The sequence below is a fragment of the Arenibacterium sp. CAU 1754 genome, from assembly GCF_054482635.1.
In genome coordinates, this window is record NZ_JBTLRG010000002.1 from 784,263 (window position 1) to 899,605 (window position 115,343).

General features: G+C 57.0%; 108 protein-coding genes and 1 tRNA gene (2 of these 109 cut by a window edge). 53 read left to right on the forward strand and 56 right to left on the reverse strand.

Annotated features, from left to right (window positions below; translation table 11 throughout):
- The 3 genes from ACXYMO_RS10595 to ACXYMO_RS10605 all read left to right on the forward strand — a co-directional run.
- Positions 1-169, forward strand: the 3' portion of a protein-coding gene (locus ACXYMO_RS10595) for a formate--tetrahydrofolate ligase (protein ID WP_458878661.1). 1,508 nt of this gene lie to the left of the window's left edge; only the last 169 of its 1,677 coding nucleotides appear in the window; its start codon lies beyond the left edge, outside the window; it ends in the stop codon at positions 167-169.
- Positions 170-268: 99 nt separating this feature from the next.
- On the forward strand, positions 269-1,162 hold the full coding sequence (folD, locus tag ACXYMO_RS10600) for a bifunctional methylenetetrahydrofolate dehydrogenase/methenyltetrahydrofolate cyclohydrolase FolD (RefSeq protein ID WP_458878662.1): 894 nt from the start codon (positions 269-271) through the stop codon (positions 1,160-1,162).
- Positions 1,163-1,364: 202 nt separating this feature from the next.
- Positions 1,365-2,102 (forward strand): LytTR family DNA-binding domain-containing protein, encoded by a 738-nt coding sequence (locus tag ACXYMO_RS10605; RefSeq protein WP_458878663.1) that lies wholly within the window; start codon positions 1,365-1,367, stop codon positions 2,100-2,102.
- A gap of 57 nt (positions 2,103-2,159) precedes the next feature.
- On the opposite strand, the gene pdeM is transcribed toward ACXYMO_RS10605, so the two are convergent.
- From pdeM to ACXYMO_RS10690, 17 genes are all read right to left on the reverse strand, one after another.
- Positions 2,160-2,822, reverse strand: coding sequence for a ligase-associated DNA damage response endonuclease PdeM (pdeM, locus tag ACXYMO_RS10610; protein WP_458878664.1), 663 nt, complete (start codon positions 2,820-2,822; stop codon positions 2,160-2,162).
- A 41-nt stretch (positions 2,823-2,863) separates the two neighbouring features.
- Entirely contained in the window at positions 2,864-5,287 is a 2,424-nt protein-coding gene (locus ACXYMO_RS10615; RefSeq protein ID WP_458878665.1) for a ligase-associated DNA damage response DEXH box helicase, read from the reverse strand.
- 51 nt (positions 5,288-5,338) lie between these two features.
- Positions 5,339-5,878, reverse strand: a complete 540-nt coding sequence (locus ACXYMO_RS10620) for a hypothetical protein (protein ID WP_458878666.1) — start codon at positions 5,876-5,878, stop codon at positions 5,339-5,341.
- On the reverse strand, positions 5,878-7,185 hold the full coding sequence (locus tag ACXYMO_RS10625; protein ID WP_458878667.1) for an ATPase: 1,308 nt from the start codon (positions 7,183-7,185) through the stop codon (positions 5,878-5,880). Before ACXYMO_RS10625 ends, ACXYMO_RS10620 begins: the two co-directional genes overlap by 1 nt.
- A 141-nt stretch (positions 7,186-7,326) precedes the next feature.
- On the reverse strand, positions 7,327-7,821 hold the full coding sequence (locus ACXYMO_RS10630; RefSeq protein WP_458878668.1) for a prepilin peptidase: 495 nt from the start codon (positions 7,819-7,821) through the stop codon (positions 7,327-7,329).
- A 5-nt stretch (positions 7,822-7,826) separates the two neighbouring features.
- Positions 7,827-8,675: a tetratricopeptide repeat protein gene (locus ACXYMO_RS10635; protein WP_458878669.1), complete on the reverse strand. Its 849-nt coding sequence runs from the start codon at positions 8,673-8,675 to the stop codon at positions 7,827-7,829.
- Positions 8,676-8,700: 25 nt separating this feature from the next.
- The gene (locus ACXYMO_RS10640; protein WP_458878670.1) at positions 8,701-9,294 is read right to left on the reverse strand and encodes a tetratricopeptide repeat protein; all 594 of its coding nucleotides are present in this window, start codon (positions 9,292-9,294) and stop codon (positions 8,701-8,703) included.
- Positions 9,295-9,299: 5 nt separating this feature from the next.
- Positions 9,300-10,280, reverse strand: coding sequence for a type II secretion system F family protein (locus ACXYMO_RS10645; RefSeq protein ID WP_458878671.1), 981 nt, complete (start codon positions 10,278-10,280; stop codon positions 9,300-9,302).
- Between the two features lie 12 nt (positions 10,281-10,292).
- Positions 10,293-11,261, reverse strand: a complete 969-nt coding sequence (locus tag ACXYMO_RS10650) for a type II secretion system F family protein (protein ID WP_458878672.1) — start codon at positions 11,259-11,261, stop codon at positions 10,293-10,295.
- Entirely contained in the window at positions 11,261-12,709 is a 1,449-nt protein-coding gene (locus tag ACXYMO_RS10655; protein ID WP_458878673.1) for a CpaF family protein, read from the reverse strand. Before ACXYMO_RS10655 ends, ACXYMO_RS10650 begins: the two co-directional genes overlap by 1 nt.
- Before the next feature lie 22 nt (positions 12,710-12,731).
- Positions 12,732-13,970 carry an AAA family ATPase gene (locus ACXYMO_RS10660; protein ID WP_458878674.1) on the reverse strand — a complete coding sequence of 413 codons (1,239 nt, stop codon included), beginning with the start codon at positions 13,968-13,970 and terminating at the stop codon, positions 12,732-12,734.
- Positions 13,971-14,173: 203 nt separating this feature from the next.
- Positions 14,174-14,806 carry an OmpA family protein gene (locus tag ACXYMO_RS10665; protein ID WP_458878675.1) on the reverse strand — a complete coding sequence of 211 codons (633 nt, stop codon included), beginning with the start codon at positions 14,804-14,806 and terminating at the stop codon, positions 14,174-14,176.
- A 16-nt stretch (positions 14,807-14,822) separates the two neighbouring features.
- Positions 14,823-16,247 (reverse strand): type II and III secretion system protein family protein, encoded by a 1,425-nt coding sequence (locus ACXYMO_RS10670; RefSeq protein WP_458878676.1) that lies wholly within the window; start codon positions 16,245-16,247, stop codon positions 14,823-14,825.
- Between the two features lie 193 nt (positions 16,248-16,440).
- The gene (gene cpaB, locus ACXYMO_RS10675) at positions 16,441-17,298 is read right to left on the reverse strand and encodes a Flp pilus assembly protein CpaB (protein WP_458878677.1); all 858 of its coding nucleotides are present in this window, start codon (positions 17,296-17,298) and stop codon (positions 16,441-16,443) included.
- Between the two features lie 169 nt (positions 17,299-17,467).
- Complete coding sequence (locus tag ACXYMO_RS10680) at positions 17,468-17,713, reverse strand: hypothetical protein (protein WP_458878678.1); 246 nt, start codon at positions 17,711-17,713, stop codon at positions 17,468-17,470.
- A 31-nt stretch (positions 17,714-17,744) separates the two neighbouring features.
- Positions 17,745-17,927 carry a Flp family type IVb pilin gene (locus ACXYMO_RS10685; RefSeq protein ID WP_458878679.1) on the reverse strand — a complete coding sequence of 61 codons (183 nt, stop codon included), beginning with the start codon at positions 17,925-17,927 and terminating at the stop codon, positions 17,745-17,747.
- A gap of 595 nt (positions 17,928-18,522) precedes the next feature.
- Positions 18,523-18,705 carry a Flp family type IVb pilin gene (locus tag ACXYMO_RS10690; RefSeq protein WP_458878679.1) on the reverse strand — a complete coding sequence of 61 codons (183 nt, stop codon included), beginning with the start codon at positions 18,703-18,705 and terminating at the stop codon, positions 18,523-18,525.
- A 354-nt stretch (positions 18,706-19,059) separates the two neighbouring features.
- Between ACXYMO_RS10690 and ACXYMO_RS10695 the strand changes: the two genes are divergently transcribed.
- Positions 19,060-19,893 carry a lytic transglycosylase domain-containing protein gene (locus tag ACXYMO_RS10695; protein ID WP_458878680.1) on the forward strand — a complete coding sequence of 278 codons (834 nt, stop codon included), beginning with the start codon at positions 19,060-19,062 and terminating at the stop codon, positions 19,891-19,893.
- A 68-nt stretch (positions 19,894-19,961) separates the two neighbouring features.
- On the opposite strand, the gene ACXYMO_RS10700 is transcribed toward ACXYMO_RS10695, so the two are convergent.
- From ACXYMO_RS10700 to tldD, 5 genes are all read right to left on the reverse strand, one after another.
- The gene (locus ACXYMO_RS10700; protein ID WP_458878681.1) at positions 19,962-20,585 is read right to left on the reverse strand and encodes a 3-oxoacid CoA-transferase subunit B; all 624 of its coding nucleotides are present in this window, start codon (positions 20,583-20,585) and stop codon (positions 19,962-19,964) included.
- Between the two features lie 11 nt (positions 20,586-20,596).
- Positions 20,597-21,295, reverse strand: a complete 699-nt coding sequence (locus ACXYMO_RS10705) for a CoA transferase subunit A (protein ID WP_458878682.1) — start codon at positions 21,293-21,295, stop codon at positions 20,597-20,599.
- Between the two features lie 200 nt (positions 21,296-21,495).
- Entirely contained in the window at positions 21,496-24,072 is a 2,577-nt protein-coding gene (gene topA, locus ACXYMO_RS10710; RefSeq protein WP_458878683.1) for a type I DNA topoisomerase, read from the reverse strand.
- Positions 24,073-24,264: 192 nt separating this feature from the next.
- Positions 24,265-25,410 (reverse strand): DNA-processing protein DprA, encoded by a 1,146-nt coding sequence (gene dprA, locus ACXYMO_RS10715; protein WP_458878684.1) that lies wholly within the window; start codon positions 25,408-25,410, stop codon positions 24,265-24,267.
- Positions 25,411-25,567: 157 nt separating this feature from the next.
- Positions 25,568-26,989, reverse strand: a complete 1,422-nt coding sequence (gene tldD, locus ACXYMO_RS10720) for a metalloprotease TldD (RefSeq protein WP_458878685.1) — start codon at positions 26,987-26,989, stop codon at positions 25,568-25,570.
- A gap of 178 nt (positions 26,990-27,167) precedes the next feature.
- Between tldD and coxB the strand changes: the two genes are divergently transcribed.
- The 11 genes from coxB (at position 27,168) to ACXYMO_RS10775 (ending at position 37,010) form a co-directional block, all read left to right on the forward strand.
- Positions 27,168-28,010, forward strand: coding sequence for a cytochrome c oxidase subunit II (gene coxB, locus ACXYMO_RS10725; protein ID WP_458878686.1), 843 nt, complete (start codon positions 27,168-27,170; stop codon positions 28,008-28,010).
- An 85-nt stretch (positions 28,011-28,095) separates the two neighbouring features.
- Entirely contained in the window at positions 28,096-29,037 is a 942-nt protein-coding gene (gene cyoE, locus ACXYMO_RS10730) for a heme o synthase (RefSeq protein WP_458878687.1), read from the forward strand.
- Positions 29,034-29,195 (forward strand): hypothetical protein, encoded by a 162-nt coding sequence (locus ACXYMO_RS10735; protein ID WP_458878688.1) that lies wholly within the window; start codon positions 29,034-29,036, stop codon positions 29,193-29,195. Before cyoE ends, ACXYMO_RS10735 begins: the two co-directional genes overlap by 4 nt.
- Entirely contained in the window at positions 29,195-29,770 is a 576-nt protein-coding gene (locus ACXYMO_RS10740; protein WP_458878689.1) for a cytochrome c oxidase assembly protein, read from the forward strand. The genes ACXYMO_RS10735 and ACXYMO_RS10740 overlap by 1 nt, the downstream gene beginning before the upstream one ends.
- A gap of 24 nt (positions 29,771-29,794) precedes the next feature.
- Positions 29,795-30,607 (forward strand): cytochrome c oxidase subunit 3, encoded by an 813-nt coding sequence (locus tag ACXYMO_RS10745; RefSeq protein WP_458878690.1) that lies wholly within the window; start codon positions 29,795-29,797, stop codon positions 30,605-30,607.
- 103 nt (positions 30,608-30,710) lie between these two features.
- The gene (locus ACXYMO_RS10750) at positions 30,711-31,382 is read left to right on the forward strand and encodes an SURF1 family protein (protein ID WP_458878691.1); all 672 of its coding nucleotides are present in this window, start codon (positions 30,711-30,713) and stop codon (positions 31,380-31,382) included.
- A gap of 4 nt (positions 31,383-31,386) precedes the next feature.
- On the forward strand, positions 31,387-32,775 hold the full coding sequence (gene thrC, locus ACXYMO_RS10755) for a threonine synthase (protein WP_458878692.1): 1,389 nt from the start codon (positions 31,387-31,389) through the stop codon (positions 32,773-32,775).
- Positions 32,772-34,034 carry a M16 family metallopeptidase gene (locus tag ACXYMO_RS10760; protein ID WP_458878693.1) on the forward strand — a complete coding sequence of 421 codons (1,263 nt, stop codon included), beginning with the start codon at positions 32,772-32,774 and terminating at the stop codon, positions 34,032-34,034. The genes thrC and ACXYMO_RS10760 overlap by 4 nt, the downstream gene beginning before the upstream one ends.
- Before the next feature lie 10 nt (positions 34,035-34,044).
- A complete protein-coding gene (locus tag ACXYMO_RS10765) occupies positions 34,045-34,629 on the forward strand; it encodes a GNAT family N-acetyltransferase (RefSeq protein WP_458878694.1) in 585 nt (194 codons plus the stop codon).
- A gap of 80 nt (positions 34,630-34,709) precedes the next feature.
- The gene (locus tag ACXYMO_RS10770) at positions 34,710-35,540 is read left to right on the forward strand and encodes an MBL fold metallo-hydrolase (RefSeq protein WP_458878695.1); all 831 of its coding nucleotides are present in this window, start codon (positions 34,710-34,712) and stop codon (positions 35,538-35,540) included.
- A 57-nt stretch (positions 35,541-35,597) separates the two neighbouring features.
- Positions 35,598-37,010, forward strand: coding sequence for an FAD-binding oxidoreductase (locus ACXYMO_RS10775; RefSeq protein ID WP_458878696.1), 1,413 nt, complete (start codon positions 35,598-35,600; stop codon positions 37,008-37,010).
- A 3-nt stretch (positions 37,011-37,013) separates the two neighbouring features.
- On the opposite strand, the gene ACXYMO_RS10780 is transcribed toward ACXYMO_RS10775, so the two are convergent.
- Complete coding sequence (locus tag ACXYMO_RS10780; protein ID WP_458878697.1) at positions 37,014-37,544, reverse strand: adenine phosphoribosyltransferase; 531 nt, start codon at positions 37,542-37,544, stop codon at positions 37,014-37,016.
- 361 nt (positions 37,545-37,905) lie between these two features.
- Here ACXYMO_RS10780 and ACXYMO_RS10785 point away from each other — a divergent pair, with 361 nt between their 5' ends.
- The gene (locus ACXYMO_RS10785; RefSeq protein WP_458878698.1) at positions 37,906-38,652 is read left to right on the forward strand and encodes a hypothetical protein; all 747 of its coding nucleotides are present in this window, start codon (positions 37,906-37,908) and stop codon (positions 38,650-38,652) included.
- Positions 38,653-38,685: 33 nt separating this feature from the next.
- On the opposite strand, the gene ACXYMO_RS10790 is transcribed toward ACXYMO_RS10785, so the two are convergent.
- A complete protein-coding gene (locus ACXYMO_RS10790; protein ID WP_458878699.1) occupies positions 38,686-39,558 on the reverse strand; it encodes an S-methyl-5'-thioadenosine phosphorylase in 873 nt (290 codons plus the stop codon).
- A gap of 183 nt (positions 39,559-39,741) precedes the next feature.
- On the opposite strand from ACXYMO_RS10790, the gene ACXYMO_RS10795 reads away from it, so the two are divergent.
- Entirely contained in the window at positions 39,742-41,370 is a 1,629-nt protein-coding gene (locus tag ACXYMO_RS10795) for a SulP family inorganic anion transporter (RefSeq protein ID WP_458878700.1), read from the forward strand.
- 12 nt (positions 41,371-41,382) lie between these two features.
- On the opposite strand, the gene ACXYMO_RS10800 is transcribed toward ACXYMO_RS10795, so the two are convergent.
- Entirely contained in the window at positions 41,383-41,991 is a 609-nt protein-coding gene (locus tag ACXYMO_RS10800; protein WP_458878701.1) for a flavin reductase family protein, read from the reverse strand.
- Between the two features lie 81 nt (positions 41,992-42,072).
- Between ACXYMO_RS10800 and ACXYMO_RS10805 the strand changes: the two genes are divergently transcribed.
- From ACXYMO_RS10805 to ACXYMO_RS10855, 11 genes are all read left to right on the forward strand, one after another.
- On the forward strand, positions 42,073-42,570 hold the full coding sequence (locus ACXYMO_RS10805; RefSeq protein ID WP_458878702.1) for a GNAT family N-acetyltransferase: 498 nt from the start codon (positions 42,073-42,075) through the stop codon (positions 42,568-42,570).
- Positions 42,571-42,603: 33 nt separating this feature from the next.
- The gene (locus ACXYMO_RS10810; protein WP_458878703.1) at positions 42,604-43,377 is read left to right on the forward strand and encodes an EcsC family protein; all 774 of its coding nucleotides are present in this window, start codon (positions 42,604-42,606) and stop codon (positions 43,375-43,377) included.
- Between the two features lie 137 nt (positions 43,378-43,514).
- Positions 43,515-43,976 (forward strand): NUDIX hydrolase, encoded by a 462-nt coding sequence (locus ACXYMO_RS10815; RefSeq protein ID WP_458878704.1) that lies wholly within the window; start codon positions 43,515-43,517, stop codon positions 43,974-43,976.
- Between the two features lie 67 nt (positions 43,977-44,043).
- The gene (locus ACXYMO_RS10820; protein WP_458878705.1) at positions 44,044-44,481 is read left to right on the forward strand and encodes a DUF1178 family protein; all 438 of its coding nucleotides are present in this window, start codon (positions 44,044-44,046) and stop codon (positions 44,479-44,481) included.
- A 3-nt stretch (positions 44,482-44,484) separates the two neighbouring features.
- A complete protein-coding gene (locus ACXYMO_RS10825) occupies positions 44,485-45,129 on the forward strand; it encodes an SDR family NAD(P)-dependent oxidoreductase (RefSeq protein WP_458878706.1) in 645 nt (214 codons plus the stop codon).
- Positions 45,130-45,257: 128 nt separating this feature from the next.
- Entirely contained in the window at positions 45,258-46,496 is a 1,239-nt protein-coding gene (locus tag ACXYMO_RS10830) for an aspartate kinase (protein WP_458878707.1), read from the forward strand.
- Positions 46,497-46,540: 44 nt separating this feature from the next.
- Positions 46,541-48,784: a phosphoenolpyruvate--protein phosphotransferase gene (gene ptsP / locus ACXYMO_RS10835; protein ID WP_458878708.1), complete on the forward strand. Its 2,244-nt coding sequence runs from the start codon at positions 46,541-46,543 to the stop codon at positions 48,782-48,784.
- A gap of 674 nt (positions 48,785-49,458) precedes the next feature.
- Positions 49,459-50,115, forward strand: a complete 657-nt coding sequence (locus ACXYMO_RS10840) for a flavin reductase family protein (RefSeq protein ID WP_458878709.1) — start codon at positions 49,459-49,461, stop codon at positions 50,113-50,115.
- Positions 50,116-50,169: 54 nt separating this feature from the next.
- Positions 50,170-50,334, forward strand: coding sequence for a hypothetical protein (locus ACXYMO_RS10845; RefSeq protein WP_458878710.1), 165 nt, complete (start codon positions 50,170-50,172; stop codon positions 50,332-50,334).
- Positions 50,335-50,412: 78 nt separating this feature from the next.
- Positions 50,413-50,736, forward strand: a complete 324-nt coding sequence (locus ACXYMO_RS10850; RefSeq protein ID WP_458878711.1) for a hypothetical protein — start codon at positions 50,413-50,415, stop codon at positions 50,734-50,736.
- The gene (locus tag ACXYMO_RS10855) at positions 50,733-51,599 is read left to right on the forward strand and encodes a hypothetical protein (protein WP_458878712.1); all 867 of its coding nucleotides are present in this window, start codon (positions 50,733-50,735) and stop codon (positions 51,597-51,599) included. The genes ACXYMO_RS10850 and ACXYMO_RS10855 overlap by 4 nt, the downstream gene beginning before the upstream one ends.
- Before the next feature lie 74 nt (positions 51,600-51,673).
- On the opposite strand, the gene ACXYMO_RS10860 is transcribed toward ACXYMO_RS10855, so the two are convergent.
- Positions 51,674-52,681: a nucleotidyl transferase AbiEii/AbiGii toxin family protein gene (locus tag ACXYMO_RS10860; RefSeq protein WP_458878713.1), complete on the reverse strand. Its 1,008-nt coding sequence runs from the start codon at positions 52,679-52,681 to the stop codon at positions 51,674-51,676.
- A 2-nt stretch (positions 52,682-52,683) separates the two neighbouring features.
- Positions 52,684-53,280, reverse strand: coding sequence for a DUF6088 family protein (locus tag ACXYMO_RS10865; RefSeq protein ID WP_458878714.1), 597 nt, complete (start codon positions 53,278-53,280; stop codon positions 52,684-52,686).
- A 247-nt stretch (positions 53,281-53,527) separates the two neighbouring features.
- Between ACXYMO_RS10865 and ACXYMO_RS10870 the strand changes: the two genes are divergently transcribed.
- Both ACXYMO_RS10870 and ACXYMO_RS10875 read left to right on the forward strand, forming a co-directional pair.
- Positions 53,528-53,782 carry a helix-turn-helix domain-containing protein gene (locus ACXYMO_RS10870; RefSeq protein ID WP_458878715.1) on the forward strand — a complete coding sequence of 85 codons (255 nt, stop codon included), beginning with the start codon at positions 53,528-53,530 and terminating at the stop codon, positions 53,780-53,782.
- Between the two features lie 299 nt (positions 53,783-54,081).
- Entirely contained in the window at positions 54,082-54,279 is a 198-nt protein-coding gene (locus ACXYMO_RS10875) for a hypothetical protein (protein ID WP_458878716.1), read from the forward strand.
- A 229-nt stretch (positions 54,280-54,508) separates the two neighbouring features.
- Here ACXYMO_RS10875 and ACXYMO_RS10880 read toward each other — a convergent pair whose 3' ends face one another.
- The 7 genes from ACXYMO_RS10880 to ACXYMO_RS10910 all read right to left on the reverse strand — a co-directional run bounded on the left by ACXYMO_RS10880 (position 54,509) and on the right by ACXYMO_RS10910 (position 73,710).
- Entirely contained in the window at positions 54,509-57,244 is a 2,736-nt protein-coding gene (locus ACXYMO_RS10880) for an ATP-binding domain-containing protein (protein ID WP_458878717.1), read from the reverse strand.
- A gap of 213 nt (positions 57,245-57,457) precedes the next feature.
- Positions 57,458-59,587 (reverse strand): GmrSD restriction endonuclease domain-containing protein, encoded by a 2,130-nt coding sequence (locus ACXYMO_RS10885; protein WP_458878718.1) that lies wholly within the window; start codon positions 59,585-59,587, stop codon positions 57,458-57,460.
- A 75-nt stretch (positions 59,588-59,662) separates the two neighbouring features.
- Positions 59,663-60,412, reverse strand: coding sequence for an HNH endonuclease (locus tag ACXYMO_RS10890; RefSeq protein WP_458878719.1), 750 nt, complete (start codon positions 60,410-60,412; stop codon positions 59,663-59,665).
- A gap of 3 nt (positions 60,413-60,415) precedes the next feature.
- Positions 60,416-64,738, reverse strand: a complete 4,323-nt coding sequence (locus tag ACXYMO_RS10895; protein WP_458878720.1) for an Eco57I restriction-modification methylase domain-containing protein — start codon at positions 64,736-64,738, stop codon at positions 60,416-60,418.
- 10 nt (positions 64,739-64,748) lie between these two features.
- A complete protein-coding gene (locus ACXYMO_RS10900) occupies positions 64,749-67,547 on the reverse strand; it encodes a helicase-related protein (RefSeq protein WP_458878721.1) in 2,799 nt (932 codons plus the stop codon).
- A 3-nt stretch (positions 67,548-67,550) separates the two neighbouring features.
- On the reverse strand, positions 67,551-72,905 hold the full coding sequence (locus ACXYMO_RS10905) for a DEAD/DEAH box helicase (protein WP_458878722.1): 5,355 nt from the start codon (positions 72,903-72,905) through the stop codon (positions 67,551-67,553).
- Positions 72,850-73,710 (reverse strand): WYL domain-containing protein, encoded by an 861-nt coding sequence (locus tag ACXYMO_RS10910; protein ID WP_458878723.1) that lies wholly within the window; start codon positions 73,708-73,710, stop codon positions 72,850-72,852. The genes ACXYMO_RS10905 and ACXYMO_RS10910 overlap by 56 nt, the downstream gene beginning before the upstream one ends.
- Positions 73,711-74,279: 569 nt before the next feature.
- Between ACXYMO_RS10910 and ACXYMO_RS10915 the strand changes: the two genes are divergently transcribed.
- From ACXYMO_RS10915 to ACXYMO_RS10945, 7 genes are all read left to right on the forward strand, one after another.
- A complete protein-coding gene (locus ACXYMO_RS10915; RefSeq protein ID WP_458878724.1) occupies positions 74,280-75,158 on the forward strand; it encodes an ArdC family protein in 879 nt (292 codons plus the stop codon).
- Positions 75,155-75,358: a hypothetical protein gene (locus ACXYMO_RS10920; protein ID WP_458878725.1), complete on the forward strand. Its 204-nt coding sequence runs from the start codon at positions 75,155-75,157 to the stop codon at positions 75,356-75,358. Before ACXYMO_RS10915 ends, ACXYMO_RS10920 begins: the two co-directional genes overlap by 4 nt.
- A gap of 157 nt (positions 75,359-75,515) precedes the next feature.
- Positions 75,516-75,920: a hypothetical protein gene (locus ACXYMO_RS10925; RefSeq protein WP_125133651.1), complete on the forward strand. Its 405-nt coding sequence runs from the start codon at positions 75,516-75,518 to the stop codon at positions 75,918-75,920.
- Positions 75,921-76,142 carry a hypothetical protein gene (locus ACXYMO_RS10930; RefSeq protein WP_298565466.1) on the forward strand — a complete coding sequence of 74 codons (222 nt, stop codon included), beginning with the start codon at positions 75,921-75,923 and terminating at the stop codon, positions 76,140-76,142.
- A gap of 252 nt (positions 76,143-76,394) precedes the next feature.
- Complete coding sequence (locus tag ACXYMO_RS10935; RefSeq protein WP_458878726.1) at positions 76,395-76,985, forward strand: hypothetical protein; 591 nt, start codon at positions 76,395-76,397, stop codon at positions 76,983-76,985.
- Complete coding sequence (locus tag ACXYMO_RS10940; RefSeq protein ID WP_458878727.1) at positions 76,972-78,774, forward strand: relaxase/mobilization nuclease domain-containing protein; 1,803 nt, start codon at positions 76,972-76,974, stop codon at positions 78,772-78,774. The genes ACXYMO_RS10935 and ACXYMO_RS10940 overlap by 14 nt, the downstream gene beginning before the upstream one ends.
- On the forward strand, positions 78,767-80,659 hold the full coding sequence (locus ACXYMO_RS10945) for a type IV secretory system conjugative DNA transfer family protein (protein WP_458878728.1): 1,893 nt from the start codon (positions 78,767-78,769) through the stop codon (positions 80,657-80,659). The genes ACXYMO_RS10940 and ACXYMO_RS10945 overlap by 8 nt, the downstream gene beginning before the upstream one ends.
- Before the next feature lie 153 nt (positions 80,660-80,812).
- On the opposite strand, the gene ACXYMO_RS10950 is transcribed toward ACXYMO_RS10945, so the two are convergent.
- The 18 genes from ACXYMO_RS10950 to ACXYMO_RS11035 form a co-directional block, all read right to left on the reverse strand.
- Complete coding sequence (locus tag ACXYMO_RS10950) at positions 80,813-81,322, reverse strand: toll/interleukin-1 receptor domain-containing protein (RefSeq protein WP_458878729.1); 510 nt, start codon at positions 81,320-81,322, stop codon at positions 80,813-80,815.
- A 38-nt stretch (positions 81,323-81,360) separates the two neighbouring features.
- Complete coding sequence (locus tag ACXYMO_RS10955; RefSeq protein ID WP_458878730.1) at positions 81,361-82,794, reverse strand: SIR2 family protein; 1,434 nt, start codon at positions 82,792-82,794, stop codon at positions 81,361-81,363.
- A 77-nt stretch (positions 82,795-82,871) separates the two neighbouring features.
- Positions 82,872-83,378, reverse strand: coding sequence for a TIR domain-containing protein (locus ACXYMO_RS10960; protein WP_458878731.1), 507 nt, complete (start codon positions 83,376-83,378; stop codon positions 82,872-82,874).
- A gap of 48 nt (positions 83,379-83,426) precedes the next feature.
- Complete coding sequence (locus ACXYMO_RS10965; protein ID WP_458878732.1) at positions 83,427-83,798, reverse strand: TIR domain-containing protein; 372 nt, start codon at positions 83,796-83,798, stop codon at positions 83,427-83,429.
- Between the two features lie 155 nt (positions 83,799-83,953).
- Complete coding sequence (locus ACXYMO_RS10970) at positions 83,954-84,502, reverse strand: hypothetical protein (RefSeq protein WP_458878733.1); 549 nt, start codon at positions 84,500-84,502, stop codon at positions 83,954-83,956.
- 158 nt (positions 84,503-84,660) lie between these two features.
- Complete coding sequence (locus ACXYMO_RS10975; RefSeq protein ID WP_458878734.1) at positions 84,661-85,659, reverse strand: TrbL/VirB6 family protein; 999 nt, start codon at positions 85,657-85,659, stop codon at positions 84,661-84,663.
- A 21-nt stretch (positions 85,660-85,680) separates the two neighbouring features.
- Positions 85,681-85,857, reverse strand: a complete 177-nt coding sequence (locus ACXYMO_RS10980) for a DUF4177 domain-containing protein (protein WP_458878735.1) — start codon at positions 85,855-85,857, stop codon at positions 85,681-85,683.
- Positions 85,850-86,845, reverse strand: coding sequence for an ATPase, T2SS/T4P/T4SS family (locus ACXYMO_RS10985; RefSeq protein ID WP_458878736.1), 996 nt, complete (start codon positions 86,843-86,845; stop codon positions 85,850-85,852). Before ACXYMO_RS10985 ends, ACXYMO_RS10980 begins: the two co-directional genes overlap by 8 nt.
- Positions 86,846-86,847: 2 nt before the next feature.
- Positions 86,848-88,161 (reverse strand): TraB/TrbI/VirB10 family type IV secretion system protein, encoded by a 1,314-nt coding sequence (locus ACXYMO_RS10990; RefSeq protein ID WP_458878737.1) that lies wholly within the window; start codon positions 88,159-88,161, stop codon positions 86,848-86,850.
- Positions 88,154-88,849 (reverse strand): TrbG/VirB9 family P-type conjugative transfer protein, encoded by a 696-nt coding sequence (locus ACXYMO_RS10995; RefSeq protein WP_458878738.1) that lies wholly within the window; start codon positions 88,847-88,849, stop codon positions 88,154-88,156. The genes ACXYMO_RS10990 and ACXYMO_RS10995 overlap by 8 nt, the downstream gene beginning before the upstream one ends.
- Before the next feature lie 3 nt (positions 88,850-88,852).
- A complete protein-coding gene (locus ACXYMO_RS11000) occupies positions 88,853-89,503 on the reverse strand; it encodes a VirB8 family type IV secretion system protein (protein WP_458878739.1) in 651 nt (216 codons plus the stop codon).
- A 4-nt stretch (positions 89,504-89,507) separates the two neighbouring features.
- Entirely contained in the window at positions 89,508-90,287 is a 780-nt protein-coding gene (locus ACXYMO_RS11005; RefSeq protein WP_458878740.1) for a type IV secretion system protein, read from the reverse strand.
- Positions 90,284-91,378, reverse strand: a complete 1,095-nt coding sequence (locus ACXYMO_RS11010; RefSeq protein WP_458878741.1) for a lytic transglycosylase domain-containing protein — start codon at positions 91,376-91,378, stop codon at positions 90,284-90,286. Before ACXYMO_RS11010 ends, ACXYMO_RS11005 begins: the two co-directional genes overlap by 4 nt.
- A 197-nt stretch (positions 91,379-91,575) precedes the next feature.
- Complete coding sequence (locus tag ACXYMO_RS11015; RefSeq protein ID WP_458878742.1) at positions 91,576-93,942, reverse strand: VirB4 family type IV secretion/conjugal transfer ATPase; 2,367 nt, start codon at positions 93,940-93,942, stop codon at positions 91,576-91,578.
- Positions 93,932-94,210 carry a VirB3 family type IV secretion system protein gene (locus ACXYMO_RS11020; RefSeq protein ID WP_458878743.1) on the reverse strand — a complete coding sequence of 93 codons (279 nt, stop codon included), beginning with the start codon at positions 94,208-94,210 and terminating at the stop codon, positions 93,932-93,934. The genes ACXYMO_RS11015 and ACXYMO_RS11020 overlap by 11 nt, the downstream gene beginning before the upstream one ends.
- A gap of 7 nt (positions 94,211-94,217) precedes the next feature.
- On the reverse strand, positions 94,218-94,508 hold the full coding sequence (locus tag ACXYMO_RS11025) for a TrbC/VirB2 family type IV secretion system protein (RefSeq protein WP_114885057.1): 291 nt from the start codon (positions 94,506-94,508) through the stop codon (positions 94,218-94,220).
- A complete protein-coding gene (locus ACXYMO_RS11030; RefSeq protein ID WP_458878744.1) occupies positions 94,508-95,086 on the reverse strand; it encodes a lytic transglycosylase domain-containing protein in 579 nt (192 codons plus the stop codon). The genes ACXYMO_RS11025 and ACXYMO_RS11030 overlap by 1 nt, the downstream gene beginning before the upstream one ends.
- A 64-nt stretch (positions 95,087-95,150) precedes the next feature.
- Complete coding sequence (locus ACXYMO_RS11035; RefSeq protein WP_254658543.1) at positions 95,151-95,504, reverse strand: hypothetical protein; 354 nt, start codon at positions 95,502-95,504, stop codon at positions 95,151-95,153.
- 342 nt (positions 95,505-95,846) lie between these two features.
- On the opposite strand from ACXYMO_RS11035, the gene ACXYMO_RS11040 reads away from it, so the two are divergent.
- From ACXYMO_RS11040 to ACXYMO_RS11050, 3 genes are all read left to right on the forward strand, one after another.
- Positions 95,847-96,818 (forward strand): ABC transporter substrate-binding protein, encoded by a 972-nt coding sequence (locus tag ACXYMO_RS11040; RefSeq protein WP_102859944.1) that lies wholly within the window; start codon positions 95,847-95,849, stop codon positions 96,816-96,818.
- A gap of 67 nt (positions 96,819-96,885) precedes the next feature.
- On the forward strand, positions 96,886-97,914 hold the full coding sequence (locus tag ACXYMO_RS11045; RefSeq protein ID WP_073256169.1) for an ABC transporter permease: 1,029 nt from the start codon (positions 96,886-96,888) through the stop codon (positions 97,912-97,914).
- A gap of 12 nt (positions 97,915-97,926) precedes the next feature.
- On the forward strand, positions 97,927-98,985 hold the full coding sequence (locus ACXYMO_RS11050; protein WP_073256172.1) for a quaternary amine ABC transporter ATP-binding protein: 1,059 nt from the start codon (positions 97,927-97,929) through the stop codon (positions 98,983-98,985).
- A 33-nt stretch (positions 98,986-99,018) separates the two neighbouring features.
- Here ACXYMO_RS11050 and ACXYMO_RS11055 read toward each other — a convergent pair whose 3' ends face one another.
- Positions 99,019-99,942 (reverse strand): LysR substrate-binding domain-containing protein, encoded by a 924-nt coding sequence (locus tag ACXYMO_RS11055; RefSeq protein ID WP_102859942.1) that lies wholly within the window; start codon positions 99,940-99,942, stop codon positions 99,019-99,021.
- A 210-nt stretch (positions 99,943-100,152) separates the two neighbouring features.
- Between ACXYMO_RS11055 and ACXYMO_RS11060 the strand changes: the two genes are divergently transcribed.
- The 6 genes from ACXYMO_RS11060 to ACXYMO_RS11085 all read left to right on the forward strand — a co-directional run bounded on the left by ACXYMO_RS11060 (position 100,153) and on the right by ACXYMO_RS11085 (position 108,301).
- On the forward strand, positions 100,153-101,784 hold the full coding sequence (locus ACXYMO_RS11060) for a fatty acid--CoA ligase (RefSeq protein ID WP_458878745.1): 1,632 nt from the start codon (positions 100,153-100,155) through the stop codon (positions 101,782-101,784).
- Positions 101,781-102,467, forward strand: a complete 687-nt coding sequence (locus ACXYMO_RS11065; protein ID WP_014880570.1) for a dimethylsulfonioproprionate lyase family protein — start codon at positions 101,781-101,783, stop codon at positions 102,465-102,467. The genes ACXYMO_RS11060 and ACXYMO_RS11065 overlap by 4 nt, the downstream gene beginning before the upstream one ends.
- Before the next feature lie 11 nt (positions 102,468-102,478).
- Positions 102,479-104,599 carry a 3-hydroxyacyl-CoA dehydrogenase NAD-binding domain-containing protein gene (locus ACXYMO_RS11070; protein ID WP_353298825.1) on the forward strand — a complete coding sequence of 707 codons (2,121 nt, stop codon included), beginning with the start codon at positions 102,479-102,481 and terminating at the stop codon, positions 104,597-104,599.
- On the forward strand, positions 104,596-105,780 hold the full coding sequence (locus ACXYMO_RS11075) for an acetyl-CoA C-acyltransferase (RefSeq protein WP_458878746.1): 1,185 nt from the start codon (positions 104,596-104,598) through the stop codon (positions 105,778-105,780). The genes ACXYMO_RS11070 and ACXYMO_RS11075 overlap by 4 nt, the downstream gene beginning before the upstream one ends.
- Positions 105,781-105,908: 128 nt before the next feature.
- Positions 105,909-106,928, forward strand: coding sequence for an AraC family transcriptional regulator (locus ACXYMO_RS11080; RefSeq protein ID WP_458878747.1), 1,020 nt, complete (start codon positions 105,909-105,911; stop codon positions 106,926-106,928).
- A 194-nt stretch (positions 106,929-107,122) separates the two neighbouring features.
- Complete coding sequence (locus ACXYMO_RS11085; protein ID WP_014880566.1) at positions 107,123-108,301, forward strand: acyl-CoA dehydrogenase family protein; 1,179 nt, start codon at positions 107,123-107,125, stop codon at positions 108,299-108,301.
- A gap of 502 nt (positions 108,302-108,803) precedes the next feature.
- On the opposite strand, the gene ACXYMO_RS11090 is transcribed toward ACXYMO_RS11085, so the two are convergent.
- Complete coding sequence (locus ACXYMO_RS11090; RefSeq protein ID WP_040103945.1) at positions 108,804-109,016, reverse strand: helix-turn-helix domain-containing protein; 213 nt, start codon at positions 109,014-109,016, stop codon at positions 108,804-108,806.
- A 158-nt stretch (positions 109,017-109,174) separates the two neighbouring features.
- On the opposite strand from ACXYMO_RS11090, the gene ACXYMO_RS11095 reads away from it, so the two are divergent.
- The gene (locus ACXYMO_RS11095; protein ID WP_458878748.1) at positions 109,175-109,816 is read left to right on the forward strand and encodes a hypothetical protein; all 642 of its coding nucleotides are present in this window, start codon (positions 109,175-109,177) and stop codon (positions 109,814-109,816) included.
- 2 nt (positions 109,817-109,818) lie between these two features.
- Here the strand turns inward: ACXYMO_RS11095 and ACXYMO_RS11100 are convergent, their stop codons facing one another.
- On the reverse strand, positions 109,819-110,184 hold the full coding sequence (locus ACXYMO_RS11100) for an Arc family DNA-binding protein (RefSeq protein ID WP_458878749.1): 366 nt from the start codon (positions 110,182-110,184) through the stop codon (positions 109,819-109,821).
- Between the two features lie 33 nt (positions 110,185-110,217).
- Here ACXYMO_RS11100 and ACXYMO_RS11105 point away from each other — a divergent pair, with 33 nt between their 5' ends.
- From ACXYMO_RS11105 to ACXYMO_RS11115, 3 genes are read left to right on the forward strand one after another with little or no spacing between them, the layout of a single operon-like run.
- Positions 110,218-110,412 (forward strand): Arc family DNA-binding protein, encoded by a 195-nt coding sequence (locus ACXYMO_RS11105; RefSeq protein ID WP_014880563.1) that lies wholly within the window; start codon positions 110,218-110,220, stop codon positions 110,410-110,412.
- Positions 110,413-110,436: 24 nt separating this feature from the next.
- The gene (locus ACXYMO_RS11110) at positions 110,437-110,628 is read left to right on the forward strand and encodes a hypothetical protein (RefSeq protein ID WP_014880562.1); all 192 of its coding nucleotides are present in this window, start codon (positions 110,437-110,439) and stop codon (positions 110,626-110,628) included.
- Positions 110,625-111,656, forward strand: coding sequence for a site-specific integrase (locus tag ACXYMO_RS11115; protein WP_054002495.1), 1,032 nt, complete (start codon positions 110,625-110,627; stop codon positions 111,654-111,656). Before ACXYMO_RS11110 ends, ACXYMO_RS11115 begins: the two co-directional genes overlap by 4 nt.
- Positions 111,657-111,724: 68 nt before the next feature.
- On the opposite strand, the gene ACXYMO_RS11120 is transcribed toward ACXYMO_RS11115, so the two are convergent.
- Positions 111,725-111,798 (reverse strand) — tRNA-Cys (locus ACXYMO_RS11120).
- 143 nt (positions 111,799-111,941) lie between these two features.
- Here ACXYMO_RS11120 and ACXYMO_RS11125 point away from each other — a divergent pair.
- From ACXYMO_RS11125 to ACXYMO_RS11135, 3 genes are all read left to right on the forward strand, one after another.
- The gene (locus tag ACXYMO_RS11125; RefSeq protein WP_458878750.1) at positions 111,942-112,595 is read left to right on the forward strand and encodes a protein-L-isoaspartate O-methyltransferase family protein; all 654 of its coding nucleotides are present in this window, start codon (positions 111,942-111,944) and stop codon (positions 112,593-112,595) included.
- Positions 112,596-112,680: 85 nt separating this feature from the next.
- A complete protein-coding gene (locus tag ACXYMO_RS11130; RefSeq protein WP_458878751.1) occupies positions 112,681-114,102 on the forward strand; it encodes a TolC family outer membrane protein in 1,422 nt (473 codons plus the stop codon).
- A gap of 134 nt (positions 114,103-114,236) precedes the next feature.
- A protein-coding gene (locus tag ACXYMO_RS11135; RefSeq protein WP_458878752.1) for a hypothetical protein crosses the window boundary here: on the forward strand, positions 114,237-115,343 show its 5' portion. It continues 153 nt past the right edge of the window; 1,107 of the gene's 1,260 nt are visible here — the first part of the coding sequence; it begins with the start codon at positions 114,237-114,239; the stop codon falls past the right edge of the window.

Here is a 115,343-nt window from a genome sequence, read left to right on the forward strand (position 1 = left end):
CGCACCGACGGGGCATTCCTTGCCCGTTCGCGAGGTGCGGCTGAGCGCGGGGGCGGGGTTTGTGGTGGTGATCTGTGGTGAGATCATGACCATGCCGGGTTTGCCCCGGGTCCCGTCGGCGGAGTCGATCATGCTGAATGAGGCCGGTCAGATCGAAGGGCTGTTCTGAGCGGAAAAACGCAGGCGCCTGGGGCGGGCATCGAGCCCGGCCCAGACGCGGACGCGGGGGCCACATGGCCGCAGCGCGTCTGAACCAGGGAGACGAATGTTGAGCGCGACTTTGATTGACGGAAAAGCCTTTGCGGCGAAGGTTCGGGCGCAAGTCGCCGCGAACGTGACCGCGTTGAAGGAACAGCATGGTCTGATCCCAGGATTGGCGGTCGTGCTGGTGGGTGAGGACCCGGCAAGCCAGGTATATGTCCGTTCGAAAGGCAAGGTGACCGTCGAAGTCGGCATGAAGTCGGTCGAACACAGGCTATCGGCCGACACGTCGGAAGCTGACCTTTTGAACCTGATCGAGGCGCTCAATACGGATCCGTCGATTCATGGAATATTGGTTCAATTGCCACTCCCGGATCATCTGAACGAAGATCTGGTGATCAATGCGATTGATCCGGCCAAGGATGTGGACGGGTTTCACATTTCCAACGTGGGTCTTTTGGGAACAGGACAAAAGTCGATGGTGCCCTGCACGCCGCTGGGGTGCTTGATGATGCTGCGGGATCACCACGGTGATCTGAGTGGCATGGACGCAGTGGTTATCGGGCGTTCGAACATCGTGGGCAAACCAATGGCCCAGCTTCTTCTGGGGGACAGCTGTACGGTAACTATTGCCCATTCCCGTACCCGCGACTTGCCCGGGGTGGTGCGCCGGGCCGATATCGTGGTGGCGGCTGTCGGTCGACCGCAAATGATTCCGGGGGACTGGATCAAACCGGGCGCGACCGTGATAGACGTTGGTATCAACCGCATCGAAAAACCCGAAGGCGGCACGCGCCTGGTTGGCGATGTGGACTTTGACAGTTGCGTCGAGGTTGCCGGGGCGATCACCCCGGTTCCAGGCGGGGTTGGACCGATGACGATTGCCTGCCTGCTGGCCAATACGCTGACAGCGTGTTGCCGGGCCAACGGCCTTCAGGAACCCGATGGGCTGACCGCCTGAAGAAGCAAACAGCGCGAGGCTATCTGATTGGTGAACTGTCCCATTTGCGTTAATTTTTCTTTGAGTTTTAAAGGAATTGGCTTTATTTGACGGCAAAGCTTGGACACTTTTGGAAATTCGGTGTCCGCTAGAAGGCGTGTTGGGTTTCGGTTGTTAGTATAAAGAGTAAATGTGGCAGTTACCTAAGCTAAAATTATCGTCCTTGTTCAACACGACGGCCTTCCGATTTTGGATCGTTCTGACCGTCGTCGTCGCCTTGGCCGGTCCTTTTGGCACGATCCAGATAGGCGGCTTTGCGTTCAGGTTGCTGTATTGGTCTGTGGTCACATTCCTTTCGATTGTGATCGGGCAATGGAGTTATTTCGCCGCAAAATCTTTCGTTGATCGGCAAAAGCCCATTCTGAATGATCTGGTCATGGTGGCCCTTACGACGGTGCTTCTGACGCCGATGATATGGCTTGTCACGGCCAAGCTGTTTGCATTGCAGGTGGAACCACAACCGACCCTGTTGCGTCTTGCCAGCTATATCGCGGTGATCACGGCGGCGATCTGTATTTTCCTCCGGACCATCCTCGGCATCGAAAAAATCAGCTATGCGGGTCGAAAACTGGTGCCCGATTCGCCGAAGCCGCCGCGGTTGATGCGGCGATTGCCGGACGGTTTTGACGGCCCCATCCTACGGCTGACGGTGCGCGATCATTTTGTGGATGTGGTGTCACCACAGGGCACACATTCGATCAGGCTCAGGTTCGGCGATGCAATTGACGAAATGGACACGGTGGTCGGGTATTGCACGCACAGGTCGCATTGGGTTGCAAAGGATGCCATTGATAGCGTTCAGCGCAGCAATGGGCGCATACACCTTGAACTGACAAACGGGGATCTGGTTCCTGTCAGTCGAAAATACAAATTCGGACTGGAAGACGCCGGAATTTTGTGAGGGTTCGCCGTTTCGCAAAGCGGTCAGTTCATTTCCCGTCCTCAAGACAGTTGAAAATTACCGGGGCATCGGAATCGTATGGGGTGTGGGGCCGGTCAGAATGGCCAGCGCCTCCGGTCGCATCAGCGTTTTCAGGGCGGCGTCATTGCTGCGCAGACCGCCCGTATAGGTGCCATAGGCGGGCAGGATGATACGATTCTGATCTACCAGAAACGCCGGGCGTGAAATGGTGCGTGCTGCCATGCGGACCTGTGCCTTGGGATGGTAGTGCCCCGAGATTTCGCCAATGCCATCCCGCCGGGCGATGTGGCGAAAGCTGAGCGGTGGCAGGGACAGTTCGGCCAGATGCGTGCCGCCCATGTCGATGGGGCCGGGATCATGATTGCCCTCAATCCAGATCCAGCGCCGCCCGGCCTGCATCCGGGTGATCCACAGCCGCTCGGAATCGGGAAGTGAGCTGATCGCGGTCAGATCATCAAAACTGTCGCCGAGGCAGACCACGATCCTGGCGCCGGTCCTTTCCAGATCACCAGACAGGCGGCGCAGGGTGTCGCGTGTTTCATAAGGCGGCAGAACCGGACCGCCGCGTTGCGCCACGCGCAATGATTTGCCGAAATGCAGATCGGATACGCACAACAGCGCCTGTTCCGGCCACCACAAGGCACCGGTTCCCATGGCGAACACTTCGGTTCCGGCCAGTTTCAGTTTTTGCGCGTTCATGGTACGTTCCATACTGCGCGGTGGCGATTTTGCAAACTGTTTCATACGACGCAGGAAATGGAATCAAGCCCGGCCGTTTCAAGCAACTTCTCGGCTTCTTCGGCCAGCAACCGCTCCTCGGCTGCACCGGCCACAGGAACGCGCCCAACCTCAAGTAGAAGGGGCGCGGCCAGCGGTGTGACCCGCGACAGGCGGATGTGATCGATCCGGCCCCCGACCCGGTTGATCATCTCGCTGATGCGTCCAAAATCGACCAGACCCGATTGGGCCTCGTGCCGGGTGATCTGCATCAACAGGTGGTCCGGGTCGTATTTGTGCAGCGTGTCATAGAGAATGTCCGACGAAAACGTCGCCTGCCGCCCGGATTTGCGTTGTCCTGCCATGTTGCGTTCGATCAGCCCGGCAATGGTCGCGCAGGCGCGGAATGTCCGCTTCATGACGGCGTTGCCGGCAAGCCATCCGTCCAACCCGTCCTGCAACGCCGCCAGATCGAACAGGGGCGCTGGATCGTCCAGCGGATCAAGTCCCCAGATCAGGGTCGCATAATCCGTTGCGACGAACCCAAGCGGGTGCAACCCGATTTCTTCAAATCGTTTGGCCAGCAAAAGGCCCAGGGTCTGCTGCGCGTTTCGCCCCGCAAACCCATAGATGCAGGTGTGTTCCCGCCCGTCATGGGGAAAGCTTTCAATCAAAAGCCGCCCGCGTTGCGGCAGGCGGGAGACATCGCGCTGCAAGGTGAGCCAGTCGGCCGTGTGTAGGGGCAATTGCGGCCAGGTGTCCTGTTCGAACATATCCAGAATGCGTTCGCTGAGTTGGGTCGAGGTTGCGAACTTCGTTCCCGAAAAGGTGGCGACCTTGGGTTTGCGATCCGTCCGGCGCGTCACCTCGACAGTCATTTCGCGCAGGCCTTCGTAGCGCACGACCTGACCGCCGATCAGAAAAGTATCGCCGGGTGTCAGCGATGCGGCGAACCCTTCTTCGACCTCGCCGAGCGGTTTGCCGCCGCGGTTTCGTTTGAGCCGCACCTTGAGTGTATCCGTGTCCTGAATCGTTCCGATGTTCATGCGGATACGCTGGGCCGAGCGGGGGTCGCGCAACTGCCACTGCCCATCCGCACGTTGCAGGAGCCGTTGCCAGCGATCATAGGCCGCAAGTGCATAGCCCCCCGTGGCGCAGAATTGCAGGCAATCGTCAAAGGCGTCTCGCGTCAGCGCCGCATAGGCCCCGACGGTCACCACCTGATCATAAAGCGTATCGGCGTCGAACGGGCCGGCGCAGGCCGTGATCAGGATATGCTGGCACAGAACGTCGAGCGGGCCAGCGCCGCGCGGTTCCCCGTCGAGATCGCTCTCGCGCGCGGCTTCGAGCGCGGCAACGCATTCGACAACTTCAAAACGGTTTGCGGGAACCAGCCGTGCCTTGGAGGGGGCATTGTACCTGTGGTTTGCGCGCCCGATCCGCTGGATCAGCCGTTTGACGTTTTTTGGCGCGCCGATCTGGATGACAAGATCCACATCGCCCCAGTCGATGCCGAGATCCAGGCTCCCCGTGCAGACGATGGCGCGCAGGTCGCCGCGTATCATAGCGGCCTCGACCCGTTCCCGCTGTACCCGGTCAAGGCTGCCATGGTGGATGCCGATGGGCAGGCTGTCGGTATTGGCGAGCCACAAGTTGTGAAAGAAAATCTCGGCCTGCGCGCGGGTGTTGTGAAAAATCAGCGTCGTTTTGTGCCGGCGCACCTGATCCAGGACCGCCGGGATGGCATAGGCGGCCCCGCCGCCGGACCAGGGGGGCTGCTCCTGTGTTTGCAGCATCGCGATATCGGGCGGTGGGCCGGGATCGGCCTGCAATATGGCGCAAGGGTCCGGATGACGCGCCAGCAGCCGTGCAATGGCCTCCGGGTCATCCACCGTTGCCGACAGGCCCACGCGCCGCAGCGTTGGGCACATGGCCTGCAGACGTGACAGGGCCAGAAAAAGCTGATCGCCCCGTTTGCTTTCGGCAAGGGCGTGAATTTCGTCTACCACGATGCGTTGCAGCCCCGCGAACATGCGGGGCGCGTCCTCGTAACTCGTCAGCAACGCCAGGCTTTCGGGTGTTGTAAGCAGGATGTGAGGCGGGTCGGCCCGCTGACGTTTCTTTTGCGTGGCCGATGTGTCGCCGGTGCGATCCTCGATCCGGATATCAAGGCCGATTTCGTCGACCGGGGTACGCAGGTTGCGTTTGATGTCTGCGGCCAGCGCCTTGAGCGGGGAGACATAAAGGGTGTGCAAACCGTCCCGGGTATCATCGGCAAGTTCAGCGAGTGTCGGCAGGAAACCCGCCATTGTCTTGCCGCCACCCGTTGGCGCAATCAACAGGGTTGCGGGGGCCTGGGCCCGTTCCAGCATGGCCTTTTGATGCGGATGGGGGGACCATCCGCGCGCGGCGAACCAATCGGCCAGGGCAGGGGGTAACGCTGTCATGCCCGATATCTAGTTCGGGTTTTGTTCTTTGCCAAACTCTAATGCCGCTTTTCAGCTGAGCGGGAAACAGTACTCAAGCCGGTATTGTTCCAGACGCGAAATGAACAAGGCGGCCTGCTCGGGGTTTTCCTGACCCTCGTGAAGAATGAAGAAACTGGTCTTGTCCTGGAACACGTAGCTGTCCGGACCTGACCGATCCGACGGACGGTACGGCGGTTTCGGATTGCGGCGCATTGCCATTTCGTGGCGGGCGATGCTGCCGGGGGCCATGCTGAAAAGGAACATGGCGGCATTTTCCTCGCCGAAATTTGGAATCCAGAGGAACCGGTTGCCATCCTTTTGACGATCCGGAAGTTGCAGGTCCTTCAGATTGACGAGGAACGAAGACCAAAGGACTTTTCCGTGATCTTTCCAATCCTCGTAGACAAAGGTGGTCATCACGCAATTGTCGATATGGATTTCATGCCGCCGGTTTCCGTAGTCATTGAACCCGGCGGCCATGAGTTGAGTTGCCGCTTTTTGCTGCTCAGTATCGGCACGAACAGTTGTGCCCAGGCAGGCACACAGGATCACAAGAAAAAGACGCAGCATTACCTGACGATTTTTTCGTCTTTTACGAACATGTTCGCCCAGGCCCGGTCGATCAGCTCCGGTGACATCTGATAGGGGATGCCTTCGAAATCGCAGATCGCAATGATCTGGTCGATCAGGAATACCGGCTGATAATTGGCATAGATGTTTTCGATTGTCGGGTATTTGACCTTCAACAGGTGAACCAGCGCCTTTTCATTCAGGGGAACGCCCTTTTTGCGGGCGACCATCGCAAAAATTTTCAGGTAGTCTTCCTGATTGGGGCCGTCGATCTTGATCTTGAAGAAGATCCGGCGCAACGCGGCCTGGTCAAAGATTTCGTTGGGGTGAAAGTTGGTCGAGAAGATCACCAGCGTATCAAAGGGCACTTCGAACTTTTCGCCCGATTGCAGGCCAAGGATATCCTTGCTTTCTTCCAGCGGCACGATCCAGCGGTTGATCAGGGCCTGAGGCGGCTCTTCCTGGCGGCCAAGGTCGTCCACGATAAAGATGCCGCCGGTCGATTTCAGCTGTAGCGGGGCCTGATACGTTCGTGCAGTCGGATTATACACGAGGTCCAGCATCTTGAGCGACAGTTCACCACCGGTCACCACCGTCGGACGCTCACAACAGACATAGCGGCTGTCGAACCGTTTGGCACGCCGCAATTGGGTCGGATCATCGCGCACCTGTTCCACGGCCGAATGGACGATCGGGTCATAAACCGTGATCACCTGGCCGGAATATTCGATGGCACGGGGGACATAGACCTTGTCGCCCAGAGCATCGCGAATACCGTTCGAGATCGACGATTTACCGTTGCCCGGCGGGCCATACATCAGGATCGAGCGCCCGGCGCTGACCGCCGGCCCCAGATGGTCCAGCAAGGAATCGGGCAGAACCAGGTGCCCCATGGCATTGGTCAGCTGATCGCGGGTGATCTGGATGTTCCGGATGGATTGGCGTTTGACCTGTTCACGATAGATATCAAGTGGCACAGGCATGGCCCCGAAATATTCCGATTGCGACAGCGCATCGAGCGCGCGCGCCTTGCCCGCGTCGGTTAGCTGATAGCCCATTTCATTGCCGCTATTGGCGTTCAGCGTGCCTGTCGCCTCAAGCAAGCGCTGTTCGCGGGTTAAATCAACCAGTTCCTGTGTCACCGGAATGGGTAGGCAGATCGCTTCGGCAAGTTCGCTGACCACATCGACGTTCTTGCGAAAGATGGTTTTCAGCAGAATATCCCGCATCATTACCATCGGGAGCTGCATTTCATTCAAAGTCCGGGGCGCGGGCGGCGCCATCACGGCTGTGGGCTGCATGTTCATGTCTTGTGCCTGTTTGTGGATATTTCAGCTTCAATTGGTGGGATTGTTTCACCGTTTTAAGGCGATTTTGTGCCCAACCCGGCCCATTCCTGTGACTTGTGCCGGTGTCTCAGGACTGAAAGATGGTGAATGTTCGGGGCGTCAGGACCCGAACCAGACACCCAGAATCAGATAAATCCCAAGGGTTCCGCCCAGGGACAGGCCCATGGGGAACTTCCAGCCCATGTCCCAGCTTTTCCAGTTCGGTGCGATTTTACGCAGCGGGGTGTATTTGACCAGACGATGCGTGGCGAAAGCGGCCAGCAGATTCGCCGCGAAAATCGCGAGCAACAGCCGGAAATCCCCACCGGCAATGAACGGGGCTGCCGCAGCGGCGAACTTGGCATCGCCAGCCCCGATGGCGCCGCCCGCGTTCAGAAGAAACCCGATTACCAGGACGACCACCATCTGGATAATCCGCCAGCCATAGACCGGAAGCGGCAGGGCAATCAGCCCGACGACAAGGAACACAACAACCAAGGCCATGACCGCCTGATTTGTGATCCGCATTTCACGCAGGTCAGTGAAGCAGACGTAAAAACAGATCGGCAGGACGAAGGGCAGGAACCACATCGCCGCAGAAGCGGTCAGCGCCATCGGTCTTAGCCGTTTTCAAGTGCACGCAGCGAACGTACAGCTTCTTCGAAGTGCTGCGGATGCGTGTTGATCGCTTCGCGCAACAGACCTTTTCCGGTTTGCACATCTCCCTGTTTGACCGCCGACAGAGCCAGCGTGTGCAAAAGTTGGGCACGCTCGGATTGATCCATCGGAATGACGGGCAGGGTGTATTTACGCTGTGCACCACGCGACAGGATCAGGTTATTCTTGGCGGTGAACAGCGACTGATCCTGGCGGATCGCCTCGCCGAACAACCGTTCGGCCCCGGCAAAATCACCGCGGGTCAGCTTGGAATAGCCCCAGTTGTTCATGACGCCGGCCGGTTGGGTCGTCAGGCCCACAGCGGTCTCATAGAAACTGTCGGCGTTTTTCCATTCCTTGTTGGCATCCGCGATCATCGCTTCCAGACGGTAGCGTTTGAATGTTTCATACGTGGGCGGAACGGAATCCAGCGTCGCCTCGGCCTTGTCCCAGTTGCCACTGCGGATCAGCGCATCGGCGAGGTTGACCGAATCTTCGTTTGTGGCGCCTTCCATCGACGTCACCTTGGTCCAGGCCGTGACCGCCTGAGTGTTGCGTTTTGCACGCACGAGCGAGATCGCGAGCCCGCGATGAAGGTCAATTCTGTCAGGGTTGCTTTTCAGGGTGCGGGTGAAATGGCTGACGGCTTCGTTAGGGTCGGCGACCGTCAGCATGACGTCGTTCAGGTTGCTTTCATCGACGACGTTCACGTCCTGAAAAGCGCGTTCAACGGTCTGTTCACCATTTTCTGCGCATCCAGAAACGGTCAAACCGCCCGCAATTATTGCCGGAATCACGATAAGGTGGCGCATTTTTGCGTCCTTTACTGCTCTTGCCTCAATCTTGGTTTCTGCGGATCAGGTAATCTGCATTGCCCCGCTGCACCAATTTATATTCTTCGTTTTGTGCTTCATCATTAGCAGAAATTTCAGATTTTGCGAGTGCTAAGCGCAAATTATCGCGGATTGAGTCACTTTGGCCATCATCCAGCGCATAGGCCTTTCGAAAAACCTGCTCCGCTTCGGTTGTTTTTCCGCGTTCCATCAGCACGACGCCCAGATTGTTCCAGGCTGCGGGCCAATTCGCGTCGGCCCTGACGGCTTTGCGCAGCAGGTCTTCGGCCTGGCCCAAACGTCCCAAACCCAGGTTCGCCGTTCCCAGCCCGCTCAGGATTTCAGGCGTCATGCCCTGTTCCAATGCAGCGCGGGTGAACGCCTCGATTGCCAGTTCATACTGGGCCGCACTCATCAAGCGATGACCAACCTCGACCCCGTCGACCGCCTTTTTGCGGTGATCGACGCCGGGCGGGAAGGGGCCGCCTTTTTCCAGTTCGATACGTTCCGGCACGCATGCAGCCACCGCCGAAAGAACGGCGGTGGCTGTCAGGAGTCCAAAGACGGGTGTGCGTCGTGTCACACCGGAATTTCGCATTGGAATTATTTGCTCATGTTGCCCAAGTTCGCGATGCCGTTGGCCGAGGGCCCAACAAGGATGATCAACAGCGGCGGCACCGTAAGCATCATTGTGGCAAGGGTCATTTTGGTTGGCAACTTGTTTGCGGCTTCTTCGGCCCGCATCACGCGTTTGTCACGCATTTCACCTGCATAGACCCGCAGCGCCTCGGCGATCGACGTACCAAAGGTTGCCGACTGGATCAGAACGGTCACAAAGGACGAAACATCCTGAACGCCACAGCGTTCGGCCATGTCGCGCAGAACTGCCGATTTGTCTTTGCCGGCCTTCATTTCATAGGCGACCACTTCGAATTCGTCGGCCAGGGCGGGGTAGGAGGCGCGCAACTCGCGTGCCACGCGGACGATGGACTGATCCAGCGATTGGCCCGCTTCGACGCAAACCAGCATCATGTCGAGCGCATCGGGAAAGCCTTGGGTAATGGCCTCCTGGCGTTCGGCGACGCGACGCGTCACCCAGTATTTCGGCAAGAAATAGCCGGCACCGCCGGGGCCCATGATGCGCATGACCATCTGCTGCGTGTCATATTCCTGACCGTCCGACAGAACGGTGACATAGACCAGGCCCAGTATCAGCCCCGTGATCCCCAGCGCAAACTGTGCGAAATGGAAGACCCGGACCGAATCCTTTGACTGATATCCAGCTTGGCGCAGTTTCAGCTGGATGGCCGAAAGCTGATCGGAATCCTTGGGTTCAAGGAAGGTTGCGAATTTCTGCAGCTGTTCGTTGCGGCCACCTTGGCGCAGACGCTCTTTCTGCGGTTTGGGCTGGTTCTGCGCGTTGGCGTTCCGCTTGAGTTTCTTAAGCGGATCTTCGGGCTGGTTCATGATCAACGGCAGCGTCAGCAGGATCATGAACAGACCCAGGCCACCGACCACGATCAGCGGTCCAAAGTCACCAAGGTTTTCGGTCAGAAAAGTATTGATCTGATCAAGAAGTTCCATCTGGATATTCCTTTAAACCTTGATGTTCGTAAGAACGCGCATGACGATCAGGTTCACCGTCAGCAAGATGCCCACGACAAAACAGGCCGGGATGAAGTACGGGTGGTCCATCACCTCGTCGTAGTAGCCCGGGTCCTGAACCAGAATGACGATGAGGCAGAGCACAGGGAAGGCCGACAGGAATTTGCCGGACCATTTTGCCTCGGCGGTGATGGCCTTTACGCGGCGGAACAGGCGGAAACGGGCACGGATCACCTTGGCCAGTCCGGCCAGAATTTCCGCAAGGTTACCGCCTGATTGCTGCTGGATGGTCACGGCAACCGAAAGAAACCGCATATCCTGCATGTCCAGACGTTCGGCCATTTCCTTGAGCGCCTCGCCCACGTCGCGGCCATAGGCGCTTTCGTCGGCGATGATGCCGAATTCCGTGGCAAGCGGGTCTTCGATTTCCTTGGAAACGATCGAGATCGCCGACGAGAACGGGTGACCGACACGCAGGCTTCGCACCATTAGTTCAACCGCATCGGGCAGTTGTTCTTCGATCATGCTCATGCGTTTCTTGGCCTTGGAGTTGACCCAGAAATAGACCGCTCCAATGCCGATCCCTACGGACGCAACGATCCGGAACGGTACTTCGGTTTCCGTGCCGATGGTCAGCCCGAGAAAGGCCACAACCGCCAGACCGGCCATAATCAGGATCAGTTGGCGCGGCGTAAAGGCGATGGCCGCCTTTTGAGCGCGGTCCGCAAGCAGCGAATACAGCGGAATCGACCGCGATTTCATGTGCTGCTGCATTTCCTTGCGCAGCTGGTCCAGAACCTGTTCGCGCCCGGCGCCCTTGTCGAGCATTTCCAGGCGCCGGTTGACGCGGCTGTTCAGGCTGATGGATTTGCCAAAGGCCACCAGATACAGACCTTCGACAAGGACCAGAACCCCGACGAAGATCAGGCCATAGATAATCGGTTCGGCGCTCAGTTGCATTACTGCGGCTCCATCACTGTGGGTTCATAGATTGATGCGGGCAGGTCATAGCCCCACATGCGGAACCGTTCGGAAAAGTGGCTGCGCACGCCTGTGGCGGTAAAGTGACCGATGATCTTGTTGTCAGGGGTCAGGCCAACGCGCTGATATTTAAAGATTTCCTGCATCGAGATGACGTCACCTTCCATGCCGGTGATTTCGGTGATCGATGTCATCCGACGCGAACCATCCTGCAAGCGCGAGGCCTGGACGATCAGGTTCACAGCCGACGAAATCTGGCTGCGCATGGCCTTCATCGGCATTTCGATGCCAGCCATGGCGATCATGTTTTCCAGACGCGACACACCGTCCCGCGCCGAGTTGGCGTGGATCGTGGTCATCGATCCGTCGTGGCCGGTGTTCATGGCCTGCAGCATGTCGATAACTTCTTCGCCACGTGTTTCCCCCACGATGATGCGGTCAGGACGCATACGTAGGGCGTTTTTCAAACAATCTCGCGGGGAAACTTCGCCTTTTCCTTCCACGTTTGGCGGACGGCTTTCCATCCGGCCCACGTGAATCTGCTGTAGCTGAAGTTCGGCCGTATCCTCGATCGTCAGGATACGTTCGGAGTTGTCGATAAAGGACGACAGAGCGTTCAGTGTTGTCGTTTTACCGGAACCGGTACCACCTGACACGATCACGTTGAGACGCGTCGCCACAGCGGCCTGAAGATAGGCGGCCATTTCTTCGGTAAAGGCGCCGAATTTCACCAGGTCATCAATGCCCAGCTTGTCTTTTTTGAACTTACGAATGGACACCAGGCTGCCATCGACGGCAACGGGCGGGACCATCGCGTTGAAACGCGACCCATCGGCAAGACGGGCGTCAACATAGGGGTTGGATTCATCGACACGGCGGCCAACGGCCGAAACGATCTTGTCGATGATGCGCAGAAGGTGGCGCTCGTCCTTGAAGGTCACGTCCGAAAGCTCAAGCTTACCGGCGCGTTCCACGAACACCTGTTGCGGGCCATTGACCAGAATATCGTTGACGGTGTCGTCCTGAAGAAGCGTTTCCAGGGGACCAAGACCGGTCACCTCGTCATACAGTTCCTTGTTCAGGGTCTGACGGTCGTCGCGGTTCAGGACGATTCCCTTTTCTTCCAGCAGTTCGCCGGCAATCGTGGCGATCTCACCGCGCAGTTCTTTTTCCGACGCATGTTCCAGCGCCGCAAGGTTCAGGTTGTCGAGCAGGGAACGATGCAGCTCCAGCTTGATTTCGCCCATGCGCTCCTTGCGCTTGCGTTCCTTGTCCATGGAGACGGCATTGGCTGAAACCTTTTGCGCTTCCGGTCTGCGCAGCGATGCAGAAGGGGCGGGCTTGGGTGCTGACGGCTTGGCCTCCGCGATGTTCGTGACATTGCCTGCCGGGGCACTTGATGCCGGTTTTTTATACTTGGAAAACATGTATTTATACCCCCTTCAAAGATTATGCTGCTTCGGATTCGCTTTGGCCCAGTTCGTGGATCGACTGTGCCAGTTTTGCGATTTCTTTCCGCAGCGGATTTTTCGCCGCCGAGGAGGCCAGCGGCAGCCCATGATCCGCGCTTTGCGTGATCGGCTTGCCACCGTCGGGAAGTTGCAGTTCGATGGAAATGCCCAGGCTTTCCGCCATGCGCTTGACTCTGCTCTTGCCGCTCAGATCGGTAAATTTGGGCGCGCGGTTCAAGGCGAAACGCAGCTTGTTGAACGGCAGGTCTTCGGCCTGGAGCATCCGTTTGAGCCGCAGAGCATTCTGTGCCGACCGCATGTCCAGTTCGATCATCGCAAAATAGACGTGCGCCGCCTGCAGGACAGTCTCGGACCAGTGCACCAGCGTCGATGGCATGTCGATGACGACGTAATCGAAATGCGACCGGGCCAGATCGATGACCCTTTGAATGTCCTCGGGGGACACGACGTCCAGCGGAACGATGTCTGCAGGAGATGTCAGAACCTGCAGGCGATCCTCAAAGCTCAGAAGCGCTTGCCCCAGAACCTCGTCGTCCAGGCTTTCGGTGTCCGACAGCATTTCGAAAACAACGTCGCGGCGCGGCAGGTCCAGATAGGTCGAAACCGACCCGTATTGCAGATCGAGGTCGATCAGGCACACGCTGGGGGCCTTGTCACCGTCGATCGAGGCGAGTTCCCAGGCCAGATTGACGGCCAGAGTGGTCGACCCACATCCACCAGCCAGACCGTGCACAACAAGAATCGCACCTTCTTTGGAGGCGCCGGATTTCAGGTTGGCGGTGTTATGACCTTCGCTTGCCGGCACTTCCTCGGGTTTGTTCAACCGGTCTATGGCCAGCTTCAGTTCGTTTTCCGGAAGCGGGTAGGGGACAAATTCGTCCGCGCCCTGACGCAGCAACTGGTGCAGCGAGGCCGGTGTGACATCCTCGGCGATGAGAATCACGTTGATATCGCGCGATTTGGCCTGTGTGATGATTTCGCCCATCAGGACGAGGTTGTCTTCGTCCTCGCCATCAATGGCCAGAGCGATGAATTCCAGGGATTCCGCTTCGGGCTGGCCAAAAAATGCCAATGCCTCGGCGAAGCCCAGGTCGCCCCAGTTTTCGCCCAGAACGGTTTCCATGTCTTCGATCAATAGGTCGAAATTCTGAACATCCCTGCTGACCGTACACGCGACGATCGGGTTTGTTTCTGGTTGCGGCATACCGCTGCTCATTGCCTTAATCCTCTTCACTTGGCGAGGCAGGTCGTGGTCTGGGGAAAAAGCCCTGTCCGAATGCGCCCTGCGGAAGCCAGCGTGCCGTCCGTTTTTGGACACACGTCACCTATTGGGGACAATTTGCTCGTTAATCTGGGCAAGAATTGGGCCAAAAAAACCCAATTGTAGGGAAATGGGCGACGATCAGCCGCCCAGACCCATTATTGTTGTTCAGAGAAGCCGCCAGTATTCGTGCGGCCGGTCAGAACGCTCACGCTCTGGGCGCTTGCGACGTACTCACGATAGACGATCTGTGCGTACTTCCCGTCCAGCACCGTGGGATGGCGTTTCACAAAGCCCGACACCTCGGTCACGGTACGGCGATTGCGCCGTTCGCGGTTCGGTGTGTCGATGACCGGACGTGTTTCGCCATAGGACACCAGCGCCTCAAGACGGCGTCGGCTGATTCCACGTTGCGACAAGTAACGGACAACCGCATTGGCGCGCCGTTGGCCGAGGTTCCGGTTATAGGCGTTACTGCCAACCTTGTCGGTGTGACCGTAAACCCGGAAGCGGACTTCGGGGAACTGACGAATCCAATTCGCCTGTTGGTCCAGCGCCTGTTGAGCAGCTGTGTCCAGAACCGCGCTGTCAAAGGCAAAGGTGACCGTGGTCGGCACCTCGCCGGCGAACCGGTTGCCCAGACTGACCGCGTAATCCAGCTCTCCGCGCATGACCAGAGCATTGTTGCTTGTTGCGTTGCCGAAGGCACCGTTATCAAGCGACTGGCCAGCTTCGCGCGCGCACCCTGCCATTGCCAAGGTCAGCGTCGCCGTCGTGATGATCTTCCACATTTGACTACCCTTTCGCTCAGTCAAGGACATAGCCGTAGGATCCGCTGAAATCCTGCTTGGCCACTTCTCCGACGGCACCGCTGTTGGGGCCGTTGGTCCGTGCAGTTTTACCAAACAGGAACAGGTCCTTTTCGCTTGGCGGTCTTACCCGGTCTGTCGGCAGGGCAAATGCCTCGCCACGTGTCGGGCTTACCAGATGAGCGGTAATGATGATGACCAGCTCGGTCTGGCTGCGTTGATAGTCCGAACTGCGGAACAGGGCGCCCAGAACCGGAACATCGCCCAGCCACGGCAGTTGCGAGGCATTGTCGATGAAGTCGTCCTGAATGAGACCCGCAATCGCAAAGCTTTCGCCATCCCGCATTTCAACCGTGGTCGATGTCTCTCGACGGGAAAAGGCATCAACGTCAAAGCCGTTGAAGGTCACACCTTGCGTCGGGTCGATTGCCGAAACGGCCGCCATCAGTTCGAGATTGATGACATCCGCATCCACAACCCGCGGGATAAAGTTCAGCTCGATACCGAAAGCCTTGAATTCAATGGCAATTGTACCTTCACGCTGTGCAACAGGGATCGGGTATTCGCCACCGGCGAGAAACTTGGCTTCCTGTCCGGACAAGGCTGTCAGGTTCGGTTCCGCAAGGGTGCGAACCACACCTTTCTGTTCCAGAGCTTCCAGAAGCAGGCCAACCTGAACCGATCCGGCGTTGAAACCGAAGAGGATAGCGCCCGCGTTTTCGTTCACGGCCGGGATGTTGCCCGCAAGTGAATTGGCAAGGCCGCCCTGGCTGTTTGTCGTTCCGGTACCGCCGTTGATGCCGACATCATTTCCGAAAATGCCACCGTTCAGGCCCAGCGACGCGCTGAGCGACTTGGACACGTTGCGCTGCATTTCGGCAAAACGAACCTTAAGCATCACCTGCTGAACGCCACCGACGCTCATCAGGTTTGACACGCGCTCGGGCGCATACCGTTCTGCCAGGTCCAGAGCCCGCTGAAGACGCTGCGAACTCGACACGACGCCCGAAAGGACAATGCCGTCATTCGCGGTGCGAACTTCGATCTTCTCGCCGGGCAGGATTTGCCGCAGGCGTTCCTTGAACTCGGTAACATCCGCAGCGACGCGGACGTTAACGTTAGTGATAAGCCGCCCGGTTGCATCCAGAAGCGTCAGTGTCGTCAGGCCCGGCGATTTACCAAGAACGTAAATCGTGCGGTCCGACAGTGACGAAATGTCTGCAATCCCCGGATTGGCGATGCTCAGCTCTGAAAACGGAACGTCGCTTTCCACAACGATGGCCCGGTTCATCGGGACATCCAAGGTGGATGCGGTGCCCTTTTTCACAACTGTAAGTGTTTCTGCCTGCGCTGTTCCAACGATTGGTGAACACGCAAGCGCAAGCCCTAGCAGGCCTGCCTGGATAGATTCTTTAAATGTCATGTGACCTGCCTCTCCGATCACGCCTCATTGGTCGGGTCTTATTGCCCGGTCTGATACGCCACTGTGCGACACATTGGAATTTTTTGCAAGAATCAAAGGTTTCCAGTTCTTTCCTTATGTGGACAACTGGCAACATTTCGGCGCGGGATGCGTGTTTATTACGCCCCGCGCCGAAAAAGATTTTTGAATTTCATTAGTTTGTGCAGGGAATCGGCAGTTCGACCACTTCGGCACCACGACGGGTGCGGATGGTGCAGACGCGTTCCTTGATCTGCTCGGGCGCAGCTTCGATTTCGCCCAGACCCAGAAGGGCACGCTGGTCAACTTCGATCGCGGAAGCAATCGTGTCGTCTTCGGCACCGACCAGCGACAGGGACAGGCGTCCGGTTGTCTGGGCCTGTGCCAGCGCCGCCACCTGAACGGGGCTTGCGGCAACGGTCACGGTCCGTGCGATTGTCGAACTTCCGATATCGTCGCTTGTGCTCTGGTCGATGGCGATCAGCTTTACGCCGGCCTCGATCAGGCGGGTGATATCACCGCGTGCGGCGGAATCACCGGTGCGCACGCTGCCGGTCCAGTAAACGTCAACCCGGTCACCGGGACGCAGGAAGCCGGAAACACCCGATGCAACGTCAACGCGGATCGCAAAGGCACGCATGCCGCGTTCCAGGCGCGAGGTGATGCCAGCATCTTCGCCGGGCTCGGTAACTTTCACAGCCATGATGGCTTCGCTCTTTTCCATGGCGCGCAGAACAACCCGCATTTCCGAGTTTTCAGGCGGGAAAAGGTCTTCGATCTTGGTGAATGCGCCTTCGGGAATGGCGTTTTCGGGCCAGCGCACCTTGCGCACGGCGTCCTGCTCAAGCCGTTCGCCGTAGCGAAGAGGGCGATCAGCGACAAATACATCTACCGTGGGCACGATCTGTGCGCGCGCGGCACGTTCAACAGCCAGCTCAGCCTGATAAGCCGTGATATAGTTTTTCGCCATCATCACAGCACCACCCGCCAGGGCGATTCCGACAATCAAAACCAGTCCAAAAACCGCTCGCATAACTTGACCTCGCTTGAATGAGATTCCCGCTTGACGGGATATGAGCCACCGGCTCACGTTCGACTTGATCGTTATTTAGCCACTGAATGTGGCAAAAATGGGAAGTAGAGGTAACCCGCCAGAGGCATATATAGCGGATTCTCTGTGACCTTACGTAACAGCGTTACGATCAGTCGGTAATCGTCTTGCTGGACAGATAGTCGCCGACATCGTTGCCAACACCGCCCGAAGCAGTCTGAATAGACGAAAACGCTGCACCGGCCAAAGCAACAACTGCTGCTGTCAGCACAACCCAGTCGACGGTTACGGCGCCGTCTTCGTCACGTCGGAATTTCAAGATGTAATTGCGCATGTATTTCTCGCAGTTCTCGAAGAAGATTTTTGTAAAACGGGCCATGCCTTTGGACAAAGACATGGCCCACCCTCGTCATGTAGATGACTGAGTATTAGTCGGTCGGGGTCTTGCCCTGGATGTATGTACCGGTTGTCTCGGTCAGGCTGACGGTACCGGTCTTGATCGACGAGTATGCAGCACCGGCCAGAGCAACAACAGCGGCTGTCAGAACAACCCAGTCAACAGTCACGGCACCGTCTTCGTCTTTACGGAAGTTTTTGATAAAGTTCATCATTTTATGTCCCTCCAAAGGATCATTAGGTTTTTCGTTATCCTCGTCGCGTTTCGAACCGTTCTCTCGTTTGGCCCGTTCGACTTGGCATGTCCTTATATAGCCGGGGGATTGGGGCAGCATTTTGGCGTGAATTAAGAAAATTTTTGCGCTGCTGAGAAAAAACAGTAGAAACGCCTCAACCCATAGAAAAGAAAGGGAAAAATGGTTAATTTGTTGATGGTTTACGGTGGAGGGAAGGGTGAAAATGGTCACATTATGGCGTGTTATCCGTGAAATCAGCCCGCACAGGGCAATATCAAATCGATTCTCTTTGTTCATAGCTGTTTGTCTGGCGTCGCCTGACGAATGCCCGGGCACGGAAAGGGCATGCGATTCCGGCCTGTCACGCACAGCTGCTACGCGCGCTCCGGGTGGCAAAACTGATTCCCTGCGGCTGACCAGGGTGACGTAGCGCTGTGATGCCGGCGTTTCGATGCGATGCGATCAGGGTCGCATGTGTGAAACGAAAAAGGCCGGCCCGATGGGCCAGCCTTTTAAACAACAAGAGCCGCGCCGAATGAACGGCGCGGCCCGGTAATCCATCGATCAGACTATATTAGTCGGTCGGGGTCTTGCCCTGGATGTATGTACCGGTTGTCTCGGTCAGGCTCACGGTGCCGGTCTTGATCGACGAGTAAGCAGCGCCGGCCAGAGCAACAACAGCGGCTGTCAGAACAACCCAGTCAACAGTCACGGCACCGTCTTCGTCTTTACGGAAGTTTTTGATAAAGTTCATCATGTTCTTATCCCTCCAAAGGATCTCAGTTTGTTTACGTTTCCGCGTCGTCCTTGTTTCGGTCCATCTCTCTCAACTTGAACCGTGTCCGTCGCGATGGGTATGTTTTCCCTCTAACCCGTGGCAGGAGTTGGGCCAAAACCGGGAAAAATTTGCCCTATTTTAACTTTTTGCGATTTTTCTTGTAAGTCACTGTTATTGAATGAAATAAAACTTCAACTTTTTTCCGGCCTGACCCCGAACCGATGCAAAAGGGTGCCAATTGGGGCGAAAATGCCAGATTCTGCACCGGATTTTCTGGCGCTCGGGCCGCTTTTGATAAAGATTCCTGAAAAAAATAGAGCAGTGAGGCCCGCTATGTACAAGCGCGCTATGGTTATTGGGCTGGCAACAGTGCTTGCGGCGGCCCCAGGCACCGGATTCGCGGAGAAACCCGCGCCGTTTCCGGATTTCAAAGCAAAACGGATCAAACCACCCGCGCCGGGCGAGCGGTCCAAACGTATCACGATTCAAATCGATCCCGCTGCACAGCCTGCGCCGAAACCGAAAAAACCGGCAGACAGTGAAACCGCGGCCAAGGAGAAGGATAAGGCCAAAGCCAAGGTCCCGGGCCGCTATTCCTGGTTCTGGGAGGAGGTATCGCCCGACATGGCCCAATCCGGCCCCGGGCGTCTTGATGTGGCGCTCAGGGCGATCAGCGGATCGGGCAAGGTGAGCGCGCCGCGATTGCAGGCCCTTCAGGAAATCGCAATTGCACAGGGCGGGCCAATCCTGCGGTCCACTGTCGGCACGTCGGTGTCGCCCGCTTTGGTCCTTGCGGTCATTGCGGTGGAATCAGCGGGCAAATCCGACGCCGTCAGCGGGGCAGGGGCGGCCGGACTGATGCAGTTGATGCCCGATACCGCCACGCGGTTCGGGGTAACGGACCGTCTGATCGCGGATCAAAACATCAAGGGTGGCGTCAAATACCTGAACTGGCTGATGCGGGAATTTGACAATGACCCGATTCTTGTCCTTGCCGGATACAATGCGGGGGAAGGGGCGGTGAAAACGCACCAGGGCGTGCCGCCCTATGCCGAAACCCGCGATTACGTTCCCAAGGTTCTGGCCGCGTTCAAGGTTGCGAGCGGCTTGTGCAAAACGCCCCCCCAATTGATCACGGACGGCTGCGTCTTTGCTGCGATGAACTGAAGTCGCGGTGCGGGCATTGCCCGGACCAAAAAGAAACGCCCCGGCGATTGTACCGGGGCGTTCTTGTTTCAGACGATTGTCGCGTCGGTCGCGGCGATCATTTCCTCGCGGGTCACGCCGGGGGCCAGTTCCTGAATGTGCAGGCCTTTGTGCGTGACGTCCAGAACGCCAAGGTTGGTTATGATCCGGTCGACGACGCCCTTGCCGGTGAGCGGCAGGGTGCATTCCTTGAGAACCTTGGAGTCGCCCTGTTTGTTGGTGTGATCCATGACCACAACCACACGCCCGACGCCCGCAACCAGATCCATCGCGCCGCCCATGCCCTTGACCAGTTTACCGGGCACCATCCAGTTGGCCAGGTCGCCGTTTTCAGCAACTTCCATTGCGCCCAGAATCGCCATCGCGATTTTGCCGCCCCGGATCATGCCAAAGCTGGTGGCACTGTCGAAATAGGCGGTCTGGGGCAGTTCGGTGATGGTTTGCTTGCCGGCATTGATCAGGTCGGGGTCTTCTTCTCCCTCGATGGGAAAGGGGCCCATGCCCAGCATGCCGTTCTCGGACTGAAGCGTTACTTCGATACCTTCGGGGATATAGTTACTGACCAGCGTCGGAATGCCGATGCCAAGGTTCACGTACCATCCGTCTTCCAGTTCCTGCGCCGCACGTGCGGCCATTTGATTGCGGTCCCACATGTTCGCTCTCCTTATGCTGCCGGGCGCGTTGTGCGCTGTTCGATGCGTTTTTCGTGTTCACCCTGGATCAGGCGGTGCACGTAAATGCCGGGCAGGTGAATGTAATCGGGGTCCAGCGACCCGGTGGGAACGATTTCTTCAACCTCGGCCACGCAGACCTTGCCGCACATTGCCGCCGGCGGGTTGAAGTTGCGCGCTGTCTTGCGGAAGATCAGGTTGCCGGTTGCATCGGCTTTCCATGCCTTGACGATCGACACGTCGGCAAACAGACCTTCTTCCATGATATAGGTCTCGCCGTTGAAATCCTTGTGCTCCTTGCCCTCGGCGATCACGGTGCCAACACCGGTCTTGGTGTAAAAGCCCGGAATGCCGCATCCACCGGCGCGCATACGCTCGGCCAGGGTGCCCTGCGGGTTGAACTCAAGCTCAAGTTCGCCGCTCAGGTACTGGCGCATGAATTCCGCGTTTTCGCCGACATAGGAGCTGATCATCTTCTTGACCTGCTTGGTCTGCAAAAGGATGCCGATCCCAAAATCATCGACGCCCGCGTTGTTCGACGCAAACGTCAGATCCTTGGTGCCTGCCTCCTTGATCGCCTGCAAGAGAAGTTCGGGAATGCCGCACAGGCCAAATCCGCCCGCGGCAATGAACATTCCATCAAACAGCAGGCCATCCAGTGCCTCTGCTGCCGACCCATAGACTTTCTTCATGGAAGATTTCTCCTAAACGATCAGTTTGCCGTTTTCTGACGCCGCGTCACGGGAGAGTCAACAAAACCTGACCGAAACATCGGGGATGTTGGACGCCTGACAGACTAATGTGCTGGGGCGCGCGAAAATCGCCCGCGCAATGCACAGCGGGCGCGCCCGTCCGGTCGGCGCTGCCCGCTCCCGTCACCCACCGGCGCGGCTCACTTTTTCTTGGCGGTACTTGCCTTGGCGGCCTTCTTTTTCGGAGCGGCCTTTTTGCGTTTACCCTTGCTGGCGGCCTTGGCCGCAATCAGCTCAACGGCCGTTTCCATGGTCACGGCGTCAGGGTCGACTTCCTTGGGCAGGGTGGCGTTCACCTTTTCCCATTTGACGTAGGGCCCGTATTTGCCGTCCATGATGCTGACGGCACCGCCCTCGTCGGGATGATCCCCCAGTTCGCGCAGGGTTTTGGCGGCGGCGCCGCGCCCGCCGCGCGAGGCGACCTTTTCGGCAAGCAACTGCACCGCGCGATTCATGCCGACGGTGAACACCTCGTCCAGACTCTCAAGATTGGCGTTCGTGCCGCCCCGTTCCGACGTGCTGGCCGCGTGTTTGATATAGGGGCCATAGCGTCCGATATTGGCCCAGACCGGAACACCATCTTCGGGATGGGGGCCGATTTCGCGGGGCAGGGACAACAGTTTCAGCGCGCGTTCCAGATCCAGATCCTCGGCGGGCCAATCCTTGGGCACCGACTGGCGGGGTGGTTTCTTGTTGTCTTCGGTGACTTCGCCGCGTTGGACATAGGGACCAAACCGGCCCTTGAAGACACGGATTTTGTCGCCCTGATCCTCACCCAGAAATTTGCCCTCGGGGGGGATGGCATTGTCGGCCTCGGCACCCGGTGGGCCAAAGGGGCGAGTATAGCGGCATTCAGGATAGTTCGAGCACCCAATGAACGCGCCGCCCGAACGTGCGGTGCGCATCGACAACCGCCCGTTTCCGCAATTGGGGCACAGGCGCGGGTCGCTGCCCTCCCCGGTTGGCGGGAACAGGTGGGGCTCCAGGATCTCGTTGATCTTTTCCAGAACTTCGGTGATGCGCAATTCGCTGGTTTCGGCGATTGCGGCCGAGAAATCGCGCCAGAACTGCGCCAGAACGGTTTTATAGTCGGCATCGCCCGCGCTGACGTCATCCAGCTGATCTTCAAGGCTGGCCGTAAAATCATAGCCCACGTATTTGCGGAAATAGTTCTGCAGGAAAGCCGTGACCAGACGCCCCTTGTCCTCGGGGATCAGGCGATTCTTGTCCTTGCGGACGTATTCGCGGTCCTGAATTGTGGTGACGATACTGGCGTAGGTCGAGGGTCGCCCGATCCCCAGTTCTTCCATCTTCTTGACCAGCGTTGCCTCGGTATAGCGGGGCGGGGGCTGGGTGAAATGCTGTTCGGGCGTCACGCTGCCTTTCTTGACGGGTTCGCCCTGCATGATCTGGGGCAGACGTTTGTCGTCCTCGTCCACGACGGAATCATCGCGGCCTTCTTCGTAGACACGCAGGAAGCCATCAAACAGCATCACCTGACCAGTGGCGCGCAATTCGATCTGTCCGTCGGCACTGCCCACGTCCACGGTTGTACGCTCCATCCGGGCCGATTCCATCTGGCAGGCGAGGGTCCGTTTCCAGATCAGATCATAAAGCTTGGCCTGATCGGCATCTTTCAGCCCCAGCGCCTGAGCATCCGACGTCATATCGGTGGGACGGATACATTCATGCGCTTCCTGCGCGTTCTTGGCCTTGTTCTTGTAGATGCGGGGCGATTTCGGGACATAGTCGTCGCCGTAGCGTGCCGTGATCGCGTCGCGCGCGGCGGTCACGGCCTCGGGGGCCATGTCGATGCCATCGGTCCGCATATATGTAATGTGCCCTGCTTCATAGAGACGCTGAGCGGTGCTCATGGCGTGGCGGGCGCCCATGCCGAACTTGCGGCTGGCTTCCTGTTGCAGGGTGGAGGTCATGAACGGCGCGCTCGGGTTGCGCGAGGCGGGCTTTGCCTCGACCGATTTCACGGTCAGATCGCGCGACGAGATCGCCTGAACCGCCAATTCGGCCTGCGTTTCGTTCTCAATGTCATAGCGGTCGAGCTTGCTGCCGGCCAAAACGGTCAGGCGCGCCTCGTATTCCTGACCGCGCGGCGTTTCGAGGATGGCTTTCACCGTCCAGAATTCGCGCGCGCGGAAGGCTTCGATTTCCATCTCGCGCTCGACGATCAGGCGCAGACAGACCGACTGCACGCGCCCGGCCGATTTTGCGCCAGGCAGCTTGCGCCACAGCACCGGCGACAGGTTGAACCCCACGAGGTAATCCAACGCACGGCGGGCCAGATAGGCTTCGACCAGGGGCATATCCACCTGGCGGGGATGTTTCATCGCTTCGCTGACCGCGTCCTTGGTGATGGCGTTAAAGGTGACGCGGCTGACCGGAGTGTCCTTCTTGATCGACCGGCGCTTGGTCAGCGCTTCCTGAAGGTGCCAGCTGATCGCCTCACCCTCGCGGTCGGGGTCCGTTGCCAGGATCAGTTCGCCGTCTTCGGCCAACGCATCGGCGATTGCCTTGACGTGTTTCTTGCTGTCGCTGGCGACTTCCCATTTCATCTCGAAATCATGGTCGGGGTCGACTGATCCATCCTTGGGCGGAAGGTCGCGAACATGGCCGTAAGACGCCAGAACCTTATAGTCGGGCCCCAGATATTTATTGATTGTTTTTGCTTTGGCTGGAGATTCGACAACAACTACAGGCATTTATACGAAAACCTCTTGGACGGATACGGGCCGCTCTATGGCCGCGCAACATGTGGGGCGCAAGGGCCGTTTGTCAATCAGTGCGTTTTTGACTTGGGAAAACAGCCGCCCGAAAGGTCGGTTTGCCAGTAAAATGCGCAGGCCACGCGAGGCCGGCACAGGGGCGCGCGCCTGACGGGGTCGGATGGATCTTCAGGCGATGCGCGACAGTAACCCGCCGGACTGGCGTTCGATCTTGCCATCCAGTTCCAGATCCACCAACGCCGGGCTGACGTGGTCGACCGGCAGGGACAGATCGCGGATCAGCTGATCTTCGGCGACGGGGGCAGGCCCCAGCCGATCCAGGATTTTCTGATGCAATTGGACCGTCTCGCGCAGATTGCGCTTTTCCGGCGGGGGCGGCGGCAGATCGGTCAGCAAATCGGGTTGCGCGGTAACAGGGTCCTGCGTGCCGATGGCCGCGATCACGTCCTCGGCGTTCCGGACAAGCTGCGCCCCGTCACGGATCAGCATATTGCACCCCGAGGCGCGGGCGTCAAAGGGATGGCCGGGCACGGCCAGAACGTCGCGGCCCTGGTCTAGCGCATCGCGGGCGGTGATCAGGCTACCTGACTTTGCGGCGGCCTCGACAACCACGACCGCCTGCGCCAGCCCCGATATGATCCTGTTGCGCCGGGGGAAATGGCGGGCCTGCGGTGTCAGCCTCATGGCCTGTTCCGAGATGATGACCCCACGCGCGGCGATGTCACCGGCCAGATGGGTGTTTTCGGCAGGATATATAACGTCCACCCCACCGGCCATCACGGCAACCGTGCCTGTTTCCAGCGCCGCAACATGGGACGCCGTGTCAACGCCACGGGCAAGCCCCGAGGCCACGACAAAGCCCTGCGCGCCCAGATCATGAGCCAGGCCACGGGCCATGCGCGTTCCAAGGGAAGACGCGTTGCGCGCGCCCACCAGCGCGATGATCGGACGGTTCAGAAACTCAACATCGCCAACCGCCCATAACAACGGCGGCGCATCGGCAATTTCGGCAAGATGAGTGGGATAGTCAGGCGCCCCAAGGCACAAAAGCCGCGCTTTTGCGGCTTTTGCGGCCTTGATTTCGGCATCGATCACACCGGCAGGGCATATTTCATACCCTGTGACACCGGCAGCGCGCGCCACTTCGGGCAACGCAATCAGCGCATTCTGCGCTGACCCGTGCTCGGCCAGCAGGCGATGAAATGTCGCCACACCAACCCTGCGCGAGCGCAAAAGACGAAGCCACGAATACCGATCCTCTTCCGTGGTGGGTGGGAGTGGGGGGTGAGTGGAAGAATGTATTTCCTCGGCCATCCGTTGCTCCGCCTGTTTGCAGTTACAGGTGTAGACGCAGCAAGGTTAACAGGCCGTAAAGCCGCGAAGATTTTCACCGAGTTGAATGAAAATTCGCGTATTTATGGGCAGGACTCTGTTTTTGAATGATAATTTTTCTCTCAACGCCCGGATTGCATCAAACAGCTGATCCGCCAACCGTCAAACCGTCCATCAAAACCGTTGGCTGGCCGACGCCCACAGGCACCCATTGCCCCTCTTTTCCGCAATTGCCGATGCCGGGGTCTAGTTTCATGTCATTGCCAAGAGCGCGGATATGTTTGAGCGCCGTTGCGCCATCGCCGATCAGCGTTGCGCCCTTGACCGGTGCGCCGACCTTGCCGTTGTGGACGCGATAGGCCTCGGTGCAGGAAAAGACGAACTTGCCATTGGTGATGTCGACCTGTCCGCCGCCAAAGCCCACGGCGTAAATCCCGTCCTTGATATCGGCCACCAGATCGGCCGGATCGGCATCACCGCCCAGCATATAGGTGTTGGTCATGCGCGGCATCGGTTTATGAGCATAGCTCTGTCGCCGCCCGTTCCCGGTGGGATCAACGCCCATGAGACGCGCATTCTGACGGTCCTGCATATAGCCGACCAGAATACCGTCTTCGATCAGGACATTGCGCCGCGACGGGGTGCCTTCGTCATCCACGTTGATCGATCCGCGCCGATCCGGGATCGTGCCGTCATCCAGAACCGTGACCCCCTTTGCGGCGACACGCTGGCCCATCAGCCCGGCAAAGGCGCTGGCGCCCTTGCGGTTGAAATCGCCTTCCAATCCGTGACCAACCGCCTCGTGCAGCAGAATACCGGGCCAGCCCGGCCCCAAAGCAACCTCCATGACGCCCGCGGGGGCGGGAACGGCCTCGAGGTTGACGAGCGCAATTCGCAGCGCTTCGCGGACCTTTTCCTGCCAGTCGGCCGGATCGATCAGCCCGTTCAGCATCACACGGCCACCGCCGCCCATGCTTCCGGTTTCGCGTCGCCCGTCCTGTTCGACGATGACCGATACGTTCACCCGCGTCATCGGGCGCACATCACGGACCGACACGCCATCGGGGCGCAAAATCTCGATTTCCTGCAACGAAGCGGCCAGCATCGCAGACACCTGCACCACGCGATTGTCCAGATCGCGGGCAAAAGCATCGATTTCGCGCAGCGTGTCGATCTTGACCGGGAAGGCGACGCCAGAAATCGGATCTTCGTCGGAATAAAGGCGCATGTTCGTCGGTTGCGGCGGATCGGCCAGCGTGCCGCCGCCGTTCCCGACAGCCAGCCGGGCGGTTTCGCTCGCCCGTCTCAGGGCCGACATGCTCATTTCCGTTGAATGGGCATATCCGGCTACTTCGCCGCGAACCGCGCGCAGGCCGAATCCTTCGGACGAATCATAGCTGGCGTTCTTGAGGCGCCCGTCATCGAACAGCAGGGATTCGGATTTGCGGCGTTCCATGAACAATTCGCCATCATCCGCCCCCAAAGTCGCATCGCGCAGCTGAGACAGCGCCTCATCCCGCGGAAGCACGGTTTCTAACGGTCTGAAAGGGGTGGCGGACATGCAGTCGGACCTCATATATTGATCTAAATCAAAAAAAGCGTCCGTTTGACGCAAGCAGATGGCTTTATCTGACAGACGGAATATGATTTCTACGTGCAGCAAAGACAACGGGGCCGGTGTGTTTTTCGTGAACCGCCAGTCAGCAACGACAAAATCGATCAACCGATCAGGACATGACATGAAGACTGCTTTGACGCTTTCTGGGCTTTTTACCGCCCTTTCGGCCCTGCCAGTAATGGCGCAGGACGGGCTTGAATCCATCGGCAAACCGACCAACGGTGCAATGGGCTTCCAACAGGCTGCCAGCGAGTTGGCGCATGATCTGCAATGGCTTGATGGGCTGATTCTGGTCATCATCACCGCGATCTGCGTGTTCGTGACCGCTCTGCTGATCTATGCAATCGTGCGGTTCAACAGCCGGGCCAACCCCAAGGCGGCCACCTTTACCCACAACACCCCGATCGAAGTGGCATGGACTATCATTCCGATCTTCATCCTGGTGCTGATCGGCGCGTTCTCGCTGCCCGTTCTGTTCAAACAGCAGGAAATTCCCGAAGGCGACATCACCATCAAGGTGACCGGATACCAGTGGTACTGGGGCTATGAATATGTCGATCACGACTTCGCTTTTGACAGCTACAAGCTGGAAAAAGAGGACCTGGCTGAATACGGCTACTCCGAGGATGAATATCTGCTGGCCACCGACACCGCGGTTGTCGTTCCGGTTGGCAAGACTATCGTTATGCAGGTCACCGGCGCGGACGTGATCCATTCCTGGACCATCCCGTCCTTTGGCGTAAAGCAGGACGCCGTGCCTGGCCGTCTGGCCGAGCTGTGGTTCGCCGCCGATAAGGAAGGCATCTATTTCGGCCAGTGTTCCGAACTTTGTGGCAAGGATCACGCCTATATGCCGATCACCGTCAAAGTGGTCAGCGAAGCCGCCTATGAGGAATGGCTGCAGGGCGCGATCGAAGAATATGCCGGCACGCCGCAGGCCCTCACCGTGGCGGCAGCCGACTGAACGGACCATCGTGGCGCGCCCTTTTGCGCACCACGTTTTCGCACAGGGCGCTTAAAAACGCGGCCCTGATGTCAAAGGAAACCGGATGAGCGACATCAGCTATTCAAGCGGCGTGCAGGAAAACGAGGCGTCTTTTGGCGACTATTTTGCCCTGCTCAAGCCGCGCGTCATGTCCCTTGTTGTCTTCACGGCCTTTGTCGGTCTGATGGCGGCCCCCGTTCCGGTTCATCCAATGATCGGGTTCTGCGCAATTCTGTTCATCGCCATCGGTGGCGGTGCATCCGGTGCATTGAACATGTGGTGGGACGCAGATATCGACCGCGTCATGCGCCGCACCCGCAACCGGCCCATCCCGTCTGGCAAGGTACAGCCGGGCGAGGCAATGGCGCTTGGCGTTGCGCTGTCGGGAATGGCGGTTGTCATGCTGGCGCTGGCGACGAATATCCTGGCCGGTGCGCTGCTGGCATTCACGATCTTCTTTTATGTCGTCATCTATTCCATGTGGCTCAAGCGGTCGACACCGCAGAACATCGTCATCGGCGGGGCCGCAGGCGCGTTTCCTCCGCTGGTCGGCTGGGTTGCGGCCACCGGGTCGATGGCGATTGAACCCTGGTTGATGTTCGCAATCATCTTCATGTGGACGCCGCCGCACTTCTGGGCGCTGGCGCTGTTCATGCGCTCGGATTACGACGATGCCGGCGTGCCGATGCTGACGGTCACCCACGGGCGCCGCGCCACCCGGGCACATATCCTGATCTACACGATCCTGCTGGCGGCTCTGGCCATCGGCGCCGGGTTTACCGGTATCGGCGGTCCGATCTATCTGACCGTTGCCGTGATCCTGAATGCGATGTTCCTGTTGGGTGCGCTACGCATCTGGCGCCGGAACGAAGACGACTCGGAAGCGGATAATTTCGCGGTTGAGCGCGGTTTCTTCAAGCTCTCGCTGCTTTATCTGTTCCTGCACTTCGGCGCCATTCTGGCTGAGTCGCTGTTGAAACCCTACGCATTGGGGGGCTGGGTATGAGTCTGAAGCCGACCCACGAATTGCATCATCGGCGGTTTGGCCGAAACTTGGGCGTTGCCATTGTCCTGGTCGCTTTCATTTCGATCGTGTTTGGCCTGACTGTCGTCAAGGTAACAAACGGCGGTTTTGAACCGCCGCGAGGCGAGGTTCAGAACTGATGGCGATTTCGGGCCCCGGTAAAACCGTTGTTCAACTTGTTGGCGTCGTTGTTGTCATGGGCGGCCTGGCTTGGGCGTCGGTCCCGTTTTATAACTGGTTCTGCAAGGTCACGGGCTTTGGCGGGGTGCCAGCCGTGGCCGAGGCTGGTTCGGAACAGATTCTGGACAAGACCATCAAGATCCGCTTTGACGCGTCACTTGAGCGGGACATGCCCTGGACCTTCAAGCCGGTCGAACGGACGATGGAACTGAAGATCGGCGAAACCGGTCTGGCCTTTTACGAAGCGCATAACCCGACGGACCGCCCGATCGCCGGTTCCGCCGCCTATAACGTTTTCCCGTATGAGGCTGGTGGCTATTTCACCAAAATCCAGTGTTTCTGTTTCGAAGAACAGGTGCTGGAACCGGGTGAAACCGTCCAGATGCCGGTGACGTTCTACGTTGACCCGGAAATCGTGAATGACATGGACGCAAAGTACGTGCATGCAATCACGCTGAGCTATACTTTTTACGAAATCGACCTGCCCGAGGGCTATGCCGCCCTTGACGGTGGCGAGAAAACAAACCTGAACTAATGCCGCAAGGTGAGGGACACTGACATGGCGCACGCTAAAAACCACGACTATCACATTCTGAGCCCTTCGGTTTATCCGCTGCTGGGGTCGATCTTTGCCTTTGTCATGCTGTTCGGCGCCGTGCTGTGGATGCACGACTCGACCGCATACGTATTCTGGGCGGGCCTGCTGGGCGTGCTCTACACCATGTTCGGCTGGTGGTCCGAAGTGGTGAAAGAAAGCCACATCGGCGATCACACCCCTGTGGTGCGGATCGGCCTGCGCTATGGCTTTATCCTGTTCATCATGTCCGAAGTGATGTTCTTCTTCGCCTGGTTCTGGTCGTTCTTCAAACATGCCATTTATCCGATGGCCGAATACGCCGGCACCGAATACGTGCCGCCAGAGATCCACGTCGTTGATCCTTTCCACCTGCCGCTGATCAACACTCTGATCCTGCTGCTGTCAGGCTGTGCCGTGACTTGGGCGCACCACGCTCTGGTCCACAACAACGACCGCAAAGCGCTGGTTCAGGGTCTGGCCATCGGCATCATTCTGGGCATCGCGTTCACCTTCCTTCAGGCTTACGAGTACCGTGAACTGATCCTGCACGAGGGCTGGGAATTCGGTGGCGATCAGTTCTACTCGAACTTCTTCATGGCCACCGGTTTCCACGGGTTCCACGTCGTGATCGGGACGATCTTTCTGATCGTCTGTCTGATCCGCGCGATGCGCGGTGACTTTACCCCTGAACAGCATGTCGGGTTCGAGGCGGCCGCCTGGTATTGGCACTTCGTTGACGTTGTTTGGCTGTTCCTGTTCTTCGCTGTGTACCTCTGGGGTACAGCGGGCATGTAAGCTGCGCCGTTTTGCGGTTCAAAAAGCCGCTCAGGCACACTAAGAAGCATGGCGCACATCTCATCGGGATGTGCGCCTTCTTCTTTTCTCAGGGTCACGGATGATGAACCGTATCAAATTCCTACTGTTTTTCGGTCTTGCCGGAACGGCCGTTCTGGTCGCGCTCGGCGTCTGGCAGATGCAGCGCCTGGACTGGAAAGAAGGGGTGTTGAGTGAAATCGAGCAAAAGATCAAGGAAGAGCCGGTGCCTCTCCCTGATACGCCGACTACGGAAACCGACCGCTACCTGTCGGTCATCGTCGAGGGCACGATACTGCCGGGCGAACTTCATGTGCTCGTGTCGATGAAACGGGTCGGGGCAGGGTACCGCATCATCGCACCGTTCTTGACCGAGGACGGACGCCGTATTCTTTTGGACCGTGGGTTTGCGCGCCAGACCCGCAAGGATGCGGTACGTGCGCTGGGCCCGGCCCGCATCGAAGGCAACCTGCACTGGCCGCGCGAAACCGACAGTTATACCCCGGCGCCGGACCCGGTGGCCAACACATGGTTCGCGCGCGACGTCGATGCAATGGCCCGTGCCCTTGATACCGAACCGGTTCTTCTGATCGCGGCCTCGCAGACGGATGAACAGGTCGCCCCCTTGCCGGTTGATACTGCGGGCATCCCCAATGACCACTTGCAATATGCGATCACCTGGTTTTCGCTTGCCCTTATCTGGGCGGGCATGACCACCTATTTCATGTGGCGTACACGCGCCCAAAAAATCGGCTGAAGCGATGAAATATATCTCGACCCGGGGCCTGTCTCCGGAACTGAATTTTGAAGAGGTCATGCTGACCGGTCTTGCGCGCGATGGCGGGCTGTTCGTTCCGGCCGCACTGCCGCAGTTCTCGCATGACGACATCGCAACCCTGTCCGGCCTCAGCTATGAAGAAACCGCCTTTCGCGTGATGCGCCCCTTTATCGGCGATACCTTCACCGATGACGAATTCTGCGCCATCATCGACCGGGCCTATGACTGTTTTGGTCATGCCGCGCGGGCGCCGCTGGTACAGCTGGATCAGAACCATTTCCTGCTGGAGCTGTTTCATGGCCCGACATTGGCGTTCAAGGATTTTGCCATGCAGATGGTTGGACAGATGTTCCAGGCCGCGTTGGCGCGCCGGGGCGATCGGATCACCATCGTCGGGGCGACCTCGGGCGATACCGGGTCGGCGGCAATCGAGGCATTCCGCGGGCTCGACAACGTGGATGTGTTCATCCTTTACCCGCATGGCCGGGTGAGCGAGGTGCAGCGCCGCCAGATGACAACCCCGTCTGAATCGAATGTTTACGCCCTTGCCGTCGATGGCGACTTTGATGATTGCCAGGCCGCGCTCAAGGACATGTTCAATGACTTCGAGTTCCGTGACGGCGTCAAACTGGCCGGGGTGAATTCGATCAACTTTGCCCGAGTGCTGGCGCAGGTGGTCTATTATTTTTCCTCTGCCGTGTCGCTGGGCGCGCCGCATCGCAAGGTCAGCTTCACGGTGCCGACGGGCAATTTCGGCGATATCTTTGCCGGCTACATCGCCAAGGGGATGGGATTGCCGATTGATCGGCTTGTGGTCGCCACCAACCAGAATGACATCGTGCATCGCTGCCTTGTGGGGCAGGGGTATCACAAGGGGCCGACCCAACCCAGCATCAGCCCGTCGATGGATATTCAGGTCAGCTCAAACTTTGAGCGGGTTCTGTTTGACGCCTATGGGCGCGATGGCAACGCCGTGTCCCAGTTGATGGACGAACTGAAACAGGGCGGGTTCACCGTCAGCCAGGGCGCTTTGCAGTTCCTGCAGGATCACTTTGATTCGGGCCGTGCGAGCGAGGATGAAACCCTTGCCACGATCACCGATACTCTCAGGAACAGTGGCGAACTTCTTTGCCCTCATTCGGCTGTCGGCGTGAAGGTCGCGAATGAAATGCGCGATCCCAAGGTACCCATGATCACGCTGGCCACCGCCCATCCGGCCAAGTTTCCCGCCGCAGTGGAAGAGGCCAGCGGAATTCATCCGCCTCTTCCCCCACACATGTCGGATCTGTATGACAAGCCCGAGCGCGTCACGCAGATCGCCAACGACCTCGACGCGCTGAAAAGCTTTATCAAGGGGCACATCGCCAAGTGACTGTTCAACAAGATCAACTGTCCAACGGGTTTCGCATCGTCAGCGAACATATGCCCGGTCTCCAATCCGCGTCTATTGGCATCTGGGTGACGGCCGGCGGGCGGCACGAGCGGGCCGAACAGAACGGCATCGCGCATTTCCTTGAACATATGGCATTCAAGGGAACCAAGCGCCGTTCGGCCTTGCAGATTGCCGAGGCGATTGAGGATGTGGGCGGATATATCAACGCCTATACCAGCCGCGAGGTGACCGCCTATTATGCGCGGGTGTTGCAGAATGATGTGCCGCTGGCGCTGGATGTGATCGCAGACATAGTTCTGAATCCGGTTTTTGATCCGTCCGAGATTGAAATCGAACGCGGTGTGATCCTGCAGGAAATCGGTCAGGCGCATGACACGCCAGACGATGTGATCTTTGACTGGCTGCAGGAAGAAAGCTATCGCAACCAGGCATTGGGTCGGACCATTCTGGGTCCCACGGAACGCGTCAGCGCCTTTTCGCGCGATGATCTGGCCGGGTTCGTCAGGGAACATTACGGGCCGGGGCAGATGATCCTGTCGGCGGCAGGGGCGGTCGATCATGATGCGCTGGTGAAAACGGCCGAGAAATTGTTCGGCTACCTGGAACCGATCCAGTCCGGCCTAGTTTCGGTCGCCAAATTCACCGGAGGCGAAATTCGTCGTGCAAAGCCATTGGAACAGGCACATTTCGCGCTGGCCCTGGAAAGCCCTGGCTATCGCGATGACAAGATTTATACCGCCCAGATCTATTCCAGTGCACTGGGCGGGGGCATGTCTTCGCGGTTGTTTCAGGAAATCCGCGAAAACCGCGGCCTGTGTTATTCGATCTTTGCCCAGACCGGGGCCTATGACGACACGGGCATGACCACGATCTATGCTGGCACAAGTGCGGATCAGATCGAACAGCTGGCCGCGATCACCGTGGACGAGCTGAAACGCGCAGCCACGGACATGAGCCCCGAAGAGGTGGCCCGCGCCCGCGCCCAGATGAAGGCGGGAATGTTGATGGGCCTGGAAAGCCCGTCGAACCGGGCCGAGCGTCTGGCACGTCTTGTTCAGATCTGGGACACCGTTCCGACACTAGAAGACACGATTTCGCGGATCGACGCCGTCACCACCGGCGATGTGCGCGAGTTTGCCGAAACCATGGCGGCGCTGACACCGGCGGCCATGGCGCTTTACGGTCCGATTGACGCCGCCCCGACCCTGGCCGAGCTGCAGGAGAGGCGCGCCGCCTGATGCTGCCCTGATGTTGCTGGCCAAACGAAAGCTGAAAATCGAAACCGAAAGGCTGTCGTTGCGCCCGCCAGCGCATGGTGACTATCGCGCATGGTCGTCGTTGCGCCACGAAAGCGAAGAGTTTCTGACCCGGTGGGAACCAAGCTGGGCCAAGGATCATTTGTCGCGCAAGGCATTCACCAACCGCGTCTATTGGGCGCAACGCTCGGTTTCCAGCGGGTCTGCGGTGCCGCTGTTCCTGTTCCGCCGCACGGATGAGGCGCTGGTCGGGGCGATCACGCTCGACAATATCCGGCGCGGTCCGGCACAGGCGGGCACGCTGGGGTATTGGACCGGTCGGCCTTTCGCCCGCCAGGGCTACATGCGCGAGGCGATTGGCGCTGTGGTCCACCATGCCTTTACCCGGTTGGATCTGTCGCGGATCGAAGCCGCCTGTCTTCCCGAAAACGCGGCATCGCGCGGGTTGCTGGAATGTTCGGGTTTCAAATACGAAGGCGTGGCGCAATCCTATCTTCAGATCGACGGGCGGTGGCGCACCCATGTTCTGTACGCGTCCCTGCGCAGTGACCGTCGCGGGCGGACCGAAGCGGGCTGAACCGGGGCGGTTTTCACGCCTTTGCGCGGATAAACGCGATTTTTGGCTGACAAACAGCCCGCGCGCCTTATCATTCAGTCATGGTTCGCCTCATCCACAGATGTGTGGCGTTGATCCTTGTCCTTCTGCCGGCCCTGGCGGCCGCGCAGGATCGGCGCCCAAGCCACTGTATCGCCATCGCCGATGCGGCGCCGGGGATGACCTTTGTGCACAAGGCGGCGTGGCAGGACCCGTTACCGGATCACACGGTGCGTCTCCATTACATTTCCCATGCCAGCTTTCTTCTTCAGACGCAGGGCGGGTTGAACATTGTGACGGATTACACCGGTTTTCTGGGCACGGCCGACCTGATCCCGGATGTGGTCACGATGAACCATGCGCATGAAACCCATTGGACCGCCGTCCCCGATCCGGCCATCCCGCATGTTCTGCCCGGGTGGGGCGCGTTTGGCGAAGGGATCGATCACTACCTCGACTTGGGCGAGGTCCTGGTGCGCAACGTGTCCACTGACATCCGGTCCCGGTTTGGCGGGGTCGAGGATCGGGGGAATTCGATTTTCGTGTTCGAGGTTGCAGGCCTGTGCATCGGGCATCTGGGCCATCTTCACCACGTTCCCAATGATGAGCAGTTTGCCGCCCTTGGCCGTCTGGATGTGGTCATGGCCGCGGTTGACGGTGGGACGACCATGCCCTTGCCCGAAATGATCGAGGTCCTCAAACGTCTGAAATCCTCAGTCGTGATCCCGATGCACTGGTTCAGTGGCTTCGCGCTTGAGGAATTTCTGCAAGGCATATCGGGCGAATTTCTTGTGCAGCGTCCCGGCACATCGTCGATCGAAGTGTCGCTGCGCAGCTTGCCATCCCGTCCGACCGTGGTTGTTCTGCGGCCCCGTTACCTGACCCAGCCCTGACGCACCGCGCCGTTTCCCGCCTTGCACAAGGGGGGACCATTGGGCATTTATGAGCCCATGACACTTACCCCCGCAGACGCGCAGTTCGCCGCCCGACTTCGTGACCTTCTCCCCGACGGTGTCTTGAGCGATGCCGCGCCGCGCTATCTTGAGGAACCGCGCGGAAGGTTTCAGGGGCAGCCGGGTTTGTTGGCACTGCCGCGCAACACCGGGGAGGTCGCAACACTTGTCCGGGCGGCCAGTGCGGCTGGGGTTGGCGTCGTGCCATATGGCGGCGGCACGGGCCTTGTCGGTGGGCAGCTGGCCCCGGACGGACCGCTGCCGTTGATCGTATCGCTCGAGCGCATGAACGCCATCCGCGCCGTTTACCCGCAGGAGAATGTCCTGATCGCCGAGGCGGGTGCGATTCTGGCGGATGTCCAATCCGCCGCGCAGGATCATCACCGGCTGTTTCCGCTGTCGCTCGCTTCGGAAGGATCCGCGCGGATCGGTGGGAACCTTTCGACCAATGCAGGCGGTGTGAATGTCCTGCGCTATGGCAATACGCGCGATCTGTGCCTGGGGCTTGAGGCGGTCATGCCCGATGGCAGCATCTGGAACGGATTGACGCGCCTGCGCAAGGACAACACGGGGTATGATCTGCGCAACCTGTTGATCGGGGCCGAGGGCACATTGGGGATCATCACCGCTGCGGCGCTGAAACTGGCGCCGATCCCGGCCGGGCAGGGCACGGCGCTGATCGTCGTTCCCTCGCCCCAGGCGGCGCTTGAGCTGCTGTCGCTGGCGCGGGAACGCATGGGCGAGGGGATCAGCGCCTTTGAACTGATGCACCGGCAGGGTTTTGACTTTCTCAGGGAAACGTTGCCCGACATTCGTCAACCCTTTGCCGAGCCGCCCGAATGGAGCGTGCTGATCGATGTCGGTCTGGCCCGGGGGCTGGATCCGGCCGATGCGCTGGCCGCCCTTTTCGAGGATGCGCTGGAGCGCGGTTTGGCCAGCGATGGTGTCATCGCCCAGTCCGAGACACAGGCAAATGAACTCTGGACCGTGCGCGAACAGATTCCCGAAGCGAACCGCAAGGTCGGGTCAGTCTCGAGCCACGATATTTCCCTGCCTTTGGGCGAATTGCCCCGGTTCATCGAGACCGCACCATCGGTTATTGCCGGGTTCGGGTCCTTTCGCATCAACTGCTTTGGTCACCTTGGCGATGGCAACCTGCATTACAACGTCTTTCCCCAGCAGGGACACAACCGCAGAGAATATGACAACGTGCGCGGCGCGGTCAAAAACGCGATTTACGATCTGGTCGCTGACATGGGCGGTTCGATGAGCGCGGAGCACGGGGTCGGGCGGCTCAAGGTCGAAGACCTTGAACGCTATGGCGATCCGACGAAACTGGCCATGATGCGCGCGATCAAATCTGCGATGGACCCCAAGGGCATCATGAACCCCGGGGCGATCCTGCGTTAGGCGTTATTCGCCCTCGAATGCACAGAGCGCATGCACGTCCATTCCGAGGTCTTCCAGAACCTTGCGCCCGCCCAGATCGGGCAGATCGATGACAAAGGCACAGGACACGATTTCTCCGCCCAGCCGTTCGATCAGCTTGATCCCGGCTGCTGCCGTGCCGCCCGTCGCCAGCAGATCATCGACGACCAGAATCTTTTCGCCGGGCTGGATCGCGTCATCGTGGATTTCAACGATCGCTTCACCATATTCCAGCTTGTAATCCTGACTAATGGTGGTGCCGGGCAGTTTGCCTTTCTTGCGGATCGGAACAAACCCGACGGACAGTTGGTGCGCAATTGCCCCTCCCAGGATGAAACCGCGCGCCTCAAGCCCGACAACCGTGTCGATCTGCGCCCCGGCATAGGGGTGCAGCATCTGATCGATCGCCATGCGGAAGCCGCGTGCATCGGCAAACAGGGTGGTCACGTCGCGGAACATGATCCCTTCGTGCGGGAAATCGACGATGGTGCGGATGTAGTCCTTGACGGTTTTCATGGGCGTCCTTTCAATACGCGCGGCGCAGGGCGGCAGTCGGCAGGTTTCGGGCGCATCGCCGGCTCGGTCCGGGGCATGCCGCTTATACCTTCCAGACAGGTGCACAAACTGCAAGTCGGCAGTGTGAAACCGGTCACAGACGTTCTTCCGGAAAACGTGGAATACACCGGTCATTGAACGATTCTGATTTCAGTTAAATAATTAGGAGATACGACATGTTCCGCATTTTCCTGTGCACCGTCTTTCTAGCTGCATCTCAGGGGGTATTCGCCCAGGATCAGCAACCCGAGCGGCCCCAATGCCCCGAAACCCACTATCCATGCGGCCAAGACAGCTGCTGTTCTCGCTGAGGGAGGGTGACATGCCTTATGCAAAGAGAATAATGGCCACGGCGCTTTTGATCTTTTCCGGCCTTCTCGCCTATACGTGGCTGACTGGCGTGTCGGACGGCGACATCTATGCCTATCACCGGGCCGATTTCCGGACCGGCGACCGCCAGTTGGTGCCTGGCAGCATCGCGGCGGTGTCGCCCAAGGGTAATATCAGTGAGATCTGCTCACTCAAGGCACAGGGGCTGGCCGAGAGCGGGGTGCAGACCTCGCTTTATTACAACGTGTTGCGCGAAGACTTTCCCAGCTACGTGAAATCGATCCAGATCGTTGCCTGGATGCTGGGCGACCCCGGGGAGCCGTCCGATGAGGTAATGATTGAGCTGGACGCCGACAAGGTTCCGTCAACGGGGCGCAAGTTTACCGGCGGCGAGATGGTGATCAAGAACCTGGCGCAGGCCAATACGTTCAACGAACCCGATTGCGAGGAGCGCATGGCCTGGCATCTGAGCAACGGCTACAAGGTTTGCACAGTTCGCATGTCGCTGAACAAGGCCGTGCTGGATAACTCCGGAACCATCCGTGTGCGGACCGTCGCGGTTGCTTTTGCCGAGCATTCGAATTTCGTTGGGCCGAGTACCTTCAAGAAGGCCGAAGTGCCGTATAACAAGGTCGCGAAGCGCGCCAACGGCAAATCCTGCGAAGGTGGGTCGCTGCCCTGGACAGCAAAGCTGCGCCGGTCGCTGGAGATCATCGACCGTGTTCCGCTGCCCACCTGAGACACGCGTGGCAGGGCTGAACGGGGCGCGTTTCTAGATCACGCGTCCCGCAACCGCGTCTAGCTTGGCCACCATTTCGGGGTCGCGGGCATCGGGGGCTGTCAGGATCGCGAATTCCAGCGCCCTGTCGCATCCATGCGGGCAAGGCGCGCGGTCAGCGCCCAGCAGGTCGGGCAGGCGGGCGACCATGTCGCGCCCCTTGTCCGCGTTGCCGGTCAGGGTGGCGATGATCTGGGAGATGTCCACCTCGCCGTGGTCGGGGTGCCAGCTGTCATAATCGGTGATCATGGCCACACTGGCATAACAAAGCTCTGCCTCGCGGGCGAGTTTGGCCTCGGGCATATTGGTCATTCCGATCACGTCACAGCCCCAGGACTCGCGGTACATGCGCGACTCGGCCAGGGTTGAAAACTGCGGTCCCTCCATTGCCAGATAAGTGCCGCCGCGATGCACGGTGATTCCGGCGTCCCGGGCGGCGGTTTCACAGGCATCGCCCAGTCGCGGGCAAGTGGGGTGCGCCATGCTGACATGGCCGACGCACCCGGTGCCAAAGAACGATTTTTCGCGCGCAAACGTGCGGTCAATGAATTGATCCACAATGACAAAATCGCCGGGCGCCATGTGTTCGCGGAACGACCCGCAGGCGCTGACGCTGATCACATCCGTGGCGCCCAGCCGTTTCAAGGCGTCGATATTGGCCCGATATGGCACCGTGGTCGGGGAATGCACATGGCCCCGCCCGTGGCGCGGCAGAAACACCATGTCGACACCATTCAGATGCCCGGTCAGCAACTGATCGCTGGGCGCGCCCCATGGACCTTCGACCGACACCCACTGGGCCTCTTCCAGCCCGTCGATATCGTAAATGCCCGATCCGCCAATCACCGCGATTTTGGTTTTTGTCATGGTCTTTCCTGCCTTTGCCAATGCGGCGCAGACTGGCCGCCGGTTTGGGTAAAATCAAGCGCCTCTCGGGGATATGACTTGGTGCGTGTTGCGCATGGCCGCGAAACACAGCTGTCTCTGGTATTTCCGTGGCCAATACGTTAGTCACCCGCCATCGCGCGAAGAAAACTTTCAGGACATTCCATGCACAAGGCCCTTTTGGCGTCTTTCGCCAAACGTCTCGCTATTCCCGACCTGCAATTGAACCCAACCGCCGGGCTCACGCCGGCCCGCTGGCGGATTGAGCTGCTTTCCGGGTTGACCGTCGCCCTTGCGCTGGTCCCCGAGGCGGTGGCCTTTGCCTTTGTTGCTGGGGTTCACCCGCTGGTGGGGCTTTATGCGGCCTTTCTGGTTGGTCTGATCACGGCGTTGATCGGTGGCCGCCCCGGCATGATCTCGGGCGCAACCGGCGCGCTGGCCGTGGTCATGGTTGCACTGGTCGCCGATCACGGCGTCGAATACCTGTTCGCCACTGTCGTTTTGATGGGGATTTTGCAGATAATTGCCGGGGTCATGCAGTGGGGCAAATTCATCCGCCTTGTGCCGCACCCTGTGATGCTTGGCTTTGTGAACGGTCTGGCCATCGTGATTTTCCTGGCCCAGCTGACCCAGTTCAAGGTGCCCGGAACCGTTGAAAACACCGGTCATGGCGCCGGGGGCGGCGAATGGTTGTCCGGTCAGCCGCTTTTCCTGATGCTGGGCCTCGTCGGGGCAACCATGGCCATCATCTGGCTGACCCCACGCATTACCAAGGTTATTCCCGCCCCCCTTGCCGGTATCGGCATCGTTGCAGCGGTCGTGATCGGGTTTGGGCTGGATGTGCCGCGTGTTGGCGACATGGCCTCGATCAAGGGCGGATTGCCCACGTGGCACGTGCCGATGGTCCCGCTCAACTGGGAAACGTTCGAGATCATTTTGCCCTATGCCGTCATCCTTGCCGCGATTGGCCTGATCGAAAGCCTTTTGACCCTGAACCTTGTCGGCGAAATGACCGGCAAGCGGGGCGGCGCCAGCCAGGAATGCATTGCCCAGGGGCTGGCCAATACCGTGACCGGGTTCTTTGGCGGCATGGGCGGCTGTGCAATGATCGGCCAGTCGATGATCAACGTGAAATCGGGCGGGCGCACCCGTATCGCCGGGATCGCAGCGGCCCTGTTCTTGCTGATTTTCATCCTGTTTGCCGCTCCGGTGATCGAACTGATCCCGCTGGCCGCACTGGTCGGGGTGATGTTCATGGTGGTAATCGGGACCTTTGCCTGGAACTCGCTCACCATCCTGCGCCGCGTTCCGCTGACCGATGCGTTTGTGACGGTTCTCGTGACCGTCGTGACGGTGATGGAGGACCTTGCCGTCGCGGTGGTTGTCGGTGTGATCGTCTCGGCGCTGGCCTATGCCTGGAATAATGCGCGCCGCATTCATGCGAATACGCATTTCACCCCCGAGGGCGCCCGTGTCTACAGTGTGCAGGGGCCGCTGTTCTTTGGCTCCAGCGAAGGCTTCGTGGAATTGTTTGATCCCAAGAATGACCCCGACGCAGTGATCGTCGACTTTGCCGACAGCCGCGTTGTGGACCAGTCCGCCCTGCAGGCGATCGAGGCCGTGGCCCTGAAGTACGAGGCCGAGGGCAAGCAGATCGTGCTGCGCCACCTCAGCCGCGACTGCCACACCCTGCTGACCAAGGCCGGGCACCTGATGGTCGACAGCGACGATGACCCTGATTACGAACTGGCCGTCAATTACACGGTCAGAACGGGCATTCTGGGCGGTCACTGACCGCCCAAACCGTCACTTTTCGTCGGGGCGGGCCAGTTCGAACACGTCCGTGACATGGGTGTAATCTCGGTATCCCAACCGGGCCAGCGGCTGGAACGTCGTGACGTCGAACCGCCCGTCGCGGATGCAATCGTCGCGCATATGCACGCCGGTCACTTCGCCCAAAACCAGACGGTTGTTTTCACCGGGCAACGTGATGATGTCGGTCAGCTTGCATTCAAGTGCCGCCGGAGCGTTGGCAACGCGGGCGCAATTGATCGTTTCGCATTCGACCTTGGTCAGGCCCGCGCGGTCAAATTCATCCACCTCTTTGCCCAGCATTTCGGAGGTGACGTTCATCACGTCCCGCGCGCTGTACTCCACGATGTTCACACAGAACACGCCGGTTTCGCGAATGTTGGCGACGCTGTCCTTGGTGTCGTCGCGATCGGGTTTGGCGCTGGTCGATGAAAACATGACCTGCGGCGGCACATAGGCGATGGCGTTGAAGAACGAATAGGGCGCCAGATTGTCCGACCCGTCCGATCCCCGGCTGGAAATCCAGCCGATGGGGCGGGGGGTGACAATGGCGTTGAACGGATTGTGGGGCAGGCCGTGGCCGTCTTCCGGGCGGTAGAACATTCTTCTCTCCTGATATTTGCCCAAGTCGTAACGCCGTGTTAGGGCGAATTCCACCAGATACCCCAAGAATTGGCGCAAATCGTGATTGAGCTTAAGCCTGAAACCAAAAACGACTGGTGGGAGGTCGAAGCCTTGTTCGATTTGTGTTTCGCGCCGGGGCGCGAGGCGCTGTCCTCTTATCGTTTGCGTGACGGTGTTCCGCCCGTCGAAGGGCTGTCATTGGTGGCACGCGACGAAACGGGCATTCTGGCCGGTGCGATCCGGTTCTGGCCCGTCCGCGTCGGCGGGGCCGAGGCGCTTTTGCTGGGGCCGGTGGCCGTGCACCCCACGCATCAGGGCGAGGGTCTTGGCGCGGTGCTGATCCGCGACGGTCTGGCCGCCGCCCGGGCCGCGGGGTGGGCGCGCGTGATGCTGGTGGGGGATGCCCCCTATTATTCGCGCTTCGGATTTGAAAAACTCGATGACGTCGAAATGCCGCCGCCGACCAACCCCGACCGGGTTCTGGGGCAGGATCTTGTTCCCGGCTCTTGGGCCGGCGTGCAGGGTATGGTCACCCAATGGTCCCCGGCTGAACATTGAAAAAAGCCTCGCGCGACCCGATCTTGATACAAGATGCAGGAGATTCACGTGAATGACATTGTAACGCTTGAGCCTGTCGATCTGGACAGCGAACTTGACCAATTGGCCGCGCGGTACAAGGCCGCCAGCGGTTTGGGGGTGCAGGCGCTCACCGCCTTGGGCGGGCAGGCAGAAAACCTGATCGACCGGTTGCCAAGCTCTGTCCGCGACCGATTGGGCGATGCAACCGAGCGTGCTCTGACCCTGGCGATGCAGGCGGCGCAACACTCGCGCACACATGTCCCGGATCAGAAGGAATGGATAAACACTGCGGTTTCCGCCGCAATGGGCGCCGCTGGCGGGTTTGGCGGATTGCCGACCGCCTTGGTCGAACTTCCGGCAACAACGACGCTGTTGTTGCGGTCCATTCAGGGCGCGGCAGCCGAAAACGGGTTCGATCCCTCCGAGGAAAGCGTGCAATTCGATTGCATCCGCGTCTTTTCCGCCGCCGGCCCATTGGCCGATGACGATGGGGCCGATCTGGGGTTTGTGTCCGTTCGCATGACCCTGACTGGCGGGGCCATGCAGAAACTGATCGCAACGGTCGCGCCGCGCCTGGCGACGGTTCTGGGTCAGAAACTGGCGGCACAAACGGTTCCTGTGCTGGGCGCGTTTGCCGGCGCGACGGCAAATTACGTCTACACCGGCTATTATCAGCAGATCGCACATGTGCATTTCGGGCTGCGCCGTTTGGCAATTGATGCCGATGTTCCCCATGATGAGCTTGTCCAGCGGCTGGAATCGCGGCTGCGGAAAAAATTGGAATAGAATTGCGGATCATATTGTGTTGGTGTTGTGTGAACACACCAGATGTCGGAACATTCCGCGAAACATGAGATGATATTTCAATGGCTGGCCAGTCCGCTTCCTTGAAAGAGACAAAACGCAAAACCGCGCAGCGCAGGGTGAAACAGCTTCCCATTCGGACGCGGACGTCACGCAAGGGCGATGTGCGCACGCAGTTTGCGGCGCTGTGCTATCGCGTGAAACAGGGCAAACTGAAAATCCTTCTGGTCACGTCGCGCGGCAGCGGTCGCTGGATCGTTCCCAAAGGATGGCCGATGGACAAACAGACCCCCGCCGCCGCCGCCGCGCAGGAAGCCTGGGAAGAGGCTGGCGTCGTAGGCAAGGCGCAGGATCGGTGTCTGGGGCTCTATTCATACCTCAAGACGATGGAAAACGGGAAACAGCAACTTCCCTGCGTGGCGATGGTCTATCCTGTGCTTGTCCAGTCACTGGCCGCGGATTTCCCGGAAAAGGATCAGCGCCGCCGCAAATGGTTTTCCCCGCGTAAGGCCGCGGCGCGCGTCGCGGAACCTGAACTTGCCCGGATGTTGCGCGATTTCGACCCGGGTATGCTGCACTGAGCCGGATTTCACTTGAACTTGGTTCCCTTGGCGATATCTAAAAACTGTTACCTTGCGCGAGTATGAGATGATCCAATACTCTCTGAAATGTGCCGAAGGGCACACGTTTGACAGCTGGTTCCAGTCCGCCGATGCCTTTGATCGCCTTGCGGCATCGGGCATGGTTGTTTGCGCTGTCTGCGGTGGTGACAAGGTCGAAAAGGCAATCATGACGCCACGGGTCCGCGCCGCACGCGATGCGACACCGTCCAAGTCCGACGCGGGTGCCCTGAGTGCTCCGGCATCGCCTGCCGAGCAGGCACTGGTTGAATTTCGCCGCAAGATCGAAAAAAATGCCGATTACGTTGGCAGCAATTTCAGCAAGGAAGCCCGCGCAATGCACGAAGGCACCGCGCCGGAACGTGCCATCTATGGCGAGGCGCGGCTGGATGAGGCGCGCAAACTGGTCGAAGATGGCGTGCCGGTGGCACCGCTTCCGTTTCTGCCCAACCGAAAGACGAACTGATACATGCAAGTTGTCATCACCGGCGCCAATCGCGGCATTGGCGCGGCCCTGGCCGAAACCCACCGAAACGCAGGCCATACCGTGACAGGAACCGCGCGCGACGGCAGTTGCGATGTCACGCTTGATGTGTCCCAACCGGACCAGTTTGATCGTCTGACCAGTCAATTGTCAGGGCAGCCAATCGATCTTTTGATCTGCAACGCCGGTGTCTACCTCGACAAGGGGCAACCGCTGGCGACCGGCTATCCGCCGCACATGTGGGCGGACAGTTTTGCGGTCAATGTAACCGGGGTATTTCTGACCGTTCAGAGCCTGCTGGGGAACCTGAAACAGGCAAAAACCCCAAAAATTGCAGTCATTTCTTCGCAGATGGCCTCGGACACTCACGCACCCGGAGGTAGCTACATCTACCGTGCGTCCAAGGCGGCAGTCCTGAACCTTGGGCGTAACTTGGCCAGTGATCTGCGCGCCGACGGCATTGCCGTGGGCATCTATCATCCCGGGTGGGTGCAAACCGATATGGGGGGCGGTGCGGCCGATATCGATGTGGGCACTGCCGCGCAGGGGCTGACAGCGCGGTTTGCGGACCTGTCGCTGGAAACGACGGGCTGTTTTGAGACTTGGGACGGGCGCACGCACGATTACTGACCGCGTGGTCCCGAATTGGCCCGATCTGCATCACTCCCCGTGTCATTGTTCCATGGCTTGGAAATCCAGTTGCTCTTGGGCGGCGGCGCGCGTAAACCCGGCGCGGTCTTTGGGACGAAGGAAATACCATGCCTGTTCTGGTGATGAAATTTGGTGGCACCTCGGTTGCGACGCTCGACCGGATCAAACGCGCGGCAAAACGTGTCGGCGTTGAGGTTGCCAAGGGGTACGATGTCATCGTCATCGTGTCCGCCATGTCGGGCAAAACCAATGAATTGGTTGGCTGGGTCAACGAAACCTCGCCGCTGTTTGATGCCCGCGAATACGACGCGGTTGTGTCCAGCGGCGAAAACATCACGGCGGGCCTGATGGCCCTGACCCTGCAGGAAATGGATGTTCCGGCCCGCAGCTGGCAGGGCTGGCAGGTGCCGGTGCGCACCACCAGTGCGCACGCTTCGGCCCGGATCGAAGAGATCCCGACCGAAAATATCACGGCCAAATTCGGCGAAGGCATGCGCGTGGCTGTGGTCGCCGGGTTCCAGGGGGTCAGCCCCGAGGGCCGGATCACCACCTTGGGGCGCGGCGGATCCGACACCACCGCCGTGGCCTTTGCTGCCGCTTTCGGGGCGGAACGCTGTGACATCTACACCGACGTGGACGGCGTTTACACGACCGACCCGCGCATCTGTTCCAAGGCGCGCAAGCTCGACAAGATCGCCTTCGAAGAAATGCTGGAACTGGCCAGCCTTGGCGCCAAGGTGCTTCAGACCCGTTCGGTCGAACTGGCCATGCGGTACCGGGTGCGGCTGAGGGTGCTGTCGAGTTTCGAAGAACAATCAGACAACGCAGGAACACTGGTCTGCGATGAGGAGGATATCATGGAATCCAATGTTGTGGCCGGTGTGGCCTATTCCCGCGACGAGGCCAAGCTGACCCTTTTGTCGGTTGCGGACCGTCCCGGCATTGCCGCGACCATCTTTACTGCGCTGTCGGATGCGGGCGTGAACGTCGACATGATCGTTCAGAACATCAGCGAAGAGGGGCGCACCGACATGACCTTTTCCTGCCCCACCGATCAGGTCGCCCGCGCCGAGGTTGCGCTGGCCGAAACCAAGGAACAGGGCGTTCTGAATTTTGGTGAACTGATTGCCGACAAGGATGTGGCGAAGGTTTCCGTGGTTGGCATCGGCATGCGCAGTCACACGGGCGTCGCCGCCAAAATGTTCCGCGTGCTGTCGGACGAAGGCATTAACATCAAGGTCATTACAACTTCCGAGATAAAAATTTCCGTTCTGATCGACCGGAAATACATGGAACTTGCGGTGCAAGCCCTGCATGATGCGTTTGAACTGGACAAGGCGGCCTGAGCAGGAATGCTCCGGGTCGGCGACTTGGGGGCATAAACGGGCAAATGTCTGAACGCACGGAATCAGAAAGTCGCAAGCTTCTCGGGCGGTTGCGCGATGCCATGGCCAGCGATATCGCGGGCCAGGCGCGTCTTGACCGCATTACCCATCTGATTGCCGACAGCATGGGGACCGAGGTGTGCTCGGTCTATCTGTTCCGGGACGACGAAACGCTCGAGCTTTGCGCGACCGAAGGCCTGAAGGCTGAAGCGGTACACCAAACCCGCATGCGTCTGGGCGAAGGGCTGGTTGGACGCGTTGCGCGCTCGGGCCAGGTGATAAACACACCCGATGCGCCGTCTGAAAAAGGGTTCCGATATATGCCCGAAACGGGCGAGGAACGATATTCTTCCTTCCTGGGCGTGCCGATTCAGCGATTGGGCGAAAAACTGGGCGTGCTGGTCGTGCAGTCGCGCGAGGCGCGTGAATTTTCAGCCGATGAACAATATGCGCTCGAAGTGGTCGCCATGGTGCTCGCCGAAATGACCGAGCTGGGCGCCTTTTTGGGCGAGGGCGCGGCCCTGTCCGCCCGCCATCAGCAACCGGTCCTCATGCGGGGCACCACAGGACAGGAAGGCGCAGCCGAAGGGCACGTCTGGCTGCATGAACCCCGTGTGGTGGTCTCTAATCCGATCGCCGATGATCCGCACCGCGAACTGGAGCGTCTGAACGAAGCCGTCGAACAATTGCGCGTCGGCGTCGACAAGATGCTCGAAATTTCGCGCAGCGGTGACAAAGAACAGCTTCAGGTGCTTGAGGCGTATCGCATGTTCGCCAATTCCAAGGGCTGGATGCGGCGTATGGAAGAGGACATCAGCCGCGGGCTGAGCGCTGAGGCTGCGGTTGAAAAAGAACAGTCCCAGGCCCGCGCGCGCATGGGGCAAGTCCAGGACAGCTATCTGCGGGAACGGCTTAGTGATCTGGATGATCTTTCGAACCGTCTTTTGCGGATTCTGACGGGGCAGGGGGCCGAAACCGGGGCCGAAATGCCCGCCGATCCGATCCTGATCGCCCGCAATATCGGGCCCGGCGACCTGCTGGAATATGGCCGTAGCCTGCGGGGGATCGTGCTTGAGGAAGGCTCGGTTGGCAGTCACGCGGCCATCGTTGCCCGCGCTCTTGCCATTCCGCTGGTGGTTCACGCCTCGCGTATCACGACCGAGGCGCTTAATGGCGATCACATTATGGTCGACGGCGACCAGGGCGTGGTTCACCTGCGCCCGGATGATACCGTCGTCAGCGCATTCCGCGACAAGATCGCGATGCAGGCACAGGCCCAGGAACGGTTTGCGTCGATCCGGGACAAGCCGGCCATAACGAAATGCGGGCAGCGGATCAGCCTGCACATGAATGCCGGTCTGATGGCCGATCTGCCGTCGCTTGAAAGTTCGGGTGCCGAGGGCGTTGGTCTTTTTCGGACGGAACTTCAATTCCTTGTGCGCAACCAGATGCCCAAACGTTCGGAACTCAGCGCGCTGTATGCACGGGTTCTGGATTCGGCCAAGGGCAAGCGCGTGGTGTTTCGCACGCTGGATATCGGGTCGGACAAGGTGCTGCCCTATCTGAAACCGAATGATGAACCCAACCCGGCGCTGGGCTGGCGTGCCATCCGTGTCGGGCTGGACAAGCCCGGTATCATGCGGATGCAATTGCAGGCCTTGTTGCGCGCTGCGAACGGGCGGCCCTTGTCGGTGATGTTCCCGTTTGTCGCGCAGTTCGAAGAATACAGAGCCGCGCGCGTCGAGTTGGACAAAACCATCGCAGGCGAGCAGAAACTCGGCCACATCCTCCCCGAAACGATCGAGGTCGGGGCGATGCTGGAAACCCCGTCGCTGGCCTTTGCTCCGCAGAAATTCTTTGACGAGGTCGAATTCATCTCGATCGGCGGCAATGACCTCAAGCAGTTCTTTTTTGCGGCTGACCGCGAAAACGAACGCGTGCGCCGGCGGTATGATACACTGAATGTCAGCTTCCTCAGCCTGATTGAACGGATCGTCGAGCGCTGTGCAACCTCCAACACGCCGGTGTCTTTCTGTGGCGAAGACGCGGGCCGCCCGATCGAGGCGCTGTGTTTCGCCGCCATCGGGATCCGCAGCCTGTCGATGCGACCGGCCTCGATCGGCCCGGTCAAAAGCCTGTTGCTCCGCGCCGATCTGGAGGAGGTGCGCAAGATCATCACCGATGCCCGCCACCGGGGCGAACAATCGGTACGCCCCGCTATGATGGAATGGCTGCGCGCACAGAGCTGAGCCTGTTTCCGATGTGCCCATCAAAGGCGGCTGTCATGCAGCGCAGGGACAACAGGGCGTGATCCAGCGGTTGGACCAGCTTACCATAATGGAATTCTGTTCGATTTTCGGTCGTTGTGAGCGTTGAATCAGCGCCGGTGCGCCCTCGTCATTGACCGTCCGGTGGCCCGAGAATGATTGAGGTATTCAGCACCAAGCACATGTTTGACCCAGTTATCCACACCGAAACGGTGTGGGGTGCCATCAAGGCGGGCAAAAAAGATTGTCAAAATCGAATAAACAATGCGCTTCTGTTCAGATATTTTCGGCAAGAACTTCAAAAAAACAACACCGGGAAAATTTTATTCACAGGTACACTCCTTAGCTGTGGAAAGTTTTGTGGGTAATCTGCGCCTTGCCTCGAGGTCCAACGCGGTCTCTTGAAGTATCGTCCATCGAAATCGCGATATTTGCAGCGATCCATGAACTGGCTGGTCTTATAAAACCTCTCAAAAGTCATGTGTTATTAGCACGGTAAAGCGTTGTCTTGAGGTTGCTTTGCAGTCCGAACATCGCCTCAGCCCGTATGACTTGACGGATTGCTTCCCGACGGGGTCAACTCGCACGACAAACGCGGTGTCCGGGCAGGGCGGGTCCTCTGTGACCGTTCAACCGGCCAAAAGGAAAAGATTTCAATGCACTATGCCCCCCAGAGCGAAAAATGCCCGCTTCCCTTCACTCCGTTCAAGGCCTGCACGGTGCCGCGTCCCATCGGGTGGCTGTCCACGACAAGCAAGGATGGCGTCGACAACCTGGCCCCTTACAGCCAGTGGCAGAACATTACCTTTGACCCGCCGATGGTCATGTTCGCCGCCAATCAGGAAAGTTCGGGCAAACGCAAGGACACTGTGGTGAATGCCGAAGAAACAGGGTGGTTCGTCTGGAACATGGCGACCTATGACCTGCGCGAGGCCGTCAACATCTCGGCCATGGAACTACCCCCGGAAGAAGACGAATTTCTGCGCGCCGGCGTGACCAAGGCCGCGTGCATCGATGCACCGGGTCCGCGCGTCGCCGAGAGCCCGGCACACTTTGAATGCCGCTATCTCAGCACGCATCGTCTGAAAGGCAATTCGAACCACGGGTGGGTCGATGTCGTCTATGGTGAGGTCATGCGGATCCATGTGGCCGATGAGGTCATAACCCCCGAGGGCAAACTCGATATTCCGCGTATCCGCCCGCTGGCCCGGTTAGGGTACTATGACTACACCAGCGTGACCGAGACCTTTGAAATGCGTATCCCCGAAGCGCATGGCAAACTCATCGCGGGTCTCGAAGGCAAGGCGGACTGATCCAGTTCCGGTTTTGGGCAATGCAGGTGCGCCGATCTACGGGACATTTTCGAATTGCCCGATCAGGTGGTGCCGGTGGCCTATCTGTGCCTGGGCTATGTGCGCGAACTTTACACTGAACCCGAACTGCAGGCGCGCGGCTGGCGCAACCGATTGAACGTCGAGGAACTGTTCTTTGCCAACAGGTGGGGAAAACCACGCAGCGACACAGGGCTTTGAATGCCCGATTGATTGGTCTTCTGCCGGCGGAGATTGCCGAACGAAATATCAGCGACCCACACGCAAGGTGGGTCGTCAATGTCAAATAATATGGAAAAGATTGGAGGCGAGTACCGGAATCGAACCGGTGTACACGGATTTGCAATCCAGAAAGAGCGTAAGCGAAAACAACGGCTTAAGGGTGCAAAATACCCCCTGACAAAAAGTGAACAAAAAGCGAAAGTTTCAAAGCCAAATTCGCCGGTTCAAAACGAAAAAGGCCCCGTCACAGCGGCAACTGTGAACCGGGGCCAAATAGAAAAAGCCTGTCAGCTTTCACAGTACGTTAGCATGAGCAAGCGCCACACCGCAAACGCTCAGTCCGCTTTTTCGCGGCCGGTGACCGGTGAGGTGGTCCAATGAGCTGGCGCATCGCAAACGAATGCGCCGAGCGCCGCTTTGGCAGCGCCGCGCGCAAGCAGATCATTATGTTCCTGGCCGACAAGGCGAGCGATGATGGCTCGGGCATCTGGTGCTCTAAGAGGACGATCCAGCGCCACACAGAGCTTAGCGAGAGCACGGTTAAGCGCACTATCATTGATTTCCTGCGAGAAGGCATTCTGATCGAGACAGGGCGGCGGCACTGCAAGAACGGCTACACCGTCATTTACCGCATCGTTCTGGAGCGCGTGGCCGCGCTCGAACCCACGGCCGAGCCCGATATTGAGACGGGGGTCACTGTGAACCCCGTCCAGCCTGAACCCGGTACGGGGTCCACGGTGAACGGGGTACGGGGTTCACGGTGGACCCCAAACCATCCTAAAACCATCCATAAACCACCTACGCGCAAGCGCGAGGCGGCGGAGGAGGAGGTTGAAGATCTCGAAGCTGAGAAGATCATGGCGGCCTATCCCAAGGATAGGATCCGAGACCGGCGAACCAGTCTGCGCCTGATCGCAGCAGCTGTGAAGGCCGGAGTGAAGCCCGATGATCTGAGGCAGGCGGTCAAAGCCTATGCCAAGGAAAGCGAGGGCTACACGCGCAGCAAGGTCTGTTTCTCAGACAACTGGTTCAAGATGCGCCGGTGGGAGAAGGGACTGGCCCAGATCCAGGCCGACCGCGAGAAGGCGCGAGAGGCCGAAGCCAAAGGCCGAGCGAGCCTCGCCGAGTGGATCCACGAGCGCCATCCCCTGTGCCGCCATATCACCAACCGGCAGATCGAGGATTTGATTGCATCACAGCTGGTGACGCCCGAACAGGTTCGCGCTGTGGGGCTGCAGGCGTGAAAAGGATCGGCGTGAATAGCGCGTTTCGTGCGCTTGAACTCAGGGCAACGCCGTTGAGAATTTGCGTCCTCTGGTCAGCTGTTGATCTCGGTCTCGAAGGTCTCGATCATAGCAATGATTTCATCGAAGGTTGGTGCGTCACCGATGATCATTTCCCGCATCCCGGCATAGTCTTTTCGAAGAGCGACAGTGAGATCGGCGTTTGGGGTCAAGCGCAAAGAACCGGGCTTGGCCTCGTCGTAGTTTGCCCAGGCGGATTTGAAGAATACCGATTTGTGATGAGCGACTTGGGTCAGCAAATCAAGCTTTTCGAGGGCACGTTTTTTGGCTTCATGCCCAATCAGCTGCGCCATATCGTAGTAATGGCGGGACATGCGATCGGCGAGGGGTTTGGTTGCATCTTGATAAAAAAGCATATGCAAAATGGTGGCTTTCTCCCAGAATGTGCGCTCGACCCCCAACACTTTCGCGCCGACCAGACCGTCTGCCAGAAGATCGGGGAAAGCCTGATTCAGGTATGGTGTAATGTCGATCTGCTCGGCAGGCAGCTGGACGCCACGGGCACCGAACTCAAAGCGTACAACCGGTTTGACATAGCCCGCATCGCTTTTTGCCAACGTAGGGTAGGCAAAGAGAATGGTCTGCGGGTCACTTGGGTCGACCGATAGCGTGAAGTTTTGTTCTAGACTGGAGCCAAACGCTGTTTGAATCTCGGCCAGCAGTTGGCCTCCGACGGCTTCTTTCGCCGCTTCCTCCAGTTCCTGAAGCAATCTTTTCTGCTTCTTGCCCGATAGGTCCGGGTCTTCTGGGTCACGGTCGCCTACAAACCCGAGTTGTTCGCGGTCTAGCGAGAGGTCCACATCCTCGGAGAAACGGTGGATCACGTCGTAGGCTTTGGACAGGGAAGTTCCGCCCTTGAAGATCATTTGCTCGCCAAAAGATGGCAGTGCAAAGAGTTGCTTTAGGGACCAGCAAACCCAGAAGTCTTTTTCGATGATTGCCTTCGACATTCCAAGCTGCGCTGCAGTTTCTTGAAAGGCTTCATCTCTGAGTTCAGGTGCGTCGTTGGCGAAATTTTCCATGCTTAAGCGTGTGCAACAATCTGTTGCACGACGGGGTGCATCCATGCAGGTACGTGCCTGCTTTGCTTTGCCAAGAGCTTCCGATCATTGTCGTTCAGTGCGCGTGCAAGGCGGTCGACGATTTGACTGTCCACACGGTCCTTGCCGACATAACGCAACGCCTGGAAGATAACCCCAGTCTTATGTCCTGCGCCGACCAATGTTTTGGGAGATGCTTTGCGGAATTGTATGACTTGCCGTCCAACCTTCTTGGTGCGGGTTGGGCCGTCGGTCATATAGGTCGGCTTGGATGGTACCTGAGTGGAAAGGCCCAACTGATTGGCAGCCATCGAAGGAGAAGGTTGCAAGATTTGACCATCCTTTCGAGCAACAGCTTTTGCGATGTCATCGGCGGAAGGCGACAGAAATCCGAAGCGCGGGCTCTTCTTCGGGTAGTCATACAGCCCCCGCGTCAGTCGCCGGATCACACCCTGATCAGCAAGGCGTGACAGGGCCTGATCTACGCTTGCGCGGGATCCGATGTCGAGAAAATCGGTCGGCGCAAAGATTGCGCCGCGACCTTTTCCGATGATGCGTTGCTTGATGTTTGATGTAATCATGTTCGAACTCCTTGTCAGAAAATATGGTATGTTTTTCTGAAAGTCAACGGACCATGGAACAACCCCTCGGTAGGTGCAACTGGCATAGAGCAAAGAGGAGAACTGGTGCGAAGTTTACCCTACAGCGCAAAAATAGGAAAATTACGCTGCAGCGTAAGTTGTCGTGGCCTAGACTGCTGCGTCTATGATTTTTAGATCATGCAGAGAATTTATGGACTAAGCATCATAGGCGGCGCTGGAGGCAGGCTTGCAGAACTTCGTTCGAATTCCCCGAGATCTTGGACATACGATCCGTCAGGCTCGTCGAGAGAAAAACTTGACGCAGGCCGAGCTCGCCACACGCAGCGGTGTTTGGCAGGAAACGATATCGAAAGTTGAGGCCGGGCGGGGTGGTACAAAGCTCGACACGATCCTGGCCCTGCTAGCAGCCCTCGAACTAGAGCTTTTGGTCAGAACACGCAGCAAGGGCTCTGCATCTGATTTTGACAACATATTCGAATGAATTTCTGCAGTGACGGAGTGACAGCTGTTAAGCCGCAGCGGTTACTTTAAGGTCCTCAGCTCTTGCGACGCAGCATGACGAGACCGTTCAGTTTGTGAGTGCCGAAATCAAATCCTCAGCGCCGTGTTTCTGATTGCTGAACATAAGCGGGCAGCCGTAGCAGACGCGGGGGAAGCCCCGCTTCAACAAGAAAATTCCCCTGCGCCAACGCATTCCTCGCGAAGCAAGTTTCTCGCTGACAGCCCCTTGGTGCCAGCTTTGGTCATGTTCATCGAAACACTCAAAGTGAGGATCAAAAAATGGCTACTCAAACTCTGAAACTGAACGTCAAATCCGGCGAAAAAGACGGCAAGAACTTCTGGGACCGCTGCGGCGTCCTCTTCGTCAACACTGACGACAGCGGCAACATCACGTCGATCAACGTCAAACACAGCATGTTTCCCGACGTCGAAATGGTCGCCTTCCCGCACCGGGATGAAGATCCGGTCACCGAGTGACCTTAGCGCCAGGGCGGGTTTCCCGCTCTGGCATTTGTCACGCAAATTTGACGATCTTTCGATTCCGCAATCGAGAAAAGTTTCCCGCCCGCGTCTGTGACGAAGTCATCCTAATAGAGGCCTCACTGTGTTGAAATAGCATTATAAATGCCTCCATGATCGCAATTTTTCCTTCGCGGGCCTCAAATGAGCATAGTAGATCATTGATCCAGTGACAGACTTCTCCCGGCTACATTGGCCAGTCCTCTTGAAAATGGGGCGCTAGCATCGCCACTTGCCCAGGGATTGATTGTGTAAAGGTGACGCCAAGGTAGTTCGCTGCCCGCGTTGCCCCCACATAAAGAAATTTGGCGAACAAATCGGGATGCTTCGCAATTGTCTCATCCAGCCCGATAAAAAAGACCGCCTCGAATTCCAGGCCTTTGATATGGCGGATATCGAACACTCTGACATCTCTATCGTTCCCAACCACCTTGCCGTCTTTGCACGCAACTGCCGAGAGACTGATTTCTTCCAAGCGGTCGTTCAGCGCCATAGCTAGGGGCTCTACGTCAGCTTCTTCATTCACAAGAACCGCGATCGTTGTGGACCGCTGTAGCATTCGGTCAATCTCGTGAATACGGCTTGTGAGCCAGTCGGAAACCTTATCATGATCGGCCAGAGCATCCTGCCATACCGGCGACAAGCCTTCTGCGTCGAGACGATCTGGCAAGATTATGTCTTCGGCTTGTGACCCCCCCAGTGATGCAACATCCTTTGCAAGGTCCACGAGACGTTGACTTTGCCTATACGACACGGTGATCGCCTTCCGCTCGATACCTTTGGCAATCCAGTCTAGGGCTTCATTTGTCTTTAGGCCCCACGATGTCAGGCGTTGATTGATATCTCCGCAGAGGAAGAACGAGCTGGAAGTTGGGTGTGCAATCTCGTGCATAGCTGCAAGTTGAACGCGGGAGAAATCGGTAGCTTCGTCAATTAGAACCTGCGCTCTCTGCATGGCGCGCACGCTACCAAGGAAGCCTCCCTCCGGCAGGCTGCTTTCTGTATGCCTTCGATAGTGTCCGAGCAGCTCATTGGCGATTTGCAGTGCGGCGAGAACAACGAGGTCAAGTTCTTTCCAAAAAATATCAGAAGGTTTGGTGGGGGCCCCCTCGTACCAGCGTGAAGCTTTTATTCGCTCTGCACGAAACCGCTTATACTTTGGCGCGATGCCCCGAAGGAAAAGGCGCTCTAGTCGCTCGAACTTTCGCAGACGTGTCTGCTCCAACAGAAGTTTCCCCAAGTCAGCCAAGTCCTCATCTGATGGAATGCGCGTCTCGCCAAGCCAAGCTAGAAGCATTCCGTCCTGAGACTTTTCGGATACAGCTCGTCGGGCTAGTCGAGCCCTCGCCATCGCCTTGAGCGCACGTTCGAAGCGTACAAGCGCTTGTTGGCGGCTAATCGGACGCCCGGGTTGAGGTTCCTCTGGAGCTTGATCCTCCTCATCGATTGCATCTTCGAAGTCATCTACATCATCTGCCGGTTGAGGTGCGTATGCCAGCTGACGAGATATCTCCTCTCGGAGAATGTTTGGAAAGTTGCGGTCTTCATATACAAGCGCGTTGCGGGCTTTGGCGAGAAGGCGTGAAATGCCTTCACTTCGTTCAGATATCGCTTCTCGAATGTCAGGTACCAGCTCGGTGACGTTTCGTAGCGCGTGGGCGTAAATGTCCTTCCGTGGGGTGTCCAAATCTTCGGAAAGTTTTTGGCCAATAGCTCTCAGATCGTCAGCCGGTCTTGCAGCCAACCACTTGGCATCGGCCCTTAGCTCTTCTGAAACCGAAGTATCCAAATATGACCTAAAGTCATCATACCACGCGGCTTCGTCGGCAATTTCATCCTTGAGATAGTCTTGGGCGCGCCGTTCTACGAAAGGGCCGCTCCCGCTACTTGTTCTCAATAGCTTGAGTTCATCGCGAGCAATTTCACGCCGGAACTCTTCCCAAGTTCTAATGTGGGTATCGCTCGCAGCCAAGCCTTCGCGTGCAAACGCCTCCTTCACATACTGACGAAGCAATTCGGTCGGGGAAAAAACGACCCAGCTTGTCTCGTGAGGGGTGTTGGTTTCTGCTTCAACTTGCTCGATTAACCGCAGCTCCTGAGGCGACTCTTGGAGAGCCTGTCGGTCGGTTTTCTGCCCCAAACGCCTAATCAGCGTGGTAGTCTTGCCAGTACCCGGAGGGCCTGAGAGGAAGCACTTGGTGTTGATCGGCATCCTAAAAATCTCGTCCTGATGCCGGTCCAAAATAGGCTGATCGCGAAGGCCCATATGCGTGATAATTGCCCGCCTAACGCCTTCTACAACATTTTCATCGGTATCATCGTTCCAGAGCGCTTCGAGGTCCCCTTCTTCGATTTCACCTTCAGGTGTGAGGATTTCGCGTAGCGAACCAACCGTGAAACGACCCAAATCTCTGATATCAATTTCGGTTTCACGAGAGTCCCACCCGCTTGACGTACGCTCTGGTTTAAGAAGTGCGCGACTATCTATCAGGAGGTCCCGCTCTCTCGCCCCGAATTTGAATGATCCCTCATCACCGGCGGCCAATGATGCAATCTTCCCGAGATCGCTCCGGTAGCTTGCAATTTTGTAGCCCGGAACGGACCGGGGCGTGGTGCGAGTGATGAAGATTGTCTCCTCTTCATCGTTTTCGTCCAGGAAGTGAACCCGCGCGATGACAGGTTGCTGGATGAGTGCGGCAATAGCCTCAGCTTCACTATCTGATATCGAACCGATGCAATTTACAGCCTGAGGGCTGTTCAGAGTGTTTATGGTCGTGAAGACCCGTGCGTCGCCCCTTTTATGGGACGCGCGGGCATTTTCGGCATCGGCCGCGACCTTTTCAATGCAATCAAGAGAATGACGAGCAATGTCTTCGATTACCGCTTCTTTGTTTGTTGTATTCATTGTCACCTCAATTTGCATTTTGGCCTCGTCAGGTGTGAAAACTACAGTTCGCCAACACAAAACGAGACATCGAAATTTAATCTTTGAAACCGTGACGCGATTCCATCGTTAGTCTTGTCACAGATTGGTCACATGGCACTTCCTCAGCATGCCGAGCTTTTGTGGATGATCGCCAAAGCTGAATTTGTCACGTTGCATTCTCCGCTGTTGCTCAAGGCTCTCGATCTTTTCTCAGAAGCGTCCTTTGTTCCATTCATGCTCTTCCGCACGTGAAAGCGGCTGCGATGATCCTTCTTTGCGTACGAAGAACTCCTCCTTACCTTCGGAAATCACGTAAACGGGTTTGTTCGCTCTTGTGACCTCAACATGACAAATCTGTTTGTCGTCATAGGTGGGCCAGTTGAGCTTCCAAAGCTTCATAACGTCCTTGCCGAGGAACTTGTCGAAGATATTAGCAATGTGGAGTTGAAAGCCGTCCCGATCTTTCTTTGAAAGTGTGCCGCAGTCGAGTTCGAGGCCAATGGCATTCCCATGGTCATCTACACCAATGAAGAGGCTTCCACCGTCAGAATTCATGAATGCCGCAACTGTCTTGGCGACCACATGCTCGAGCTTCTTGTTCACTTCGCCAGTACGCATGTCGTATCGCAGAGTGGATTTAAACTCTACCAGCTGGCCTTCCCCCTCGAGGATCATTTCGTGGATGGGATCGATCTGAGCAGGTGCCTCGGATGGTTCGATGCGCTTCAAGATCTCGGCATAGAGAACTTCTGAGCGCCTCTTCAGGAATGCAGTGAAATCGTCTTGAACAACTGAGGCATCATCCAACTCGATGAGATGGCTGCTCAGCGCGTGTTTCAATTCTGAGTTCTCATCCGCAAAATCCGCTAGATAGACCGAGGGGGCCTTTGCGCCGATCCGCTTCTTGTTCAGTTCGGCGCTGACCAACGTGATGTTGACAATCGAGTTGGCATAGGGAGTTTCTGCATCGCTGCCATGTTTACGGACAAATGCCCTCGGAAAGAAATGGTGGTAGTTCTTACTGCTGGCGATCTTGAGATAGGAGTTATCCAGAAGCACTTTACCGTTTGTGTCGAAATCTTTTGGTTCATGATATGCGAGAATGCACAGGATCGACTTGCAGATGGCGTTCCCGGTCGAGAAGTCTGTTTCACGGAGATCTTGAGCTGAATTGATGAAAAGTTTGAACTCGGGGTAAGCTGGCCGCTGCCCTGCTATTATTAGATCAACTTTCTTGATATCAGCCGCCAGCTTGGATTCAGTTGCCGATGAATACCGCAGCGACAAGGAAGAACGCCAGAAGAGCTCTTCCAGATATTTCCGTTGCTGCCCGCTGGGTGATTTGCCCGTTTTCAAGAAGAAATAGGCAAAAGGCACGATGAGAGTGTCGTAGGGCAGGATTTGGGAAACAGGTATCCGCAAAACTGTTCGGAAGTGGTCGATGGTCTTCTCGATCGCAGAGATGACATCATCCCACCTTGCAATGATGTCGGCCTTGTCCAGGCCAAGGATCGTCTTTCGCTTGCACTCCTTCGACTCGCTTATGACGAGGCTCAGGATCTGCAGAAGGACAGAGGGGGAGATGTTCTCGTACTTGCTGTCATTCAGTCTTTTCTGGAACTTCTCCCAACGAGCCTGCATGTCGAAATCAGCGGCTTCGTCGTAGGTTTTGGCCGACATGATTTCGAAAAGCGTGAGAACCTTCCCCCCCGTATTTATTCGCGTAAACACCTCAATGGCGGACTCGATATCGTTCTGTCGAAGGGTGACCGTTGAGAAGGCATAAGTACTGAAAGCGTTGGAATACTCATCGATTTTATCGATTTGCCACTCTTCAAACCCTTCGTTTTCCAGCTTTTTGCCCATTTTATGGTTGAAGTTCAGAACGTCATGCAGGGGTATGAAAACCTCCGCCTCGTCTTTCACGGTGACGATGTCCTTCTCCTTCTCCTCGAGGTTCTCTTCCAGGTTCACGACAATGTCTTTGTAGTCGGTCACCTTTTTCTCGGTGGGTTTTCTGATCTGTGCACCAAGATAGGCAGCGAAGAGGGAGGTTATGCGTTGCTGCCCATCAAGGACGTACTGAACATTGCGCCCAACGGGCGTCTCAGGCAGATCAAAGCCGCCAATGTTCTTTATGTCGTTGATGCGTTGATCCGTTTCCCAAAGGATGAAGGTCCCTATGGGATAACCTTTTAGGATAGAATCCAGAAGCTTGGCGGTTGCCTTCAAGTCCCAGACGAAATCCCGTTGGAACTTGGGCACCTTGATGATGCCCTTTTTGACGTCCGAGATCAGGTCATCATATGTCTTTGAATCTGGCTTTGGCTGGTTATTCATTCGTCCGTCCGTCTAAATCTTGGGCTTCAATCGATCCGTTGCAAATCGTGCGAGTGTGTCTCTTGCGGCATGCCATCACCCTTCAAACAAGTTGGTGCGATGCCAGCTCAGGCGCTTCGCTATTTCGTCATTCAAGCGGGTCAAACGCATCGTCGGCAGTATCCCGGAAGCAACTTGATCCCCGTCTGAGACTTTCGTCGAGATCAGAATGTTCCCACCGTCATCAAAGGACACCAGACCAGCGTCGAAGGCGGCGTCTAGCGTGGCTACCAGAAGCAAGCCGTTGTGCACGTTTAGGCGCTCTTCGTCGCTTTCACACTTGGCCCAGGGAATGATGTGGCTCGCGCGTAGCAGCGTCGGGTTCTGAACGCCGGTGACAGCACAGGATTTTTCCCAATAGTCCATCAGGGCCGAGCGAAACACATTCTGCCCGATCCGTTCCTTGCGCAGTCGTTCCACCTCGGTGCTGGAAGGCTCCTCTTGAAGCAGCCGTTCGAACTCTGCCAGCGGTTCGTTGGGCAGAGAGCGCGCGAGTGCCCAGATGCGGCCGATGATGCGGAACAGATCGCCGGAGCTTGGGGCGATGAAACAATCAAAACCCTTATGCGCGACCGGCGCGGTGGAGAGCTCGCTCGACAGTTCGCGGCCAACACCCCGATGCGAGGTTCCAACGAAAAAGCGCCCTGTATCATCCACGGTCAAGGCAAGCCGAGCAGTGACAGCGTGGCCTTGAAAACAAAGCCAGCCATCGCTTTCGCCAAGGGGGATCGAGAACCCGTGGTCGAGTGCGGATTTTTCCAGTCGATTGCGCAGGCTGAGGTCCATACGTCAGCCCCCCGTCAACCTGTCAAAGGCCTCGAGGACGAGCCGTTGCGTGCGGAATTCCCCGAACTCATTCATTTCCTTGGTTTTCAAGCCACGGAATGTTTCCGAGGGGTAATCCTTGCCTTTGATGTCATGGGGGTCGAGCACATAGCGCAGTTCATCCCGTGTGAGCCCGTATTTCTTGGCAAAGAAAGCGTCGAGTTCGGCTCGCAACTGAGCCCGGCGGTCGGGGTCAAAGGCGAAGGGGGATCCGGTGTAGCCGAGATCTTCCGCCCAGTTCTTCATTGAATGGGACGTATAAGTAAGTTCGAGGACTTTGGTGGCGATAAACTTCAGTTCGGTTTGGTCAAATTGAGAAGGTGAGAACACAGGAAGTTGTTGCAGAGCAGAAACGGTCAAATGCGTTCCAGGAACTTTCTGTCTCGCAACATAATCGAAAGGGAGAGATGACAGAGTTGCATAGAATGCTGCTGGAGAGGCATCTTGTGCGTTTAGAAAAAGTAAACGCGTAGAGTGCGCTACACCAACGCTAGGGAATACTGCTGCAATGACCGTTCGTTCGTTCGTTGCATTTGTGATATCTCGCCAGCCCATAAGCCAGCGAGGTTGTTTTCTGTCGACAAGCGCACCGGTCATTTCCAGCGGGTCAGAAGGACCTTCTTTGATGAACGCTAAATCATCGATACTGAGAGGTGTATCGCGATTCATCTTCTTTGCATTATTTGAAACTTTGTACAGCCAAGTCGCGAATTTGGCCCCAATGACTTCTCGACCTAGTGCTCTCGGACCCAAGACCTCTTTTAGAAGTTTTTGTGCGCGGATTGCTCCGATGGCTGGGTTGAGGAGGTCCTCTCGGTCAAGTGTTCCAAGCACCCATTCTGCCAGAACCTTGAGGGATCCCTTCGTGTTATCTTTTCGGAAATATTGCTTCAATCTGACGGGAACGCGCGCAGAGCGCAGTCGGGTCTCCTCTTCCGGAACCCAATACCACGGCTCGGTTTCGTAAGCTGGATCATGTTTTACGCTGTCTGGCGTTTCAGGCAGCGAGCCATCTCCGGGACGAGCTTCAAGCCCCGCGTAAGAGCCAAACCGATGATCGAAGATATGGAGCATTTTGGCTTCATAGAGCGGAACATACTGGCGATTGTCGTTGTGCCGCCAGTTAAAGCCGTCAAAGTGGAAACCTTGAGACGAAAGCTGCTTGGCCGTCCGGAAAAGACTACTGGCATCCGCGAGGTCGTACATTTTGGTTTGGTAGGTGAAGCCCCAAGGGTTTTCGTCGCCGTCGGGATCGTCGGGTCGCAAGCGCAGGAGTATAGGCGCAGTGCGGTAGAAGTTGCGCGTGAGTTCTTTATCACTACGTGAACGAAAGAGGGGCGACGTCAGTGTATTTGGATTAAACAGACGAAAATCATCTGGCGCCAATTCAATTTGTCGTTCCTTTTCCTCTAGGTCAGCTGTGTTCGTGGCGAATGCCGCGAAGCGGGCTTGAGCTGCCTTTCCGATGCTGAGCACAGAGAATTTTATGCGACTATCGATCGCTGGAAATAGATTCTTCCGGTTCTCGAAGTCAAATAGCGCCGCAATTCGGTTCCGTGCCACTAGATCCCCAAAGAAAGCGCTAGTGGACGGGTCTGTTGCGATGCCAGTTGGGACTATCACACCCGCTCGGCCTGACGACACCGCATCGGTTTGTTTGCGCGCTAGCCGAGAGAAGTGTTCAGCGAATAGAGCATATGTATTAACGTCACCGACACCGGCCAACGGGTAGCGGCCTGATCGCCGCGCGAACACACTCGCTGCATCGGCAGTGCGCTTTGCCAGCTCGAACTCTGCGGCTAGTTGTGCGTTTACAGTTCCTGGTTCGGCGTTCTTCAACTCTTTGATCAGCTTGTTACGTTCCGCCTTATTAGATGCGGTGGCTATTTTTGCATCTCTTGCCGCGAAAAACTCTTGTTCCTGAAGTTTGATCCGTTCCCAGGGCGGATTGCCAATAACGGCATCAAACCCTCCACGGGCCATGACAGTTGGAAACGCTAAGGGCCAGTGTAGGGCACTGTTTTGGTCAGAGATGGCGTGAGCATTGTCTTGCAAGATATTGGATCGGATCGTACCGCTCAGCGCTTCCCACATAGCACCTGTGGTCGGCACTTTCATGTCAACCAAGGTTCGAGCGGAGGGTTCTTCACCCACTTTGGGAGAGAAAAATGCCGCCACGTAAATATCGCAGGCAAGTTTTAAACTCAGTCGTTGGTCGGAGGTCTCATACTGGGCAAATGCGCGCGCCTTGGCCTTGACCTCCTTCAGCGTTTCCTCGGGCATTGCTGCGATTTTTCGCGCGCCATCGATGATCTCAGCGGGGGCCGCGAGAGTTTTGATAAAGCCAGACGCTGCCTTGCCATCGCGTTCGTCCTTGTTGAGGCGTTCATAGGCTTTGGCCACTTCTTTGTCGTCGCCGGACATCGCCTTATACGCATCGTCCGGGATACCGGCCTTCAGCATCTCATAGTCGAAGATCCCGATCAGGCTGTCTCCGCATTGGATGCGGGCGTCTAGGAAGGATAGCGGCTTGCCTGGTTCCAGCGCTTCGATCCACAAGGCCACCTTGCAGAGCTCAACCGCCATTGGGTTCCTGTCGGACCCGTATATGCAATTCCCGACGACCTCACGCAGGGCATGTTGGAAGACTTCTTGTGAAATGGCTCCGGGCATCCGATGACGCGCGATGCGGGCAGCGGCTCTTCTGGCGGCTCCAAGAAGAAAGTGACCGGACCCACAAGCTGGGTCGATCATCGAAAGCTTAAGGATTTCGGAGACTGGATCGTTTGGATTTCGTGCCTCCGCTGCATCCAGCACGGGATCCAGCGTGGTATCCAGAAGAAGTTTCACCAAAGAATCTGGTGTGTAGTAGGAGCCTGACACTTTGCGGGCGTTGCCCTTGGTCGCATCGCCTTCCGCAAAGGTGAAATCTCTCGCCTCGAGGTTCAGCTCTGGTGTGAGTTCCAGCAGGCTTTCGTAGACTGACCCCAGTTCTTCGGTTTCCATGTCACGCCAATTCACCTTGGTCATGGATTGACCCTCGGGACGGAACCAAGCCACCCGCCAGATCGCTTTTAAGAAGCGTTTGTTGTCGATCTTGCAGTTGCCAAGATGTTCAAGTTTGTCTGGGTCAAAGAGCCCGCCAAGAGCAACCAGCCCAAGAGCAGGCTGTCCGTCCGAAAGTGCTTTGAAGAGGGATTTCATCCCCTCCCAAGCATCAATATTTTTGTCGAGAGAGGCGTTGCGAACGCAGCGTTCTCGGAGGCGGTGCAATGAATACCCTCCAAGATAGGCCTTTCTGGCGGCGTCGCTCGTATTTGGGGCATGCAAGAGGTCGCGGTCTTCTGCCGCAAATAGGAAGATGATGCGGTAAACCAGCCGCAATAGTTCTTCATAGTAGGCTTGGCGTCTCAACTTCCCTGACTGGAGCTGGTCTCGCAGCTCCGAGTTGAAGGGATGTTGGATAAATCCTCGCCCCAGTTCAATCAGTGCAGCTTCCACGCCCAAGCGCAGATTGTCTTTTGCAGCTGCACCATCGAGACGGCTCCGCTCTTTCCAACGCTCCAGCGGGCAGTCGGACGGACTAGTGCCTTCAACGCCAAATCGTGAAGCGTGAAGGATAAGCCATGCTGCGGAAAAGTCGGGAAAAAGTCCTTCTGTGAAGATCTTCTCGAAGTTCACTTCAATCCAGGCCGGTCGTGTGAGACTTGCATTGTCCCGCATGATACGCAGCACGCTACCATCACAGGTGATACCCCATAAAGCATCTTCATCGGCGTTCAGGTATTCCTGCAAGAGCTGGGTCGATGACCTTTTGCGGGTGTCATCTCCAAACTGAGAAAGAGCTTCATCTATGCCTGGCTTTCTGCTGTCAGCGGGAGCAGAAGGAGCGATGATGACAGGTATACGCCCATTTTCCGCAGAAAAATTAACAGGAAAGGTTCGGTCAGTAATCTGCTTACCAGCCGACTTTGTGAGGGTTTTGAAGCCGAAGCATTCTGAGAGCAGGCTTTGCACGAAGCCAATTGGAGCAGACGCATTCTCCCCTTTGCCAGCCTCAAAGCCTTCCCAGTGAGCATGGGCGATCTGATAAAAGCGAGCGATTTCATCCCGAAGCTTCAGGCCTTTGGGGATATCGTAGCTTTCATCACTTTGTTCGGCTGCATCACCAGCTGCAATTTGGGCGATCACATCTGTTGGTAGAAGACCGCCAACAACTTCAATTGCCGCAAAATCTAGGCGAGCAGAGCGGCGGGATTGCTTACGTCTTTTTGTAATTCTGGCCATGGTCTTACCCTTACAATCCCGGCATCAGCACATAGAAACCAATTACATCGACTGGTGTGATGGCGCTGACTTTTACTTGTCCTTTTGACCCCAGTGCCTGACGCACTCGAACATGGTCGCCGGCCAAAACTTCTGACCGCTCATGCGCAAACTGGGTGAGAGCTGGCTGAAGAGCCTCCAGAGAATTCAGCGCCCGCGCAATCTGGTTTTGGCGGGTGTTTTTATCGAGGTTCTCACCGTCCTGATCGAGCAGGGCAAAGGCATCTTCGTTCCACTTCATTGGAAGCTTGGAGGAAGCGCTGAGGGCGATAGCAGCGGACTCTTCTGCCATGGCAAACTTTGGCCCGAGCTTACCCCTGGAGTCGATGCGATGACGCACTCTGAGAAGTGCAAGCCAGGTAACCTCATCAACTGCATCCGTTTCCCAAGCGCCCAACCGAGGCAAGGTGGACAGGGCATCTTCGTTGGCAAACTCATCTAGAGCTTGCTCAAGGAAGGTTTCAGCCAGAACAGACGGCAAGGCATGTGCACGGTGAACAGAAATCGTGCCACTTGGAGGGCGAGCAGAGAACCCGACCTTGAGGGGCTTGATATCTGCATCATCGATCAAACTTTCAGCAATAAACCGCTCCTTGATGTGGTCGGGAACGAGGTGAAGAGCGACCTTGTAGGCACCAGATTTTAGGGGCTCCAAGGGTTGTCCAAGACGTTTCATGGCTTGGAACACAAAGCGTTCCGTGTCCTCGTAACCACCAAGAGCCGTTTGGGTCGCTTCCCATTCCACGGCAACTTCTTCAGGCTTCAAAGCATTCTGAGCAAAAATGGTGCGGGTCTTCTTTTCCTGCTCAGAGGCATTGATCCATGCCATTTCAATCTGGCGAGCTTCTTCCGAGTCTGAAAAGTCTAGATCAAGGGTCATCTGTTTCTGACCTCTTGCCCGCAGCATCACGGTAGACATGAGGGCTTTGGTCAACGAGCCTTGGTCATCAGGCATCGGAACCCGAACACCTGTCTGCTTAGCAATAGCTTCCGCTTTGCGGATGATCACTTCGAGAACAGCACCATCGACTGGGTTGTTCTCACCATACATTAGCACAGAGCGAACAATCGGGGCTTTCTGACCAAAACGGTCGATACGGCCTTCTCGCTGTTGATGACGGGTCGGGTTCCATGAAAGGTCATAATGAATGACCGCATCGAACCAGGCTTGAAGGTTGATACCTTCAGACAGGCAGTCGGTCGCAACAAGAATTCGGTTTTCGTGACCACCGAGTTCTTCAACTCGGATTTCACGTTCCTCTGACGGCATTGCCCCCGTGACAACTTCAACCACATGCTTAGATGCGAACTTTTGAAGTACTGCTCCAATTTGCTCGGCGGTTGCGATGTAGCGGCAGAATATAACAGGCGAATGCCCTTTCTTGAGCATATCCTCCAAGGCTTTGATGAGCGCCTTGAACTTGGGATCCTTTTCGACCTCTGCAGAGAGCTTGTCTGCTGTGGCAATGAGTGAACGGAGGTTTTCATCTTCGATGCCAACACCAGGTTCAAGATCGTTTTCAGAAAGCTCTTCATCATCTAGGGTTTGAGCTGAGAGCTCGCTTTCCGAGATGGCACTAGGATCCAGTTGGGCACGTGTCTTGAGCGCACGTGCAGCGGCAGCTGGACTGGACCCCACACAGCGCATCAAAGCGAGTGTGCCCCAGAAAGCGAGACGTTTCTTGGTCTCACCTTCAACGGACTCAATGACTTCCGCACAGTAATCGAGAATTTTTCCGTAGAATTCTTCATATTCGCCAGTCAGGCGATAGGGGAAGTTCGAGGTCTCATGCGTTGGAAAGAGACCAGGTTCTTTCCATGCATCAATGTCACGACGACGACGCTGGATAAAATGTCCTGCAAGCCTTTCCCTCAGCTGGCGCTGTCGTTCACCTCCTGCATCCTGAAGTCCTGCGAATTCTTTATCCAAAAGCCCCAGGAGATTGTGAAAGGCTGTCTCATCACCCGAATGTGGAGTTGCGGTAAGAAGCAAAATGTTGCGTTCAGGATCGTCTGCAAGTGAACGGACAAGCTCATAGCGTCTTTGCCGTCCTTTGCCTGCACTGACCGCGGAGTGGGCCTCATCAACGACTACCATGTTGGGACATGCTCTCTTAAAGTCGAAAAAGCGGCGTTCACTCTTGATGAAGTCCATCGAAACCACGGTGAAGGGGTAGGCTTCGAAAATGGAGACGGTGTTGGGCAGGTTACGTTCAAGCCTGGCCGCTTCAGATGCGGTCACGGGTGTTGCCGGAATAGAGAACTTACTTTCAAGTTCACTTGTCCACTGCTCGACAAGATGGGGTGGGCAAAGCACGGTGAAGCGGTCGATTTCACCACGGTCGAGCATTTCCCGCAGAATGAGACCAGCTTCGATTGTCTTACCGATGCCCACGTCATCAGCGATGAGGAGACGGATTACGTCCTGGCGAAGCGCCATCATCAAGGGAGCAAGCTGATAGGCTCTTGGTTCAAAGTTGATGCGACCAGCAGCACGGAAGGGTCCTGCACCACGGCGCAAGGACAGTCTGAGCGCATCCCTGAGTAACTGGGCGGCATCACGTCCACCCAATTTATCTGTCAGCGAAGGGGGGGCAAAGCTGGCGTAGGTTACAGGATCCGCTTCCAGCTCAGGAATGATCGTTTCAAGGTCGGCTTCAGAGCCGGAAAGTGGACGCAAAGTCAAAGCGTTTGAGCTATCGACAACAACCCATTCACGTCCACGCGCTCTTACCAATTCGCCAGGAGAAAACTGTTCTGCAATACCCATGGTTTACTCCTTCAAAGCGACTTTCAGGTCGTTGAAGACCTGTTTTTTATGGTCAGGTGATGTGGGAATAATAAAAAGCCTTACGCCCTTTGCATCCAAAGCCGAGCGCAATTCCTCGGTCACCCGCTCGTCCTCAACCGCAACAATGCGTTTCTTTCGCCAGAAAAGTGGGATCTCGGCACCTGCGATTACCAAAGGATTTGGCTCAGGAGGCGGCAGTTCTCCTGCATCAACATCTGCTCCAGGTGAATGAGCGGGGGATGATACTGATCCTGCCCCGTTTGCAGCTGTCACTGGTGCAGGGTCTTTTCTGGTTTCTTCCGGTGCAGAGGTCGTGCTGTAGGCTAGTCTCAGCAGCATCCTCTGCATTTCCTCATCACGTCGCTCGATATGCTCGTGGTCAGGTTGGTTAAAATAGGAAAGTACACATCGGTAACAGCCAGCCACGCAGTCCACACCAGTCTTCTGAACAAGCTTTTCAGGATCACTATGTGGCGTGCTGAAGGATGAAGGCTCAAAATGCATGATTTCGAGTGCTTTTCGAGCAACAAGTGCGATGCTGTCTTTTTCAGACACCATCTGTCCGAGAGCCCCAGCACCACCTTCGGCGGCTTCATAAAACAAAAGCGCACGGCGTTCTGAACGGGAAGGCGTTGGCTCTACGAGGATCTCGCCTTCTTCAAGCTGGAATACAGCTTCGATACCACGAGCCAATGCATGCTGAAGTGTGGTGAGTGTCTTATCAGCTTCCTTCCCAAGATCGGAGAGCCACTCATCATCAAACCTGATGAGAAGTGCATTCTTACGGTCTTCTACCGTCGGCACGATGAGCTGTTTGAGTTGATCTGGGCGTTCTTCTTCACTGCCATCATCTTTGGGTTTGCCGACCCATACGCCAGTTTTTGGGTTGATATAGAAGCCAATCTCTGACTTGTCGGCTCGACGCCGCAAGCCTTTATTGATCCGGCTGATATAGGCAGCTTGAGCGTAGTCGATTTGGATGATGTCGCCATCATCATCTCTGACTTTCATCGAAGCCGTGTAGCTGGACGCATCAAAAGCGAATGTCGTCTGAATCTCAAAGCCTTGACGCTTACGCTCTTCGTCATTTGATGTGATCCGTTCAGCGGGGCGTGTGCCAACATTCTCAATACGGTAGAGATTGGTCAGCGGAACAGATTTACTGAGTGCTGTGTTACACACATGGCAACGTTCCGGATGCTCACCATCATGGCTTGCTCCACAGGAGGGGCAGAGGGCACGTGATTTGGTGCTCAGATAGCCATCATCTCGGTCACCAGCCTCCTTGAGAAGGGCGCGGTCAACACGGAAGGCACGTCCCTCATGATAAACGAGGCTTTGAGGTCCGAATTCTGAAATCGCAAGGAACCTGGCACGCTGGATGTAACGCTGGTTCTTGCCATCATTTCCGCCCTGCACGTAAGCCATCAAAGGTAAGCGTGGGAAGTTATATCCGGGAAGGAAACCTTCTGTCGCCAGATACCTGTAGATGTAGAAGTCATTATCCCTGTTCGACTGGTTAGACAAAAGGATAGACCGCTGGAACTCGCCCATGCGGCGGCGATCTTCTGCAGCTTTCCGCTCTGGGGGGGAAATCGTGTAATCTTTCAGGGTTCGCTCAGCCAAATCGATAGAACGCTCAGCAGCCTTCAAGAGATCTCGCCAGCGGTCGAAGGTATCATTGAAGCGATTGGGAGCCTTCGAGACGATATCCGCGGTGACAAACTCCTTAGACTTGAACCAGCGTGGGTTGTCGCCCCCGTAGTCTTTTTCCAGAGCTATCAAAACAGCTGTGATAAGTGGTTTTGCACGGTCAGCGGTGTGTGGGGCAGCAGCCACATCCCGGATTTCTGGCAGGAGTGCTTTTTCTGGGTCAGAGAGGTCAAGGTTAGCCTTGATGTTCTTGTCCAACTCGATGTTGTCATCCTTCAGCTCCATACCCAGTGAGGCAAGCCACTCAGCGTTGAGATGGCTTTCAACCAAGTCACGGTTTTTGAGATCGATGGAGGGTGGGACCACAACGCCATCAACAAGATCGGTCTTTCGGTCGAAGAAATACTGATCGTGCGGACTTTGAGCGGCGCAATAGGTCAAGATCAACGCAGCCTGTCCACTACGGCCAGCACGACCACTGCGTTGTGCGTAGTTGGCGGCTGTAGGGGGAGCATTGCGTAGATAGACCACATTCATGGCGGAAATATCGACGCCAAGTTCCATTGTTGGGGAGCAGAAAAGCGTCGGAAGAAACCGACTGTCTTCCTTGAAGTTTTTCAGGCTTTCCTCTGCCTCCAGGAGGGCTTTCTGGTCTTCCTTTCCGTAGCGGAAGCGCATCTCCCGCAACTCTCTAAGGTCTCCTTCGACTTGGGCGGTGTGCTCGCGCCCCTCAAAACCGAAGAGAGTCTGTCCACCTCGGTCGAGCATTTCAGAGACCATCTGATAAACGCCGACAAAGTAGGTATTTGTCAGTTCGGCATCAGTAAGCGTTTCATTGAGAGCAAAGCGGACGGTAGACCCAGCGAGCCGCCAACCCATCCCGAATGGGCCAGCTTCTTTGATGACCGAGCCATAGTTCTCAGATGCTTTCAGCAGCCCTTCAAGAACTTCAGGAACCTCTTTCAACTCGATGCGACGCCCAGAAAAAATCAGGTCCCGCATCTTGCGTCCGAGGGCGCTGGTAGGACTTCCACGAAGGAGCCGGTCTTCATCCTTATTCTTCATTTCCTTTCTCTTCGGCGGCTCGGTCATGAAGATTGTGGAGGTCACCATGCGGTCATCATCGACGTTCCACGGTGACTTGATGAGGTTGTGGTTTTTGCCGACCAGTTCTTCGAGCTTAAGTCTGTTGAGAGCGGCACAATCAACAGCAAGACCTTTGCGCATATGGTCGTAAAGTGCCTTGAGAGCCTCTCTACGTTCCTCTGTGCTGGCATTATTGAGGATGGGCGAGCTTCGGAATTCATCAGCATCAGCTGAAATATCATCCAGATATTTGTAACGTGCTGAGAGCAGCCCAAGCTGTTCAAGGTTAGGGTTCGTGTAGCGCCAACCTCTACGCTGATCGATCCAGAAAAGATGCTGTAGGTTCTGCCGCAAGATGGCTTCAGCCTCGTTGCGACGTTCACCCTTAACTCCGGTGTTCAGTAGCCATTCGGGCGAACGTTGGGCATAATCTGGTGAAGCAAGGAAACCGAGCGCTTTTTGGACCTCTTGACCAATATTTGCTTCATCGAGCGAGCCATCTGGCGCTGAACGCAGCGCGCTAATGATCGCCCCCCTAAGCATAGTGACAAACACGAAATCGTTGAAGTGACCTGCCTGTAGGGCAGCATCCTGGCGATTGTCCGTGAATGCGAGTAGCTTGCGCGAGTAATCGTCAATCGTGGACTCTGGCGAATTCATCCAGCGCAACACGGTAGACAGCAAGATGGTCGTGGCAGAGCTTCTGCTCTCGGCACTCAGGGATGCCAGTTTGTTGATGTCTCGTGCTGTAGAGGTGCTGACATCCCGACAGGAGGGGCAGAAACGATATTTTCCAGGCAGGAACCAAGCTTGCCGTGATCCGGAATGAGCGGTCCCGTCTGGCAGAACAGAAAACTGTTGTGCCCGCTTCTTGCGATAGGTGGCTTTCAGGCGCTTTTCGCCATTTGGCTTCTCATCAAGCCATGCGTCTGGGTAGTCCTCGTCTTTTCCGGAAAAACTGAAGTCTGAACTTGTGGGTTCAGGCATTAGGAAACCCCAATCTGCCCCATCATCATCTTCATCGCCTTCTACAGGGATATCGTCGATTTCTCGCTTCTCGAAGACATCCGTACCGTCATGGCTGCGAAGTGTTACCGGATGGAACTCTTGGCCGCAGTTCCGGCAGAAATGGGTGGGGTAGAAACGTTCAGCGTCATTATTCGGGTTGAAGAGCTGCCCGCTGAAGGTCACATCCCGCTCACCCTCAGGGCGCAGGGTCATATAGAGCCTGCCTGCACCCGCTACGAACTGGTGTAGTTTAAACGCAAAAAGTGGGGAGTATTCCTTACTACCCTCAACTCGGTCTTTTTCCGGTACAGAATATCCGATGAGTGCTTCACGAAGGGCTTGAGCGCAGAGTTCTACATCCAGTCCACAATCAGCGGAAAGGGTCTTAGCCGCTTCTTCCAGTGAGATTGGCTTTGCTCTTTCAGGCTTGGTTTCAACATTTTTGAGCCCAATCCGGGTCTCAACCCAGATAGCCAGAGGATCATCGAAGAAATCAGAATTCTTGCGACCTAGGGCAACATTACCCTTGGAGGCAGCGAGAACTGCATCGGAAAGTCCAGTTAAGCCTTTACCCCTAATTTTTACAGGGTTTGTCACTCGTTTGAGGGTTTCTGTCACAACGGCATCTGGCCCGATATCAGCTCCAAAAATCTGACTGGCAATGCGTGCGACAGCTTCGTTCTTTTCGTGTTGGGCACCCTCTGACGCCATGGTTGCCGAAGTGCCAATGCACAGGGGAGGGTTCTTGGGGTCACCGATGCGAGAACGTAGGCGACGCATGAGCATGGCAACGTCTGCACCCTGCCTTCCCCGGTAAGTATGAAGTTCGTCTAGAACGATGAACTGCAAGCCTTCACAGTTCTGCAAAACCTTACGATCCAAGTCACTTTGACGTGTCATCAGAAGCTCAAGCATCATGAAGTTGGTGAGGAGAATATCTGGCGGATTCGCCTTGATGAGTTCTCGGTCTTCGTTGCTTTCTTGCCCCGTGTAACGGGCATAGGTGACAAGACCACCAGTTGCGGAACCTAGGTAACCTTCGAGTTCTTTTGCTTGGCTATTCGCCAATGCGTTCATCGGATAGATGACAATAGCACGTGTTTTCGCGCCTCCACCCGCTTTCTTGGCGCGAATGGCGGCGTCTATGATTGGAATGAAGAAACACAGAGACTTGCCAGATCCTGTGCCGGTTGTGACGACGTAGCTTTGGCGTTCTTTTGCGAAGCTGATAGCTTGTTCTTGGTGCTTGCGAAGCTTTAGGCTTGGATCAGCCTGATCCGCTGGGCCCCACTTGTCGTGGAACACGTCAGAGCATTCTGGCTCAAGCATACCTCCTTTGATGAAATCACGGATAGACCCGCCTGATGCATAATGTGGATTGATCTGCAAAAGCGGTTCGGGCCAAAATCGATTGTCGTCATACAAAGCGTCAACCTTCGAAGAAATTTCTGGTGACCTGATTTTCGTAAAGGACCTTGAAAATGCTTTGTATTGATCGATAACAAATCGATCGAGATTGAATACGTCCATATTCCTATACTTCCGCTCTCGCCAGTGAATCTCTGTTTTGGAGAATAATTTGCTGCTCATTGGGGGATCTTGAACTCGGATCCACGTCCAAGCCTAGCCGCTTCAGGTTGTAAAATAGAAGGCATCTTCGCACTTGTATTTCTGCTATCCCGTTCTGCATTGCGTAGTCGAGTTCAACTATTCTCCGTTGGTTTTCGGATAGGCCAGGGTGCGGTGCGATTTTGAGCGTTATTGTTTGGTTCCAGTCTTCATCTGTACTGCCGTCGACATCGGATTGTTCCCCCAATGCGCTCTTCAGTATGCGTCCGAGAACAAAGTCTTTGAAAACTTGGTCGTTTGAGCAAAGCGCTCTCGCATGCCAACGAAATCCATCATGTGCGAGGGCATGAGGGATGATAACGCGATTTTCTGGATCGGGGGAGGACATGGACTGATAGCTTATCTGCAGCTCTTTGCGCTGTTCACAGGCCAATAAGACGTTGCGAAGTGTTAGCGCGCTTAGTCCGCGCCCAGGCACAGTGGTTGCCAGAATGTCCGGTTGGTAGACAATCCAGTCTGCAGCGGGGACTGAACCGCCCCGTGAGATCGACAGGAGGTCGTCAAGATACTCTGACGGATCAAGCGCAGTGTAGTGTTCTTCGAACTTCGGGCCCAGAATGTAGGTCTTGGCCGTTTTATCATAGATGATGTGTTCGGGATGATCATTGATGTAGCTATTGAGGTCTTTCGAAGCTTGAGCCCGACTGAGGCCCATAACATCCATCAGATCCGCAAGGCCGACACGTCCACGCCAAAAGACCCTGTGCTCAATGAATGCACGGCGATCCTGCTGCCATCGTGAAAGACTATTCGATTCGCTTGTCATAGCTTAAGTCTAATTCAACCTAGAGAATGGGTCTACATTTAAGAACCATATACTCAGCGGACTGTCTGCGATATCTTGTAATTCTGTCAGCGGGTTGAGGGATTGCTTTGGTCTTGTATCGCGCGCGACCTGGGAAGTATCGCATGGTTTCAGAAGAACCCGCGCTTAAACGCGCGGGCAACATCTCCCAATAGACTGCACCGGGGCTCAACGGGCTGTTGGCCCGCTCACCCCGATCCAGACATCATTCCTTTTTGGGGTCCGCCCAACATCCCCGACCGTGGAGGTCAACCTTAGTCCATCCCCAAAATCAGACACCAATTTCCCCTGTCTCGTGCGCGAGCCATTCCTCGCGGGGCAAATTGGCGTCTGATTTTGGCGCAGACATTTTCTTCGCAAATGTGGCCGATTGACAGCCCGGTTCAGGGCCGTGGGTCGGGCTTTGCCCTCTCCCACTCTGTTCCGCCGAATACATGCGTATTCGGTCAGATCAGGTGGCCGAGGCGCAGCCCATCGGCGGAAGGGGGCGCAAAGCCTCACCCGCGTCACTTTGATCAAGGAGGCCACAAATGGCACCGAAGTTTGATGTTTATGCCCATGTCACCGAAACCATTATTGCAGAGATCGAGGCAGGCACGCCGCCATGGCGCAAGCCGTGGACTGGGAGCGCGTCCGGCATTGCCTTACCGACACGCCACAACGGCGAGGAGTATCGCGGGATTAATATCCTGATGCTCTGGGTCATGGCGGTCAAGCATGGCTATGTGTCCAGCCACTGGATGACCTACAAGCAGGCCCAAGAGCTGGGCGGCCAAGTCCGCAAAGGTGAAACGTCGTCGACCGTGGTCAAATACGGGACGTTCACCCGAGAGAACGAGCAGGGCATTGAGGAAGAATTGCCTTACGCGCGAGCCTATCGCGTGTTCAATGCCGATCAGATCGAAGGTTTGCCGGAGGAGGACTACATCCGGCCCGAGGCCCCGCGCGATCTTGGCACGGCCGAAGATCCTGGGCTTGAGGCGTTTTTCAGCCGGACAGGGGCAGAGATCCTCACCAGCGACGACCCGCGCGCCTACTACAGCCCCGCCAAAGACCACATTCACATGCCGCCGATTACCACGTTTCACGATGCAGCAGGCTATTATGGGACGTTGGCCCATGAGCTTATCCATTGGACCGGCAGTGAAAAGCGGCTTGAGCGGATCAAGAAATTTGCGAACCGCGAAGCCTATGCCTTTGAAGAGCTGGTGGCGGAAATTGGCGCTTGCTTCCTTGGTGCTCAGATTGCTGTCGCGCCGGAATTCGGTCAAAGCGCCGCCTATGTTGAAGGGTGGTTGAAAGCGCTCAAAGAAGACAAACGGGCGATTTTCCGCGCGGCGTCCGAGGCGCAGAAGGCCGCCGATTTTGTCCTAGCAGCGGCAGGTCAGAGCAAGGAGGTGGCAGCATGATCCCAGACTATCACAGCGATGATTTTTCGACTGCACGTCTGGAAGACACTGTCAACTTGCGAAGCGCGGCCCGTGAAGCGCGCGCCACGCTCTACGCGGTCTTGAACCGGCTGGAGATGAACGACCTGGACGGCGAGGAGCAACCCTATATCGACGATTGTCTTGGGGCTCTCGCAATCCTTGAAGAGGCGTTGCGATGACCTTGGAAGACATCAAAGCAGCAGTGGACGCGGGCAACGGCGTTCATTAACTCTTGAGATGAAAGCGCATCTTTGGGTTCAAACCAGTTGGTTGGTCGAGCAATATTGCTCAAACAATTGAGGTTTGAAGAATTTATCTTGGGCGGAATGTGGGAAATTGGAAAATTCACAGTTTGAAATTCATGAAACACGGCAACTCAGCAGAGAACTTGACCGAGATTGGGAGCAAGAGCTTGTTGTATCTCGAGCAGGGGAAGCTTTTTTACGTTTGGCCGGAGATGGCACGGACTACCGTGTAATGACTGCAACGGCAGGCGAAAATGACCTCGGACTTGAGGCTTGCAAACATCCCGATATCCTTCTTCAAGCTGCGCATGATCTGGCCGTCAGAAAGATCGATGGTTTTGACGGAATCGAGCGTGATCGAAAGGGAAGGAACTATGTCCAGCTGTTCCAGTTTTCGCAAGATGAGGGCGTTTCAGATGAAGACTTCACGAACGAACTCCGAGAGCTTCTTGAAGAGTTTTTTGACATCTACGATGGCTTGAGAGAGCTGAAGTAAATGAAAACAATCAAGTGGCTTTGGATCGCAGCCCTATTGGCAATAGGCTTCAAGTTCTACGGTTTGATTAGTTCCGGGCCCGACGGCTACGGGGCGAATGAAATGGAATCCTTTGTTGGCATGGTCTTAACTTTTGCCCTGTTATCTGCGATCTGGTTGGTTCTGTGGGCAATTGGTCGAGCCAAACAGGCAGTTGCCAGCAGATTAGCTGATCGCGGCTAAAGGCAACGCACCACATAACTCTGCAGAATGAAAAGGAATGAGCCGCCAGTCTTGGCGGCTTTTTTGATTTGGCTCGGTAAGCAAACGTGATTGCGAATGTGGCCGGGCTTTGCCCGGCGGTCGCAGCGTAGGGCTGCTCCAAACGGAATACAGGCAGTTGATGCAATATTATAATATTGAATCAATTATGGTGAAATGCCATAACAGAGCTGCCTGTATGATGCTGGCAAGAAATAGGGGTGATTACTTCACATGGGCCGACCGCGCGCACCACGGCACAAGCGACTGACGCAAAACCAGCGTTTTGCCATCGTGCGCAAGCGTGCCGAAGGGGTGGCGATCGAGGATCTGGCCCGTGAATTCGGCGTCACGACCCGTAGCATCTTCTACACGTTGAAGGCCGATCAAAGCCGCAAGCTTGATGCACGCGTACGCTCCGAGTTGGTGAATGTCCGGCTCACGCCCAAGGAGTTGGCGAGCTTTGATGCGGTCTTGACGCGGCATGATATCGCCAGCCGCGCGGAGGGGTTGCGGCGGTTGATCCATGCGTCGAGTGATCTCTTCGTTCCCGACGATGAACTGTCCAACCAGATGCAGGGCTTGTCGGCCTCGCTCAATCGCACTGGCAACAATATCAACCAGATTGCACAGCGCCTGAACGAAGCAAAGCGGCAGGGTAAGACGCCGCCTTATGGCAATTCTGCCCATGGTCAGGTGCGCGCCTTGGCCGGGCTGATCTTCGACATCGCTGACCAAGTCCAAGACATGGCGCAGCGCCGCCGCAGCGCGCTGTCTGGCGAAGTTGCCCGCGTTCTGGGGGGCTTTGCCGATGGCCCGGAATAGCGCCGTTGCCGCCGCGCAGGAGGCCTTCTTTGATCGCGATTGGAGCCGCATTCGCGGCAACGTCCCGCGTGCCCGTGCCAAGCAGATGGCGCGCGCGGCCATGGGGCATTCGCCCGCGATCTTCAAAGCCATTCGCGATGGCGGCACACACAACAAAACACTGCTGCGCAACCAGCTGGAATACCTGACCACCAAGTCGAGCTTTATCATCGATAGCCGTGGCACATATGACGGCCAAAGCGTCCTTTCGGCCAAAGAGATCGAGCAGGTCACGCGCCGGTTTTCAGCGCAGTGGAATGAGGGGTTTCACCCAAAGCTCGGGCATACCTCGCACCTCTTGATGGCCTTCCCGATTGGCACGCGCGGCGAGGATGTCGCCGAGATCACGCGCGAGATTTGCGAGCGGTTCTTTCAGGGCAAAGGCAGCCACTTTGACTACATCGCCGCCGTGCATGAGGACCGGGATCACCCGCACGCCCACATCGTTCTGAACCGGCGCAGCAAGGATGGGGAGTTCTTCTTTCTGAAGGAGGGGCACCATTTCAACTACGACAGTTTTCGCGAGGCGATGGTGGAGGTGTCGGACCGCTTTGGGCTGCGGCTTGAGGCGACGCGAAAGCTCGAGCGTGGCATCACGACGAAGAGGCCAGGCGATGTAGAACAGCGCCGCGCAGAAGCCAAGGGCGAGAAGCTAACCGAGCGCGTAGCGCCAGAGCTTGACCGTGCCTTGGCGGAGGTGGCGCAGAACGCGCAGCTCTATCGCAGCCTTGCGGCCGAAGCCTCGCGCGAGAACCAGCACGACATTGCAGCTGCCTTGGATAAGGCCGCGACGCTCTTGGCGCAGGGCAATCCAATTGAAGCAGATGGAAGGGTATATGGCATGGCCGAAGAACAGCATTCGTTTGATGAGATCGTGGATGCCTTTCACGACAAGATCAATCAGGCCGAACGCATTGTAGCGGACGCCCCGGTAGAGCGACGTGCGGCGCTAGAGCATGAGCTAAACGACATCTATCGCTCTTTGTCGCATCTCAGCCCAATGGGAACGCAGTCCCACACCTTGCTCGAAGACGCGTCCAGGAGTGGGATTTATTCGGCTGCGAACATTCAGGCAGAGGCCCAAAGTGCCTTGAAGGATTCAGCGCTCGCCGAACGCCTTCAAGAGGCTTTGAAAGGCACCGGCATTGACGCACAGGATGTTACGCGTCGCGTCGAAATAGGCGCTGGTAATGCCGCACTGGAGCGGCAATGGCTTGGCCGGGATTTGAAGGCGATTGCCGAGAATAAAGGCTTTGACCTGTCACGCGCCGATCAGCTGGAGAAGGCGATCGACCGTCTCGACCAGGTCCACAGTGATCTGGGTCGTTTGTTGGCCGATGCTGAGGTTCTCAAAGACAGCGGGACGGTGGAGACCGACCGGCAGGAAGCCATAGTCGACGGGTTGCCGCCGACCACGGCTGATGTCCTAAGCCGTTTGAGGGATTATCCGACCGAAGATCCTTTCCGCAGTGACCTAGAGCGCGAGACCTTGCGTGCCGAGCTGGAGGAACTGGTTGGTGAAGAGTACGCCCCTGACTTGGCGATTGGTGATGAGACCACGCTGGAAGAACATATGAGCGATCGGCTGGACCGGCTCTATGCGGCCAAGGCCTATCTCCAGAGTGACGCCGCACTGGCGAACAGTGTGGCAATGGAGCACGTCCTCGACGAGATCGCCAATGAAGAAATTGATGTTCAACGCGAGCGGCACGTCGATGCCGATGGCGAAAAGGGCGTGACGCATGGGTAAGGCGCGGATCGCACTCGGCGTAATGAGCTTTGCTCTTCTTGGCGCGGCTTTGGGCTATGTCCTGGCGTCGGCCTTTCTGACGTTCCGCTGGCTCGGTATCGGGGCGGATATCGATTTCCTGATGCTGGCGCGCAGCTATGGAGGGATTCGCACGACCCATCCGGCCGATATACAGATCGTTCACTTGATCTTGGGGATCAGCACCGGTGCTGTTGTTTTGCTCAGTGCCGTCTTGATGAACGACGCGCTGACCAAGTTCGGTGAAACCCACTGGCAGCAGATATCCGAGATGAAGCGGAACGGCTTTTTCGGCAAGCCTGGCCACGGCTTTGTCCTCGGCAAAATGGGCAAACCGAAGAGCCGCAAACCACTTGTCATGTCCAAGGTCTTTCCCCATGCCCTAATCGTGGCTCCGACCGGACGCGGCAAGACGACGGGTTTCGTGATCCCGAGCCTTTTGACCTATCAGGGCAGTGCCGTGGTGCTGGACGTGAAGGGCGAAAACTTCGAGGCGACGGCGCGCCATAGGGTCTCGCAGGGTGATAAGGTCTTTCGGTTCGCGCCCACTGACTGGAAGGATGGCCGCTCACACCGCTACAATCCTTTGCTGCGCATTTCGGCGCTGGAGAATGTCGACCGCCAGCAGATGGAGTTGCAGCTTCTGGCCTCGCTGTTTCTGCAAGCTGAAAACGACCGGGTCCAAGGGCTCCTCGATGGCGGCATTGACCTGTTTGTGGCGGCAGGACTTTTGGCGTTCGAGCGCGAGCGGCCGACCCTGGGCGAGATCTACCGCATCACAGCGTCAGGCGGGGACAAGCAGAGGGAATATCGCCGCCGTGCAGACGAGGTGGTCAATCCGGCCGCGAAGCTGATCTTCATGCGCATGGCCTCGACCAACAACGACACCTTGACCTCTTACCTTTCGCTCTTGATGACCTCGGGCCTTAAGCAATGGTCGAACCCTGCCATCGACCGTGCAACAGCAACCTCAGACTTCGATTTTCGCGACATCCGAAAGGAGTCGTTTTCGGTCTACCTGGTGGTCGAGCCGCTGATGGTGAAACCGCTCGCGCCGCTGATCCGCCTTTTTTTCTCAGACTTGCTGGCATCACTGCAGGACCATGAACCTGGAAAGGACGAGCCTTGGCCGGTCATGATTATGCTCGATGAGTTCAACCGCCTGGGCAAAATGCCGATCGTGCTCGACAGTATCGAAACTCTGCGATCTTACCGCGCCAATCTCGCGATCGTCACCCAGACCATCCCGGCGCTAGATGAAATCTACGGAGAAAATGCCCGCCGCGCCTTGCAGGGCAACGCGGGCATCAAGCTCTATCTCACGCCCTCAGATGAGAAGACCATCGAAGAGCTCAGCAAAGCCGTCGGTAAAACCACCAAGCGTATCGTGACCCGCTCGCGATCGGTCGGCCGCAACCCCTTCGCCGGGCGCAGTATTTCCGAACGGACGGAAGAGACGGCTTTGTTACCGGAGGATGAGGCCCGTCGCATGGATCTTGATGACATCGTTCTAGTGGTCGACGCGCAAATGCCCGTGCGGGCGAAGCGGATCAAATACTATGAGGATCGGTTCTTCAAACAGATCTTCGACAAGCAAAATGGTGATTTGCCTTTTCCCTCATCTGAGGACCAGATGCGTGGGCTTCAGGGACAGATCAAAGCGCTGGAGGCTAAGATTGGTGCGTTGGCAGTGTCAAGAGGAGCTGCCGGTGATTCCTATGAACGTGGTGGGAAACGGCGTGATGAGATCGATGATTTGACCAGCGAAGAACGAAGTGATTGGAAAGACGACAAGCCTAGTTTAGGCGAGTACAAGGCTGGAACACACAGAGTGGAGAAGTTTATGGAGGAGGCGGCTCGAGAATGAAGGCCGGGAAGCGGTCGGTATTCGCCTCGGTTGCAAGGCTGCCTCCTCTCGGAGGTCAAAGCGGCCATTAAGCTTGTCAAACGCAAGCGTTGCATGCCGCACAGATTGGAAACCTACACATCTAGATCGGCGTCGTGCCGCGTAGTTTGAGTGCTAACGAAGGTTTCGTAACTCCGTGCCAATGGAAGACCCGGGACCGAATGCGCCTAGAGATCCGTCGCTTCGGATATCAATTCGGTGATAGAGTTCAAGATATTCGCTGCCATGTGTGGAATAGCCATCCCGTGTTGGGATAATGAAAAGCTTCTCAGGGTACTTGTGAGGGTCCGCATACCCAATTTCCCATGGGCACCATCGAGAATCCATTGAGTTCGATGTGGCCAAGAAAAGAAAGTAGTCGAGGTCACGTATGCGCTTCTTGATCTTGTCTGCTGTCACTCGGTTCGGCTTGCTAGGCATCGAACCGTCCATCCAGTCCACATACACGCGCCAGCCAGCCTTACGCAACAAATTTACTGTACCTTGAACTAGCGCGCGATCCTTATGTGCATGACATAAAAATGCTGTTGTAATGCGACTTCGTCGGGCTTCCGAAAGCGATTTTGCAATCTGTTGATCGGCCATTCGCGCTTCAAGCCTTAGGTCGCTCATGGAAATTGGCATCAAAAAATCTTCATGCGTTTATGCTCATTTGAGCCTACTCAGGTAGATCCGGACTTCCGGACTAATTCCACTAAGGGTTGAAGTAACTCATTCAAAGAACCCACCGGTTTGTTCAATTCTGCGATCAACGGAAGTAAGTCAGGTGGTATACTTGGATATTTCTCCGGAGCAGCAAGAACCCGAGCAGCTAGGTCTGCTGCCGTTGAGCCAGTGGCACCAATCGGTAGAAGTACAAGACCGTTCTCTGCCGCAATCTCAAACTCGGAAACCATTCCGTTTGCAGGAACAATCTCGTCACTCGCCTTTTTGTTGCCAAAGAGGAACAGAGCGGAACCTGCCGAAGGAATGAAGTCACTGCGGTATTTGTGCCAAAGCGCCTCTCGCTCTGTTTTGTCGTCCACATATTGAGGAAAGGGCCTAACCAAAAGGTGGTCATCGATTTGGCGCTCAACACTTCGATACACTTCTTCTAATGCTCCAGTGAAAAGCGCGTTGCCTACTCCAAGCCCCAACCCAGTACTAATCCGCAATGAATTCTCGACTAACAATGAGCCAAGCTTCCTCATGAATTCTGTGACTGCTTGCTCGCCCCAAGGATCGAAGTTGGCTGCACTTGAAGACACGAAAACGGTGCGCATTCGAAAGCGTCGTGCAACCTCTCTCAGCGCTTCTGTTATTTCGTCATATTCATCTACGAGTATTGAATTCACATTGAAGCGCTTAAGGTCTTCTATCATTAGTCTTTGACGCGTTTGCGCCATCCGGAAATCTTCTTCGGTCTCATCTGCCGCTTTCGAGCGTTTCTTGAAGAAGGCGAAATGGCGGCGTTGATGCTCCTCGAATGTCACTCGAACCCTAGAGAGGACATAGTCTAGATTGGGATCTGAGAAGCTGAAGCCTATGAAAACGAATGTCTTTGATACTAGATGACCAGATAGGGCCGTAACAAATGCACCATGGGTCCTGAAATACTTCTCGTAGTTGTCCTTTGTTAAAATGGCCTCATCCGGATGCTCGACATCACCGTGCATTTTGTAGACGATTGCATCACGCCGAGACCTCGTATTTGCCAGCTGCTTGACTGTATGCTTAACGTCCGCGACCTTTCCGGCCTCGCGCAACGCCTCTTCGATTAATCGATCATAATTGGTCGTCCAGTAAACTGGTATGTCCAACTCCGCTAGAATTCTGTGGTTTTCAGTGGGTTCAAGATTTCGACCCAACGCATCCAGAATTGTTTGATTGATCTGCCCTCGACTCCGCGTCTCGTTCACGTGGAACTGAGCTAGAGCGACTAGGTCGGGTTCCTTGGAAACATCTAGTTCTAGCTCTCTAGCTAAGGGCTCGAGCAACTCGGCCCAATCTACGTGGCCCGCAGCTTTGGACGCGCCCGCGCCAAGAAAAACTGCGGCGTTCTCGGCCCTGATTTCTTCGACGAACTTTTCAACAAACAGAAGAACTTCACGCTTCATGTCTTCTCCTATTCTCGATGAAATCCAACATTCTCTTCGAGAAGCAGTAAAACTAGATGAGGGGCCAGACCTGGCACTTACTTGTAGCTCGCTCGGTTTTTGATCGCTTCCTCAATCCAGCCATCGATGCCATTTTGAATGGAAGCATAAATCTCTTTGGACGTGCTACCTGTCGGGTTCTTCAGGGTTGGAGCAGTGCCGAGAGTAACGAGTTTCCCTTCTTCAGAAACCTTGAGATCAGCAAAGGGACTGTTGCCCTTAAGCGATGTGTTTCCTCCGAGGTCCTTTAACCCATGAATTTGGATGCCAAGAACACCCTTCTTGTCTTCCCAAGCCTTGCGGATTTCATACCTAACCCAAGGCCTGGTTGCTGTTTCACTTCCGATCAGAACAACAAGACACGACTTCCCCGACATATTGTCGTTGATCCATTTCTTGATCGCCGCATCGCCCGTCTTCTTGATCTCTTCCCACCTGTTTGGCGTCACTAGGCTGTTCCCATCCAGTGAGTTCATATTCCGCACCTGTTGGGTTCTTGAATGGTCGTTCTTGAAGTGAAAGCTAAAAAATACACGCCGTGCCATATCGTATCCCTTTTCCAAATGCCGGTGTTACGAGCTACAGTGTCGCATTCAACTGAGGATCTTTGCCAAGTTATCCCAATTCCAGCGATAAAGCTGGCCAGCTCCTTTGACAGGTGTGTATTGCCCATCGCGATAGCCGATGATTTGTACAACCCTTTTGCCTTGCTCGCGAGCCATTCTTATCTCTTTCAATACGCCTGGAGCTCGGTGGGTTTGGGGGCCGACCATCACAAGCACCACCTTGGCGCGTGCAATTGCCCTGGCTGCCTTTTGCTCCCAACTCCTCTCAGGAGCGGCTTCTTTGAGCGAATGGTCAACAACCTGAAAAGGCGAATCCTCGCGACGAGCCTGTTGGATGATGAAGTCCTTAAGCTTGCGGTCGTTGTCGAAATCAAAACTAATAAAAATAGGTGTTTTCAAGAGCTACTCCCAATTGGCATAATGCGTTTTTTACAACTTGAAGTGGGGTTTGAAAAGGGTTGCTTCAACCCATGGCGGCCTTCGCGCCATCAGATTTCCTCCCGCTCACGGGAGCGAGTGTGGCTATTGGTTTAAAATCAACTTGGGGCCTGTCCCTACTTTGCGCCAAACTTGCCAAACATTGGGCGCGACCTTGCCCAAAGGCTATCCTCAATGTCTTGGACAAGCGATGCGTCCGCCGCTCCACGAACCGGAGTGACCTCTACGTTAAAGCTGTTTTCTGCATCTGGACACCAGAGATGCAGCTTTAGCACATACGTGCCGTCGGCACTGGTGTGCAAATGCTGATGAAGTCTCGGCCCAACATCTCTTGAACTGCCAACATAGACAGTTCTGCTGTCACCGACATTGTTGTTTCGGGTCAGCACGAGCCCTTCTGGTCGCTCGAACTGTTCAAAAGCCCGTCTTAACCCATTCGCGCCAGCCTGGTCATTTACGGTGAGCCGGTAGATGGCCGCACAACCGATGTCTTGGCCGAGGAGTGGTCTGATCCAGTCGCGAATCTCTCGAGGTGCGAACCCCGCTCTTATCTGTTGAAATGAGAACTCTCGTTGGATTACATCCCCGAACCGCGCATTGTTAAGAGCGGCCACGCGGTTCTCGAGGTTAGTACGAGCGAAATTCAGCACGTCATCATCAATCACTTTGCCAACCTCTCATCTGATGGATCAGGAATTTCAAGTATCCGAACTTGTAACGGAACACTACTCAAGCCTTAGAATTGGCGCTTTCGCTGGATGTCCGGAATGCGGGCTACAACTGGAGCATCTTGTTAGCCCCGCGAACTTCTGGACCGGGCCGTTCACTCCAACCGCTTCGCCCGTTCAGCCACCTTCTGAACCATCGAAACAGTCGCACCACCTGCTTGTCGTATCCCAGCCCCGGCGATCTCAGCATTCGACCTGGTCCCAAACCGTGCTCTCGCCCGCGAGCCTTTGGTGCCCATCACCCCTTTTGCGAAACCGCCCGGGCCGGGAATGCTCGGCGGTCCGGCCATCATGAAGTTGCCTGAGATTGAGCGCACGATCAGCGGGGTGGCGATGATCATGCCTCCGGCGAGGAACATCATCATGAAGAAAGGCACTAGTGCGCCGATGTTGCTTGCGCCGGAGGGATCTCCGAGCTCGGTCATCAGCGAGCGCGACATGCCGACGACGGTCGAAAACACGCCTGCGATCACGAGAGGATAGAGCGCGTATGACACCGTGCTGGACAGCCAGCGGTGGAAATAGTCCTTGCTGACATCAAATAGCGAAAGCGCAATCATGATCGGGGCGATGCCGATCATGAAGGCCAGCATGATCTTCGCGAAAATCAGAACAAGGCCGCAGAGCGCGCCGATGACGCCAAGGAGGAAAGCGCCGATCGCGCCGATGAGTGCTCCGGCCATCCAATGCATGTTATCGCCCGCCGCGTTTAGGTAATCGCCAAATTCCTCGATGAGATCGTCGAAGGCCTCTGCAAAGTAGGATGCACCTGCACTGCCGCCGCCAAGTCCTGCGACCATGCCGCCCGCGAGCTGGTCGAGCCCGTTGATCAGCGCGCTGGCCACGGCATTGAACTGGACCCAATTCATCGCAAACAGCGAGATGAGCATGAGTTTGAGCGCGAACCAGAACGCGGTCCGCCCGTCCATGGATTTGTATTGAAACACCATGTTGAGAAAGACGCCGATCACGGCGAGCGTCGAGGCTATAGCAATGACGCCGCCAAGTTGACCGGCGACGTTGCCAAAAGTGGTTTGGGCCGCGTCGTCCAGAAAGTTGTCGGTTGTCTCAACCATCCAGGTGACGACGCCCATCGGATCCTCCTCGGTTTGGCTTTAGGTGCTCTCGCCTGTGCGGCGTTTCAGGAAGGCCTTCAGGATGTGCTCGCCGTCAAAGTCCGGCACGACGGAGACCAGCTCCCAGCCATCCTGACCAAGGGCGGTCAGCTGCGCTTCGATCTTTGGCGGCTTTGTCTTGGCGGTGTTGATCAGTTCAATCTTGTATTCAAACATGGGCTGTTTCCTTTGAATGGGCCGGGTCAATCGGCAGGTAGAATTCGGTGATGCCGCGTGCGCCTTCATGGCGACCTGCCTGGATGATCACATCGATCGAGCGGGTGATGTAGTCGTTCATGTCCTGGTAGGTCATGGGCACGTCGGTTTTCAGGGCGGCGATGGCGAGACGCTGGACCGCCAGCTGCGGCGTTTCAGCGTGCAGCGTGGTGAGAGAGCCACCATGCCCGGTGTTGATCGCCTCCAGGAAGGTCATGGCCTCTTTGCCGCGTACTTCGCCCAGGACGATACGGTCCGGCCGCATGCGCAGGGTAGAGGTCAGTAGGACATCCGCGCTGCGTGTGGCCTCGTCGCGGTCAGACATCAGTGTGACGACATTGGGTTGCGTCGGTCGCAGTTCAGCAGCCTCTTCGATCGTAATGATGCGCTCGTCGGCGGGCACGAAGGAGAGGATTTTACGTGCCGTGACGGTCTTGCCGGTCGAGGTGCCACCGGAGACGATCATGTTGAGCTTGTGGGTGACGCAAAACTTGATCGCGGCGTCGATGTCGCCGGTGGCCACGACATCGCGCAGCTCGGCATTGCGCTTGCGGCGAGCACCTTGATTGCTGCGCTCTTTGCTGAAGAGGTAGGACAGCTTGATCTGCTCCAACGGCAAATCCGCAAAGAACCGCAGGGAAATCGCAAAGCCACCATCAACGGCGGGGGGCTGGATGACTTGCGCGCGGATTGGGCGGTTTCGGTAGGTGATGCTGACCGAGACAATGGGTTTCGTTCGGCTGAGCGTGGTGTTTGCGGCCGAAGCAATCTGATTGCCTAAATCCTTGATCTCGTTCTGCGAGAGCCGCCGATTGATGCATCGCATGAAGTGATCACCCTGAAACTCTGCCCACAGTGTGCCGTCGGGGTTGATGCAAAGCTCGATCAGCTTCGGATCACGCGCCTCGGAAATCTTGTCCATCGAACTTTGCAGATAGCTGGCCGCCATAATCAGAAGATCTCCAGATCGCGGTCGACCATCACGGTGACGCGCGCTCCTTGGTCGACATAGATCACGGGCGAGACGGAGAGGTATTCGCCAATCACGCTTTGCGCGCTGTCCTGAAGGTCTTCGCCAATGCCCTCGAGCACGTCCGACGCGATCTCATCTTCGGTGTTCTGGGCTGCCACGGCAGGCAAGGCTCCGATCAGCGATATCAGGGCGGCTGACCCAAACCGCGTGCCGAAACGACTGTCGACAAAGCCGGTCGTGCCGGACCGCCCCAGTTCATCACCACCAAAAGCGCTGATTTCGACGGTCTGGTTGCTGGGCAGAATGATCCGGTCCCAGGCGATCGTCACGCGTTGTTGAGCGATATCGAGGCCGGATTGATACCGCCCGATGAGGCGCGCGCCGCGTGGGATCAGGATGCGTGAGCCGTCATAGGCGTGGACATCTTCAGACACCATTGCGCGGACTTGACCGGCGAGCGAGCTATCGATTGCGGTCTCAAGCACGGCCTGGATCATCGTGCCCTGAATAACCGTGTTTGACGGGTTCACAATCACCTGGGCCTGCGTCACCTCAGCGGGTTCAGCGCCATTGCGGACAAAGTCTGTGTCACCGTCAAGCCGCCGCTGCTGCGCGGCGGTTTCATTGTTGCCGCCTCCGGTGCCGCCAAAGGCGATGATTGGGCTGGCGATGCGAGCTTGCAGCTCCTCAAGCTCTGCCTGTCGCCGCCGTTCCAGTTCCTGAAGGCGCAGCTCTTCGGCCGTGGGGCCGGTTGGAGCGGGCGTGCGCGGGGTTTCCAGGCGCGCAAGTTCCAGATCATTCTGCAGTCGCTGGATTTGCCGTGCACGTTCTTCCAGCTCCTCGCGCATGGCGGCCTGTGTTGCGGCTGCCTCGCTGCGAAGCGCGTCGATCTCTGCGCCTAAGGTGTCCAACGCTTCTGTATCGACGGCCGTAGCCTCAGGTGCTGGCGCGTTGCGAATCGCCTCAAGCTCGCTCCGCATTGCATCCATTTGCGCGCGCAGTTCTTCTGTTTCGCTGTCTGGTTCCGGTTCTGGCGGCGGGGTTGTGTCAATCGGTGCAGGCGTGGGCTCGAGCGCACCAAAGCCCGGTCCCGCTGCTTGGAACTCATCCGGTGAGGCGGTTTCGAGGCCTTCGGGTTCAGAGCCGCCAGAGAACAACAGCATGAGTCCCCCAAGGGCCGCGATTGCCACTATGCCCAGGGCAATAGTGACAACAGACGGGCGCGCCTTCGCGTTTTGTGTTTTGCCTTCAAGCGCTTCGAGGCGTTTCTTAAGCTCGGCTGTTTCACTCATCGCGGTTTGCCTCGCTCATCTCTTGGACGCAGATCTCGTCCTCACCGAGCCTGAGAACCCATCGATCACTAACACCCGATACGCGGATCACGCCGTCTGGTCGGGCTAGAGCATTGACACTTCGCTCATTGCCGCCGGACCAACGAAAGATCGCGGGCAGCGGCGCGTTCGCGGCAAAGCGGAAATAGGTGAAAGTGCCATCATCCCAAATCTCGCGCGGGGTAATCTCGGATCGCGCGCTGACGCCGTAGGCGTGGTTTGCCGGTTGGCTTGCGGCTATACGCGATTGCCGAGGGGCCGCCTCGGGATAGGTAAAACGAATAACGTAAAAAGTCGGCGAGCTTGCCTCGGTCACATTGAAATAGTAACTGCGCCGGTAGGTATAGACGGTGATGTTGGTATGCGCGCCGCGAGAGACTGGCTTGATCGCAAAGGCCTGGCCTCCGGGCACACCATCCAACAGGAACCCTTCAGTGTCGCCTGCAATGATCGAGCGGATGGTCTCGCCTTGGCCGAATTCAATGCTGGTCACATGGGTCAGGCTGGTGCGGATGCGGTAGACCTGCCCATCCTGATAGGTGGCCAGCCGGACGCGGGCATCATAGGGGCCTTGGCGCGGCTGGGTCTCGGCATAGGCGGTGCCAGCAAGCGGAACAATTAGGGCGAGGATCAGGAACAGGCGGTGCATTGGTTACTCCAAACGATCCGAACGGATTGCGTATTCGGTTACAGTGAAGCCGAAGGGGTTCTGCCAGACATCGTCGATCGACCGACTATTCTCGGGACGAAACTCAAACATCAGCGTTGCGGTGAAGAGCCCGTTTTGACTGCCGCGCGGTGAATTCAGCCGCTTGCGCAGGCGCACCTGGGCACGATTGGCGCTGAAATGGGTGATCGAAAGCACCTCGACATCAAGCCGGGCATCTGCACCGTAGCTGTCGGGCGGATAGGCCTCATGGCCGCTGGTCCAAAGCGCGCGCAACCCTGCAGCGGCCGCGCCGTCTGACTGGTCAAGGACCCGCCGCACCCGCACGTCATTGTCGAGCTGATTGTATGTCTCTCGATCGATGACATAGCGGTAGACCTGTGCCTCGATGATCGCGGGGCGTTCCGTGAGTGAGACCGCTTCAACCACGGCATTGGGGAGGGCCATGCCGGTTTCGCTATCAAAGGGCACGATCAAGGGCGGTGGGTCCACGTCGAGCAGGGCCACGAGGGCAGCGGCTAGGCAACCTGCCATGCCAAACGCCATGCCTGTCAGCCCCAGCTTCTGCCACATGAGCTCGCGTCGACGTGCGCCGTAGACGAGCTCTTCTTCGATGATTTCTGCCTCACTGTTCATGGGATCAATCCGCCCGCAGGTCCGGCAGAGTGAAGTCCATGTAGCGGCGCTCTTCGGCCAACGTCGCGGCATCGACCACTCCGGATTGGCCAGCGCCGACGGTTTGAATGGCTTCGAGCTCCCACATGCGCGTCATTGCGATGGCAAGCTCGGCTGTGACGCGGGTGTTGTGATCGACGGCTTCTTTGAGCGTTTCCATGTCGGGGATCAGCGAGACCAGCTGTTCGACCCGTTCGAGGGATTGCGCGGCCTCGTCATAACTGTTCTCCGCCGCAGCCGACATCACCGCCCCGGTGCCCGCCTGACTGGCAATGCGTTCCGCGCCCGGATTGCCGCTGCTGGCCATTTCGGACAGGCTGTCTTGGTCAAAGCCTGCATCCTCCAAGGCTTGCGTCATGCGGCCTTCCATTTGAGGGGCTGCATTGCCGATGAGGCCACTGAAATCGCCGCTTTGGATTTGACGGATGGTGCCGAGGAGATCGCCGAATTCTTGGTCCAACAGCCCATCGAGGTCACCGCCCATGGCCATGTCAATGATGTCTGTCGCACCGGTCAGGGCTGCGTAGGTCTCGTTCAACGTGTCGAGTTGCTGCTGCGCCAAGTCGAGCTGTTCGAGAAGCGTGTCGAGCTGGTCGGTCTGGATCCCGAAATCCTCCAGCATTTGCTGCAGCTGGCGAATTTCCTGTGCGATGTTGCGCGTGTCGACTGTCGGAACACCTTGGGCAGACGCAGGTGACGCAACCAAGAGGGCACAAGTGGAGATGACAGAAAGAAAGCGGATCATCGAAGGACCTCCAGATCGAATTGCATGAAGTCTTGTTCGCGGGCCTGCGCGGCCGCCATAGCCAGCTCGGCCGCGCTAAGCGGGCGGGTATGGGCGGCCTTGAGGCGCGTGCGGATGGCGATCAGGCGGGCGAGTTCTGCCCGCGCATAGGTGTTGAGCGACATGGCCGCGTGAATGTCATCTGTCTCGCCGATGCGGGTGATGATGTCCTGCACCCGAAGCGCGGCCGCTTGCACGGAGACCAAGGAATAATCGCCATAGACCCCTGCGCCGAAAGAGGTGAGGCTCATGGTGGAGTTGGCGAGCAAAACTGGATCAATCGTGCCGAGCGCGTCAACGCCGCCGACGCGTGCAAGGTAGAGATTGTAGCGCTCGGGGATCACCTGAACGTAGTGTTGGGTCTCAGTGAAGGGCGGCACGCCACCGTAGCGCTGCACGTTGCCGGGACCAGCATTGTAGGCCGCGAGTCCGTGTACGATGTTGCCGTCAAACATGGCCAGCATCTGCGCTAGATAGCGCGCGCCACCGGTGACTTGGATGTAGGGGTTTTCATAGTAGGCCGGATAAATCCCGAGATCCTGGGCCGTGCCGGGCATAATCTGGGTTAGGCCGAATGCGCCAACAGGTGAGCGCGCGCCGATGGTGAAGCGGCTTTCTTGCCAGATCAGCGCCTGCAACAGGCAGCGCCATTGCTTGGGCGACAGGCCCGCTGCGCGCACGCCGGACATATGGTGCGTTTCTTGCGCGGCCCGAATGATCAGCTCTTCGATCGAGCCGGATGCATCGCCGAACATCTGTGCCGCGCCGGGGTTTGGGTCGACCGGACCGTAAAGCGTTTCTGCGGCGCTTTCAGGTGATGAACCCGCTTCCAAGCTCGCGACCAGTGCGCCTGAGTTCCCGCTGGCCAACGTCGTGGCATTGAGGATGTCTTCCAGCGCCTGGAGTTGTTCTTGCTCGAGCTCTTCAAGCTCTTCCTCTTTGGTTAACCGATCCCGTTGCAGCGCCAGATCTTGTTCGCTTTGCTGCAACACGCGCTCGCGCTGCAGGAACATGCCCGCATCAAAGGTCGGCACGCCTTGAGCATAGGCCATTGGCGCGGCGAACCACACCAAGCCCGCAAAGATATGCTGGCGGTGCCTACCCACCGAATCCTCCAATCGGCCCAAGCAGCTCGAAATTACAATTGCTGCGGCTGACCTCGGCGAAAGAACTAAAGCATTCGGCTTCAGACGGCCGATATTCCGCGCAGGCTGTCAGGGTCAAAAGGGTGAGGGTCAGCACGCAAAGTCTACGCATCAATCTGTCTCCAAAAATCGGGGTTTTGGCGGTAATCCGCGCCAACCAGCGCTTCGCCTTTTTTCATGCCGCCAAGGATCGTGAGGTAGGGGCCGAGCGCGCTCAGGTCGGCATCGATCACCACCGAACCTTGATCATCGCGCACCAGCGCCAGACGGGAGTTGCTGCCGGTGCCGAGCAAAACACTGAGCTCTTTCTCAGAAAGGCCCAGCATGGTGTAATCACTGGCCGAAGCGCGGATGTTGGGAAGCAAAAACTGCGTCGGCACAGCCTCGACAATCGTTTTGCCGGTGCGGGTTTTCTCAAGTTGGCTTGCGTATTGGGTCATCATCACGACGACCGCGTTCTGTTTGCGCGCGGTCACAAGCCAGTTGCTGAGCCGGTCAGCAAAATACGGGTTATCCAGCGCCTTCCAGGCCTCGTCGATGATGATCAACGTCGGCTTGCGATCTTCGATCACGCGTTCCACCCGCCGAAATAGGTAGGACAGGACGGCCATGCGTTCCTTTTCGCTTTCGCTGTCGAGAATGCCGGTCAGATCGAAGCCCACGACATCACCATCGAGCGAGAAGGTATCCTCAGCGCTTTGACCGAAGATCCAGCCATAGCGGCCATCGGCGGTCCATTCCTGGATCCGTTCGAACAGATCCCCTTCATCCGCCCCCGCCACAAAAAGCGAGGCCAGATCCTGCCAATTACGAAGGGCGGCATCACTCGCCCCGGCGTTTTGGCGCACCACTTCTTGGATGCGGTTGATCTGAACCGGACTCAGGGGTTTGTCGGTGCGATGCAGCAGCGTGGCCAGCCAATCGGAGAGCCAGGCTTGACCGCGCCCGTCGATCTCGGTGCGCAGCGGGTTGAGACCGGTTGCTTCACCCGCCTTGATGGCACTGTAGCGCCCGCCATTGGCGCGCACCGCCATTTCCATGCCCGCGCGATAGTCGAAGACAAAGACGCGCGCGTCGCAGCGACGGGCTTGGGTCATGAGGAAGGCCGACAGCACTGACTTGCCTGAGCCAGGACGGCCGAGGATCAAGGCGTGCCCGCCCGTCGGCTCTTTGTCTGGCTGACCCGTCTCATGGTAGTTGAACAGGAAGCCCGAGCGTTCAGGTGTTGGAAACAGGGTGATCGGCTTGCCCCAAGGCACTTTGTGTCCGGGTTTGCCCAGTTGACCGCGATGTAGCGCCGCGAGATCGGCAAAGTTCGTGTTGGTGATGGCGGCCTTGCGGCTGCGCATCTGCCCATTGCCCGGATGCTGCGCGAAATAATGGGTCCGAGTCGCAAAGCTCTCATTCACCAGATTGACCCCTTCACTGGCCGCGATGTTGCGCACCTCGGCGGCAATTGCTTCCAGCTTTTCCTCGGTCTCGGCGAAAACCGTGACTGTCATGTGATGATCGCCAAAGCTGAGCCGTTTGGATTCCAAGTCGTCCAGCGCGTCGACCAGTTCTTCGGCGAGGGAAATCGCGCCGTCATCGCTGGCCTTCATCAGACGCTGTTGGCGCTTGATCCGGCTGGCCATGATGTTGCTGTTGATCGGTGTGAAGGAGTGCGTGACCACCATGTCGACCGGCAGGTTCAGTTCATCGAACATGGTGCAGCAGGTTTTGGCTGGGTAAGTCTTGATCGCAAAGCTGGTGCCAAACCGCTTGCCCGCCGTCCCATCGTCGAGCGTGAAGCTTCGCCCCTGAAACGTGACGCGGGTGTTGGCAACATCCTCGGCAATGATGCCAAAGCGGGATTTTGCGAAGAGGGGTCGCTCTTGGCCGATATTGAGCGCTCCGAGGAACCCGAGTAGCTCGCCGCTTTCAGCGCCGAGCAGGCGCGGGTTCATCTCGGCAAAAGACGACAGCAGAAACCCAACGACCTCTTCGAGCTTGCGCAGCTGCTTGGCTGTCTGGCCTTTCAACTGAGCGATCGAATCTGAGCGCTTCAGGCGCAATCGCGCGCCCAAGGGAGGGCGTTTCAGCACAGTGAGCGTCAGTGTCTTGTCCCGCAGACCCGCCCGCGCCATCGCCTTTTGCCAGCGGGTGTCCAACTCTTGCGCAAACCCTTCTTCGGGCACCTGCGGCAGCGCGGTCTCAATCGCCCTGGAGACCTTGTGCACGTAGAAACTGTACTCTGGCCCAATCTGCGCAATGATCGCCGCGAAGAGCGCGCGGATCTTCTCCAAATGTGCGTCATCGCTGGTCATGCTGTTGACGCCATCAATGCGGATGCACTGGAACAGCGCATTGCCGCGCGTGCGGATCGTCACGTCATTCACGAGACTGACATAGGGCAGCATGCTGGCCATTGGGCGCTCTTTGCGCGCCCAGTCCGGCAGCGTTTCAAGATCATCCGAGGGGTCACGGAGCATAGCTGTCCCCCGAATGGATCTTGCGGTTCGGGGTGGGCGGCGTTTCCTGCAGCGTAGTGACCATAACTTCAAGAAAGGCCGGATCCCAATCCGCCGCTTTCCACAGCGCAGGATAGGCCAGAGCGGCGATGGTGATCACCGGCCAGCTCTGGACCCACAGAAACAGCAACACAAACCCGAAGAGCCAAACCATGGCATACATGATCGGCAAGCCGATGAGCTTTGGCGGCCGGATTAGGCCCAGGAAGAGGCGGGTTTGCGTTGCCATGCCGGATTTACGCGCCCCAGATGGCGGTCACGATGGTCGGCGCAGCTGCGATGCCTGCGATAGCGACCAGTACCCAAAGGGCCTGGCGGAAATCCAGAATGCCGAAGAGCCAGGAGAGAAACACACCGATCAAGGCCAAGGTGCCGATGACAATGCCTAAGGGGCCGGTGATCGTGTCGACGATACCCTGCAAAAGGTTTTGCACCGGCGAGAGGTCGATGCTTTGCGCAAGCGCCGGGTTAGCAATCATCAAGCTGGCCAGAGCCAGCGACAGGATCGTGCGGAATTGTATGTGCATCAGGAGACTCCAGTCAGTCGGTCACGCACGGCCACGACGCGGCGCACATGATTTTGGGTTTCTCGGTAGGGAGGGATGCCGCCATGGCGCGCGACCGCGTCAGGCCCCGCATTATAGGCAGCAAGCGCGAGTTCGGGCGTGCCGAACTGCGCCAACATCATCAGAAGGTAGCGGGCAGAGCCGTCGAGGTTTGCCTGCCAGTCATGCGGATCCACGCCGAGCTGTGCGGCCGTTGCGGGCATCAACTGACCGAGGCCGATCGCGCCTGCGGAGCTGCGCGCGTTTGGGCGATAGGCGCTTTCGATCTCGATATTAGCTTGAAAGAGTGCCTGCCACTCACTCACCGACAGGCCTGCCTGGCGCAACGCCGGGTGCCCGCCATAACGATGCGCGGTACTTTCAAGCGCTGCTAGGATCTCGGGCCGGGGGACTGCGCGGGTGGGTGCAGGAGGGGGAGCTTCAGGTTCCGGCGCTGCGAATACGATCAGCTCTGGTGGGTTTGCGCCAATACCATCGACGTAGCTTTGCGCGAAACCTGATTGCGGTGCTTTGGTCTCCAGCTGACCATCTGCACGCATGGAAAGCACGAAGCCTTCAGAATAGGCGGGGGCAGCAAAGAGTGCTGCGAGGACGGCAAGGGGCTTAGCTCGCGTCGTCCAGTTTGTGCGAGGCGACTTTGCCCTCGAACATGGGGATAGAGATGATCGAAGCACCGAGCCCGGCAAGGAAGCTAGATAAGCCGTTGATTGTCTTGAATTCTCGCGCAGCCATGTTGTTGCGCGCGGTAACGAGCAAGCGGCGCGTCTCGCCGTCTGGCGAGACACAATGCACGGTCCAAACTCCAGACCACTGAGCACCTGTACGTGTGGGCTTAACTCGGCACACGACATCTGCCGAATGTCCTTCGGCGAGCAGTGTGCGCAGCCCTTCTTCGCTGACAACATTGGGGGCGTCTTGCATCAAATTCATAGGATCGAGCCTTGCAGAATTGTGCATTGGCCCGGCAGTCCCTCATGGACTAACGAACCGATACAATATTATAATCTTGCAATCAATAGGTGCAACCTGAGTTGTTGCACCCTTCATGCGTTGAAACAAATTTACTGCAACGGAGTGGCTGAGCCAAGATAATAAGGGGCTTTTGAAACAAACGTGGGCGGCTCTGGCTGTTTTGAGTTGGGAGTCATCCCTCCACCTGTAAACAATTGTACATGATTCAAAATTCTTTTCAGTTTTTTGCTCATAGGCCTGTCGGTACAAATCATCGCTACAAACAAGGCGAATTTTGGCTTGGAGCGTTTCTCCGTCCCTGTTTCGCCGATAACAAGGAGGAAAGAAATGTTCAAGATTTCAACGGGACTCGGGTGCTTATTTGCTGCGGCAATCACCGCCTCGGCGGCCCAGGCAGACGACTGCGGTGAAGTATCACTGATGCAGGCCGATTGGGGGTCGGCGCAAATTGTGACCGCGGTCTCGAAGTTCCTGATGGAGCAAGGCTATGGTTGCGAAGTGACGACGGTTCCGCTCTCGAGCAACCCCGCGCTGGCATCCGTATCCGAGACTGGAGAGCCTGATATTCTGACTGAAATCTGGACAAACGGCGCGCCGGCTTACCAAGGGCTGGTTGACTCAGGTGCAATCATTCCTGTGACCGAAGTTCTATCAGATGGCGGTGTCGAAGGGTTCTTTGTTCCGAACTACCTTGTGGAGGAGCATCCGGAACTGGCAACAATTGAAGGCATCGCAGCCAATCCCGAACTCGTCGGAAATCGCTTTCACAATTGCCCCGAGGGATGGACTTGTCTGAATGTCAGCACCAACCTGATGAAGGCAGGCGGGTTGATTGATGCAGGCATTGAAAACTTCGTGCATGGATCAGGCGAAACCCTTGCGGCTTCGATCGCTGCCGCCTACGAAAACAAAGAGCCGTGGTTCGGCTTTTATTGGGCACCGACATCGGTACTGGGCAAATACCCGATGACCCTGGTCGATATGGGCCCCCATGACCCTGAAAAGCACGCCTGCAACATCACAGCGGAATGCGACACGCCAGCAATGAGCGCCTTCCCTCGCAGTGAAGTGGTTACAGTTCTTTCCAAGGAATTCATGGCTGAAAACGCAGAAATCTCTGAGCTGATGACAAATCTGTCCTTCACCAACGCACAGATGGGCGAAACGCTGGCATGGGTCGAGGACAACAATGCCTCCTACGATGAAGGTGCTGTGCACTTTCTGACGACCTACAAGGATGTCTGGGGGGCGTGGCTTAACGATGCTGCGCGCGACAAACTTTCCGCATTGCTGCAGTAAACTGCACGGACAGGGGCATCCTCAGCGATGCCCCTAACGCACTGAAGTAGATCGGAAAGTGGGATAAATGGCCTTCTATGACAAGTTATTCAGCGCATTGGGTTTGAGCGAATGGTGTGGCACGTCAGACGATAAAGCGCCTCTTTCGCTGGCGGACCTTGCGGCGCAAGCAGGAGGAGAAGAGGCCTCTGGACCGCTCATGCCAATTCCCTCGTTTGATAATCTGCATGAAAGCTGCAACCGCATATGGCAGTCGCGCGATGTAACCAACGGGATCGAAGAAGGGTTTCTGGCAGCCAAACCGGTCCTGAAAACTGTTCTGGACCCGATCACACAACCACTGAGCTGGATGTTGGATGGCGCACTTTGGCTGTTTGAAGCGATGCCGTGGTTCATCATGGTCCCGCTTCTGGTGGCGATTTCCTGGTACGCCTCGCGTTCGCGCCCTGTGACGATCTTTGTCGCCGTCTCGATTATGCTGCTGGCTGTCGTAGACCACTACGATGTGGCGATGCAGACTCTGTCGATCATCTTTGTATGTACGACGATATCGGTGCTGTTCGGTGTGCCCATTGGCATTGCCATGTCGAAATCCGACCGATTGCAAAAAAGCGTGGTTCCGTTACTCGACCTGCTGCAGACCCTGCCGACCTTCGTGTACCTGATCCCTCTAATCTTCTTGTTCTCGGTCACGGAATCGAAACTTTATGGGATCGCGATCATCCTTTACGCGATTGTCCCGGTGATCCGCCTGACCGATCTGGGCATCCGCCTTGTAGATCAGGACGTGATCGAAGCGGCCAATGCCTTTGGCATGAATGACCGCCAGAAACTGATGCGAGTACAATTGCCGCTGGCGCTGCCGAACATCATGGCCGGGATCAACCAGACCATCATGATGAGCCTTGCCATGGTCGTGATCGCCTCTCTTGTTTCGGCCCCTGGCCTTGGCGTGAACGTGTTGCGCGGTATCCGAAACCTTGAACTGGGTGTGGGCATCGTCGCTGGCATCGGCATTGTTCTGCTGGCCGTGATCCTTGACCGCGTGTCCAAGGCAGCTCTCACACGGGTCGATAAGACCCAAGTCAAACATTAAGGAGCCGGTTCAATGACACAACCAATGGTCCGCCTGTCCGGGCTCTATAAAATATTTGGCGCCCGCGACAAGGACGTGTTGCAGCATGTCAAAGGAGGCATGGGCAAGGAAGAATTGCTGGCGCAGCACGGGCACGTGTTGGGGCTCAACAATATCAACGTCGATATGCAGGCGGGGGAAATCACAGTGGTCATGGGCCTGTCCGGCTCTGGGAAATCTACTCTGATCCGCCACCTGAACCGGTTGATCGAACCCACTGCGGGCGAGATCATCGTGCAGGGTGAGGACGTGATGCAACTGTCCGAGGACGGGTTGCGCCATGCTCGACAGGAAAAGATGTCGATGGTGTTCCAGAAGTTCGCGTTATTGCCGCACAAGACCGTGCTGAAGAATGCAGGCATGCCCTTGTCGGTGCGTGGCGAAGACGAGGCCACCTGCGACCGCGAAGCCGCGAAATGGCTGGATCGCGTCGGTCTGAGCGGGTTCGAGAACCATTATCCGGCGCAGCTGTCTGGTGGGATGCAACAGCGTGTGGGCATTGCTCGGGCACTGAGTGCAAACACACCGATCATGCTGATGGACGAGGCTTTCTCGGCACTTGACCCGCTGATCCGGACCGACATGCAGGACCTGCTGCTCGAGCTGCAAAAAGAGCTGCACAAGACCATCATCTTCATCACGCATGACCTTGATGAGGCGCTGAAGCTGGCCGATCACCTTGTGATCTTGAAGGATGGTTTTGTTGTACAACAGGGCGAGCCGCAGCATATTCTGTTGAACCCTAACGATCCCTACATCGAAGACTTCGTGAGCGACATCAACCGCGCACGGGTTCTGCGGGTGCGCTCGGTTATGACCCCACTTGGGGATGACAAAGTGCCCGCGGATGCCCATGGCGAAGTGGACGTGAACGACACGCTCGAAAGCATGATCGCGCGGTCCGGCGGGGATACGTCACACGCCTATGTTGTCAAGGATGGGGAGCAGACGGTCGGCACACTGGACATGACCGAACTGGTTCGCGCTCTCGTCCCTCGTGTTGCCTCCGAAGCAGGTGCGCGTCAGTCCTGACGCGCGCTGACGGCAGAGCTGTAATTCAACAGATCAGGCCCGGAAGAACCGCATGGCTGGGTCGGCCTCGATCTGTTCGAACAGCCAGTCGATAAATGTATCGAGCTTGGGGTTGGGTGCACGCTCTTTTTGCGTCGCCAGATACCAGCGGCCTGGCTCTGGCACCGAAATGTCGAACGGTCTGACCAAGCGCCCCCTTTCAAGATCACGCGTGCAAAACGGTGCCCTTGAGATGCTCATTCCGTTGTTGTTCAAAACGGCTTCGCGGACAAGCGGGTAATTGTCGAAAACAGAGCCAAATTTCATCGTTTCGCGATCTAAGCCCGCCGCATCCAACCAGCAGTCCCAGTCATCCGGCTCATTCCATGTGTTTGGGACACTCAGCAACAGGTAATTTTTTAGCTCTTCCAGCGGCATTCCACCGCTTGCGGTTTTCAAGGCCTCCGGAGCACATACTGGGTAGATATCGGTTTCGAACAACGGGCTATAGTCAAACCGTTTGTCAAATGGTGGTGCATTGAACACGCCCACATCGAACCGGTGCATGTCATAATCACCGTCTTCAAAGGTAGAGACTATGCGCACGCGTGTGTCTGGATTATCCTGAAGAAAGTCTGCCAATCTGGGCTGTAACCACATTGTATTGAAACTTGCGTAGGACTGAACGAGCAACACGTCCGGTTCCTCAGGTGTCTGGATGCGCCGAGTGGCTTTGATGATTCCCTGAATGTGTTCGCGTACTGGTGGGTAATACTGCTCGCCAGCCGGTGTTAGCTCGACCGAACGGCTTGTGCGTTCCAGTAGTTTAACGCCGATTGTTGTTTCTAATGCTTTGACCTGGTGGCTGACTGCCGCATGGGTCACACAAATCTCGTCAGCGGCCTTTCGGAAACTCTTGTGACGCGCCACCGCCTCAAAAGCGCGCAGTGAAACCAGCGTGGGCATGTGAGTGGTCATTGCTGCATCTCCTCGATGAAATCAATTCTGCTTACCCTCAAGCAGAGTTATCCGACGACGGGCGCGAATATAGCAGGGTATAGATACTCTTTTTCATAACCTTTCAGGGGGTAGCACGCAATTCGCGGTGCGATGTGATCGGTTAGAATTTCTTGATGAAAGGAAATTCCTTTCAATTCTTCAACTGGACGAGAAATGCCAGATTAGCAGGTGAAGAAGCTCAAGGATTCCACCTTCATGCCACCATTGTCACCTTCGTCTAATGCATATGGCTATCCGTTGCTGATCAAGCACTTGTTAACCAGATCGAACATTGCGTCCGCCTGCCAAGAGATCGTCAGCGGCACCGAAATGCGGCTGAGCTACGCGGACTTGGGCAAACGCGTGCGCCAACTTGCCAATTCTTTAAAGGTCAGCGGGATACGTGAGTGCATGCGCGTCGGCGTCATGGATTGGGACACACACCGCTATCTTGAATGTTTTTTTGCGGTCCCGATGATGGGCGCGACCCTTTTCACGATCAACGTCCGTCTATCTCCTGCCCAGGTTCTTTATACTATCAACCATGGGCAGCCGGACCTGATTATCGTGCACCGCGATTTCATGCCGCTCATTGATGATATCAAATCGGGCTTCAATCGAGACATCATCATCGTGTCGATTGGAGACGGAGAAGGGTATGAAGAGTGGATAAGCGAGGCCCCAGGCTGCTTTGACTTCCCGGACTTCGATGAAAACCAAACGGCAACCCTGTTTTATACGACCGGGACCACCGGCAATCCCAAGGGGGTGAGCTATTCACACCGGCAGTTGGTCCTTCACACATTGGGACTGATCGCAGGTTTCGGCGCGTGGCCCGGGAATGCCGGATTTCATCGCGGCGACGTCTACATGCCGCTGACGCCCTTGTTTCACGTCCACGGCTGGGGATTTCCATATGCCGCAACGATGCTGGGGCTGCGTCAGGTCTATCCCGGTCGATATGACCCTGACACCATCTTGCGATTGATTGCAGACGAAAACGTCACCTTTTCCCACTGCGTGCCCACGGTTCTGTCAATGGTGCTCGACCATCCGGGCTGCCCACAAATTGACCTGGACAGATGGAAAGTGATCATTGGCGGGGCCTCTTTGCCGCGCAATTTGCAGGACCGGGCGGCGGCGGCAGGCATATCCTTGCATGCGGCCTATGGGATGTCCGAGACCTGTCCGTTTCTGACGGTGGCCGATTTGTCCAGCAATGACCCCGAGATGCAGGCGCAAACCGGCTTTCCCGGCCCGCTTGTCGACCTTCGTGTTGTGACACCGGATATGCAGGACGTTCCACATGACGGCGAAACAACCGGCGAAGTTGTTGCTCGGGCTCCCTGGTTGACACAAGGCTATCTGGATAATGCGCAAGCCTCGGATGAGCTTTGGGACGGTGGGTATCTGCATACCGGGGATGTTGGGTATATCCGCGAGAATGGATCGTTGCAGATTACTGACCGCCTCAAGGATGTGATCAAGACCGGCGGCGAATGGATATCTTCACTGGCACTGGAAAACATAGCATCGTCTTGCAGCGGCGTTGAGGACGTCGCAGCAATCGGGCTGCCGCACGCGAAATGGGGCGAAAGGCCAGTGTTGGTCGCTCAAGCCGCAAAGGATGCCGACCCGGATCTTGTGCGCTTGAGAGTCATTGAAGCAATCCAGTCGCGTGTCGGTGCAGGCGAGATCTCAAAATGGGCAGTTCCAGACGAGATAGTCTTTGTCGACCGCCTACCTAAAACCAGCGTCGGCAAGCTCGACAAGAAACTCGTGCGGAAAGATATTTCAACGCGCTCGGACTTTAAATCATGACAGACAAGCAACGCCGTATTCAGGCGCTTATCGGGTCCATTGTCACCTATCTGCAGGCTCACAGAGCTGCCACGCGCGGCGTTGACCTGACGTTGGACAAGCTGGCAGCCATGGACCTGAAGGGTGAGAGGCTCATTGATTTACCTCCCCAAGGAACCCGGCACGATGAGGTTCTGAAGAACGCCATCGCCGGGATTGTCGCCCCCGAATTGCAGGAAATCGCAGGTTGTCTGAAAGCGGCCAAGGATGATCTGATCTGGCGCGAAGACAACGCCCAATTCTATCCCCCTGGTGCCGAATTGGGCGAGGGATACACAAAGTGTAACCTACATACTCTGCTGATTGGGCCAGACGCATGTGGACATCACCATCCCGATTTCAACCTTGGCATTTTCATGCTGGGTCCAAGGACGCTGTATCGCGACCACAACCACGACGCGCCAGAGCTGTACCTGAACCTGTCCGAGAAATCTGGTTGGCGGTTTGGCACCCGTGACTGGCAGGATTATCCGGCTGGATCACTTATCTGGAACGCGGCGGGCGATCCCCACGCCACCCGGGTCTATGACCAGCCATTCATCTCCGTCTTTGTCTGGCTCGAGAACGTGAATTCACCCTGCAACGTAATCCACTTCGACGATTGGGCAGAGATCGAACAAGATCTTGCCAAACAGTCCAATTGAGGTTTCCAAACATGATTTCCATTAAACACACCGAGGGTGTCGCTCTCATTGAGCTGAATGCCCCGCCAGTGAACGCTCTTGGCCTGAAGATGCGGCAGGCGCTTTCCTCGGCCATCCACGAGTTGGACGCCGATGAACAGGTCAAAGCTATCGTTCTATGCTCGGCTCTGCCGCTCTTCTGCGGCGGCGCTGACATCGTCGAGTTCCGTACCGGGGCAGTTTGGGACAAGCCGGACCTGCCAGACCTGTGTGTAATGATTGAAACCAGCAAAAAACCCATTATCGCCGCGATCGCAGGTCCCGCTATGGGTGGTGCGCTGGAGATCGCGCTTGCCTGTGATTACCGTGTCGCCACGCCGGATGCCGTGATGGGCCTACCTGAGATCAAACTGGGGCTGCTGCCTGGTGCCGGTGGCACCCAACGACTACCCCGGATTGCCGGTCTGGAAGCGGCAACGCAAGTGATCCTCTCGGGTGATCCCGTGAAAGGCGAATATGCCCTGTCTTGTGGGCTGGTCGACGCACTATTTGAGAACGACCAGGATTTTCGCGCGCATGTTTTGGGTTTCGCCACCCGTGTCAGCCATGAGGGCGATCCGAAACGCAGTTGCGCGGATATGACCGTCACACACCCTGATCCGAAGGGATATCTGACGGGTTTCCGAGACCAGATAGCGCACACGTCCAAAAACCTTGTCGCCCCTGAACGATGTTTGGTGTCCATCGAGGCCGCGTGCGAAATGCCGCTGGCCGAGGGGTTGGCACAAGAGAAGGCAGGTTTCGCCGAACTGCTAGACACACCTCAATCGCGCGCCGGGCGGCATCTGTTCTTTGCAGAACGTGAATGCACCAAGGTTCCGGGCGCTACCCGTGCGGACCGACCACGTGACATTGCATCGGTCGCCGTGATCGGCGCGGGAACAATGGGGCGCGGCATTGCTATCGCCTTTCTGCAGGCGGGGTATCCGGTCACGCTTCTTGAAACTACGCAAGGCGCGCTCGAACAGGGGCTGGAAAAGGTCCGAGAGCATTTCCAGCGTGCGGCTCAAAAAGGGCGGCTCAGTGCCGATCGGGCAGAGGCAATCTCCGCCAACGCCACCGGGACGCTCAGCTATGCAGGCCTTGCGAAGGCTGACCTGATCATTGAAGCGGCGTTTGAAAGCATGAATGTCAAACGCCAGATTTTCGAAGCGTTAGACCTACACGCCAAACCTGGCGCAATACTGGCTTCAAACACATCGACGTTGGATCTTGATGAAATAGCCACGGTCACGTCCCGCCCGGAGGATGTGATTGGTCTCCATTTCTTTAGCCCGGCGAACGTCATGCGCTTGCTAGAGGTGGTGCGGGGCGCCAAGACCGCTCCCGATGTCATTGCAACGGCAATCACGGTCGCAAAGAAGATCCGAAAGCTCCCTGTCACGGTTGGCGTGTGCTACGGCTTTGTTGGAAACCGGATGCTGGAACCATACTTCCGCGAAGGATCCCGTCTGCTTCTAGAGGGGGCGACGCCGAAACAGGTGGATGACGTCCTTGAAGGCTTCGGCATGGCCATGGGTATTCATGCGATGGCAGATCTGGCCGGAGTCGATGTGGGCGCACGCGTGCGTCAGGAACGGCGTAGTGAAATCGCGCATGACCCGACATACCAGGCTGTGCAGGACAGGTTGTTTGAACTAGGCCGACTGGGTCAGAAAACCGGGCGAGGAAGCTATGTCTACGAGGGGCGGACACGGGTCGAAGACCCAGAGATGGTTCAAATCAGTTCCGAGCTGGCGGACCTGCATGGCGTGAAGCGCAGGGACATCGACGATCAGGAAATCCTTGAGCGTTGTCTGTTCCCCCTGATCAACGAGGGCTTCTTGATCCTTGAAGAGGGAATTGCAACGCGCCCGGGTGATTGCGACCTGATCTGGGTCAATGGCTATGGCTTCCCAAACTGGCGCGGCGGCCCAATGCACTATGCTGGCGAGATTGGATTAAGTCAGATTATGGAACGCATGACCCACTATCGGCAGTCGCTAGGTGCCTATGGTGAGATGTGGTTCACGCCTGCGCCTTTGCTGGAACAACTTGCAACCTCGGGCGTGACACTTGACGCACATTTTGATGCCAAAAAGGAAAAATCATGAGAGAAGCCGTTATCGTCTCAACCGCACGAACCCCCATTGGGGTTGCCTTCAAAGGTGCGCTGAACAACATCAAGTCCCCTACCATGATGGGGCACGCCATGCAGCACGCGGTTGAACGTGCAGGCGTGGACCCCGGTTTGATCGAAGATGTTGTCATCGGATCGGTCCTGACTGCGGGAACAGCAGGCATGAATGTCGCTCGTTTGTCGGCGCTGGCTGCGGGCTTTCCCAATACGGTGGCAGGACAGACGATCGACAGGCAATGCTCCTCCGGGTTGATGGCCATTGCGACGGCTGCAAAGCAGATCATCGTGGATGGTCAGAACGTTGCCGTGGCTGGCGGGCAGGAGAATATTTCCGCCCTGCAGAATGCCTATCTGAAATGGGCGGGCGATGAGAAAGATCCAAACGTTATCGCCCAATCTGAGCATGCCTACATGCCGATGCTGATGACGGCGGAAAATGTGGCGCGGACCTATGGGATCAGCCGCGACGTCCAGGATGAATACGCCGCACTTTCGCAAGGTCGGACCGCCCGGGCTCAGGCGGCTGGCGCGTTTGAAGATGAGATCGTCCCGATCACTGCGATTAAGCGGGTCAAGAACCGCGAAACCGGAGAGGAAACCGTGGAAGAGGTGACCTTGTCAAAAGACGAGGGCAACCGGCCGGGTACGACGGCCGAAACACTCGGGGCATTGAACCCGGTTGTCGAAGGAGGACTGATCACTGCCGGAAACGCAAGCCAGCTTTCTGACGGGGCCTCGGCTTGTGTGCTCATGGAAGGCAAAATGGCTGAGCAACAGGGTCTCACACCGCTGGGTATTTATCGCGGCATGACTGTTGCAGGAAACGCACCGGAAGAGATGGGGGTCGGCCCGATCTTTGCAATTCCAAAGCTGCTGAAGAATGCAGGTCTTCGCATCGAAGACATCGGCCTTTGGGAGCTTAACGAAGCCTTTGCCTGCCAGGTTCTGTATTGCCGTGACCATCTTGGGATCGATCCCGAAATCTACAACGTGAACGGCGGTGCAATATCGATTGGCCACCCCTACGGCATGACAGGTGCGAGACAAGTCGGGCATGCTCTAATTGAGGGGAGGCGTCGTGGCGTGAAATACGTGGTGACCTCCATGTGTGTCGGCGGAGGCATGGGCGCCGCAGCACTGTTCGAAGTCGCCTGACCCCACTGAAATTAGTTCAAGCAGAGCGTTATCTGGTTGAGACATTGACATTCTGTCATCTGCGAAGGCCGCCATCTGCAAGCCTGCGTTTCATGTCGACCGGAATTGGTGATACTTCCTGAGGCGTTATGACCAATGTCGCGCCAACGATCCTTTCCACGGTTTCCAGCCAGTTTGTCGATGACTGGCTGGCGGCGCTGCGTGCCCTGTGCCCAGAGGCGCAGATGGCTTCGCTGCTGAGCCGGTCCGGTCTGAACGCGGATACGCGCTCGCCGAATGGTCGCGTTACGCTGGATCAGATCGTTTGCCTCTATCAACTTGCTGCAGTTGAGACCGGCGATGAGATGATGGGGCTTTGGAGCAGGCCCGTGCGACCGCGTGCCCTGCAACACCTTCTGACGACAGTGCGCGAAGCCACATCCTTGCCATCTGCACTTTACCGGTTTTCGACCTTCTGGAATTTGCTGCTGGATGACTATCAGTTTGATCTGGATGACACTGACAGCGCCCTCACACTGAGCCTGAACCCGCAAACAGATGCACCTGTACAACGGTTTGGCCACATGCTGATCCTCAAACTTGCCCACGGGCTCATGTCTTGGCTGGCAGGGCATGAGGTTCCGGTTAAAGCCGTTGATTTCGCGTTTGATCGCCCGGACTTTAATCAGGATTACGCGATTATCTTTCCCGCACCCTTTCAGTTTGGCCAACCCGCCACTGCGATCTCCTTCTCCCCGAACGCTCTGGGCCCTGTGCAAGCGCGTAGCACATCTGATCTTGACCGGTTTTTGCAAAACGCGCCCCGGGACTGGATTTTCACCTCTTCGCGCGAGCACACCCAATCGCTGCGGGTGCGCACTTATCTGGGCCAAACGGGATGGGACGCGGCGACCCTGACCCAGACAGCATCCGCAATGCACATGACCCCGCGCACCCTGATCCGCAGGTTACAAGCGGATGGGACCTCGTTTCAGGCGATCAAGGATGCCCTGCGGCGCGACATCGCGATCCGCGACCTGCAGGCGGGACGCAAAAGCGTCGAGGCCATCGCACATGATGTCGGCTTTTCTTCAGCTGCCAATTTTCACCGGGCCTTTCAACGCTGGACCGGCAGCACCCCCAGTTCGTATCGCAGGACGAATATCTGAGACGCACTTTTTGTCACTTTTGGACAATACCCTGTCACCACGCGAGATAGAGCGAAGAAGTTTCTCCTGCTAAATCTTGCGCAATACATGGCGTTCTCACCTGGTTCTCCTCTAGAAGCTTGACCCGCTGCCTGCTCAGCAGGTTCTGAAGTGTGGCGTCATGTGAAAATAGCCGCTCACAAAAGGACCGACCAATGTCAGACAAACTCGCCACCATACTCCAAGCCGCACGCGACCACGCCGAGCAGGTCATCCTGCCCAATGTGGACGCCTGGAACGCCGCGAAGACATGGCCCCGTGATGCGTCGGACAAAGCCGGGGCCGCTGGCCTGACGGGGCTCTACGCCCCCGAAGAGTTTGGCGGCCAAGGCTTGCCCCTTTCAGAAGGCATTCAGGTCTACGAACAACTGGGACTGGGCGATGGTGCCTATGCCTTTGCCCTGTCGATGCATAACATCTGCACCTTCGCGGGCTGCGGTTATGGCACAGATGCCTTCAAGGAAAAATGGGCACGGGATCTGACCTCTGGCCGCAAGCTGGCGAACTTTGCACTGACCGAACCGCAATCGGGGTCGGACGCAACAAACATGTATTCGCGGGCTGTGATCAATGATGACGGCACTTGGACGATCAGCGGTGCGAAGGCATGGGTCAGCTTGGCGACCGAGGCTGATATCTATTTCACCGTGGTCAAAACCAGTGACGCACCCGGCCACAAAGACATGGCGATGATCGCTATTCCCGCTGATGCTCCGGGCCTGAGCTTCGGCCCGATGTATGACACGCCATCCTACAACTTCCTGCCTATGTCCGAGATGTACATGGACAAGGTCGTGGTCAGTGAAGACAACATCATCCTGCCAATCGGTCAGGGTCTGCAAGGTTCGCTCATGGCGATCGACATCGCCCGCGTCTCAATCGCATCGGGTTGCTGTGGATTGATGCAGTCGGCCCTGGATACGGCGCTGTCCTATTCCAAGAACCGCAAGATGTTTGGTGGCAAGAATCTCGATCTGGACGGGATCCAGTGGATGCTGGGCGAGGTTGCAACCGATCTTGAAGCCTCGAAACTGCTGTACCGCAAGGCGGCAGAGGTCCTTGGCACGCCCGAAGGCCCACTGATGGCCGCCCATGCCAAACGGTTTGTGCCAGATGCCGCAGTGAAGGCTGCAAATACTTGTACGCAAGTGCTGGGCGGCATGGGGCTGTTGCAGCCTTATGGTTTGGACCGTTTGTCCCGTCTTGCACAAATGCTGCGGATCGTGGACGGGACGACGGAAATCAGCCGCGTGGTCATCGGGCGGGCCCTGCAAAAACGTGCGGTGACCTTGCCTGATCTACCAGTACCGAAAGGATTCGGTGAAACCGGCTGAACATCCCAGCTCCCGGAGAGGTGGAGCCGACCTGAAAATCTCCTCAGAAATAGGTAAAATCGAAATACCGGCCGCACATTTGCGGCCGGTCACTCGAGATTGCAGACCTTGGTGCAAACGCAGCGAATTCACCCTTTGTCCCACCGCTCATTTCTTGCCTGAAGAAATCTCGCTGCGCCTGGCGCGAATGGCAGCTCTTCTTGCTGCATTGTCGTACTATAGATGATGCGTGCGGCAAAATATGTGCTGCGAACGCGCAGCGAGAAAATCAAACTCACAGAATGGGCTCATTCCGGCCCTTAGCCCCGATTTGCACCAAGGTCCGGTACTTCATGTCGCTCTGGGCAGATTGTCGATCGAAGCAGGCCGTCTTCGTGCAACGCGGCCTGCGTGTCGCCGTTATCCCACTGATACAGCAGACCGATTTCTTCGCCAGTCTTGATACACGTAATGCGACCGATGGCTTCGGCCGTCGTGCGAACACTCTCAAGTTCGGGCAAAACTAGCCCCTCTCGTTAAACAGTTCCTTGGGAGCGATGTCGAGAGCATGGGCAATCCGCTCCAGAACATCGATCGATGCTGAGAATTTCGCGAGTTCGATCTCGCTGATGTAGCTACGATCCAGGTCGGCAGCTAATGCTAATTGTTCTTGGCTCAACCCTCTGGAATTTCTTAGATTCCGGATATTTAACCCTACTTGTTCCCGTAATTTCATGGCCTGTATTCGGCCAGATCACAAGAACCGCTCTACGGAATATATTCCACAAAACGCGCGCGAACATCATAAACCCTATGCTCGCATATGGTGTGAAGGTTGAGGTTGGAGCTAGTGTATCAATAATGAAGTAATGTAATCAAAAGGTATTTATTGATATGCGGTGCAAACTTATCAGGAATTGGACTGCCGGAGTTGCTTTGGCTTTGCTTTCAACCGTGGCTCCACAAGCGGCAAAAGCCTATCAGGTTGACTGCGCCATTCTGCTTTGCCTGGCTGGTGGGTGGCCCGCGTCAGCAGAATGTGCCCATGCCCGCGCCGTGTTTATCCGTCGGATCACGCCCTGGCCGATTGAGCCGCCGTTGCAAATCTGGCGCTGCCCGATGGGTGTTTCTGAGCGCGCGCCGTTGCAAAGTATTGGTCCTAAAGTCTGGGAGGCCAGCAACCAAAATGGTCAAATGCTCGGCCACATCATTCTGGCACAGGTGGTCGAAGACGGTGCCGATATCGACATCAGTGGTCTGGAATTCGATTTTGTGCGCTCGATCCGTGTTTGGGATGTTCGGCACTACAGCCATCGCGAACGTGGCCGCGACGATGATTGTTCTGAGAGTTATAACATGCGCCTCGGGACCTACGGCACACAAGGCGAATTTGGCTGGCAACGCACGACACCAGCGGCCGCCCCGCAATGGGTTCTGCCGTCACGGCGCTGTTCGTCGTCAAGCTGGCGTCGCGGGGTCGGTGTCGAATGGGAAGATCACGCAGGCAACCGCGGATATGAGTGGGTGGCCTATTAGGGCTATTCCCCGATATCTTTCATGCGTTCCGCGATATCACCCGCAATGCGTTCATAGAGAGCGGCTTGCTTGTCTCTGGAGGAGCCTGGCTTCGGGTTTCTTCGGCGGATGCGTTTGGCGAGCCAGAAGAGCAGCCGCGCGGCGGGGTCTTCCAGTTTTTCCGGCACTGGGGCCGGATAGTTTTCTTCGAGTAGGGCAACGACCTCAGCATTCATACTGCGGTGGTTGGCCTCGGCTGCGAGGCGTATACGATCGCGCAGGCCGTCCGGCAGCCGCACGATGAACTTGTCCTGATTTTGAGCACCTTGTTCTGACATGGTGGCACTGTGCCATAAAATTCGATTGACGCAATAGTGGCTAAGTGCCACTAACAGGTTGTGGTTTCAACCTGGAGGCGTTTCATGAACAGTCGTAAACCAATGCAGCTTCGGCTTCCGCAAGAGCTCAAAGAGTGGATCAAGGCGGAGTCCGATCGCAACGGCAACTCCCAGAATTCTGAAGTGATCCGCGCCATTCGCGCGGCAAAGGACAGGCGCTCTACACCTGGAGCAATTGGAAATATCATTATGGATCAGGTCGATAATGCGCGTTGTTAACCCAGTGAGAGAGGTGTTGGTACTATGACCAAAGCAAGTGCACAGACGAAAGCGAAACAAGCGGCCTCGGCCTTTATCCGCGAGGCGCGGGAGGCAGGTTGGCAACGCGCGAAGTTCGAGATCAAACCCGATGGCAGCGTCATCGTTGACGCCAACATGGTGGCGGCCGAGGCAGTAGACGACTTCCTCAATAGTGATTTGAGAATGGGCGAATGACCCGCAAGAGCCTGCCAAAATACGTCTACAATGACAGAGGATACCTTCGGTTCATCCGGCGGTCGCGTGGTATCTCCGTCATGATGCACGAGGAAGCGGGCACGCCGGAATTTTGGGATCACTACAATCGACTGCTGAAGGGAAAGCCAGCGCCTGCGCCGGTGAGGCGCAATTTTGAAGCGCTGATTCTTAGCTACTACGAGAGTGACGCCTACAAGAAGCTGAAGCCCCGGACGAGATCCGACTATCGGCGGTACATCAGCCACATTCGTGAGATCTGGGCCGAGAAAGACCCGGCCAGGATCGAAACCCATCACATTTACGAACTGCACCGCGCCAATGCGGATCATTGGAGGCAAGCCAACTATCTCGTTCAGGTCATGGTCGTCTTGATGAACCACGCGCGATTGATTGGCTTTATCAAGAAAGAGCATGGCAACCCGGCGAAGGGCATCCCGCTCTTTAAGCAGCAGAGCGACGGCTGGGAGCCTTGGCCAGACGATGTTCGTGCCGAGTTCGAAGCGCTGGCTTCAAAGAGGGCGCGGCTGGTTTACGAGCTTTGCGTTGGTACAGGCCAACGCATTGGCGATGTCGTGAAGATGAAGTGGGAGCACTTTTCCGATGAAGGTTTCGATTTTACGCAGGGTAAAACCGACAAGCCGTTGTGGATCCCGCTTACCGACCGACTGAAAACCCATCTCGAAGGCATCGCGCGAACAGACGGCACTGTTGTGACCGACGCGAAGGGTCGACCAGTGAGCTACCGTATCGTTGCCGAGGAAATGCGTACCATCAAAAGGAAGATGAAGCACGAGAAGGCGAGCTACTACAAAACGCACGGGCTAAGGAAAAACGCGACGATCGAGCTGTATCTGGCAGGATGTGATGACGAGATGGTCAAGGCTGTCACAGGTCACTCAGGCGTTGAGATGCTGAAAAAGTACGGTGGGCCGATCCGGCAAAGAGAGCTCGCGAAGCGCGCTCAAGAGGCAAGAAACCAAATGGAACGAAGCAAGACCGAAACGTGAAAGTTTCAACGATTGTTTCAAAAATGGCAGTGAAGGAGAGTTAAGATGACGCAAGTCATTGATTTTATTGGAGGCGAGTACCGGAATCGAACCGGTGTACACGGATTTGCAATCCGCTGCGTCACCACTCCGCCAACTCGCCTGCGCATGGTGCGAAACGGGGCTTAGCTGATCTGTCGCACCGCTGCAAGTGTCCGTTGCTGTGATTTCGTGCTGCGGGCCGTTGCCGGGACCGAAGGGATGTGGCAAAACCCCTCTCATCAGGCTGAACATGCGAGAACCAGAATGACAGATTTTGCCGCCCGCCGCCGGATGATGGTCGACACCCAGGTGCGCCCGTCGGATGTGACCAAATTTCCGATCATCGATGCCATGCTGAGCGTGCCGCGCGAAAAATTTGTTCCTGATGCGCAGCTAGAAGCTGCTTATGCTGGCGACAACATCAATCTTGGGGACGGGCGGGTTGTTCTGGAACCGCGCACCCTGGCCAAGATGCTGGATGCGCTGGATGTGAACAATGATGAGCTCGTGCTCGATATCGGCTGCGCTTACGGGTATTCCTCGGTCGTTGTGGCGCGCATGGCACAGGCGGTTGTCGCCGTCGAAGAAAACGAGGCCATGGCGGATGAAGCACAGTCGCTTTTGTCCGAAACCGGTGCGGACAATGTCATCGTGCATACCGGCCCCCTGGCCGAAGGCGCGGCAGAGCATGGGCCATACGATGTGATCCTCATTCAGGGTGGTGTCGGCGAATTACCGCAGGCAATCAAAAGCCAGTTGAAAGATGGCGGCCGGATCGGTTGTGTGTTCATGGACGGTGCGCTGGGCACGGTTCGCGTCGGGTACAAGAGCGGCGATGTTGTATCCTGGCGGTTTGAATTCAACGCCGGTGCGCCTGTTTTGCCGGGTTTTGAAAAACAGGTTGCTTTCGCACTTTGATCCGGGTGGTTTTCAACCGGCCTAATTTTTCTGCCGCTGGTCACCGGATTACCCCGGATCGGAGCGCGGCATGCAGGAGGCAGGAATGCGCAGGGCAGTGACAGCGAAATTCTTCAGATCGGCGGCGCTGGCCGCCGCGGTGTCCTTTGCGGCGCTCGCTCCTCAGGCGGGCAAGGCCGAAAATCTGGCCGATGCGCTTGTCGGGGCATATAACACCAGCGGCCTTTTGGAACAGAACCGGGCGCTGTTGCGTGCCGCTGACGAGGACGTGGCCATTGCCGTGGCCAGATTGCGCCCGGTGCTGGATTTCATCCTTTCAGCGCGTCACGTCTTTCGCGAATCCGGAAACGCATATTTCGACAATGCAACGACAAATACCAACCCGCTGACCGCCCAGTTGATCGCCGAATGGCTGTTTTATGACGGTGGAGCGCGGGGCTTTGGTGTCGAGGCAAGCAAGGAAACGGTTCTGGCCACGCGACAATCGCTGGTGTCTATTGAACAGACCATTCTGTTTCGCGCCGTCAGCGCCTATCTGCAGGTGATCCTGCAGTCGGAAAACGTGACGCTGCGGCTCAATAACCTTCGGGTGCTGAACGAAGAACTGCGTGCGGCGCAGGATCGTTTCGATGTGGGCGAAGTGACGCGAACAGACGTGGCGCTGGCCCAGTCGCGCGTCGCGGCCGCGCGCAGTGAATTGGCCACCGCCCGGGGCGAGGTGGTCAAGGCGCAGGCCGAATATGCAAACGCTGTTGGCCGTAAACCCGGCACCCTTGCCGGTCAGCCCAAAATGCCCAAGCCGCCGGCCAGCATCGATGCGGCCGTGGCTGTCGCTGTTCGTTCGCACCCCGACATTCTGGCGGCACAGCATCAGGTATCGGCTGCTGAACTGACTATTCAGCAAAGGCGTCATGAAATGGGACCGACGGCTTCGCTACGGGCCGAGGTCGGGGCCACCGAAGATTTTGGTGCGAGCACCAGGAGCGGGGATGCAACCCTGTCGCTCAATTTGTCGAAACGTCTCTATCAGGGCGGGGCGCGGCCTGCGCAGGTGCGGCTGGCAACGGCCCGACGGGACAGCGCGCGCGCGAATCTCCTGACCGTTCAGCGTAACGTGATCCAGGACGTCAACGATGCCTATGTGCGCCTTCAGGTGGCGCAGGCCAGCCTGACGGCCACTGCCGAGCGGATACGCGCCGCACAGGTTGCGTTTGACGGCATTCGCGAAGAGGCGACATTGGGCGCGCGGACCACGTTGGACGTTCTGTCGGCAGAACAGGAATTGCTGAACGCCTTGACGGCCCAAATCTCGGCGCGTTCGGAGCAATCGCTTTCGGCCTATTTGTTGTTGCAGGCCCAAGGGTTGCTGACGGCCGAACGGCTTGGTCTGGACGTTCAAATCTATGATCCGGCGTTGTATTACAACCTGTCAAAAAGCGCCCCGGCCAATCGCAGCAAGCAGTCCAGAGAACTCGACCGTGTCCTCAAGGCACTGGGTAAGAAGTGAAAATTTTTCCTATCGGTTGTGAGAATCTCTGACATTCGCTAGTCTCGTTATCGAGGCAAGAGTGGTAGAATTTGATGTCAGATCCGGTAACGAATGTCGAAATTGAGGATGTATTGTCTTCAATCCGTAGACTTGTGACAGAAGAAAAGCGCGTGGTTCCGAATGCCGACGCCAAGGCCAGCCCCGAGCCGGTCAAAACGCGGCTTGTGCTGACACCTGCCTTGCGGGTGGCAGAGCAGGGGACGTCCGGGGATCGGGACTCCGAGTCCTCGGCCGCGAATACCAATAGCCCTGAGCCACAAGAACCGTTTCCTCTTGGGCCCGAATTCAGCCAGCAGATCGCAGATCTGGAACCGGCCCCCCAGATTGAGGCCAGCCAGGAACCGGAAGCCAGCGATCCGGACAGCCCAACGGACGCGGACAGTGATGATGCGCCCGGTGATCCGGTAATCCATGCGGAGGCCCCCTGGACCAATCCCGAGGTGACCCTGCATGAGGCCGCGACCGCGCTGTCAGGGGAGGATGACGAGGAAGACGAGGAAGAGGTCAGCCTGGACCCCGTTGACGTCAAAGCAGACGAGACAGGGCAGAACCCGACCGACGTTGCGGCCCCCGAGGCCGAACCGTCCGAAAATTCCGACGACGACTACATGGCACGGGAAACACTGATGTTCCGCCACACGGATCGGTATGATGTGCTGAAACTTTCCGAACCGATTGTTGATACGGCGACTGACACGCCGACAGACGCGGGAGTTGATCAGGACGAAGAGGATCAGACATCCATTGCGGCCGATGCTCCCTCCGACGACGGGGACATCGCCCAGACGCACACCGAATATGACGATGCTGTCGAACATGCGGATGACGATACGCCCGAGATGACCGCAGCCGCGGACGAAACCGAAGAGCCGGAACACTCCACACCCCCGCGGTCAGAGCCGCTGGCGCTGCATTTTGGCCCTGTCCCGGGCGTCAAGCCGATCACGCCGCCGCTGGATGACTCCGCGCTCAGGGCCACGCAGGCCGCAACCCTCAGTGCCAAGATCGAAGCATTGGAGGCCGCGATCGCGCAGACACCGGGACCGTGGGAGCCGGATGATACCGGCGCCGATGACTATGCCGGCACCGATGTCGAGACAATCGAATGGCAGGATGCGGACTCGAGTGAGCCGCAGACCAGCCCCGAGACTGCGGAGCCAGAGGCGGAAGACACCACCGACGCGCTGACGCTGGACGAC

Coding starts and splice junctions, on each gene's coding strand:
- pdeM (WP_458878664.1), bottom strand. CDS start 2,822: ATGAACGCGCAAAAACTGAAACTGGCCGGAACCGAAGTGTTCGCCATG.
- ACXYMO_RS10990 (WP_458878737.1), bottom strand. CDS start 88,161: ATGAGTGAAACAGCCGAGCTTAAGAAACGCCTCGAAGCGCTTGAAGGC.
- ACXYMO_RS11075 (WP_458878746.1), top strand. CDS start 104,596: ATGAGAGAAGCCGTTATCGTCTCAACCGCACGAACCCCCATTGGGGTT.
- topA (WP_458878683.1), bottom strand. CDS start 24,072: ATGCCTGTAGTTGTTGTCGAATCTCCAGCCAAAGCAAAAACAATCAAT.
- ACXYMO_RS10790 (WP_458878699.1), bottom strand. CDS start 39,558: ATGACAAAAACCAAAATCGCGGTGATTGGCGGATCGGGCATTTACGAT.
- ACXYMO_RS10920 (WP_458878725.1), top strand. CDS start 75,155: ATGATCCCAGACTATCACAGCGATGATTTTTCGACTGCACGTCTGGAA.
- ACXYMO_RS10915 (WP_458878724.1), top strand. CDS start 74,280: ATGGCACCGAAGTTTGATGTTTATGCCCATGTCACCGAAACCATTATT.
- ACXYMO_RS10825 (WP_458878706.1), top strand. CDS start 44,485: ATGCAAGTTGTCATCACCGGCGCCAATCGCGGCATTGGCGCGGCCCTG.
- ACXYMO_RS10765 (WP_458878694.1), top strand. CDS start 34,045: ATGTTGCTGGCCAAACGAAAGCTGAAAATCGAAACCGAAAGGCTGTCG.
- ACXYMO_RS10785 (WP_458878698.1), top strand. CDS start 37,906: ATGCCTTATGCAAAGAGAATAATGGCCACGGCGCTTTTGATCTTTTCC.
- ACXYMO_RS10630 (WP_458878668.1), bottom strand. CDS start 7,821: ATGGCGCTGACCGCTTCTGCGGCGATGTGGTTCCTGCCCTTCGTCCTG.
- ACXYMO_RS11070 (WP_353298825.1), top strand. CDS start 102,479: ATGATTTCCATTAAACACACCGAGGGTGTCGCTCTCATTGAGCTGAAT.
- coxB (WP_458878686.1), top strand. CDS start 27,168: ATGAAGACTGCTTTGACGCTTTCTGGGCTTTTTACCGCCCTTTCGGCC.
- ACXYMO_RS11000 (WP_458878739.1), bottom strand. CDS start 89,503: ATGAACAGTGAGGCAGAAATCATCGAAGAAGAGCTCGTCTACGGCGCA.
- ACXYMO_RS11085 (WP_014880566.1), top strand. CDS start 107,123: ATGTCAGACAAACTCGCCACCATACTCCAAGCCGCACGCGACCACGCC.
- ACXYMO_RS11025 (WP_114885057.1), bottom strand. CDS start 94,508: ATGCACATACAATTCCGCACGATCCTGTCGCTGGCTCTGGCCAGCTTG.
- ACXYMO_RS10875 (WP_458878716.1), top strand. CDS start 54,082: ATGGCTACTCAAACTCTGAAACTGAACGTCAAATCCGGCGAAAAAGAC.
- ACXYMO_RS10740 (WP_458878689.1), top strand. CDS start 29,195: ATGGCGATTTCGGGCCCCGGTAAAACCGTTGTTCAACTTGTTGGCGTC.
- ACXYMO_RS10705 (WP_458878682.1), bottom strand. CDS start 21,295: ATGAAGAAAGTCTATGGGTCGGCAGCAGAGGCACTGGATGGCCTGCTG.
- ACXYMO_RS10745 (WP_458878690.1), top strand. CDS start 29,795: ATGGCGCACGCTAAAAACCACGACTATCACATTCTGAGCCCTTCGGTT.
- ACXYMO_RS10885 (WP_458878718.1), bottom strand. CDS start 59,587: ATGAATAACCAGCCAAAGCCAGATTCAAAGACATATGATGACCTGATC.
- ACXYMO_RS11050 (WP_073256172.1), top strand. CDS start 97,927: ATGACACAACCAATGGTCCGCCTGTCCGGGCTCTATAAAATATTTGGC.
- ACXYMO_RS10750 (WP_458878691.1), top strand. CDS start 30,711: ATGAACCGTATCAAATTCCTACTGTTTTTCGGTCTTGCCGGAACGGCC.
- ACXYMO_RS11080 (WP_458878747.1), top strand. CDS start 105,909: ATGACCAATGTCGCGCCAACGATCCTTTCCACGGTTTCCAGCCAGTTT.
- ACXYMO_RS11035 (WP_254658543.1), bottom strand. CDS start 95,504: ATGCACAATTCTGCAAGGCTCGATCCTATGAATTTGATGCAAGACGCC.
- ACXYMO_RS10820 (WP_458878705.1), top strand. CDS start 44,044: ATGATCCAATACTCTCTGAAATGTGCCGAAGGGCACACGTTTGACAGC.
- ptsP (WP_458878708.1), top strand. CDS start 46,541: ATGTCTGAACGCACGGAATCAGAAAGTCGCAAGCTTCTCGGGCGGTTG.
- ACXYMO_RS11125 (WP_458878750.1), top strand. CDS start 111,942: ATGACAGATTTTGCCGCCCGCCGCCGGATGATGGTCGACACCCAGGTG.
- ACXYMO_RS10840 (WP_458878709.1), top strand. CDS start 49,459: ATGCACTATGCCCCCCAGAGCGAAAAATGCCCGCTTCCCTTCACTCCG.
- ACXYMO_RS10780 (WP_458878697.1), bottom strand. CDS start 37,544: ATGAAAACCGTCAAGGACTACATCCGCACCATCGTCGATTTCCCGCAC.
- ACXYMO_RS10615 (WP_458878665.1), bottom strand. CDS start 5,287: ATGACAGCGTTACCCCCTGCCCTGGCCGATTGGTTCGCCGCGCGCGGA.
- ACXYMO_RS11065 (WP_014880570.1), top strand. CDS start 101,781: ATGACAGACAAGCAACGCCGTATTCAGGCGCTTATCGGGTCCATTGTC.
- ACXYMO_RS10795 (WP_458878700.1), top strand. CDS start 39,742: ATGCACAAGGCCCTTTTGGCGTCTTTCGCCAAACGTCTCGCTATTCCC.
- ACXYMO_RS11010 (WP_458878741.1), bottom strand. CDS start 91,378: ATGGCCTATGCTCAAGGCGTGCCGACCTTTGATGCGGGCATGTTCCTG.
- ACXYMO_RS10910 (WP_458878723.1), bottom strand. CDS start 73,710: ATGACAAGCGAATCGAATAGTCTTTCACGATGGCAGCAGGATCGCCGT.
- ACXYMO_RS10975 (WP_458878734.1), bottom strand. CDS start 85,659: ATGGGCGTCGTCACCTGGATGGTTGAGACAACCGACAACTTTCTGGAC.
- ACXYMO_RS10735 (WP_458878688.1), top strand. CDS start 29,034: ATGAGTCTGAAGCCGACCCACGAATTGCATCATCGGCGGTTTGGCCGA.
- ACXYMO_RS10890 (WP_458878719.1), bottom strand. CDS start 60,412: ATGGACCTCAGCCTGCGCAATCGACTGGAAAAATCCGCACTCGACCAC.
- ACXYMO_RS11030 (WP_458878744.1), bottom strand. CDS start 95,086: ATGCGTGCAGATGGTCAGCTGGAGACCAAAGCACCGCAATCAGGTTTC.
- ACXYMO_RS10635 (WP_458878669.1), bottom strand. CDS start 8,675: ATGCGCCACCTTATCGTGATTCCGGCAATAATTGCGGGCGGTTTGACC.
- ACXYMO_RS10810 (WP_458878703.1), top strand. CDS start 42,604: ATGCAGGAGATTCACGTGAATGACATTGTAACGCTTGAGCCTGTCGAT.
- ACXYMO_RS10670 (WP_458878676.1), bottom strand. CDS start 16,247: ATGACATTTAAAGAATCTATCCAGGCAGGCCTGCTAGGGCTTGCGCTT.
- ACXYMO_RS10905 (WP_458878722.1), bottom strand. CDS start 72,905: ATGAGCAGCAAATTATTCTCCAAAACAGAGATTCACTGGCGAGAGCGG.
- ACXYMO_RS10850 (WP_458878711.1), top strand. CDS start 50,413: ATGTCAAATAATATGGAAAAGATTGGAGGCGAGTACCGGAATCGAACC.
- ACXYMO_RS10625 (WP_458878667.1), bottom strand. CDS start 7,185: ATGAACATGCAGCCCACAGCCGTGATGGCGCCGCCCGCGCCCCGGACT.
- ACXYMO_RS10945 (WP_458878728.1), top strand. CDS start 78,767: ATGGGTAAGGCGCGGATCGCACTCGGCGTAATGAGCTTTGCTCTTCTT.
- ACXYMO_RS10980 (WP_458878735.1), bottom strand. CDS start 85,857: ATGTTTGAATACAAGATTGAACTGATCAACACCGCCAAGACAAAGCCG.
- ACXYMO_RS10995 (WP_458878738.1), bottom strand. CDS start 88,849: ATGCACCGCCTGTTCCTGATCCTCGCCCTAATTGTTCCGCTTGCTGGC.
- ACXYMO_RS10700 (WP_458878681.1), bottom strand. CDS start 20,585: ATGTGGGACCGCAATCAAATGGCCGCACGTGCGGCGCAGGAACTGGAA.
- ACXYMO_RS11105 (WP_014880563.1), top strand. CDS start 110,218: ATGAACAGTCGTAAACCAATGCAGCTTCGGCTTCCGCAAGAGCTCAAA.
- ACXYMO_RS11095 (WP_458878748.1), top strand. CDS start 109,175: ATGCGGTGCAAACTTATCAGGAATTGGACTGCCGGAGTTGCTTTGGCT.
- ACXYMO_RS11130 (WP_458878751.1), top strand. CDS start 112,681: ATGCGCAGGGCAGTGACAGCGAAATTCTTCAGATCGGCGGCGCTGGCC.
- ACXYMO_RS10830 (WP_458878707.1), top strand. CDS start 45,258: ATGCCTGTTCTGGTGATGAAATTTGGTGGCACCTCGGTTGCGACGCTC.
- ACXYMO_RS11020 (WP_458878743.1), bottom strand. CDS start 94,210: ATGGCAACGCAAACCCGCCTCTTCCTGGGCCTAATCCGGCCGCCAAAG.
- ACXYMO_RS10655 (WP_458878673.1), bottom strand. CDS start 12,709: ATGTTTTCCAAGTATAAAAAACCGGCATCAAGTGCCCCGGCAGGCAAT.
- ACXYMO_RS11055 (WP_102859942.1), bottom strand. CDS start 99,942: ATGACCACTCACATGCCCACGCTGGTTTCACTGCGCGCTTTTGAGGCG.
- ACXYMO_RS10645 (WP_458878671.1), bottom strand. CDS start 10,280: ATGGAACTTCTTGATCAGATCAATACTTTTCTGACCGAAAACCTTGGT.
- ACXYMO_RS10775 (WP_458878696.1), top strand. CDS start 35,598: ATGACACTTACCCCCGCAGACGCGCAGTTCGCCGCCCGACTTCGTGAC.
- ACXYMO_RS10620 (WP_458878666.1), bottom strand. CDS start 5,878: ATGCTGCGTCTTTTTCTTGTGATCCTGTGTGCCTGCCTGGGCACAACT.
- ACXYMO_RS10770 (WP_458878695.1), top strand. CDS start 34,710: ATGGTTCGCCTCATCCACAGATGTGTGGCGTTGATCCTTGTCCTTCTG.
- ACXYMO_RS10865 (WP_458878714.1), bottom strand. CDS start 53,280: ATGATTACATCAAACATCAAGCAACGCATCATCGGAAAAGGTCGCGGC.
- ACXYMO_RS10895 (WP_458878720.1), bottom strand. CDS start 64,738: ATGGCCAGAATTACAAAAAGACGTAAGCAATCCCGCCGCTCTGCTCGC.
- ACXYMO_RS11115 (WP_054002495.1), top strand. CDS start 110,625: ATGACCCGCAAGAGCCTGCCAAAATACGTCTACAATGACAGAGGATAC.
- ACXYMO_RS10985 (WP_458878736.1), bottom strand. CDS start 86,845: ATGGCGGCCAGCTATCTGCAAAGTTCGATGGACAAGATTTCCGAGGCG.
- ACXYMO_RS10960 (WP_458878731.1), bottom strand. CDS start 83,378: ATGGCACGGCGTGTATTTTTTAGCTTTCACTTCAAGAACGACCATTCA.
- tldD (WP_458878685.1), bottom strand. CDS start 26,989: ATGTCCGCCACCCCTTTCAGACCGTTAGAAACCGTGCTTCCGCGGGAT.
- ACXYMO_RS10650 (WP_458878672.1), bottom strand. CDS start 11,261: ATGCAACTGAGCGCCGAACCGATTATCTATGGCCTGATCTTCGTCGGG.
- ACXYMO_RS10950 (WP_458878729.1), bottom strand. CDS start 81,322: ATGCCAATTTCCATGAGCGACCTAAGGCTTGAAGCGCGAATGGCCGAT.
- ACXYMO_RS10955 (WP_458878730.1), bottom strand. CDS start 82,794: ATGAAGCGTGAAGTTCTTCTGTTTGTTGAAAAGTTCGTCGAAGAAATC.
- ACXYMO_RS10665 (WP_458878675.1), bottom strand. CDS start 14,806: ATGTGGAAGATCATCACGACGGCGACGCTGACCTTGGCAATGGCAGGG.
- ACXYMO_RS11015 (WP_458878742.1), bottom strand. CDS start 93,942: ATGCTCCGTGACCCCTCGGATGATCTTGAAACGCTGCCGGACTGGGCG.
- ACXYMO_RS11045 (WP_073256169.1), top strand. CDS start 96,886: ATGGCCTTCTATGACAAGTTATTCAGCGCATTGGGTTTGAGCGAATGG.
- ACXYMO_RS10940 (WP_458878727.1), top strand. CDS start 76,972: ATGGCCCGGAATAGCGCCGTTGCCGCCGCGCAGGAGGCCTTCTTTGAT.
- ACXYMO_RS10860 (WP_458878713.1), bottom strand. CDS start 52,681: ATGGAAAATTTCGCCAACGACGCACCTGAACTCAGAGATGAAGCCTTT.
- ACXYMO_RS10880 (WP_458878717.1), bottom strand. CDS start 57,244: ATGCAAATTGAGGTGACAATGAATACAACAAACAAAGAAGCGGTAATC.
- ACXYMO_RS10855 (WP_458878712.1), top strand. CDS start 50,733: ATGAGCTGGCGCATCGCAAACGAATGCGCCGAGCGCCGCTTTGGCAGC.
- ACXYMO_RS10640 (WP_458878670.1), bottom strand. CDS start 9,294: ATGCGAAATTCCGGTGTGACACGACGCACACCCGTCTTTGGACTCCTG.
- cpaB (WP_458878677.1), bottom strand. CDS start 17,298: ATGCGAGCGGTTTTTGGACTGGTTTTGATTGTCGGAATCGCCCTGGCG.
- ACXYMO_RS11005 (WP_458878740.1), bottom strand. CDS start 90,287: ATGATCCGCTTTCTTTCTGTCATCTCCACTTGTGCCCTCTTGGTTGCG.
- ACXYMO_RS11090 (WP_040103945.1), bottom strand. CDS start 109,016: ATGAAATTACGGGAACAAGTAGGGTTAAATATCCGGAATCTAAGAAAT.
- ACXYMO_RS10930 (WP_298565466.1), top strand. CDS start 75,921: ATGAAAACAATCAAGTGGCTTTGGATCGCAGCCCTATTGGCAATAGGC.
- ACXYMO_RS10660 (WP_458878674.1), bottom strand. CDS start 13,970: ATGAGCAGCGGTATGCCGCAACCAGAAACAAACCCGATCGTCGCGTGT.
- cyoE (WP_458878687.1), top strand. CDS start 28,096: ATGAGCGACATCAGCTATTCAAGCGGCGTGCAGGAAAACGAGGCGTCT.
- ACXYMO_RS10685 (WP_458878679.1), bottom strand. CDS start 17,927: ATGATGAACTTTATCAAAAACTTCCGTAAAGACGAAGACGGTGCCGTG.
- dprA (WP_458878684.1), bottom strand. CDS start 25,410: ATGGCCGAGGAAATACATTCTTCCACTCACCCCCCACTCCCACCCACC.
- ACXYMO_RS11040 (WP_102859944.1), top strand. CDS start 95,847: ATGTTCAAGATTTCAACGGGACTCGGGTGCTTATTTGCTGCGGCAATC.
- ACXYMO_RS10800 (WP_458878701.1), bottom strand. CDS start 41,991: ATGTTCTACCGCCCGGAAGACGGCCACGGCCTGCCCCACAATCCGTTC.
- ACXYMO_RS11110 (WP_014880562.1), top strand. CDS start 110,437: ATGACCAAAGCAAGTGCACAGACGAAAGCGAAACAAGCGGCCTCGGCC.
- ACXYMO_RS10680 (WP_458878678.1), bottom strand. CDS start 17,713: ATGTCTTTGTCCAAAGGCATGGCCCGTTTTACAAAAATCTTCTTCGAG.
- ACXYMO_RS10695 (WP_458878680.1), top strand. CDS start 19,060: ATGTACAAGCGCGCTATGGTTATTGGGCTGGCAACAGTGCTTGCGGCG.
- thrC (WP_458878692.1), top strand. CDS start 31,387: ATGAAATATATCTCGACCCGGGGCCTGTCTCCGGAACTGAATTTTGAA.
- ACXYMO_RS10935 (WP_458878726.1), top strand. CDS start 76,395: ATGGGCCGACCGCGCGCACCACGGCACAAGCGACTGACGCAAAACCAG.
- ACXYMO_RS10690 (WP_458878679.1), bottom strand. CDS start 18,705: ATGATGAACTTTATCAAAAACTTCCGTAAAGACGAAGACGGTGCCGTG.
- ACXYMO_RS10900 (WP_458878721.1), bottom strand. CDS start 67,547: ATGGGTATTGCAGAACAGTTTTCTCCTGGCGAATTGGTAAGAGCGCGT.